Raw genomic sequence first — 111043 nt, forward strand, 5'->3', positions numbered from 1 at the left:
ATCGAAGCCACCGGCGACGCGTTCCCGTTCACGACCGAGCTGACCGAGCGCGACTCGGGTGACACCACGACCGACATCGCGACCCAGTCGGCCACCGAGCTCGTCGACGCCGGCGCCGATGTCGTCATCGGTGCGGCTTCGTCGGGCGTGTCCTTCACCTTCGTCGACCAGCTGGTCGACGCGGGCGTCGTGCAGATCTCGCCGGCGAACACCTCGCCGGACTTCACCACCTACGCCGACGACGGGTACTACTGGCGTACCGCTCCGTCCGACGTGCTGCAGGGCCGCGTGCTCGGCAACCTGATGGTCGGTGACGGCGCGGCCAACGTCGGCGTCATCTACATCAACGACCCCTACGGCATCGGCCTCAAGGACAACGCGACCAAGGCCATCGAGGCCGCCGGTGGCGAGGTCTCGGTCGCGGTTCCCTACAACCCGGGTGACACGGTCTTCACGTCGCAGGTCGACCAGGTGCTCGCGTCGCAGCCCGACGCCGTCGCGATCATCGCGTTCGAAGAGACGTCGTCGATCATCCCGCAGCTCGTCAGCACGCAGGGCTTCCCGGCGTCGAAGGTCTACTTCGTCGACGGCAACCTGTCGAACTCGTATGAGTTCGCCGCCGGCACGCTGCAGGGTGCCAAGGGAACGCTTCCCGGAAACCCGGCCGACACGTCGTTCCAGTCGCGTCTGAAAGAGGTCGACCCCGCCCTCACCGACTTCAGCTACGCGCCGGAGTCCTACGACGCCGTCATCGTCGCCGCCCTCGCTGCGGCGCAGGCGAAGGACGACTCGGGTACGGCCATCCGCGACAACATGCAGTCCGTCTCCGAGGGGGGCGAGAAGTGCACGACGTTCGCCGACTGCCTCGCGCTCATCAACGAGGGCACGGACGTCGACTACGACGGCGTCTCCGGCCCGATCACCTTCGACGAGAACGGTGACCCGACCGAGGCGTACATCGGCATCTACCAGTACGGTGCAGACAACAAGTACACCCTGCTGAACACGGAGTTCGGCTCGCTCAACGAGTGACCTGACACCGCACGAGGGCCCGGATCCGCCAGGATCCGGGCCCTTCGGCGTTCGTGCGGGCTGGATCGGTGCCGCGCCGGCATCCGCGTCCCGGCGTGCCACAGGCTCTCGGGGCCTCGGAGGGCCCGGCGCGGCCGGCGGCAGCCCTGCGCGGCCTCGGCCCCGGCGTCAGGGCGTCAGGCCGCAGACGGAGGCGGTGAAGGCGAGCAGGGCATCGGCGACCGCCTGCGGCCGGTCGAGCGGAACGACGACGTCCCGGCCGTCGACCCGCGCGACGAGGTCGAACAGGGTGCCCACCTTGTCTTCGGCGATGGCGTGGGCGTCGCAGCGGATCGGCGTGACCGGCACCGCGATGGTGGTGGGGGCGTCGCCGGCGGCGACGGTGAGGCCGAGAGGCGCCTCCGTGCCCTGCGGGAAGCGCAGCAGCGGGGTCCCGCGCAGGGAGACGAGCTCGACGCTGCCCGCGGTGGCATCCGGGGTCGGCTCGATCGACAGCAGCAGAGCAGCGGTCCCGTCGCCGGACACCGACACCGCGATGGCCGAGACGCGGGCGACGGATGCCAGGGCCTCGCGGTCGCATTGCGTCGCGCTCAGGCGGGGGAGCACCCCGAGGGCGTCGTCGACCGCCACGGTCTGCTCGAGCGTTCCCCGGTCGTCGCTCACGTCGAGCACGGCTCCCGGGGCGGCGTCGGCGGCATCCGGATCGCAGCGCGAATCGGGGAGTGCGACGGGAAGATCGATCGTGCGCCCCGGCTGCAGCGTCTCGGGGCGTTTCGTGTCTCCGCCGCCCGTCGCGGCGAGCAGGGGCGAGCGCAGCACCGCCGAGGTCACGGTGACCGCGGCATCCGAGGTGTTCGTGACGCGGAGCTGCACGCGCCCCGAGACGATGTCGCCCCGCTGCTGCACGAGCGCGACAGACAGCGGGGGAGGCGCGGGAGGTGCGCCCGCGCATGCCGCGAGCGCGACGCCCACCAGGGTGAGCGCCGCGCTCGCGGTGTATCGACGTGGGATCAGGCCGGGGGCTCCTGGTGGTCGCGCTTGGCGTCCTCGTCGGCGGCCAGCGTTCCGAGGTACAGCTCGATGACGCGGGGATCGGTGAGCAGCTCGCGGCCGGTGCCGGTGTACGCGTCCTTGCCCTGGTCGAGCACGTAGGCCCGGTGGCAGATCTGCAGGCAGCGGCGGGCGTTCTGCTCGACCATGATGATGGTCACGCCGGCGCGGTTGATCTCGGCGACGCGCAGGAACGTCTCGTCCTGACGCACGGGCGACAGGCCTGCCGAGGGCTCGTCGAGCAGCAGCACCGACGGGTCCATCATGAGCGCGCGGCCCATGGCGACCATCTGCCGCTCACCGCCCGACAGCGATCCCGCCCGCTGGCGGCGGCGCTTGCCGAGTTCGGGGAAGAGCCCCGTGACGAACTCGAAGCGCTCCGCGAAGGCCTTGGGACGTTGGAAGAGACCCATCTGCAGGTTCTCTTCGATCGACAGGCTCGGGAACACGTTGTTGTTCTGCGGCACCATCCCGACGCCCTTGCCCACGAGCTTGTCGGCCTTCAGCGTGGTGATGTCTTCGCCGTTGAGCAGCACGGAGCCGCCACGGATCTTCACCTGGCCGAAGATGGCCTTCAGCAGCGTCGACTTGCCGGCGCCGTTCGGGCCGATGATGCCGATCAGGTCGCCCTGGTAGGCGTCGACCGTGCAGCCGTTGAGGATGTTGACCCCGGGCAGGTACCCGGCGACCAGGTCGTCGGTGCGCAGCACCGCGGTGCGCGTGGCGGTTGCGGTGTCGGACATCAGAGCTTCCCGTCCTTCTCGTCGGCGATGAGCTCCGCCTCCGCCTCGGCGGCGGCTTCGGCTTGGATGGTCTCGAGCTGCGACGTGGTCATGTCGCCGAGATCGGTGTCGTGGTGCGCGCCCAGGTAGGCGTCGATGACGGCCTGGTCGGTCATGACGGTCTCGGGCGGCCCCTCGGCCACCACGCGACCCTCCGCCATGACGATGACCCAGTCCGAGATGTGACGCACCATGTGCATGTCGTGCTCGACGAACAGCACGCTCATCCCCTCGCTCTTGAGGTTGAGGATGTGACCCAGCAGGCTCTGCGTGAGCGCCGGGTTGACGCCCGCCATGGGCTCGTCGAGCATGACGAGCTTGGGGTCGCTCATGAGCGCGCGGGCCATCTCGAGGAGCTTGCGCTGGCCGCCCGAGAGCGACGCGGCGAAGTCCTCGCGCTTGGCGTCGAGCTTGAAGCGGCGCAGCAGGTCGTCGGCCCGTTCGGTGTTGGCCTTCTCTTGCGAGCGCCAGATCGAGGGGATCAGGGCGCGGAAGATGTTCTCGCCCTTCTGCCCACGGGCGCCCAGCAGCATGTTCTGCAGCACCGAGAGGCGCCCGAGCGACTTGGTGAGCTGGAACGTGCGCACCATGCCCTGCCGCGAGACCTTGAACGCGGGCACCCCGGCCAGGTTCGACCCCTCGAAGCTCCACCGGCCGGTGTTGGGCTTGTCGAAGCCCGTCAGCAGGTTGAACAGAGTGGTCTTGCCGGCACCGTTGGGGCCGATCAGCGCGGTGATCTGCCCGCGGGGGATCTCGAGGTGCTCGACGTCGACGGCTTTCAGGCCGCCGAACTGGCGGGTGACGCCGTCGGCGACGACGATCGGGTCGACCTTGGCGCAGCCGGGTCCGACCTCGCCCTTGACGAGCGGATGGGTGACGGTGGTGTCAGACATTGAACGACAGCTCCTTCTTGTTGCCGAAGATGCCCTGTGGTCGGAAGATCACGAGGAGCATCAGTCCGATGCCGACGAGGATGAAGCGCACCTGGCCCGCCTGGGTGGTGGACATGAAGCCCAGGATGCCGACATCGCGGAGCCCCACGATGATGCCGTTCGACAGCGACAGCAGCACCCAGAACAGGGCTGCTCCCACGATCGGTCCGAGCAGGGTGGCGGCGCCACCGAGCAGCAGTGCGGTCCAGACGAAGAAGGTGAGCGCGGTGCCGTAGTTTCCGGGCTGCACGGCGCGGGGGAGGATGAAGATCACTCCCGCGAGGCCGCCCATGACACCGCCGAGCACCAGCGCCTGCATCTTGTACGAGTAGACGTTCTTGCCGAGGCTGCGCACGGCGTCTTCGTCTTCACGGATGCCCTTGACCACACGGCCCCAGGGGCTGCGCATGAGCACGTAGACGAGCAGGGTCGCGATGATGACGAGTCCCCAGCCGAAGATGCGGACCCACCAGTCGTTCGCCGAGTAGGTCCACGGCCCGATGCCGTAGGTACCGGCCGGCAGCGGGTTCATCGCCTGGAACTCGCGGTTGTACCCGTTGAGGCCCTGCGAGCCGCCCGTGACGTTGGTCAGACCGACGGTCGAGACGACGTAGCGCACGATTTCGGCGGCCGCGATGGTGACGATCGCCAGATAGTCGGCGCGCAGTCGCAGGGTCGGGATGCCGAGAAGGAACGCGAAGAGCACCGAGGCGACGATCGCGACCAGGATCGCGAGCCACACGGGGGCCGAGAACGACAGCGTCGCGATCGCGAAGGCGTACGCGCCGACGGCCATGAAGCCCGCCTGACCGAAGTTGAGCAGACCCGCGTAGCCGAAGTGGACGCTCAGGCCGATCGCGGCGAGGGCGTAGGCCGCGGTGGTCGGGCTGATGAGCTCGCCCGCGGCGTTGTTGAAGATTGAAAGCCAGTCCATGTCGTCGTTCCTCAACCGATCCGCTCTTTACGACCGAGCACACCTTGCGGCCGGAAGAGCAGCACGCCGATGAGCACGATCAGGGCCACCGCGTACCGGAGGTCGGGTGGGATGACGATGGTGGACAGTTCCGTGATGATGCCGATGATCAGCGAACCGACCAGGGCGCCGAAGGCACTGCCCAGGCCGCCGAGGGTGACGGCGGCGAACAGCAGCAGCAGGATCGCGAAGCCCATGTCCCAGGTGACGCCGCGGTACAGGCCGTAGAGGACGCCCGAGAGGCCCGTCAGGCCACCGGCCAGCATCCAGACGATGCGGATGACGCGGTCGACGTTGATGCCGGACGCCGCGGCGAGCGACGCGTTGTCGCTGACGGCGCGGGTGGCCTTGCCGATGCGGGTGCGGGTCAGGAAGTAGGCCACCGCGCCGAGCATGACGACGCTGACGCCCATGCTGATGATCGAGGTGAGCGTGACCGTCACCGGGCCGATCGTGACGTTGTCGGTGATGCCGGTGTCGATGTTGCGCGTGCCGCCGTCGAAGAAGTAGAGGTACAGGTAGCGCAGCACGATCGACAGACCGATCGTGACGATCAGCACTTGGACCAGCCCCACCCCGCGTTTGCGCAGAGGTTTGAACAGGACGGCATCCTGTGTCCAGCCCAGCGCGACCGAGAGCGCCACGGTGAGCAGCACCGCCAGGATGATGTTCCAGCCCATGGCCGTGAACATGTAGAAGATGATCGCGCCGAAGGTGAGCATCTCGCCGTGCGCGAAGTTGTTGACGCCCGTCGTGCCGAAGATCAGCGAGATGCCGATGGCGGCCAGGGCGAGCAGCAGGCCGAAGTTGAGGCCGTAGAAGAAGCGCGAGAACAACGTGTCCCAGATCGAGCCGCTCGCCGCCGTTCCCTCACCGGTGGGGAAGAGCACGTTGACCGTGTTCGTCGTTCCCACCGTGACGTCACGCGTGACGTTGTCGGGGTCGCGGGGTGCGACACCGTCGGGCAGCGTGTCGACCTGGAGCTCGGCGGTGTAGCTGCCGGGCCCGGGAACCGCGACCGACCAGCGACCGTCGGCACCGGTCGTACCGACCTCCGAGAAGCCGGAGCCCTCGACCGAGATCTCGACGCCCTCGAGCGGTTCATCCTCGGCGCGGATGATGCCGCCGATCGTGTACTGCGATGAGACGTCGCCCGTTCCGGTCGTGGCGGCGGGTGTTGGTGCGGTGGTGACGGCTGCGCTCGCAGGTGACGCGAAGAGCAGGCTCAGGACGGCTATCGCACTCGCGAGGAGCGAGACGACGGCAGCCATGCGGGATAGGGATCGCGATCGTGTCGCGGTGGGGGAGGAATGACCCACGGAGTCTCCAGTTCGGCAGCGCTGACGAAGTCGTCCGTCAGCTTCGACGGTCGACGCTACGAGCGTAATGTGTCGAGGGTGTTTCGCCGACCGCGTCGTTAGCGAACCGTGTCATGAGGATTGCGCGTCGCGGCCACCTGCACGGGAACAATTCCCAGGGTCCCGACGCTTAGAATTACGGGCGGAGCGCCTCGCGCGCCCCGGCCGACGTCGTCCTTTTTTCGAACAGGCGCCGCGCGCGCAGGAGGATCCATGGAGCAGCACGACCCCTTCGGTTTCATCGGACTGACCTATGACGACGTGTTGCTCCTTCCCGGGCACACCGACGTCATCCCGAGCGAGGCCGATACGTCGTCGCGTCTCACCCGTCGCATCACCGTGGCGACGCCTCTGCTCTCCAGTGCGATGGACACCGTCACCGAGGCCCGCATGGCCATCGCGATCGCCCGGCAGGGCGGCATCGGCATCGTGCACCGCAACCTCTCGATCGAGGACCAGTCGTCGATCGTCGACCAGGTCAAGCGCAGCGAGTCGGGCATGGTCTCGAACCCCATCACCACGACCCCGGATGCCACGGTGGCCGAGGTCGACGCGATGTGCGCCCAGTACCGCATCTCGGGTCTGCCCGTGGTCGACCCCGACGGCGTGCTCGTGGGCATCATCACCAACCGCGACATGCGTTTCGTCTCGGGCTTCGAGCGTCAGACGACGCTGGTGAAGGACGTGATGACCAAGGACGGGCTCATCACGGGCCACGTCGGCATCCACGCCAACGACGTCATCGCGACTTTCGCGAAGCACCGGGTCGAGAAGCTCCCCCTCGTCGACGAAGACGGAAAGCTCGCCGGCCTCATCACCATCAAGGACTTCGACAAGAGCGAGAAGTACCCCCTCGCCACCAAGGACGACCAGGGTCGGCTGCGCGTCGGCGCCGCCATCGGTTTCTTCGGCGACGCCTGGCAGCGCGCCGAGGCGCTGCGCGACGCCGGTGTCGACGTCCTCGTCGTCGACACCGCCAACGGGCAGTCGGCCGGCGTCATCGACATCGTCACCCGCCTCAAGGCCGACGCGTCGTTCGCGCACATCGACGTCATCGGCGGAAACGTCGCGACGCGCGAGGGCGCTCAGGCGCTCATCGACGCGGGAGTGGATGCCGTGAAGGTCGGCGTCGGACCGGGGTCGATCTGCACCACCCGCGTCGTGGCCGGCGTGGGCGTGCCGCAGGTCACCGCGATCTACGAGGCCGCACAGGCCGCGATCCCCGCGGGCGTGCCGGTCATCGCCGACGGTGGTCTGCAGTACTCGGGCGACATCGCCAAGGCGCTCGTCGCCGGCGCCGACACCGTCATGCTCGGTTCGCTCCTCGCCGGCACCGACGAGTCGCCGGGCGAGATCGTCTTCCAGGGCGGCAAGCAGTTCAAGCAGTACCGCGGCATGGGCTCGCTCGGTGCGCTGCAGACCCGCGGCAAGAAGACGTCGTACTCGAAGGACCGCTACTTCCAGGCCGACGTGCCCAGCGACGACAAGCTCATCCCCGAGGGCATCGAGGGCCAGGTCCCCTACCGCGGCCCCGTCGCCGCGGTGGCGTACCAGCTCATCGGCGGCCTGCGTCAGTCGATGTTCTACGTCGGCGCCCGCACCGTCGAGGAGCTCAAGAGCAAGGGTCGCTTCGTGCGCATCACGTCGGCGGGTCTGAAGGAATCGCACCCGCACGACGTGCAGATCGTCGTCGAGGCGCCGAACTACAAGAAGTAACGCGGTTTGACGAGGGGCCGGGCAGGCGACTGCCCGGCCCCTCGTCGTTCCGCTCCCGCGACTACGCTGTGCGCATGATCCGACGCAGGAGCCACCCCGAGGCGTCGCTCTCGGCGCGGCGGACCGAGGCGTTCACCGATGGCGTGTTCGCGATCGCCGCGACCCTGCTCGTGCTGGGCCTCACAGATCAGTCGCTGGGGACGATCCGCACGAACGACGACCTCGCGGCCGGTCTCGTGGGTCTCGCGCACCCCGTCTTCTCGTTCGTCATCAGTTTCCTGCTCCTGTGCCTCATGTGGATGACGCACGTGCGGCAGTTCGAGTACATCGCGCGGATCGACGCGCTCGGCATGTGGATCAACAGCTTCCGCCTGCTGCTCGTGGTCCTGGTGCCTTTCACCTCGTCGCTCAACACCACCTACGACGATCTGCTCCTGGGGCGCGTGCTGCTGCCCGTCAACTTCTTCCTCGCGATCCTGCTCGGCTGGATCCAGTGGGTGTGGGCGGCGCGGTCCGGTGCGATCCCCGACCTCTCGCGCGACGACGCCCGTCGCATGGGGCGTGCGGGATTCAGCGCCGTGGTGCTGGGTCTCGTCGCGATGGCGCTGAGCCCGGTGATCGGGTCGATGGCGTTCCTGGTGTTCCTCTTCGACGGACTCCTCACGCGAATCCTCCGCGGTGGCAACGACCTCGCCGCGCCCGCCGACGCCGCCCGCGCTCCCGACCCCGGCGGCGATGTCGAAGGGCGCGGGTAGGCTGGAGGGGTGACCATGGAGATCGACCTCGGCCGCGCCAAGCGCGCCCGCCGCGCCTACACCTTCGACGACATCGCCGTCGTGCCGTCGCGGCGCACGCGCAACCCCGAAGACGTCTCGACGGCGTGGACCATCGACGCGTTCCCGTTCGAGATCCCCGTGCTCGGTGCGCCGATGGACTCCGTGGTGAGCCCGCGCACCGCCATCGAGCTCGGTCGTCTCGGCGGCCTCGGCGTGCTCGACCTCGAAGGCCTCTGGACGCGCTACGACGACCCCGAGCCCCTGCTGGCCGAGATCGCGACGCTGGCCGATGCCGACGCCACCCGGCGCATGCAGCAGCTGTACGCCGAGCCCATCAAGCCCGAGCTGGTGCGCGACCGCCTCGCCGAGGTGCGCGCCGCGGGGGTCACCGTCGCCGGCGCCCTCACCCCGCAGCGCACGCACGACCTGTACGAGACCGTCGTCGCCGCGGGCGTCGACCTGTTCGTCATCCGCGGCACCACGGTCTCGGCCGAGCACGTCTCGAGCGGCGTCGAGCCGCTGAACCTCAAGAAGTTCATCTACGACCTCGACGTCCCCGTCATCGTCGGCGGGGCGGCCACCTACACGGCGGCGCTGCACCTCATGCGCACGGGCGCCGCGGGCGTCCTCGTCGGCTTCGGCGGCGGTGCCGCCTCGACCACCCGCGCCACGCTCGGCCTGCACGCGCCGATGGCCACCGCCGTCGCCGACGTCGCCGGCGCCCGCCGCGACTACCTCGACGAGTCGGGCGGACGTTACGTGCACGTCATCGCCGACGGAGGCGTGGGCACCTCGGGCGACATCGTGAAGGCCCTCGCCATGGGTGCCGATGCGGTCATGCTCGGCGTGGCGCTCGCCCGCGCCACCGACGCCCCGGGCCGCGGATTCCACTGGGGTCCCGAAGCGCACCACCCCAAGCTGCCGCGCGGCCACCGCGTTGCGGTCGACCGCGTCGGACCGCTCGAGCAGGTGCTCTTCGGGCCGGCGCCCGTCGCCGACGGCACCGCGAACCTCATCGGAGCCCTGAAGAAGTCGATGGCGACCACCGGGTACTCCGACCTCAAGGAGTTCCAGCGGGTCGAGGTCGTCGTCGCCCCCTACGGGCACTGATACGGAGACCGAGTGACCGTCACCCCCGCGACCCGACCGGAGCCGCCGCAGATCTTCCCGCCCACCCTGCGGGAAGTCATGCTGCGACCCCGGTGGATCGCGCTGCTGGCGTTCTCGCTCGTCGTCGCCGGTGCCCTCGCGTGGCTGGGGCAGTGGCAGCTGGGCCGCGCGATCGACACCTCGCCGCCCGAGCCCGGCCTGACCGAGAACGTCCAGCCGCTCGCCGACGTCGTGCAGCCCGGCGCGTACCTGCCCGAGCCGCAGGTCGGGCAGCGCGTCGAGGTGAGCGGCCAGTGGGTGGCATCCGACTTCATCGTCGTGTCGTCTCGTTTCAACGACGACGTCGAGGGGTACTGGGTCACGGGCCAGCTGCGCATCACGGGTACCGCTGAGCCCACGTCGGTCGCCGTCGCCACGGGCTGGACCGCCTCGCGCGAGCAGGCCGACGCCGCTGTCGAGGAGCTCCAGGCCGCCGTCGACGCCGACCCCACCGCGACCGTCGAGGTCACGGGTCGTCTCATCTCCGACGAAGGCCCGTCCGTTCCGCCCCGGGGGGCCGACACCCAGACCCTCACCCGCATGTCCCCGGCGATGCTCCTCGGCCGGTGGCACGACGTCGACGACCTGCGGGTGTACCGCCAGTACATCGCCTCGCAGAGCGTCATCGGGCCCCTCGAGCCGATCTCGTCACCGGCGCCCGACGAGGGTTCGAGAGTGAACTGGTTGAACATCTTCTACGCGGCGGAGTGGGCGATCTTCGCCGGCTTCGCGCTGTACCTCTGGTACCGCCTCGCACGTGACGCGTGGGAGAAAGAGGTCGAAGATCTCGAAGACGAGTACGCCGACGCGCTCGCGGCGGGGGCCTCGGCAACCCGCGACTAGACTGGCATCCATGCCCCGTGCCCCGAAGCTCGCCTCGTTCCCGGCGATTCGCGGAGCCCTGAAGTTCTACCAGATCTGCTCGGTCATCACCGGTATCGGCCTGCTGCTGCTGGTCGCCGAGATGATCCTGAAGTACACGCCCCTGCACATGGAGCTGTTCCTCGGCGGATCGGGTGGCTTCCTGTGGTTCGCGGATGCCATCCCCGGCCCCGATTGCCAGTGGTTCTCGCTCTTCGTGCCCTGGACCAACGAGTGCAGCATCCTCTCCACGGGTGACGGCGTCAACGTCTCTCTCGCGATCCTCGTCGCGCACGGGTGGTTCTACGTCGTGTACCTGATCTCGTGCTTCCGCGTGTGGAGCCTCATGCGCTGGCCGTTCCGTCGGTTCGTGTTCCTCGCCCTCGGTGGCGTGGTGCCGTTCCTCTCCTTCATCCTCGAGGTGCGCACCGCCCACGGCGTGCGCGCCTATCTCGCCGAGCGCGAGGCCGCCCTGGCATCCGCTCCCGTCTCTGCCCCGGAAGGCCAGCGGTGACCGAACAGACCGAAACGTCCCAGCGCCCCGTCCTCGTCGTCGACTTCGGCGCCCAGTACGCGCAGCTCATCGCCCGTCGCGTCCGCGAAGCGGGCGTGTACAGCGAGATCGTGCCGCACACCGCGACCGCCGCCGACATCGCCGCGAAGAACCCCGTCGGCATCATCCTGTCGGGTGGCCCGTCGTCGGTGTACGAAGAAGGCGCCCCCCGCCTCGACGAGGACGTCTTCGACCTCGACGTGCCGACGCTGGGTATCTGCTACGGCTTCCAGGTCATGGCGAAAGCCCTCGGCGGCGAGGTCGCCAACACCGGGCTCCGCGAGTACGGCGCGACCGACGCCACCGTCGTGACCGAGGGCACGTTGCTCGAGGGACAGCCCGCCGAGCAGAACGTCTGGATGAGCCACGGCGACCAGGTCTCGCGCGCACCCGAGGGCTTCGAGGTGCTCGCCCGCACCGCGCACACCCCCGTCGCAGCCTTCTCGAACGACGCCCGTCGCATGTACGGCGTGCAGTGGCACCCCGAGGTCAAGCACTCCGACCACGGACAGCGCGTGATCGAGAACTTCCTGCACAAGGCCGCGGGACTCCCCGCGGACTGGAACAGCGGCAACGTCATCGCCGAGCAGGTGGAGCGCATCCGCCAGCAGGTCGGCACCGGCCGCGTCATCTCGGCCCTCTCCGGCGGCGTCGACTCGGCCGTCTCGACCGCCCTCGTGCACGAGGCCGTCGGCGACCAGCTCATCGCCGTGTTCGTCGACCACGGACTCCTCCGCCAGGGTGAGCGCGAGCAGGTCGAGAACGACTACGTCGCATCGACCGGCGTCCGCCTCATCACCGTCGACGCACGCGAGACGTTCCTCGACGCCCTCGCCGGTGTCAGCGACCCCGAGCAGAAGCGCAAGATCATCGGCCGCGAGTTCATCCGCGCGTTCGAGAAGGTGCAGGCCGACCTCGTCGCCGAAGCCGCGGCCGAGGGGGAGCAGGTGCGCTTCCTCGTGCAGGGAACGCTCTACCCCGACGTCGTGGAGTCGGGCGGCGGTGCGGGCACGGCCAACATCAAGAGCCACCACAACGTCGGCGGTCTTCCCGAAGACCTGCAGTTCGAGCTCGTCGAGCCGCTGCGCACCCTGTTCAAAGACGAGGTGCGCGCGATCGGCCGCGAACTCGGGCTTCCCGAGGCCATCGTCGGCCGTCAGCCCTTTCCGGGGCCCGGTCTTGGCATCCGCATCGTGGGCGAGGTCACCGCTGACCGTCTCGAGATCCTGCGTGCGGCCGACGCCATCGCCCGCGCCGAGCTGACCAAGGCCGGACTCGACGACGAGATCTGGCAGTGCCCCGTCGTGCTCCTCGCCGACGTGCGCTCGGTCGGCGTGCAGGGCGACGGCCGCACCTACGGTCACCCGATCGTGCTGCGGCCCGTCTCGAGCGAAGACGCCATGACCGCCGACTGGACGCGGCTGCCGTACGACGTGCTGTCGAAGATCAGCAACCGCATCACCAACGAGGTGCGCGACGTCAACCGTGTCGTGCTCGACGTGACGTCGAAGCCGCCGGGGACGATCGAGTGGGAGTGAGCTTCGGCTGACTCCTGACCCGCAGCGGTGCCGGCCGGGGAATCGGCGGCGCGTGGGGGAGGATGGGGGCGTGACTCTCGGCGACTTCCCCGACGCGTGGTACCTCATCCTGTCGAGTCGGCTCATCCCCGATCTCGACGGGGGGTACACGATCTCCACTCTCGCGCGCGCCGGGCAGATGGCCGAGGCGGGAGCAGCTCCGCTGCTGCTGACGGTCGACCCCGGCACGGCCGACGCGCACGCGGCGCATCGGGCGACCTTCGTCGAGCGCGGGGTGGCGGCGGCATCGGGCATGTTCCGGAACCTCTTCGACGAGGCCGTGGCACCCGACGGAGGAGCGGCCGCGTGGGTGCGGCAGGCGGCACGCCAGGGTGAGGCCGACCCGGCGTTCGAGTACCGGAGCGTCGCCGGGGGAGCCATCGAGCTGCCCCAGGTCGCCGACCCCGATTGGCACCTCACCACCGCACCCATCGTGATCCGGGATGCCGCGGGCGAGCCCGTCGGGGTCATCGACGGATTCGGCGCCCTGTACCGCGCGTGGCTGACCTCGCTCGCGTCGGGCCTGCGCGCCGAGAACGACCGCCCCATCGTCGTCATCTGCGAGTCGCGTCAGCTCGGCGAGCTCATCGTGGGCTGGGGCGACGACCGCGCGCGGATCGTGCACACCGTGCACACCATCCATCTCGAACCGCCGTACCGGGATGACTCCGACCTCAACGCGCTGTGGACGCGATGGTTCCGCGTCGCCCCGCGCTTCGACGCGGTGCTCTGGCCGACGGACTACCAGCGGTGCGACGTGCGCGACCGCTTCGGCCCGTTGTCCCACGACCTCGTCGCCCCGCACGCCGTGATGGGTCCTGAGGTCAGCGTCCCCTCGGCCGATCGCGACGCGGGCCGGGTGGTCGTGCTCGGTCGCCTCGCGCCCGGTAAGCGGCTTGGGCACGCCATCCGTGCCTTCGCGCGCGTCTCGGCCGACGTGCCCGGGGCGCGACTCGAACTGTGGGGAGAAGGGGCGCAGCGCGCCGACCTCGAAGCCCTCGTCGCCGAGCTCGGCCTCGACCAGGTCGTGACGCTCCCCGGACTCACCACCGATCCCGGCGCGGTGCTCGATCGGGCCGCGGTGTACCTCACGACCTCGGCCTTCGAGGGGCAGGGGCTGGCGCTGGCCGAAGCCCTCGCCCACGGCACCCCGGTGGTCGCCTACGACATCCGCTACGGCCCGCGCGACATGCTGGCCGGGGGAGGCGGCATCCTGGTGCCCGACGCCGACGAAGACGCGCTCGTCGACGCGCTGCGGCGCGTGCTGACGGATGCCGCGCTCCGCGAACGCCTCTCGACCGAGGCCCTCGATGCGGCGACGACGCTGAGTCCCGCGCGGGCGATGCAGACGCTGGCCGCGGCGTGCGCAGAGGCGCTGTCGCGCGACCGGAGGCGCTGAGGCCGGCGGGGCGGGGCGCTGCGGCGACCACGGCTCGGACCCTGAGCCTCGACGGGGGCGGAGCGGCCGTCGCGCGTGACCCCCGCGAGCCCCGCTCAGCCGCGCGCGGCAGCCCTCACGGCGTCGGCGGCGGCGGCCGGTGAGCCGTGGAAGGCGGGACCGTGCCCGGGCAGGACCCATTCGGCATCCAGTCCGGCGATGCGGTCGAGGGAGGCCATCGCCTCGGCGGGGTCGTCGGTGAACGGTGCGGGGGCGGCGCCCATGCGACCGGTGAGCACGTGGCGCGTGGTGAGCGCATCGCCGACGAACACCGCGCGCACGGCGGGGGAGTGCACGGCGATGCTGCCCGCGGAGTGTCCGGGCATGCCGACCACGCGGGGGCTGCCCGGGAGCTCGAGCACGTCGCCGTCGGAGACCTCGTTCACCTCGGTCAGCCACTGGGGGCGCACGCCCTTGCGGATCCCGTAGGCGGCGAAGCTGAGCAGCGGGCCGAGGCGCATCGGGCCCATGGCCGCCTTCGGCTTCGAGCCCCCGCGGGCGCGGTCGGCGTCGGCGGAGTGCACGTAGACGGGAACGCCGTGCTCGCGGCGCAGGCGCTCGGCGAAGCCGACGTGGTCGCTGTCGCCGTGGGTGAGCACGACGCCGCGGATGTCGCCGGGGGTGCGGCCGATGGCATCCAGTTCTCGGAGCAGATCGGCGTGCATGCCGGGGAGTCCGGCGTCGACGAGGGTGATGCCCTCGGGGGTGACGATGAGGTACGAGGCGACGATGTCGTTGCCGATGCGGTGGAGCGACGGGGCGAGTCTCATGAGGGGCCTTCCTGGATGGCTACGAACATTAGCCATGATAGCTTATATCCGTAGCCATGGGAGGAATCATGCCGACTCCGGAGAGAACGAGCCTCGATGAGATCGTCGATGCGGCAGCGCGACTGCTCGACGAGGGCGGGCCGGGCGCAGTCACGATGCAGGCCGTCGCCCAGGCGGTGGGGGTGAAAGCGCCCTCGCTCTACAAGAGGGTGCGCGACCGCGAGACTCTGCTCGCGCGCGTCGGGGAACGGGCCGCCGACGAGCTCACCGCTCGGCTGACGGCGGCCTCCGACGACCTCGACGCCCTGCTGATCGCGTTCCGTCGCTTCGGGCACGATCGTCCCGAGGCGTTCCGTCTGCTGTTCACGACGGTGGTGGATGCCGAGCGCCTCGCGGCCACGAGCGCGCCGGTGCTGCGGGCGACCACGTCGGCGGTGGGCGAGACGCACGCGCTCGACGCCGCGCGACTGCTGACGGCCTGGGCCACGGGTTTCGTGACCATGGAGCTCGGCGGGGCCTTCCGCCTCGGCGGCGACCTCGATCAGGCGTACGACTACGGTCGCGCCCACCTCGTCGCCTCGCTCTCGAACGCTCACGACGGGGATCGGCCGGCCCAGGGGTCGTAGTCGGCGATCAGGCCTTCCTGCGCCGGGCGCTCGGCATCCGGAACGTGCTGCAGGTTCACCCGCACGCGGTACCAGAGCGAGCTCGAACCGCGCATGCCGTCGACGAGCACATCGGCCGGGTGCAGGGCGGAGGTGGCGTCGGGATGCCGCTGCTTCCACGTCTCGAGTGCCTCCAGCGCCTCGGGCTTGGTCTTGGTGCGCGCGACCTCGATGAGCGGCATGGTCGACACTCGCCGGCCCGAACCGTCGCTGCCGCGCGGGGGCTTCTCGGCCGGCCCGAGCTCCTTCGCGAGGGCGAGGAGCGCGTCGAGAGACCCCGCCGCGTCGTCGATCCCGGCGTGCGGGTCACCGAGTGTCGCGAAGCGCTCGGGCACGGTGAGGACGGTGAACTCGTCGGGGCGGCGGCTTCGCACCTCGTCCCAGGTCAACGGTGTCGAGACGCGCGCGTCGGGGAGGGCGCGCACGGAGTAGGCCGACGCGACCGTGCGGTCCTTGGCGTTCTGGTTGAAGTCCACGAAGACGCTCTCGCCCCGCTCCTCCTTCCACCAGCGGGCGGTGGCGAGCCCCGGCGCGCGGTTCTCGACCTCGCGGGCCAGGGTCTCGGACGCGAGACGCACGTCGGCGAAGTTCCACTCGGGGCGGAGGCGCACGAGGATGTGCAGCCCGCGCGACCCCGAGGTCTTGGGCCAGCCGACGAGCCCGTGATCGTGCAGAACGTCGCGGGCGATGAAGGCCACGTCGACGATCTGCGACCAGTCGACCCCCGGCATCGGGTCGAGGTCCACGCGCAGCTCGTCGGGATGATCGAGGTCTTCGGCTCGCACGGGATGCGGGTTGAGGTCGAGGCAGCCGAGGTTGACGACCCACGCCAGGCCCGCGGCATCCCGGATCACCGTCTCTTCCGCCGACGTGCCCGAGGCGTAGCGCAGGGTCGCGGTGTCGATGAAGGCGGGGTGGTTCTCGGGCACGCGCTTTTGGAAGAACGGCTCCTGGTCGAGGCCCTTCGAGAAGCGTTTCAGCACCATCGGCCGCCCACCGGCGCCGCGGAGCGCCCCCTCGGCGACGGCGAGGTAGTAGCGCACGAGGTCGAGCTTGGTGAGGCCGGGCTCGGCGAACACGACGCGATCGGGACTGGTGACGCGCACCTCGTGTCCGTCGATGTCGAGGATCTCGGCGGGCGTCTTCGCGGGGCTCATGACGCGACGCTAGCGTCGGGACGCTCGGCCGCGGCACCCCTTGCGGGCGCTCCGCCCCGGCGTTGAGTGTCCAGGACACGCCGTACGTCGACCTGGTCTCGCGGCGTGTCCTGGACACTCAACGGGAAGGAAAGGCGGGGACGACGAAGGGCCGCCCCGAACGGGACGGCCCTCCGCGTGAATCGGTGCGTCAGTTGTTGCCGCGGATGATCGCGATCATGCGCAGGATCTCGACGTACAGCCACACGACGGTGACCATGATGCCGAAGGCGCCGACCCACGCGTAGACGCGCGGGGCGCCGTTGCGGACGCCGCGCTGGATCTGGTCGAAGTCGAGCACCAGCGAGTACGCGGCCATAATGACCACGAGCACACCGAGGATCAGACCGATCGGGATGCCGGCGATGGTGGCGCTGCGCAGGCCGAACGCCATTCCGTCGGGCAGCACGCCGAAGAGCATGAGGCCGACGTTCAGCAGGCTGAAGACGAGGTAGCCGACCATCGCGATCATGAAGATCTTGGTGGCACGCTTCGAGGCGCGGATCTTGCCGCTGGCGAAGAGGGCGAGGGTCACGCCGACGACCGAGAGGGTCGCGAGGGTCGCCTGCACGACGATGCCGGGCAGCATGAACTCGAAGAACGCCGAGATTCCGCCGATGAACAGACCCTCGAACGCCGCGTAGGCGATGAACACGGGGACCGACGGCTTCTTCTTGAAGATCGCGACCATGGCGAGCACGAAGCCGCCCAGGCCGCCGATGATCATCGGAGCAACGCTCGGGTTGGGGTTGGCGACGCTGACGCCGCTCATCGTCCAGATCCAGCCGACGACGGCGGTGACGACGAGGATGCCGAAGAGGGCCAGGGTCTTGAAGACGGTGTCTTCGACGGTCATGCGACCGGTCTGGGCTGCGCTCGCCGCGGGGGCGGCGTACGCCCCTTCGATCGACGCGTCTGCGGCGGGATCGACGGCCGGGGGCGGGCTGTAGCGCGTCTGGGCGCCACCGGCTCGAGGGTCCTGGAACGCCGGGTTGCTGAATGCCGGGTTGTTGAGGGCCACGGGAACTCACACTCCAAAGATGGTGATCACAGCACCGTGCTGTCAGACAACACTAGCCGAGGGGGCCGCGGGATTCCTTGTGCTGACTGGGATTCTGCTTTGAGCGGACCCGTTGTTCACCCGGCGTCGTTAGCGTGACGGAATGCCCCTCGTCATCGGCCACCGCGGTGCCCCCGGGTACCTCCCCGAGCACTCCCGCAGCTCGTACGCGCGGGCGATCGCCGCGGGAGTGGATGCCGTCGAGCCCGACGTCGTCCCCTCGAAAGACGGCGTGCTCGTCGTGCGTCACGAGAACGAGATCAGCGCCACGACCGATGTCGCTACGCGTCGCGAGTTCGCCGACCGGCGCACGTCGAAGACGGTCGACGGCGAGCGGCTCGAGGGGTGGTTCACCGAAGACTTCACCTGGGCGGAGCTGCAGACCCTCCGGTGCCGGGAGCGCATCCCCGCGATCCGTCCCGCCAGCGCGGCCCACGACGACACCGAGCCCGTGCTGCGCCTGCGCGACGTGCTCGACCTCGCCCGCGAGGGGGGAGTCGGGGTGGTGCTCGAGATCAAGCACGCTGCCGCCTTCGCCCGCCTCGGCTTCGACATGGCCGAGCTCGTACGCGACGAGCTGCGCGCGGGCGGATGGGCCGATGCCGTCGACTCCCTCGTCATCGAGTCGTTCGAGCCGCTGGTGCTCACGCGGCTGCGTGACCTCGGCATCCGCGTTCCGCTCGTGCAGCTGATCGAGGCCGACGGCGCCCCGTGGGACCTGCGGGAACGCGACGGCACTGACGCCGCGGGGTACGCCGCCATGCTGACCCCCCGGGGGCTCGACGGGCTCGCCGCCGAGGTCGACGGCATCAGCCCCGACAAGCGCCTCATCCTCGCCCCCGACCGCTGGGGCCGTGCGCGCGGCCCGGCTCCGCTCGTGGCCGAGGCGCAGGAACGCGGTCTGCGCGTCTTCACCTGGACATGCCGTCCCGAGAATATGTTCCTGCTGCGCGCGTATCGGCGGCCCGGCGGCGCCGCGGCGTTCGGCGACCACCGCGCGGAATGGTCGGTGCTGCGCGACGCGGGGCTCGACGGCGTGTTCGTGGATCATCCCGACCTGGGGGTCGAGTTCTTCCGGAGCTGAGCTGCGCCCGTGTGCGGGACGGCGGCCGAGCGCCCTGCGGAGCGGGATCGGCGCGTGCGCCCGCGTACGCGCGGGCGAAACTCCTGAGGTCTCGGTCGGCGGGCATCGTCGTCGGCGGTGCTCGTCGGCCGTGCCGAGGTTTCTCAGGAGTTCGGGCCGGCCCCTCGGCGGTCGCGAGTCCGGGGGCGTCCCAACGCAACCCCGCCCCTCGGCCCCGCGTGGCGCGGGAGGATGACCGCATGACAGTGGATGTGACGGTCGTCGGCGGCGGGATCTCCGGGCTCGCGTGCGCGCGAGCGGTGCAGGATGCCGGGAGGTCGGTGCGCGTGCTCGATCGGGGGCGCCGCGTGGGTGGGCGCTTGGCGAGCCGCACGATCGACGGGCGCGCGGTCGACCTCGGCGCGTCGTACTTCGTCGTGGGCGAGGCGGAGCGCTTCGGCCATCTCGTCGCCGACTGGGAGGAACGGGGACTCGCCCGTCCCTGGACCGACACCTTCGCCGTCATCGACGCCGACGGCGGGCAGACGCCCAAGCCCGGTCCGATGAGATGGGCGGCTCCGCTGGGCTCGCGTTCGCTGACGCTCGACCTGGCCGAGGGGCTCGACGTGGTGTCGGAGCACGTCGTCGAGCGCGTCGAGCCGTACCGCGTCGACGGTCGCGACGCCGGCGAGGTGGTGCTCGCGATGCCTGCGCCTCAGGCTGCGCGGTTGACGGGCGAGGCTCCGGGTGGCGCTCAGGATTGGGAGCCGGTCATCGCCGTGGTGCTCCGGTGGGATGACAGGCAGTGGGATGCCGACCTGCACGGTGCCTTCGCCGACGGCGACGCCGACGTGTCGTTCCTCGCCGACGACGGCGATCGTCGCGGCGACGGTGCTCCCGTGCTCGTCGTACACACCACCGCCGACCGCGCCCGACGGCACCTCGACGACCCCGACGCGGCGATCGCGCCCGTCGTCGCGGCAACCCGCCGACTTCTGCGGATCGATGCCGACCCTGTCGCCGCGCGCGCCCACCGCTGGACCTTCGCCCGACCCGTCGAGGCGACCGGGGAGCCGTTCTTCCGCTCGCCCGGGCTCTCGGCCTGCGGTGATGCATGGGGAGAGAGTGCGGCGGTACGCACCGCGTGGTCGTCGGGCGACGCTCTCGGCCGGGCGCTGGCGGCATCCTGAGTCCTGGCTTCCGCGAATCGCGAGACGAGCCACGTCGGAGCCCCCCTCTAGGGTGGGGCCATGGACGCCGGTATCGAAGTCGCGGGAGTGAGACGGTCGTTCGGTTCGGTGCAGGCCGTGCGGCAGGTGACGTTCACCGCCGCCGCGGGCCGCGTCACGGGACTGGTCGGACCGAACGGCTCGGGCAAGACCACGCTCATGCTCATGCTGGCGTCTCTGCTGCGGCCCGACGACGGTGAGCTGCGCATCGGCGGCATCGACCCGGTCGCCGACCCGGCCGGTGTGCGACGCGTGCTCGGATGGATGCCGGACTCCCTGGGCGCGTGGCCGAGCCTGACGGCGCGAGAGGTGCTGGTGGCGACCGCGCAGCTCTACGACCTGTCGCGTGACGCCGCGCGTTCCCGCGCCGACGAACTTCTCGAGCTCGTCGACCTGACCGCGCTCGCCGCGGCACCTGCCCGCGTCTTGTCGCGTGGCCAGAAGCAGCGTCTCGCTCTGGCCCGCGCGCTCGTGCACGACCCGCGCGTGCTGTTGCTCGACGAGCCGGCCTCGGGTCTCGATCCGCAGGCGCGCATCGCGCTGCGCGTGCTGTTGCGACGCCTGGCCGCCGAGGGACGCACGATCCTGATGTCGAGTCACGTGCTGTCCGAGCTCGAAGAGGTCGTCGACGACGCCGTGTTCCTGGTCGACGGACGCACCGTCGCGGGCGACCGCATCGCGGCGGCGGCGACGCGCGTGCGGGTGTGGCGCGTGCGACTGGCGACCGACTCCTCGAGGTCGGTCGAGGCGGCGCGCGGAGATATCGCGGCGGCCCTCGGCCGCTCCGGCGACGAGATCGGTCTCGACCGGCGCGATGCTCTCGTGCCGTTCGCCGACGACGCGGGTGCCGTCGCAGGGCTGCGCGCTCTCGTCGGCGCGGGCCTGCCGGTGGTGGAGTTCGCTCCCGCCGTGGGTGATCTCGAGCACGCCTTCCTCGACCTGCGGTCCGAGTCGGCGCCGCCTCCGCCTCCGCCGGGTGCCCCCGCACAGGGGCCGACGGCGCCCGCCGTGCCCGATGACCGCGACGACGAGGGGAGCCGCGCATGAACCTGCACCGCCTGCGCACGATCATCGGGATCGAGCTGCGTCAGCGCGTCCGCTCGGTGGGCTGGTACGTGCTGCTCGGGATCTTCGCCGCGATCCTGCTCGGCATCATGGTTCTCTCGCTCGCCGCGTTCTCGCTCTGGAGCGGCGGCAACGAGTGGTTCTTCTCGCTCGTCATCATGCTCGTGCTCCTGCTCGTGCTGCTGGTGTCGCCCACGCTCAGCGGCAGCGCGGTCAACGGCGACCGCGACGGCGCGACCCTTGCTCCGGTGCAGGTGACGCTCGCCACGACGACCGAGATCGTGATCGGCAAGTTCCTGGCCGCCTGGATCTCCGGTCTCGCCTTCCTCGTCGTGGCCGTGCCCTTTCTGATCGTGTCGACGTTCGCCGGGGCGCTGAATCCGGGCGTGATCGTGAGCTCGCTCGGCATCCTGATCCTCGAGGTGGGCATCGTCGCGGCGATCGGGGTGGGTTTCAGCGCGGTGGTCGCGCGGCCCATCTTCTCGGTGGCCAGCACGTACCTGGTGGTCGCCGCGCTCACCATCGGCACGCTGCTCGCCTTCGGATTGGGCGGCGCCGCGCTGCGCACGCCGCAGGTGACGGTGAGTCGCGACGTCGACTGGAACGCGGTGCCCACCGGCTGCGACCCGGGCGCGCCGAGTCCCGGGGCGGGGTGCCCCACCTACGACGAGCTCGAGTGCGTCGAGTCGAGGTCGTACGGCGAGACCCCGCGCTTCGACCGCGTGTGGTGGCTGCTCGCGGCCAACCCCTTCGTGATCCTCGCGGATGCCACGCCGCCGACGTATCGCGACGGCTACCCGTCCGACCTGTTCTCGCAGATCGCCGCGGGTGTGCGCCTCGCGCAGATCGAGCCCGACCCGGCGCCGCGGTACGACGCCTGCGCCGACCCCGCGGGCAGCGCATACGACTACCCGACCACCGAGGAGCAGCTCGCGGGCACCGCGCCGAGCTGGTTCGTGGGGCTGCTGCTGCAGGCGGTGGTCGCCGGTGGGCTGCTGTGGTGGGGAATCTCGCGCACCCGGACGCCGGCGAAGCGCCTGCCGCCGGGGACGCGGATCGCGTAGCGGCCGAGGGGAACCCGCTCCGAGGTCGCTGCCGTCGACGGGACTCGCGTCACCGTTCAGTGCAGGAGGAGCGCCCGGGCAGGTGCTCGCCGGGCGCTCCGATCACCGCGGGTTCAGGCGTGACCCTCGGCGGCGGGGAACCCGGGGTCGTCCGCCGGGGCGTCGCCGTCGAGCGCGTCGCCCGTGTGGTTGTCGAGCTCGACGTGTTCCTCGGATTCGGCGGCGTCTTCGCGCACCTCGTCGGTCACGGCGTCGGTGGGGGCGGCGGAGTCGGCGTGGGCGTCGTCGGAGTGGCGGGAGGGGATCTCAGGAGTGCTCATGCCGACACGTTGCCCCACGCGGCCGCCACGGTGAACCGGCTTGACAGGTCGTCGTCAGTCGGTGGCATCGGGGATCGACGACTCCACCGCGGGCCAAGCCGGCAGCGGGTCGTCGAACAGCGCCCAGGCCGCGGGGCCGCTGGCGAGCTCGCCGTCGGTGAGAGCGGCCCGGTCGAGCACGTGCGCGAGCTTCGGCGCCGAGAGGTCGAGGCCGGTGAAGGCGATCTCTTGGCCCATGCCCATGAGTCCGTCGTCGGCACCGATCGGCTCGAGCCACATCGCCGAGCCGACGTGCTCCCACCGCGCCAGGATGCCGGGGCGTGAGGCCAGGCGACAGAATCCGGCGGAACGCACGAGGCGTCCGGCGGCGCCGTCGTCGAGCCGGTCGAGAGCGGCCGACAGGCGGGCCGGATGGAACGGCCGCAGCTGCTCGTAGCGCACCGTCATGACGCGGTTGTCGCGCATGTAGGGGTCGTGCTCAGCGTTGAGGGCGTGTACCCAGCCCGCTCGCTCGAGGATCTCGCCGTCGCGGGGAGCTTTTGAGTGCAGGTCGCTGAGCGGATCGCGCGACAGGCGCACCACGGCGGTGGGGTTCAGGTGCGAGGCGAGTGCCATCTGCACGGAGAGGGCCGCGGTGGGCACCTGCTCCCAGTTGATCCAGACGATGCGTGTCGCCAGCTCCAGGGCCAGGGCCGCCTGCCGCGCGCGTGCACCGACGTCGGCGCGGGTGTCGCCGGGACGAGCGGATGCCACGAGGGGCGCCTCGTCGAGCAGGTCGCCCACCATGTGTCGGGCGTCGACGACGCAGACCGCTTCGACCTCGGCGCCGCCGCGCGAGGCGATCGCGTGGATGAGGTCGACGTCGGTGCCCAGGTCGACGACGGCGTGCGCGGTGCTCGGGCGTGACCGCGGGTGGGGAAGGGCGTGGGAGGACCGGAGGTCGGCGAAACGCAGCAGGTGCAGCGGGCGATCGAGCGCGACAGCGGTGCGTTCGGCGTAGGCCCGGCGTTCCGGTGCGCAGACGCCGAGGATGGCGATCGTGCGGGGCATGGCATCCACCTCTCGTTTGTCAGGGGGCTCCCGACACCCTACCGTGTTAGTGATAACGGTTATCAACAAGGAGGATCCCCATGAAAGTTCGCGCTTCGCTCGCGTCGCTCAAGAAGCAGCCCGGTGCGCAGGTCGTTCGCCGCCGCGGTCGGGTGTTCGTGATCAACAAGCAGAACCCGCGCTTCAAGGGGCGTCAGGGGTGACGCCTTCGTAGAATCGCCCCATGGAACTCGGGGCGCTCGCTGTGGGGATCGCCATCGGTGTCGCGGTGGCGGGCGCGGGGCTCGGCATCGGGCGCCGCGCCCAACGGCGACGCGACGACGATGACATCCGCGCGGCGGCCGAGACGGCGTGGATGCGGGCCGCGTTCGGCGAGGGTCGGTCGAGCGGAGACCGCGACGACCTGCCGTGACGTGCCGTCGGTACGCGAACGAGAATCGCTCCCAATAACCTGAACACATTGCAATTCGTGCATGTGTATGGTCGAGTGGATGCCGTGGACAAGATCGCGGGACTCGACGAAGCCGCGGAGCTGTTCAAGGTTCTGGGCAACGAGTCGCGTCTCGCGCTCGTGTGGCTCCTGAGCCGCGAACAGCTCACGGTCAGCGTGCTCGCCGAGCAGGCGGGCCTGTCGCAGCCGTTGGTGTCTCAACACCTGCGGACACTGCGCCACGCGGGCTTGGTGAGCTCGGAGCGCGAGGGGAAAGAGATTCGATACGCCCTCGCCGACCAGCATGTCGCGCACGTCGTGCTCGATGCGATCGCCCACGTCCAGGAACCGAACGACCAGGGGAACGAACAATGAGCACCACCGAAACCCACGCCGAGCACTCCGTCGACGAGCACGCCCACGGCGACGACTGCGGCCACCAGAAGATCGAGCACGGCGACCACATCGACTACGTGCACGGCACGCACCACCACGCCCTGCACGGCGACCACTACGACGAGCACGAGTCGAAGGCCGAGCACACCGTCGACGAGCACCGTCACGGCGACGACTGCGGCCACGAGAAGCTCGAGCACGACGGCCACGCCGACTACGTGCACGACGGTCACCGCCACTCGCTGCACACCGACCACTACGACGAGCACTGATCCGCCGCTGAGCCGAGCGGCATCCCGTGTCACGAGCGCGGGATCTCGCCTGCCGGGCCCGCTTCTCCTTCGGGGGGAGCGGGCCTTCCTCGTGTCAGAGGGGGCGTGGTGATGTCACGGCTGGACGCGGAGCGACTGCCCCTCGAACGTCACGACGTCGCCGACCTGCAGCTGTCGCCCGCGCTGGCGTTCGACCTCGCCGTTCACCTTGACGTACCCGTCGATGATCGCCTCTTTGGCGTCTCCACCGGAATCGACGATGCCGGCGAACTTGAGGAACGCGCTCAGACGAATGCTCTCGCTGCCGATGAGGACGTCCTGGGGTGCGGGGCTGGTCATCGCTCCAGTCTGGCACCGGTCGCGGCGTGGGCGCGGGTTCCGAACGCCGGGCCTTCCGAGGCGGCGGCGCTCAGCTTGACGCCGACGCCTGGGCTGCGAGCCTCCATCGGTTCACATGGGGAGGCAGCTCGGTGGTCAGAGTGACCCAGAAGAACTCGTCGTTCATCGCGCGGTAGCCGGAACGCGAGGCGATGTTGCGCATCGTCCTCAGGGCGGTGAACACCTCGTTCGGGGTGGTCGCCAGGAAGTCGGCGAACTCGTCGGTCTCGAAGAGTGCAGCCGCCCGGATGATCGCCATCGAGCCGGACGCGTGAGCGGGAGAGTTGCGCTGGAATGCGTCCCTTCCACCGCTCGTCGCGTGGGTGAGGAACGCGTCGATCGCGTCGACGCTGTCCAGGAAGTTCTCCTGCGAAACGTCTTTCCGTGGACGATCGGTGCGGGGTGCACGAGTGAAGGGCTTGGCCGGCGCGGGCTCGGAACCCGTCACAACGCGGCCATCGGTGTCGAGTCGAGGAATGCGGGGCGCTGCTCGTCGTCGACGATCACGTCGACGGAGAATCCGGTGAGCTTTTCGACGGCATTCACGAACGCCGCGATGTCGAAATAGCCGCGCCCGCTCTCGACGCGGGCGAGCAGGTCGATGTCCGACGAGAAGTGATCCGCTCCCGTGGCCACCGAGCCGAAGACGCGGATGTCACGGAGCCCGTGACGGAGTCCCGCCTCGACGATCGCCCCGGCATGCTCTTCCACGGCCAGACTCGGCCGGTAGTCGGCGGCGCGGAGGAGGCGCTCGAAGGCGTCTGCACTGGGGTTCCTCGTCCCGGATTCCACGGCTGCCACATTGGGCTGACTCATACCCGCGGCTCGCGCCAGATCGGCCTGAGACATCCCCCGGTCGAGGCGAGCGGCTCGCACCAGCTGCGACGCTCGGCTGTGGTCGAAAGTCGCTGTCACGGTATACCTCCGTGATATAGCCTACGCGTGGCGACGTTCTCGTGCCCGTGGTGCGGAAGTGGACGCGACGGCGGGAGTCGAACCCGATCCGTTGTCGCGGTGTTGTCTAGCCGGCGCTTCGCACTGGCGGGATTATGGGCATGTAGGCCGGTTTATGGTTTTGGTCTGCAGCCCACGTTGACGGCAGGTTGTGGCCAGAATGTGTCCGCCTGGGAAAATGTCTGAACCCGGTTGAAGGGACAGCCACCTCCCCGGCGGTCCGATCGAGGTCGGCTCCTCGGGGGTACCCCCCACCCCCTTGGGGCGCCATCGCGCGCAGAGCGATGAGGAGCTGGCGGTGGGGTGTTTTCAATCGGTGTAGAGCCCCACAGGGCGTCCGCTACTTTGGGCTGATGGATGCCAGCGCATGCGTCGAGTCGGAAACGGTGTCATGCCAGCTGGAGGACGTTGTGAGAGCCTTGAGCGAGCGGGATGTCTACGACTGGATCTCGCTCGCCGTCACTGCCATAGCTGCGCTGGCCACCTTGGCCGCCGTCGTCGTTGCGGTTGTCACGTCTGTTCACGCTACGAGGGTGGCAAGCGAGTCCAACAAGATCGCGGCCCAGGCGCTGTACGCCGAGCAGACGCGCCACCAGGAGGCTCAAGCTCGTGAGGTAGAGAACGCTCGGCGCAGAGCTGGTTACCGCATCACCGATTGGCACAGAGACTCCCTTCGAGCTGTCGTAAACCACTGGACGGCGATCCGGCACGACGAAGATCCGAACACCTTCAGCGACCAGGAAATGGCGAGGTTAAGCGGCAACCAACTAGGGCGTGAGCTCGAGGCGGAGGGGCATCCGCTGATGGTGTCGCTGATGCACGCTCTTCGCACCACCATCCTCGACTCAGCTAGATCAATAGCCGCGTCGGATGGTGAGCCCGTCGTGACGGTGATGCATCGGGCTCTGTTCCAATTGAACGAAGCGCTCCGAGCGTGGTGGCAGGAACCGGAACGTCACGAATCTTTGCTTGCCGCGTTCTGGGCGATGCGGGACCGTTCAGGGGAGGAGTTTCCCGACATCTCATATGCAGAGACGTGGGAACGCGACATCCTTCGCGCGCTTGATGCACCAACCGACTAGCTGGTGACCTTTGATGACCGCTGTTGTAGGCGGACCGGTTGATATCGGCTCGAAGAGGCCCCCCGCTCCTCGTGAGCGCGTCGGGGTGTGGCTCTTCTCGTCAGGCCCCGCCTGCAACGCTGGGATATGGGTCGGCGGGATCAGGCAGGTGGAGCGTGATGCGCTCGGGGTTCCAGAACACGATGGGGACCGTAGGCTCGTTTGACCACAGGCTCAGGTGGATGGTGTCGGCAGGGTGGCCCACCCGTACGAACAGTCCGAAGTCGCGCGCGATGCCGTGTGCCGTGTCGTTGAGTGCTGAGACGCTGCCGTAAGTGCGCTGGGCTGCTCCGAGGTAGGGGGCCGTGATGAGGACGCTGACGTGCTGCTTGCCGGGCGAGCGGTAGAACGATTTGTTGTCGAATGGTGCGCGGTCGAGGTTCTTCGCGGAGTTCGCGAGGTTGGTTCGGCGGGCGTCGACGAGCGCCATGATCGGGTGGGCTAGGTCGACGGGGTGGGGGACGTTGTCGACGCCGTTGAGCGCGGCCCAGCGGCTGTGCATCCACGGTCCGTTGTACCGGCCAGGCTCGCGCTTTTCCATGGCCACACGGTACATGTGCGTCCCCGCTCTGTGGCGTGTGACGTTGCGGCTAAGCGCGCGGGTATGGTCGAGCAACGCTTGTCGAATGGGGGAGCCATGGCCGTAGAGTGGGACGAAGTAGTTGAGCCGGCGGGAACGCAGTATGACGATTTCCGAGGTACCGCCGCCGCGGACGGGCACGGACCGGCTTTGACGGAGCTCGCAGAAGCGGTTGGCTTAGACCTCGATCGCTACATGCTTGTCGGCGTGCAGTTCGGTCATTCACAGCTGCGCGGCCGTGACGGGCTTACCCTGTTCGCCGTTGACCGGGAGCAGCTCGGCGGGCTGACGCTCGCTGAGTACTCGACCCGTCACGGAGAGATCCCCGTGACGGATTTTCTTGTGCACGAGCTGCGAGCGCTCGACGTTCTGTCCCGGGGGCTTAAGCGGTTCAAAGTACAGCTCATCTCCCGAGCGGTGCCGGAGGACGTGCCCCTCAGGCGAATCTCCCGCGATGATCTGAACCACGACGAGGGTTGACGTGCACGGGCTGAAAGACGCGGACTGGGAAGAAGATGGGGCCGGGAGGTCACGGTTTGTGTGGCGGTGCGAGTGTGGCCGGCGGGGTTCCGGTGCCACGAGGCACGCAGCGTTGCAAGTTTTCAAACGCCATCTCGTACTCTCGGGTCGCGCGGACGCCTGAGTAGACGCGGCGCGCGTCGAAGGTAGGGGCAGATGAATTCTCGGTCAGAACGGGGGCCGGTGGTCAATCCTCTTTTGCAGAGCGGCGAGCTCGGCGCGGCTCGTGGAGTCGACGGGTTCGCCTCGGCGGCTGCTTTGGACTATTTCGAGCGCCAGGAGCAGTTGACTCTCGATGGACTGGTAGGTGGAGGAGAACTCGTGAAGTTTCAGGTCGCCGAGCGAGTTGACGATCAGGCGGAGCGCTGCGCGGGCGTCCGCGTCCTGGAGGCGGCCCAGACGGTGAAGTAGTGCGGGCTCGTAGTTCTCGTACCAGTGCTCGGGCAGGTACACCTCTTGCGCCAGAGACTCGAAGTGCATTGCAGGTAGCCGGCGCAGCTGTCTGAGCGCGGAAACCAGCTCTTCGGCTACCGCGTCGGCTGCCTCAGCTCGTGCAGCCAGTGCCGCTCGCTTGTCTTGCGATCGGGCTGCGCCGCGGCTTGAGACTATGCCGATGCACACGCCGATGAGCGACGCCGAGGAGGCCACGAGGGTTGACCAGAAAGTGTCCACGGATCGAAACGATACGCTGGCCGACCGCGGCCTATCTGGTTGGCCGGGACGGCTACGAACGTTCGTCAACGATGACGCGAGTCAGCATCGCAGAATGCGATAGCAGCATCTCGATCATCACCTTCGCGTGGTTCACCCACTCCATGAGTTCAACCTGATCTGGGCCGTCTCGGAGAAGTAGGACGGAATCAGCTTGGTACCGCTCGACTAGTGCGGTGAGACTCTCCAGGAGCTCTTCGTTGGACACGCTCATATGGCAGAGAGTACAGCGGCGCTGCGGGCGGCCTCAGGACCCGTCGGCGCGTTCGAGGCGCCCCGTGGTGGACAACCGTAGTGTCCCTCGGGAAGGCCGGTGCCGGTGTACGTGGGAACACTTGCGAGGGGGATGCGCACGTTTCCCTGTAGGAGGATCTCTTGACCGACGCATCCCGCACAACGCCGCGCGCGGGGTCGACCTGCCGCGCAAGGGCAAGAAGGCGCATCAGTACCCACGCGCCTCCGGCGGCTCCCGGTCCTGGTTCGTTACCGCTCTCGACGCCGCGGGTCTCGAGCGAATGACCGTCCATGATCTGCGGCACACTGCGGCGTCTCTTGCGATCAGCTCCGGTGCGAACGTGAAGGCGGTTCAGCGCATGCTCGGCCACGCGTCCGCTGCCATGACCCTCGACGTCTACGCAGACCTCTTCGACGACGACGTCGACACTGTCTCGGCCGCTCTCGACGCGGCTCGATCACGGGTGGTTGTGGCCAAATAGTGGCCACGCGCCGACCGCAGTCGAGAAGAAAGGCCTCGCGATCCCTCACAGCGCAAGGGATCGCGGGGCCTCCGTCGTCGACGCGACGGCGGGAGTCGAACCCGCCACGCCTTCGGTTATGAGCCGAGGCCCGGGACCGCCCGGATCGCCGCGATGTGCCCTCACGCTAACCCGGACCGTGGACGCGCGGTGCGGGCGTTGCGAGAAGTGACGAGAGATGTCGCCGTGTGGCGCCCGAGTCACCCTCAGCGCCCGCGCCGCCCGTCGATGATCGCCCGCGTCGAGTGATCGAGGTGCGCGCGCACGGCCCGCTCGGGCTCGTCCAGCGCCGCCCGCACGTAGGCGCGATGCTCCGCCGTCAGCGTCCCCGCCGCATACGCCGGGCGCACGTGGGTGAGCAGCAGGTGCATCTCGGAGTCGAGGCGCCGGTACTCCTCCGCGATCCGCGGGCTGCCCGCGGCATCGACCAGGGCGAAGTGCACGCGGGCGTGCGCGTCGAGGGTGGCGGGCCAGTCGCCCGAGGCCTCGGCGTCGGCGAGGGAATCGAGCGCCGCGTCGACGTCGGGCGGATGGATGCCGCGATCCCGCACGATCCGCAACGCCTCGGTCTCGAGGGCGCAGCGCAGCTGCTGCAGCGCGATGAGTGCGTCGTCGTCGAGCAGCGAGACCCGCACGCCTCGATAGGGCTCGGCGGTGACGAGGCGTTCGCCGGCCAAGCGGGTGAGTGCGGTGCGAGCGGTGTGGCGCGAGACGCCGTGCGTCGCGCTCAGCTCCTCTTCGCGCAGCGGGGTTCCGGGGGCGAGATCTCCCGACAGGATGCCGGAGCGCACCGCGTCGGCGACGAGGTCGGCGGCGCGGGGGCCGGGGGAATCCGCGGTGGCGCGGCCGGGTGCCGCCGAGACGCGGGTGTCCCGCCCGGCACCACCGTGTCCAGCCGCGGCGCGGGCGGAGGCGTCACGCGCGGGCCGTGGCATCCGGAACCTCCTCGCGACGACGTGACGGAACGGACACCACGGCGAGGCCCACGGCGATGAGCGCGAGGCCGACGGCTCCCATCGGGGTGAGCTGCTCGTGCAGCACGAACAGCCCGAGCAGCGTCGCCGCGAGGGGCTCGGCGAGCGTGAGGGTCGAGACCGTGACGGCGGTCAGCCGTGCGAGCCCCCAGCCGAACAGCAGGTAGGCGATCGTCGTCGTGACCACTCCGAGCCAGAGCGCGAGCGCGAGGCCGTTAGGAGTGAGCAGCCAAGAGGACCCGGCTAGCAGCAGCACCGGCAGGCTCGCCACCGCGGCGACACCGAAGACCGTGCCCATAACGCGGGTGGAGTCCCACCCCCTCTCGATCAGCGCCTTTCCGCACACCGTATAGAGGGCATACGACATTCCGGCGCCCGCCGAGGCGAGGAGACCGCTCGGAGCGAGCGCGATCGAGCCGCCGGTGACTCCCGACACCAGCACGACACCGGCGAGGGCGATGGCGGTGGCGAGCATCCAGCGCGGCGAGGGGGCGCGACGCAGGCGCACGGCATCCACGATTCCGGTTGCGATCGGCGCGGAACCCAGCGCGACGACCGTGCCGATGGCCACGCCGTTCTCTCGCGTGCCGAGGAAGAAGAGGGGTTGGTAGGCGAGCACGCCGATCGCTCCGAGTGCGACGAGTCCGCTGACGGATCCGCGCATCACCCGCAGCGGGGGAGTCGGCGCGCGCCGCAGAAGGGCGACGAGACCCAGGATGCCGCCGCCCACGACGATCCGCGCGGCACCGACCGCGACGGGGGAGGCGTCGACGCCTGCCAGCGCCTGTGCCGTACCCGTGGTCGAAAAACACAGGGCCGCCGCGAGAACGGCGAGGGCGGGCAACATGAATTGATTGTTACACAATCTGCAATCCAGGGTGCTGGCGGACGCGGAGCACAACGGCGGACGACGAAGAGGACGCGCCGAGTCCGAACGGACCGTGTCGGCGTGTCGGCGAACTGCCCCGCCGTTGTGCGAGGCGGCGCCCGAGTCGGACTGGGATCAACCGCGCAGTGACGCCGCCATCGAACGCAACGCGTGCAGGGCGGCGGCCTGCTCGGCGTCGGACATTCCGCTGAGCATGCGACGTTCCACCGAGCGCACGGCGGCGCTCGCCGCCTCGAGGGAACGGAGGCCGCGCGCGGTGAGACGCGTGGGCAGTGCCTTGCCGACGGGAGCGGCGTCCGGGCGCTCGACGATGCCGTCGCGCTCCAGCGTCTGGAGCAGCACGTTCATCGACTGCCGCGTGACGAATGCCCCGCGGGCGAGGTCGGAGTTCGATAACCCCGGACGCTGGGCGAGGAGCTCGAGGCAGGAGTAGTGCGTGATCGTCATGCCGAGGGGGCGCAGGACGTCCTCCATCGCGGAGCGCAGCGCGCTCGCCGCCTCTTTGAGCAGGTACCCCAGCGAGGTGTCCAGATCGATGCGCTCTTGCGTCATGTCAGTATTCTGACATACAGTGGATGTCAGATAACTGACACACCAGGAGATTCCATGCCCGTCACCGGCCCCGACTTCCTTTCCCTCCAGGTGCGCGATCTCGACGCCTCGCACGCCTTCTACGCGCGCCACCTCGGACTCGAACGCTCACCCGCGGGCCCCCCGCACGCCGTGGTCTTCACCACGACGCCGATCGCCTTCGCCCTGCGCGACCTCGCGCCGGGGACAGACCTGAGCGGTGTGGCGCAGCCCGGGATCGGCGCGGCCGTCTGGCTGCACGCCACCGATGTGCAGCGAATCCACGACGCACTCGTCGCCGACGGTCACCGCATCGTCATGGACCCCATCGACGGACCCTTCGGCCGCACGTTCACTTTCGCCGATCCCGACGGATACCACGTCACTTTGCACGACCGGGCCTGACCGTCGGTCCGCGCGGCCGCGCTCGCGTGCCGCGGTCGCGAGGGGCGGCCCGGGTGGCCCGGCCTTTGCGGTCGGAGCGCGCGGGTGTGCCCGCTAACGTAGGTGCATGGCGACGACGACGGGGCGAGGCGTTCTGGCGCTGAGCACCGCCGGCGTACTCCTCGTGCTCGGCCTCATCCTGTCGTTCGTGGTCGATCCCTTCACCCGCGCTCCCGTCGTCGTGAACGCGACGACCGAATGGTTCGGCCGCGGTCTGCTGCTGCTCGGGGTCGTCTGGGTCGTCATCGGCATGGTCGCCGCCCGCACCAGCCTGGTGCGCCGCCCCGGCGCGGCGGCCGCGCGTGCGACCTGGATCGCGTCGACGCGACCCTGGCGGGCCCGCGAGTCCAGCCTCGGACTGCTGCCGCTCGACCGGTGGTTGATGATCCTCATTCCGGGCGGCTTGCTCGTGGCGACCCGCATCGTGCAGACGCCCCGCGACGGCCTGTGGGGAGCGGCGGTGGCCATCGCCAGCTGGCTCGTCTTCGCGATCGTCGTGCGGCTGCTGCTCGGCAAGCGCTCGCCGTGGCCGATCATCGCGGCCGTCGGCGGCGCGCTCGTGCTGCGCTGCGTCGTCGCCCTGACGGCGGTGGCGCTGTCGGGCTCCGAGGGCATCTGGTCGGCGCTGTGGACCATCCCCGCGGTGCGGGTGCTCTACCTGACGGGGGCGTTCGCCCTACTCGCCTGGGTGTTCGTCGCCGCCGGGTGGTCGCTCCGCCCCCAGCTCGGACGCCGTCGCGCGACCGGTATCGCCCTGGCCGGCATGGGCGTGGGGTGCGCCGTCCCCGCGGTCACGGTGGCGTTCATGGGAGCGGGCGCTGCGCTGCGGTCGTGGAACGAGCAGGTCGGAGTGCTTCCCTGGGACCTCGCGCGCTTCGCCGGCGCGCGGGACGGAGCCTTCCCGGTCGAGCTCGTCATCACCACCGCGGTGATCGGGGCGATCATCACGCTCGTCGGCATCCTGCTCGCTCTTCCCCGACGGGTGTATGAGCGCACCGCACGCTGACGCGCCGGGGTGAGCGCCGTGCGCGCCGCCCTAGGACCGGATCACCGGTCGAACGGACCCCCGCGACGGAGCTCGCGCACCTCTTTACCGAGGGGCATGAGCGAGACCGGCACGAGCTTGAAGTTCGCGATCCCGAGCGGGATGCCGATGATCGTGACGCAGAGCAGCAGGCCGGTGACGACGTGCTCCAGCGCCAGCCACCACCCGGCGAGGATGACCCATACGACGTTGCCCAGGAACGAGCCCACACCGGCGGTGGGCTTGGACACGATCTCGCGGCCGAACGGCCACAGCGCGTACAGGCCGATCCGGAACGCCGCGATGCCCCACGGGATCGTGATGATGAAGATGCACAGCACGATCCCCGCGGCGAAGTAGCCCAGGAAGAGCCAGAAGCCCGAGAGCACGAGCCAGAGGACGTTGAGGATGAGGCGCATGTCCCCATCATGACCGGCCGGGCTGTGTGGCATCCGGGGTTTGACAGCCCCGGGCCTATCCAGGGGCAGGACGACGCGCAAGCGCCCCGCCCGTCGAGACGCGGAGGGCTAGCGTGAGGCCCATCCGAGGGAGAGGAACCCCCATGACCGACGTCACCCGCGCCACCCCCGAGCGCCGCACACTCTCGAGCTTCAGCGACTACACCGGAGCGCAGGCGGCCGTCGACCGCCTCTCCGACGCCGGCTTCCCCGTCGAGCACACCGCGATCGTCGGGCACGGCGTGCGCATCGTCGAGCAGGTGACCGGCCGCCTGACCCGCGGACGCGCGGCGGGTCTCGGCGCGGCCTCCGGTGCCTGGTTCGGCCTGATGATCGGCGTGCTGCTGGGGCTGCTGACCCCCGGAGGATTCCTCGGCCTGCTGGTCTGGGGCCTCGTCCTGGGTGCCGTCTGGGGTGCGGTGTTCGGCTTCGCCGGTCACGCGTTCACCGGCGGCCGCCGCGACTTCTCGTCGGTGCAGGGGTTCGAGGCCGAGCGGTGGGACGTGACGGTGGATGCCGAGCACTTCTCACGCGCGCAGTCGCTGCTGTCGTCGGGAGCGGCGGGCGAGGCGCGGGCGTAACGTTTCGCCGGGGCGGGGGTCTCGCGACGTCGCGGGAGCCCCGCGGCCGGCACGGAGGGCCGATGTCGGAGGCCCCGCCTAGACTTGACCCGCCATGACCGACGCCTCCACCACGCCCCTCATCGTCGGCGGGTCCGCGCCGTCGGACGCCCGCCCCGACGCCGACCTGCTCGAGGGACTCAACGGTCCCCAGCGCGATGCCGTCACCTACCGGGGTCAGGCGCTGCTCATCGTCGCCGGCGCCGGATCGGGCAAGACCAGCGTGCTCACCCGGCGCATCGCCTCGTTGCTGCGCACGCGCGAGGCGTATCCGAGCCAGATCCTCGCCATCACGTTCACGAACAAGGCCGCGGGTGAGATGCGCGAGCGCGTGCACCAGCTCATCGGGCAGAAGTCCGACGGCATGTGGATCTCGACGTTCCACTCGGCCTGCGTGCGCATCCTGCGGCGCGAGGCCGAGCAGTTCGGCTTCACCAAGGCGTTCACCATCTACGACTCGGGCGACTCGCGCGCTCTCATCAAGCGACTGGTCAAAGAGCACGAGGGCGACTCGTTCGGTCTGACTCCCGCCGGGACGCAGAGCCGTATCTCGAAGCTCAAGAACGAGCTCGCCGACGCCGAGTCGTACGCCCGCTCGGCCAACATGAGCGACCCGGCCGAGCGCGTCTTCGTCGAGATCTTCGGCTCGTACCAGCGCGAACTGCAGCGGTCCAACGCCTTCGACTTCGACGACCTCATCGCGCAGACGGTCTACCTCTTCCGCGCCTTCCCGCAGGTCGCCGACGTGTACCGCAAGCGGTTCCGGCACATCCTGGTCGACGAGTACCAAGACACCAACCACGCGCAGTACGCCCTCATCCACGAACTGACGCGCCCCCCGGGATCCGACGCCGAGCCGATGTCGGCCGGCGGCGGAATGATGATCTTCGAGGCCGAACCCGTCGGCGAAGATGCGGCGTCCCTCACCGTCGTCGGTGACTCCGATCAGTCGATCTACGCCTTCCGCGGCGCCGACATCCGCAACATCAGCGAGTTCGAGCGCGACTACCCGGGCGCCAAGGTGGTGTTGCTCGAGCAGAACTACCGCTCGACGCAGAACATCCTGTCGGCGGCCAACGCGGTCATCTCGAACAACTTCGACCGCAAAGAGAAGAAACTCTGGACCGACGTCGGCGCGGGCGACCCCATCATCGGCTTCACCGGGTACTCGCAGCACGACGAGGCGCAGTTCGTCGCCGACGAGATCGAATCCCTGCACAAGAAGGGCGTCGACTACTCCGGTGTCGCGGTGTTCTACCGCACCAACTCGCAGTCGCGTGCGCTGGAAGAGATCTTCATCCGCTCGGCCGTGCCGTACAAGATCATGGGCGGCACCAAGTTCTACGAGCGCGCCGAGATCAAGGACGCCCTCGCGTACCTCGTCGCCGTCGCCAACCCCGCCGACGGCATGGCCGTGCGCCGAATCCTCAACCGTCCGCGCCGCGGCATCGGCGATGTCACCGAGACCGCGATCGCCCGCTATGCCGCCGAGCACGGCATCACCTTCCGCGATGCGCTGGCCAACTCGGCGCAGATCGGCGTCGGACCCAAGCTGCAGAAGGCCATCGACCAGCTCGATGCGGTGCTCACCGAGGCCACGGCGATCATGCTGCCGGCATCGGGAGAGCTCGCCCCCTCTACGTCGGTCACCGAGGGACTCACGCTGCTCCTCAACAAGAGCGGCTATTTCGACGCCCTGCGCGCCAGCCGCGACCCGCAAGACGAAGCGCGCCTCGAGAACCTCGACGAGCTCGTCGCGGTGACGCGCGAGTTCGCCCGCAACAACCCCGAGGGCACGATCATCGACTTCCTCACCGAGGTCACTCTGGTGGCGGATGCCGATGACCTCGACGACGCGTCGGGCTCGGTCTCGCTCATGACCCTGCACACCGCGAAGGGCCTCGAGTACGACGCGGTGTTCCTCACCGGCGTCGAAGAAGACCTGTTGCCGCACCGCATCTCGGCCAACGAGCCGGGCGGTCCGCAAGAGGAACGCCGCCTCTTCTACGTCGGCATCACCCGCGCCCGCAAGCGCCTGCACGTCTCGCTCGCGATGACCCGCGCCCAGTTCGGCGAGGTCACCGTGGCCATGCCGAGCCGGTTCCTGCAAGAGATCCCGGCCGACCTCATCGACTGGCGTCAGTCGCCGGGCGACGTCAACGGTCGAGGTGGCTCGCAGTCGCGCGCGCTCAACGCCCGCGGCGGCCGATGGGCCGGTCAGGGCGGCTCGGGCGGCAACCGCTACGGGGACGACCTCGTACCGCTGCCCAAGCGTGCGCCGGCCGACCCGAGCAAGTTCCCCAACCGCATTCCGGCGAAGGTGCGCGACAACGGCGACCTGGTGCTGGCCGCGGGAGATCGCATCCGTCACGACGACTTCGGCGAGGGGCGTGTCGACGCCGTCACCGGCGAGGGTGCGAAGCGCGTGGCGCACGTGCGCTTCGACACGGTGGGACCGAAGAAGCTGCTGGTGAAGATCGCGCCGATCGCGAAGGTGTGAACCGGCGCGGCGTCGGACCACGCCGCGCCATCTCAGACCACCACGGGGCGAGGTCGCGGTCGGGCCGGCCGGGCCCGCGACAGGGACCGCCCGGATAGGCTGGAACAATGGCCCTCTTCTCGCGCCGCAACAAGTCCGATTCCGACGACGCATCGGCCGACCGGCCCGACAGCACCATCGAACCGGGCGAGCAGCCCGTCGATCCCGCCGGTCCGAGCGACGCCGCCCCCGCCGCCGAGCAGGCCCCCGCCGCCCCCACGGTCGGCATTTCGATGTCGTCGTTCCGGGGTGTGGGTGCCGGTCCCGAAAACCCCTCGGCGCCTCCTCTCTCGGCGCGGCCGTCCGCCCGCCAGCCCGGACCGATGGAAGCCCCCGAGGCTCCCGAGACGGTGCAGGGTCTGCGCGACAACGCTCTGCTGGGGATCGCCCTCGCCGAGATCAAGGACCAGCCCGAGCCCGCGCAGCTGCTCAACGTCGCCCGTCAGCTCCTGCAGGGGCACGTCTTCCTGCGCGTGAAGGGTGACGCGCGCGCCCTGCTCGCCGAGGGCAAAGACCTTCCGTTGGCCGTCGCCAATCGCGGCGACGAGCAGCTCGTGCTCGCCTACAGCGGTGGTATGGCCCTGCGCGCGAGCGTCGAGGCCGACGGCGACCACGACACCTCGGCGATGGGTCAGCCCGTGATGGCGCTGCTGCAGCACGTGCTCGGCGGCTCGTACGCCGGCATCGTGCTCGACCCGGCCTCGGGCGACAACCGTGCCGTGCTGCCCAAGGCGCTGCTCGAGCGCATGGTCGCCGAGGTCGACCCTGAACTGCGGATCAAGACGGCCCTGTGCGAGACGCGCGATGAGACCACGGCATCCACGATCGTCGACGCCATGGTGGCCGAGGCGCCGATGTGGATCGCCGTCGCCCAGACCGAAGAGGGCGGACCCGTCGGTGTCGCCGAGTCGCGTTCAGCCGGTGGCGAGCGCTATCTCGAGGTGTTCACGCACCCGCTCGAGCTGCTCGCTCTCGGCCGCGGCGACCAGCCCCTGCCGGTCAAGCCGCTGCAGTTGGCGAAGGCCCTCGCCGGCGACGCGGAGCTCACCGGCGTGCTGATCGACCCGGCCGGCCCCTGGATCCGCCTCACGCGCGACGAGCTCGCTCCCGTGATCGCCCTGGCGGCGGAAGACACCGCGCCGACCTCCTGATCTCTCAACGACGACGGGCCGCTTCCTTTTCGGAGGCGGCCCGTCGTCGTTGCTGTCTGGGTTCCCTGGTGCAGTGGACCGCCTATTGCTTCAGCGGCGCCGGGCTCTGGCATCCGTCCCGCGATGGCCGAGGGACCCTGCGCGGCCACCGGGGATCGCGCCGGCCCGGCTCAGACCCCGTACAGCTCGCCCACCGGCACGGCGACCGGGAGCACGTTGCCCGCTGGGGCCAGAGGACAGGCCCACATCGGGTCGTAGGCGCACGAGGGGTTGTACGCGAAGTTGAAGTCGATGACGAGGCTGTCGGGCGCGGAGCCTTGGCCGAGGTCGGCGCCCTTGACGGTGTCGAGCAGGTAGCGACCGCCGCCGTATGTGCCGCCCGGGCGCCCGGCGGAGCCGTCGCGGACGGGGATGAACAGCCCTCCGGCGTACGAAGTCAGCCGCCACACGTCGAGAGAGCCGGTGTCGGGCAGCTCGACGCGGCCGATGCGCTCGAACTCGACCTCGCCGTCGGTGCCGGTCGTGGCGACGAACGACGCCTCATCGGCGTCGAGCAGCGGAAACTCGAACCGCCAGGCGGCGTCGTACGGGGCGATCGGCAGGCCGACGAAGCCCTCGCGCTGCTCCGGCAGCAGGGGAGTGGCGGGGTGATCGGCCAACAGCGCGTCGCGCTCGATGCGCCAGAGCTCGTGCGCCTCTTCAGGATCTTCGGCTTGCCGCACGGCGTCGTACAGAGCGAACACGCGGCGGCGCCAGTCGGCGATGTCGAGGGCCTTACGGGCGGCGGCGGATGTCATGGTCCGAGCGTAAACGCAGGCCGGATGCCGGGACCCCGGGCTGGACACGGGCCCCTCACGCTCAGCGCAACCGGGGAGACGCCGACGGCTCCGGCGCACTAACGTCGGGGCATGGCATCCCCCCGCATCACGCTGACCGTGCCGGGTCCCGAGGGCGACCGCGAGATCGGCATCTCGAACCCCGATCGCGTGCTCTGGCCCGAGGTGGGCATCACCAAGCGGGAACTCGCCGAGTACCTCATCGCCGTCGCCGACCCCTTCATCGCGGCGAACGGGCATCGGCCGGTGTCGCTCGAACGCTTTCCCGAGGGCGTCGGGGGCGAGGCGTTCTTCTCGAAGAACCCGCCCAAGGGGGCGCCGGCGTTCGTCGAGGCCGTGACGGTGACCTATAACAGCGGGCGGCGGCATCCGCAGCTCTTCCTCGGTGAGATCGGCTCGGCCGTCTGGGCGGCGCAGATGAACACGATCGTGTTCCATCCGTGGGCCTCGCTCGCGAGCGACGCCGACCATCCCGTCGAACTGCGCATCGACCTCGACCCGCAGCCGGGCACGGGGATCGCCGAAGCGGTCGTCGCCGCGCACGAGCTGCGCACGGTGCTGCGCGAGGCGGGGCTCGAGGCGTGGATCAAGACGAGCGGCAACCGGGGTCTGCACGTGTTCTGCCCGATCGAGCCCACGCACGAGTTCCTCGACGTGCGACACGCGGTCATCGCCGCGGCCCGGGAACTCGAGCGACGGATGCCGGATGCCGTGACCACGAGCTGGTGGAAAGAGGAGCGCGGCCAGCGCATCTTCGTCGACTTCAACCAGGCGAACCGCGATCGCACGATGGCCGGCGCCTACTCGCCCCGCGCTCTGCCGACGGCCACCGTGTCCACACCGGTCGAGTGGGACGAGCTCGACGGCCTCGACCCGCTCGCGTTCACCGTGCGCAGCATCCCCGAGCGGTTGGCATCCGTCGGCGATCCGTGGGCCGGGTTCGCCGAGAAGCCCGGGCGCATCGACACGCTGCTGGAGTGGTGGCAGCGCGACCTCGACAACGGCCTCGGCGAACTGCCCTTCCCGCCGGAGTTCCCCAAGATGCCGGGTGAGCCGCCGCGCGTGCAGCCCTCGCGGGCGAAGAACCCCGCGTCGGACGGTTGAGCGACCCGACCGACGCGAGGGGCGTCACAGACGGGGACGGCCCGTGCGGCCGCGACGCAGGAGAACCACCCCGAGTCCGCCGACGAGGAGCAGGGCCCCGAGAACGCCGCCGGTGAGGGCGCCGTCTGCCGACGTGCCGGTGCGTCCGAGTTCGCGTGTGCCCCCGGCGTCGTTCGGCACGGGAACGGCCGTCGACGTGGGCTGGGGGAGGGGCGTGTCGGTGGGTGTCGGTACAGGTGTCGGTGTCGGTACCGGTGTCGGGGGGACGGGCGTCGGGGGAACCGGGGTGGGAGTGGGAGTCGGCGCGGGGAGCACGGAAAGGAACCCCGCGGCATCCACGAGACCGGATCCCGTCACGTCTTCGCGCTCGACACCCGGAAAGATGAACGGAACTTCTCGAGAGGTCGAGGTGAGGGCCGCGGTCACCTGAGCGGGGGTGAGGTCGGGGTTCTTCTGCAGCCCCAGGGCCGCGACTGCCGCGGCGGACGGAGCCGCCGCTGAGGTACCGGTGAAGGAGTAGGTTCCCGGCTCGTCCGGCACCGGAGTGCCGAAGAAGTTGGTCCAGACACCATCGAGGCCCGTCAGGGTGGGCGCCCCGGCGATCGGCTGCGGCAGGGCCTTCGTGCTGGGGAAGGGCTCGAAGTACAGGGTCAGCGGCCCGGTGCCGCTGAAAGGCTCGATGACGGAGGGGTCGGCGGCGTTGGCCGCCACCACGCTGACGCCCGACGGCGTGCCCGCGTGCCCGTAGATGGAGGGGCCGACGATGTCTCCCCCCGTGTTCTCGAAGTACTCGGCGCCGCGAAGGTAGCTTCCGGTGAAGATGGCCTTCACACGCGGAAGAGATGCAGGGATGCCGTCGGTGGTGTTGCGAACGACGACGAAGTCGTATTCGCCCCCGGTGCGGAGGTCGCCCTGATCGGGTTCGAAAGCCAGCGTCTGCAGGGGCAGTCCGAGAGGCTGCGACGGAGTGATGCGAAGGATCTTCCCGTCGGAATCGAGCACGGCTGCCATCAACTGGGTGTCGGACGCCCTGATGGCCTGCGCCCACTGCAGCATGATGGTCGCCGACGGGTTCGCCTGGTTATGCAGGTTCGGGTACGTCAGGGTGTCGGTCGGGTCTGCCTGTTCGGAGGGGCTGAAGTCGAGGCAGTCCCCGGTCATCTCATTGTCGCGAAGGTAGGCCGCCACGGACGGGGGGCAGTCTGTGGGACGGTACTCAGGTGTCTCCCACGACGAGATGACGTGACCGGTACTCGGTCCCACACTGGCGAACGACGTGTCATTGCCGGCGGCGGTGAAGAAGGGGATGCCGTCGGCAACGGCGTCTGAGAGGGCGTTCGAGGCCGGGCCGTCTTGGAACATCAGTTCGCCCGAGTACCCGAGGTCATCGACGATGACGTCGGCGCCTGCGTGTGTCAACGCGTCCACGGCGTCGACGAACCCCGCCTGCCCACCGGATCCGCTGGCGAACAGAAGGGTCGACCCCGGCGCGATGCTGTGCACGAGCTGGGCCATGGCACGCCCCTCGTCGGATCCGGCCTGACGGCTCTCTTTGACGACCTGCACCGGCTGTGCGTAACCGCATGGGTTGCTGTCACCGGGAAGGAGCCCGGCGGCGATGTCCTGTTCCGGCGTGCTCAGGGGGTCTGTCCGTGTCGCGTAGGAGTCCGAGATGATCCCGATCTTCACCCCCGTGCCGTCGACGCCGTAAAGCTCGCGCGCGAAGGGAACGTTCAGGGGCTCGGCCAGGTTGGCTTCGATGGTGCGGCAGGAGTCGGTCGGACGCGCGGCCGAGGTCGTTTCTGCTCGGGCGCCCACGATGTCGCGGCTCACCCCCGATGTCGTCGGGGCGATGTTCTCGAGGACATAGGCGATGTTCGGAAGGGCGGCGACCGTCGCCAGCGCTGCGGCCGGGATCGTCGCGTCGACGACGAGGTACTTCGCCGCCACGTCGTCGACGGTGCCGAGCTCGCGGATGGCAGCGAGATCGCCGTCGGTGGGCGGTGTCGTGTAGTAGATCGTCACGGCGATACCGCCGGGGGAGACCTGCAGACTCGCCGGCCCGCCGTCGACGATGCCGAGGGTCACCGACTGCTCGTCGATCTGCCGCGATGCTTCTGCGGGGTCGTCCGACAGGTCGAGCTGAGTGACCTGCAGCAGGCGTCCCGAGAGCGTGTCGGACCCATCGTCGTCCGGTCCCGGTGCCGCCGATGCCGCGGTACCTGCGAGAAGGGTGGTGACCAGCGAGCCAGTGATCACGGCGCCGACAACGGTCATTCTGCCCAGACGGTGCACGCTTATCCCCCAAGAGCCAGCGGCCCCGAGCAGAGCCGGGCTCACAATAGCAGCCCCCGATTTCGCGGCCAGAAGCTACGCTCCTGTCGTGATCATCGCCGTCGAACCTCGCGTCTCGAGGGTGATCGCGTTAGCCCCCACGCTTGGCTGGTTTCGCGCGCCGGGTGCGCTCGATCGACTCCGTGTTCCGGTCGTCGTCATGACGGGAGCGGCAGACAGGGTGACGCCTCCGTCAACCTTGGATGTCCTGCGCGCTGCCCCCGCCACCATCAGCGTGCGAACCTACCCCGGTGCCGGCCATCTCGATTTCCTCACTTCGCTGCCTCCGAACGTGTCACCGACACCCGGCCTCGACCACCATGCGTTCCTGGCGACGCTTACTCAGGATTTCGTACGAGAACTCGCATAGCTGCGGCCCCGACCGGTCGGTCCCTCCTCGCGCGGGCGGAACGAGTGGACGACCGAGGTGGACAGCCCGGGGGCGACGCTCCGTCGTGCTCGACATCGAGGGCAGGAAGACCACCCCTCACTCCAGCACGTCGCCCAGGTCGTACGACGTCACCGTCTCGAGCTGCGCGAAGGTGCACGAGCGGGCGTCGCGGTCGGGGCGCCACCGGTCGAACTGCACGGTGTGGCGGAAGCGCATGCCCTCGAGCTGGTCATAGCGCACCTCGAGCACGCGCTCGGGGCGCAGGCGCACGAACGACACGTCTTTGGATGCCGAGAAGCGCGAACGGTCGGTCTCTCCGACGACCGCTTCGCCCTCGGCGTCGCGCTCGACGAGCGGCGCGAGCTCGTCGATGAGTTCGCGGCGGCGGGCGTCGGTCCACGCCGATACCCCGCCGACGCCGTGCAGGGTGCCCTCGTCGTCGTAGAGACCGACGAGCAGTGACCCGACGCCCTCGCCAGACTTGTGGATGCGGTACCCGAGCGCCACGACGTCGGCGGTGCGGGCGTGCTTGATCTTGAACATCGTGCGCTTGTTCGGCGCGTACGGCTGGGCGAGGGGTTTGGCGATCACGCCGTCGAGGCCGGCGCCCTCGAACTCGGCGAGCCACCGGCGCGCGAGGTCGGGGTCGTCGGTGGTGCGGGTGACGTGAACGGGGTGCGGCACGGCGCCGAGCAGGTTCTCGAGCTGGGCGCGGCGTTCCGAGAAGGGCTCGGCTTGCAGATCGCGGTCGCCGCGTGCGAGCAGGTCGAACGCGATGAACATCGCCGGCGTCTCGTTCGACAGCATCGTCACGCGCGACGCGGCGGGGTGGATGCGCTGCGACAGGGCCTCCCAGTCGAGTCGCTGCTCACCGCGCTGCCCGCGGGCCACCACGACCTCACCGTCGATCAGGCACGGCTCGGGCAGGATCTCGGCGAAGGCCGCGACCAACTCGGGGAAGTAGCGGGTGAGGGGCTTCGCCCCGCGGCTGCCGATCTCGACATCGGTACCGTCCCACGACACGAGCGCGCGAAAGCCGTCCCACTTGGGTTCGTAACTGAACCCTCCCTCGACCTTCGCGTGCTCGGGCACCGCGGGAACGGACTTCGCCAGCATCGGTGCCGGGATGTCGTAGGCCATGGGTCAGCCTTCGCTCTCGCCCCCGGCGAGCGGCACGGGGTTCTTGCGCTTCTTGCGACGCGCCCACTCGGCGGGCCGGTCGGTGCCGTTCCAGACGCTGACGATGCCCCAGACCACGGCGGTGAGAGGAACGGCCAGCAGGGTGCCGAGGATGCCGCCGATCGCGGTGCCGCCGGCCAGCACCACCAGCACGACGAAGGAGTGCAGCTTCATGGTGCGGCCCATGAGCACCGGCTGCAGGAAGTTGCCCTCGAGCTGGTTGACGAGCACGACGACGCCGACGACGATCAGCGCCACGATGGGGCCGTTCGTGACGAGGGCGACGAGGGCCGCCAGGATGCCGGCGGTGACCGCACCGACGATCGGGATGAAGGCGAGCAGGAAGACGAGCACGGCGAGGGGCAGCGCGAGCGGCACCTGCAGGATGAGCAGACCGATGTAGATGCCGATCGCGTCGACGGCGGCGACCGAGGCGGTGCCGCGCATGTACGACCCGAGCACCGTCACCGTCTTGTCGCCGATGCGGCGGGCGCGGTCGTAGTGGTCGCCGCGGAACGGGCGCAGGACGAACTCCCACATGCGCGGGCCGTCTTTGAGGAAGAAGAACAGGATGACGACCATGAGCACGAAGCCGGTGACGAACGACGCCACGGCGCTGACCCCCGCCAGGGCGCCGCTGCCGAACTGCGAGCTGGTGACGAAGTCCTGAACGCCCTGGATGAGGCCGTTGACCTGGTCCTGCGAGATCGCGAAGGGCAGCGTGTGGTACCAGTCCTGTGCCTGCTGGAAGCCCTGCACGGCTTGCGAACTGAGCTTCGGCCACTGGTCGACGACGGCGTTGACGACCAGCCAGCCGAGGGCGCCCAACACGACGACGACGGCGAGCAGCGTGAGAAGGGTCGCCAGGACCGCCGGCACTCCCTTGCGCCTCATCCACATCGTCACCGGGCCGAATGCCGAGGCGAAGATGAGCGCGAGGATCAGCGGGATGATGACGAGCGTCACCTGCTGGATGCCCCAGATGAGACCGGCGACGAGGATGACCACGACGATGATCTGCAGCGCACGGACCGCGAGGCGCCCGAACCCGTCGGCCCAGAGGCTCTTCGGAGGCGTCTGAACCGCCTGAGCGACGGAGGTGATCGCGTCGCGCGGCGCGGGATGACGAGAGAACAGGCCCATGCTCACAAGGTAGCGGGGGCGTCGGACATGGCAGGCGCGGGTTGCGCGGTGTCGTGGCGCGGGATAGGGCCTGGGGATGCCGGAAACCGGGGCGTTCCACAGGCCCCCGGGCGGTCGCCGAGGGCCGGTGACCGCGGCCCCGACGCCGAGGAGGGCGCCGGGGCCGTGGCATCCGGGATCAGACGAACGCGCTCATCCCGGTGATGTCGCGACCGAGCAGGAGGGCTTGGACGCTCTCGGTGCCCTCGTACGTGTGGATCGCCTCGATGTCGGCCAGGTGCTGCATGACGCCGTTCTCGAGCAGGATGCCGTTGCCGCCGAGCAGGTCGCGGGCGACCGAGGCCACCCGACGGGCGGCGCGGGTGTTGTGGTACTTCGCCAGCGACGCCTGCGTGGGGCGCAGGCCGCCGGTGGTCTCGAGGTCGGCCAGACGGCGGCAATAGAGCTGCATGGCGGTGACCTCGTCGAGCATCTGCGCCAGGCGTTCCTGCACCATCTGGAACTTCGCGAGGGGCTTGCCGAACTGCATGCGCTCCGTGGCATACGTCCGGGCGATCTCGTAACAGGCGGTGGCGTGACCCAGCGCCGACCAGGCGACGCCCGAGCGGGTCGCGAAGAGCACGATCGATGCGTCCTTGAACGTGTGCGTGCCCGGGAGCACGGCATCCGCGGGCAGACGGACGTCGTCGAGGGCGATGTGGGCCTGATGGATGCCGCGCAGCGACACCTTTCCGGTGATGACCGTTCCGGTGTACCCCGGGGTGTCCTGCTCGACGAGGAAGCAGCGCACGGCCCCGTGATCGTCGCCGCCCTCGTTCTCGACCCGCGCCCACACGAACGTGATGCCGCCCGATGCGCCGTTGCCGATCCACTTCTTCGTGCCGCGGAGCGACCATCCCTCGGCCGAGCGGGTGGCGGTGGTCTCGAGCGAGACGGAGTCGGACCCGTGGTCGGGCTCGGTCAGCGCGAACGCGCCCAGCACCGACCCGTCGGCGAGAGGCTGCAGCCAGCGCTGCTGCTGTTCGGGGGAGCCGAAGAGCGCCAGGGTGCGCAGCGCGAGTCCGCCCTGCACGGCGAGGGCGGTGGCCAGCGACCCGTCGTGCCGCGAGATCTCCATGTTGACCAGGCCCGCGGCCAGGGGAGAGGTCGCGGGAAGGTCGGGGTGCTCGATGCCGTCGGTGAAGAGTTCGAGTTCGCCCATGCGTCGAACGAGCTCGACGGGGTAGGTCGCGGCATCCCATTCGCCCTGCATGCGCGTGCCGACCTCGTCGGCGAACTGCTTCGCGCGCTCCCAGGCGGCGCGGTCGGCCTCGGGGATGTCGGCGAAGACGGCGTAGTAATCGGTGTCGCGGCGCCCGAGCAGGTCATAGTGGGCGATCCGCTCACCGGGGAGCGTGGGGGTCTCGGCATCGGCATCGATGGTCATGGTTCCCAGTATCGCTCATCTTGGGACTGGGTGTCATGGTCTGCGGGCAGAGCGTTGAGTGTCCCCGACACGCCGCACACCCCGTGCGGGAGCGGCGTGTTCGGGACACTCGACGAGGTGGTTGCGACGCCCGCGCTCAGTCCTCGAGCGACGCGCGCAGGCGGCGCGACATCTCGGCGGTGGGCATGCGCCGGGGGAAGGCGGCGACGATCACGTCGTCGCCGGCCGGGTCCTCCCCGTCGGGATGCACACCGTACCGACGCATTACGTCGTCGAGCGCGCGGCGCAGAGTGGATGCCGGAACCCGGGCGCCGCGCATGAGTCGACGCAGCACGTGGTTGTGCACGGCGGTGACGAGGGCGGCGAAGCCGACGGCATCCAGCGGATCGAGGCCGGGGAGGGCGTCGCGCAGGTACTCGTCGAAGAGGCGCTCGTACCGGAAGACGGTGACGATCTCGCGGTCGCGCAGCCCCGGGATCTCGCGCACGATCGCGTAGCGACGGCGGGCCAGCTCGGGGTCGGCGGCGAAGTGGCGGAACACGCGCATCGAGGCGTCGCACACGGCCGCCCACGGGTCGGCGTGCGGCTGCGCGAGGTACGCGCGGGTCTCGCCGATGAGCACCTCGTGGTCGGCGAAGACGACGTCTTCTTTGCCGCCGAACTGGCGGAAGAACGTCGAGCGCGAGACCCCGGCGGCCTGGGCGATCTGCTCCACCGACGTCTGGTCGTACCCGTGCGCGGCGAACAGGTCGATCGCGGCCGCCACGACCGCCGTGCGGCTCGAGGGGGCAGGGGTGTCGCTCACACGGGAAGCCTAACCGGGGCGCCGCTCACCGCCGCCGCGCGCGTGCCCGTACCACCAGCAGGATCACGCCGCCGATCACGACCACCCCCGCAGCGATCGCCAGGGGTGCGAGGGCGGTGGCATCCATTCCCGTCGACGCGAGGCGACCCCCGTCGGGGGCGGCGGCCGGAGCCGGAGACGCGCTGGGTGAGGCGCTCGGGCCCGCCGTCGCCGTCGGCGAAGGCGTCGGCGTGGGTTCCGGCGTCGGCGTCGGCGTCGGCTCGGGCGTCGGTGTCGGTTCGGGGGTGGGGCCGGGGCGCGGAGGCAGGGCGGCCAGCGCCGCTTCGGCGTCGATCAGGCCGGCGCCCACGATGTTCTCGGCGGGGACCGAACCCCAGGGCGAGGGAGCGCGGGTCGCCGTCGAGGTGAGCAGGGCGCGGATCTGCTCCTGGTCGGTGTCGGGGGCCAGAGAGCGGATCAGGGCGGCGACGGCGGCGGCGTTGGGGGCGGCCGCCGACGTGCCCGAGAAGATCTTGACGCCGGGGTCGTCGGTGTCGGCGCCGAGCACCGAGGTGCGAACGCCGTCGACCGAGAGCAGATCGGGCTTCGACACCACCGGACGAGGGTCGAGCACCGCCGACGGATCGGCCGCGACGCGCGAGCCGAACGCCCAGGTGACCGGTCCGATGCTGCTGAAGTCCTCGACCTGCAGCGGGGTGGCGGCGGGGGCGGCGGCGACCGAGATGGCCGCCGGATCGCCGTTGTGGCCCATGATCGTGCGGCCCACGGTGTCGTCGCCGCTTGAGCGCCAGTACTCGGCGGACCCGACCTGCACGCCCTGGTCGAACGAGACGAAGACCGGCGGCAGGGGCAGTGAGGTCGCGGCATCCGGGATCGCGAGGCGCGCGACGGTGATGTCGATCTCGAACGGCTTGTCGCGGGCGGGCAGGGCGACGGTGAAGCCGGGGGTGGCGTCCTGCAGCGGTGTGGGGGCGGTCGACAGAGGCTCCCCGTCGATCGTGACGACGGGCACGAAGAGGCCGCTCACGCGGTCGGCCGGCTCACCCCACTGGAAGATCACCTCGCCCTCGTCCTTCACCCCGATCACGTAGTTCAGGGTCGTGTCGGTGCCCTCTGCGGGGTCGACGTCGAGGCAGTCGAGGGGAGCGGTGCGTCCCTGCGCGAGAACCGCCGCGGTCACCCCGTCGGGGCAGGCGGTCGGCCGGTACGCGGTCGTCTCCCAGCCGTTGACCGGCCCCTTCGTCTGACCCGGCCGGGGGGCGACGGAGATCTTGTTGCCGTTGCCCGCGGCCGTGAAGTACGCGACGCCGGCCGCGGTCGCGCGCACGATCGCCTCGCCCGAGAGGGAGCGCTGGAAGATCGAGTCGTCTTCCATGCCGATGTCGTCGACGATGACGTCGGCGCCCGCGGCGACCAACAGGTCGATGGATTCGCGCAAGGAGGCCGCGCGATCGGCATCCACTCCCGCGAACATCAGCGTCGCGCCCGGGGCGATGCCGTGCACGAGCTGCAGCATCGCGCGTCCCTCGTCCTTGCCCCCGGTCGTCTCGTGGACGACGTCGACGGGGGTGGTGCGCCCGCAGGGGTTGCCGGGGCCCGGCAGCAGGCCGTGGGCGATGTCGTCGGCCACGGTGGCGCCCTCGGCGGAGGTCAGGCCGTACGAATCCGAGAGCACGCCGACGGTGACCCCCGTGCCGTCGACGCCGAAGCGCTCCCGCGCGAGGTCGGCCTTGAGCGGGGCGTCGGCGTCGACCGGGATCGACCGGCAGGAATCCGTCGCATCGGTCGGGGCCGCCCACGCGGCCGGGGCGATACCGGCGGTGACAAGGATGAAAGCGAGGGCGAAGCCCACTGAGGTCCGCACGCGAACGACTCCCAGGGTCGGTGACGCCGTCGACTGGTCAGCTCGGCGGTGGCTCAGGGAGCCGACGAGCTTCATCCTAGGGGCCGTACTCAGCGCAATCACCGCATTCGTGGACCCTCCACGTAGACGACGGGACCGGCGTCGGCAACCCGCTGCGCGGAGGCCGTCACCGAGAGTTCGATGGGACCATGACCTCCCCGCTGTGGACCCGAGACCGCACGCCCGCCGACACGACCTCGATCGAGCCCGGGACGCACCACGACGTGATCGTCGTCGGCGCCGGGATCACGGGCCTCTCCACCGCCTTGATGCTCGCGGAAGCCGGCGTCGACGTCGCCGTGGTGGACTCCGGCGACGTGGGCGGGGGCGCGACCGGGGCGTCGGTCGGCATGGCGTCGCTGCTGCAGGGCACGACGCTCGCGGCCCTGCGCCAGCACCACCCCGCGAGTCTCGTGCGCGCCTACGTCGAGTCCAACCGCGCGGGCCAGGAGTGGCTCGCCGAGCGGGCGGGTGCCGCAGCCGACCGGCGGACGGCGTTCACCTTCGGCCGCGGTCTCGCCACCGATACCGCGCTCGACGCCGTCCGCGACGCCGCGCGCGAGGCGGGCCTCGACGTGCGCGAGGACGCCCCCGACGAGCTCGGTGGGCGCACTCCCGTGCGCGCCCTCGCCCTCGACGACCAGCTCGCCCTCGACCCCGTGCAGCTGGTCGATTCATTGGCCCGCGCGGCCGTCGACGCCGGGGCGACTCTGCACACCGGGGCGCGCGTCACCGACGTGCACGCGCTCCCCACCGGACGCGTCGACACCGCCCACGGCCCGCTCCTCGGCGACACCGTCGTGCTCGCCACCGGCACGCCCATCACCCGCCGCGGGTTGTACGACCTCAAGACGCGGGCGCTGCGCTCGTGGGCGATCGCCTTCGAGATGGAGGGGGATGCCGCGGCCCCCGGCGGCATGTGGAGCGAGGTCGGCGTCGACGGGCGCAGCGTCGTGGCGGCACCGTCGTCGCTCGGGCGTTCCGCGCTCATCGTCACCGGGGCACGGCATCCGGTCGGCTCAGCGCGGTCGGAGGTCGCGCTCGTCGAGGAACTCGCCGCCTGGGCCCGGCGCACCCTGCCGGTGGGGGCCGAGATCGCCCGCTGGTCGGGCCAGGACTACCAGTCGCACAACCTCGTGCCGTTCGTCGGGGGGATGCCGCGCGGCCTCGGACGCCTGCGCTTCGCCACCGGATACGCGGGATGGGGTCTCACGAACGCCCCCGCCGCGGCGATGCGGTTGAGCGACGAGATCCGCGGTGTCTCGCGCGGCGATCGGCCGCACTGGATGCGCACGATCGGCACGCGCATGACGGTGCCCGCCGACCTCGGCCGCGGCATCGGCGAGGCGACCCGGCGCGTCGGCGTGGTGGCGGGGGCACTGACCTCGGCCGTCCCCGCCCCGGCGAAGCGCCCCGCCGAAGGGGCCGGCGTCGTGGCGCGCCGGGGCCTTCGCACGGCGGCGGTGTCGACCGTCGAGGGGCGCACCCGCGCGGTCGTCGCCCCGGTTCCGCTCACCTGGAACGACGCCGAACGGTCGTGGGACAGCCCCGTCGACGGTTCGCGCTTCGCGCCCGAGGGAACGCGGCTCGAGGGTGCGGCCTCGGCGGATCTCGACGTGCGAGGTGCGGTGAGCTGAGGTCGCGGGCGCCGCGCACACCGGCGCTGCACGCGAGACGCCGCGGCTTCGCCGGCGCTTCCGCAGGAGTTGTGCCGCGCCTCAGCTCTTCGCGCCGGTGAACGCGAGGGCGCCGCCCAGGCCGATCATCATGACGCCACCCGTCGCCGAGAGCGTCGAGATGCGCTGCGGCGACCGGGCGAACCATGCGCGTGCGGTGCCGGCGGCCAGGGCCCAGGCGCTGTCGCACGTGAGCGCGAGGACCTGGAAGACCAGGCCGAGCAGCAGCAGCTGCAGCCACACGGCACCGGCCTGCGGGGCGACGAACTGCGGCAGCACGGCGACGAAGAAGGCGATGGTCTTGGGGTTCGTGATCCCCACGACGAAGCCCTGGCGCAGCAGCATCCACGACGAGGCGGGGGCGCGGGACGCACCGGCGACGTGGTCGCGGCGGTGACGGATGGCCTGGATGCCGAGCCACACGAGGTAGATCGCCCCGACGACCTTGAGCACGGTGAAAGCGACCACCGACGACGCCACGATCGCTCCGACCCCGAACGACACCGCGAGCACCGCGGGCACGGTGCCGAGGGCGTTGCCGACGACGCTGAGCACGCCCGCCCGACGGCCCAGGGCGATCGAGCGGCCGATGACGAACAGCACGCTCGGACCCGGGATGACGATGATCACGACCGACGCGGCGACGAAGGCCACGAGGTTCTCGAGCGGAGGCATGAGTGAAGGGTAGTGCGGCTGCGTTACGCGCAGACGTCACGGGCGCCCCGGGCGATTTCTTCGTGCGCGGGAGGGAGGGGAGTGGCGGGATGCCGGGGCGGCGGGCTCACTACGCCGGCACCGTCTCGCGTGCGATCAGCTCGGTGATCCGACCGACGCAGCCGCCGCAGCCGGTGCCGGCGCGGGTCGAGGCCTTCACGCACGCCACCGTCGGCTCCCCGGCCGAAACGGCGTCGCGGATGGCTCCCGCGCTCACTCCGTTGCACCAGCAGACGGTCGCGTCGGCCGCGAAGGGGTCGGCGACGACGGCCATCCCGACGTCGGGCGCATCGAGCCGCAGCAGGGAGGAGCGGTCGGCGGGCAGCTCCGAGCCCCGCTCGAACAGCAACGTGAGCTCGGCGCCGGTGCGCGGCATCCCGACCGCGACGAACCCGGTGAGCACGCCCTCGACGGTGACGAGCTTCACGTAGGCCCCGCGCGCGGGGTCGGCCCAGAGGGTGACCTGGGGGCCATGGCATCCGGACGCGTGCACGGGCGCGAAGGGGTCGGCATCGACCTCGCCGCCGGCGACGACGTCGATGCCCTCGGCCTTGAGCATGACGACTCCCGGGCGCTCGGCGACCGCGGGCGACGAGACGCCCGACGACAGCAGCGCTGCGAGGCGGTCGGCCTGGCGCCAGCCCGGGCCGACGAGTCCGGTCGGCCCGCCCGGCACCCGCCCGTCGGTGTCGGCGGCGGCCGGATCGGCGACGTGCGCGCAGTCGCCGATCGCGTACACGGCCGGGTCGGTCCACGAGCGCGACGAGCCGTCGACGAGCACGCCCGCCGAGGTGGCGAGGCCGCTGCGCGATGCCAACTCGGTCCGCGCCCCGACCCCGCACGACAGCACGAGCAGATCGCCGGCGAGCACCTTGCCGTCGGCGCAGGCCAGGCCGTCGAACCAGGCGTGGCCGTGGTCGTCGTAGCGCTGCACGATGCTCTCGGCACGGGCGTGGTGCACCATCTCGACGCCCGCCGCGTGCGCGGCGGCGGCCAGCACGCGCCCGCCGTTCTCGTCGAGCGTGCGGTTCATGGGGGCGGCCGAGTGGTACGCGACGATCACCTCGGCGCCCGCTTCGGCGGCGGCCAGGGCGAGTTCCATCCCCAGCACACCGGCGCCCAGCACGACGATCCGCTGCCCGGCCGAGACGGCTGCGCGTACGAGTTCGGCGTCGGCGAGATCGCGCAGCGCGACGACGCCGCGGGGGAGCGGCGCCGCGCCCCGGTCGAGGTCGTCGGGCGCCCCGGGTCGGGCCGACCGGTCGCGCCGAGCCCGCTTCAGGCCGGCCAGCGTCGGGACGTTGGCGCGGGCACCGGTGGCGAGCACGAGTCGGTCGTAGTCGATCCGGATGCCATCGTGCAGGCGCACCACCCGCCGATCACGGTCGATGCCGACCACCGTCGCGCCGAGCGCGAAGCGCACGCCCGCGTCTTCGGCGACGCGGCGGTCGTCCATGTCGAGGCCCGCGCGGTCGGCGCGGCCCACGGCGTACTCGGCGAGCAGCACGCGGTTGTACACGTCGTGGGTCTCGGCCCCGACGACGGTGAGGTCGATGCGCCCCGCACGCACGGCGGGGAGCAGCCCGTCGACCAGTCGCGCCCCGACGGGACCGTAGCCCACCAGCACCACGCGCTCAGACATGCATTTCCTCCTGGGGGCGGTGATCGGAGCGGCCCGCCACCAGAACGCCGGGGCGCTCGACGACATGGGGAGCTGCCGCTCGCGCGTCGGCCGTCACGGCACCGGTCGTGGTGGGGGCGCCGGGGGCGGCGGCATCCGGAGCCACCCGCACTCGCGTGCGTTTGAACTCGGGCATGGCCGAGGTCGGGTCGACGATGGCCTCGGTGAGGCGGTTGGCGCACTCGTCTCCCGCGTAGTGGAACGGCAGGAAAACCGTGTCGTGGCGGATGTCGGTGGTGACCGTCGCCCGCGCCCGCACGGTGCCGCGCTCGTTCGACACGGCGACGAGCGCATTCTCGCGGATGCCGAGGCGGGAAGCCGTCGCCGGATGGATTTCGAGCCGCGCCTCGGGGCGGGCGCCGTTCAGCTCGGCGACGCGTCGGGTCTGCGTTCCCGACTGGTACTGCTGCAGGTAGCGGCCGGTGACGAGGGTCAGGTCGCCGCCGCGGTCGGTGGGCGCCGGGGGAGTAGCGGACACCGGCACGAGGCGCGCGCGGCCGTCGGCGTGGGCGAAGCGCTCGGTGAAGGGGCGCGGGGTGCTCTCGGAGCGGTACGGCCAGTACGCCTCGACGCCGGTGTCGAGCAGCGCGTGCGACAGGCCCGAATAGTCGGCGACACCGCCCTCCGAGGCGCGGGCGAGTTCGTCGAACACCTCGGCCGGATTGGTCGACCAAGTGGATGCCGCGCCCAGGCGCTGCGCGATCTCGGACATGATCCACAGCTCGCTGCGGGCGCCGTCGGGTCCGGGCAGCGCCTGGCGGCGGCGGATGACCCGGCCCTCGAGAGAGGTCATCGTGCCCTCCTCTTCGGCCCACTGCAGCACGGGCAGCACGATGTCGGCAAGCTCCGCGGTCTCGGAGAGGAAGAAGTCGCACACGATGAGGGTGTCGAGGGCGGTGAGGTTCGCGCGCACGGCCTCGACGTCGGGCGCGGAGACGACGACGTTGGAGCCCGCGACCAGCAGCGTCTTCACCGGACCGCCGAGCTCTGCGAGCAGCGCGGTCGCCGGGATGCCGGCATCCGGAAGCGTGTCGGGATCGACGCCCCAGACCCCGGCGACGTGCCGGCGGGCTTCGGGGTCGCGGATGGAGCGGTAGCCGGGCAGTTGGTCGGCCTTCTGGCCGTGCTCGCGGCCGCCCTGGCCGTTGCCCTGGCCGGTGAGGGTGCCGTAGCCCGAGCCCTCACGGCCGACGAGACCGAGCACGAGGGCGAGGTTGATCGCGGCGGTCGCGGTGGCGGTGCCGTCGACGTGCTGTTCGACGCCGCGTCCGGTGAGGATGTACGCGCGTCCCGCGGCGAGGCGTCGGGCGGTCGCTCGGAGTTCTGCGACAGGAACGCCGGTGGTGGATGCCGTCCGCTCGGGCCACCACTGCGCCACGCTGCGCCGCAGGGCGTCGAAGCCGTTCGTGCGCTCCTCTACATAGGCCCGGTCGGCGAGGCCCTCGGCGAGGGCGAGGTGGGTCAGGCCGAGCAGCAACGGGAGGTCGGTCCCGGGCGCCGCCTGCAGGTGGGTGCCGGCGCCGTCTTCGGTGAGGCGTGCGGTCGCCGAGCGGCGCGGGTCGACGACGATGAGGCCGCCGGCGGCGCGGGCTCCGGAGAGGTGCGCGAGGAACGGCGGCATGGTCGCGGCGACATTGGAGCCGAGCAGCAGGATCGTCTCGGCGTCGTCGAGGTCGGTCACCGGGAAGGGAAGGCCGCGGTCCATGCCGAACGCCCGATTGGCGGCGGCGGCCGCTGACGACATGCAGAAGCGACCGTTGTAATCGATGCGCGAGGTGCCGAGGGCGACGCGGGCGAACTTGCCCAGCTGGTACGCCTTCTCATTGGTGAGCCCGCCGCCGCCGAAGATGGCGTTGGCGTCGGCGCCGTGGTTCGCTTTCGTCTCGCGGAACGCCGCCGCGACGGCATCCAGAGCCTCATCCCATGTGGTCTCGGCGAGGGTGCCGTCGGAGCGCCGGGTCAGTGGCATCCGGAGTCTGTGCGGGGATGCCAGGAGCTCCGCCGACGTCCAGCCCTTGGCGCAGAGTCCTCCCCGGTTGGTGGGGAAGTCGCGGCCGGTGACCGTGGTGGTGCCGTCATGGCTCACGGTCATCGCGCATTGCAGCGCGCAGTAGGGGCAGTGGGTGTCGGCGGAGCTCATGGGCGGTCAGATCCGCACGCCGGAGCGCTTCGACATGCGCAGGTAGACACCGGCGGTGAGGGCGAGGAAGACGACGTAGGCACCGACGAACCAGCCGAGGGCCGGGGTGTACGAGCCGAACGTCGTCTTCGAGAAGCCGAGCAGCTGCGGGATGAAGAAGCCGCCGTACGCGCCGATCGCCGAGATGAGGCCAAGGGCCGCCGCCGCCTTGCGCTGCGCGCCGATGCCGTTGTTCGAGCGCAGGGCGAAGATCGTCGGGATCATGCGGTACGTCGAGCCGTTGCCCATGCCGGCGGCGGCGAACAGCACCAGGAAGCAGAGCAGGAACACGGCGAAGTTCTGCATCGGCAGGGTGAGGATCACGCTCAGGATGCCGAGACCCATCACCGTGAACGCGCCGATCGTGATGACGGTTCCGCCGAAGCGGTCGGCGAGCTTGCCGCCGTAGGGGCGGGCGAGGGAGCCGACCAGGGCACCGAGGAAGGCGAGGGTGACGGTGGCCGTGCCGATCGCGATCCCCTTGAAGTCGGGGAAGGTGTCGGCGAGGAGCTTCGGGAAGACACCCGTGAAGCCGATGAACGAGCCGAAGGTGCCGATGTAGAGGGTCGCGAGGATCCACAGGTGCGGCTCTTTCAGGGCGGCGAGCGATGCCGCGACGTCGGCCTTGGCGGCGCTGAGGTTGTCCATGCGGAAGTACGCGCCGACCATCGCCACGACGATGAGCGGCACCCAGATGAGGCCCGCGAGGGGGAGGTTGAGGGTGGCCGCGGCGCCGATGGTGATGACGATCGGCACGACGAACTGGGCGACCGAGGCGCCGAGGTTGCCGCCCGCGGCGTTGAGTCCGAGAGCGTACCCCTTCTGCGCGGCCGGGTAGAAGAACGTGATGTTCGACATCGAGCTGGCGAAGTTGCCGCCGCCGAAACCGGCGAGGGCGGCGATGAGCAGGAGCACCCCGAACGGGGTCGCGGGGTTCGATACCGCGATGGCGAGGCCGATGCTGGGGATGAGCAGCAGGGCGGCCGAGACGATCGTCCAGTTGCGACCGCCGAAGCGCGGAACCATGAACGTGTAGGGGATGCGCAGCGTCGCACCCACCAGGCTCGGCATCGAGATGAGCCAGAAGATCTCACCCGTCGACAGCTGGAAGCCCGCCGCCGGGAGAGAGACGACCACGACCGACCACAGCTGCCAGACCACGAAGCCCAGGAACTCGGCGAAGATCGACCACCGCAGGTTGCGGGAGGCGATGGCCTTACCGACGCTGTTCCACTGCTCGGGGTTCTCGGGGTTCCAGTTGTCGATCCAGCGGCCGGGGCGGTGGACGAGCTCTGCGCTCTGTGTGCCTGCAGTCGTGGCGGCGGGCGGCGCCGTTGCGGCTTCGGGGCGCGGGTCGGTGACGGTCACGGGTTCCTCCGGAAGGCGATGTGGGGAGGTGCAGCGCCCCGCATGGGTGGGGCGTGGTCGCCAGCGTAGGGAGGAGGGGTTTCCCGGGAGGACGTGGGGTGGGGCGGGGAGGTAACGGTTGTTTCACCCACGGCGGGGTGGGGGGAGAGGGGGAGTTTACGTGGGCGAAACACCTCGGTCGCAGCTTTGACCCAATCTTTCGGGCGGGCCTGGATGAGCTGAATCCCAATACTCGGCAGGATAGCGAGGCATAGTATGTCCTTCAAACAAGTGCCGTGGGGGATCACATTGACTACATTGTCGTTGGTTGAAATTTTCAGCGAAGCCGAGATTCTGGCTGTCCGCAATGCTGCGAGAAGCGGAAAATATCAACTCCTGCTCGGGGCTGGCGCCAGCCTAGGAGCTAGAAACCGCCTCGGTAAGCCCATTCCTGACGCGAAGAACCTGGTGAAGCTCCTAGGGGATCGGTTCGCAGGCGCTCCTATTGACGCCACCACGTCGCTGAATCGGGCATACCAGCGCGCCGTTAGCTCGTCGAGCGAGCGAGAAGTGTGGGAATTTTTGAGCTCACGATTTAGCGGCTGTACACATCAGCCCTGGTTCACCGAGCTGGCGGGGTTGCCGTGGCGACGGGTATGGACGCTCAATGTCGACGATGCCTATGAACGCAGCTACCGGGGCTCCGCGAGATCTGCCTCGAGCAAACTTCGATCACTCAACTGGACGGACCCGTTTGTTGAGCCGAACGGTGCAGAGATCGTGCACCTGCACGGGAGCGTATCCACCTCGGGTCCTTCGCCGCTGATATTTAGTATGAAGGAATACACTTCTTCCGCTTCAGCGAATGCCGCATGGCACATTGTGTGGCGGGCGGTCATTGCGACAGAGCCATTCGTCATCGTCGGCGCGCGCGTGCTGGATGACCCGGATGTTGAGCACGCCGTTATCGGTACGAAAAACGCGAGTTCTGCTCCCTCGGTGATTGTCGATCCATACATCTCTGATGGAAATGCCTGGGAGCTTGAACGTGCGGGCTTCAAAATTGCGCGAATGACGGGAGAGGAATGGGTCGCGCAGTGGCAAGAATTGTGCGATTTGGATTACTCTAGCTTGCGGGCCTTGTATAACGCGTCAGCCATCAATCTTCCTCAATTCGAGGAGTACACGACCGACCATGTTCGCCCTGCCCTAGCGACGCACGACTTCCTGGCTGGGAGCGAGCCGTCTTGGTCCGACGTTGCGGCGGGGAAAATTGCAGAATTCGAATGGATAGCTGACGGGAGGAGTAAGGTATCGTCCTGGATCGCTCATAGCGGAGTATCAAAAGCGTTGGTAGTTCTTGGTGAGCGGCTCGTCGGGATTTCGTCAGGACTATACGCAATCGCTCACGCCGCCGCCTCGGAGGGGGCCCGCGTCTTGTGGTTCGATAGATCAGCTCGCTTCGATGCAAGTGCGCTCCTCGATTTCTGCGACGGCGCTGGCCCCATTGTCATCGTGGTCGAAAGCGCTCACACGTTCTCGTCCGACGTCGATCGACTTCTCGGCCTCGCGGTCAAACGACCCAGCGTGCAAGTGCTGACAATCATGGCGGATCGGTCCAGTCGTTCCGGTGTTATTGAGGAGAACCTCAACGACGGAGCGTATTCGATTGAGACTATCTCTGTTCGCACGCGGCGTCCCAGGAGAGACGCACGGAAGGTCGTTGCACTCTTAGCGCGCGAGGGGCGACTGGATTTCCTCGAGCGCAAGACAACATCCGAAAGGATCGATCACTTTGCGGAGCGAGACATATTTTCCTCGATGAATGAGGTCGAGCGGGGAATCGGCTTCGCGGCCCGCCTGGACTCTGAGGTGCGGGGCCTGACGGATCCGTGGGAACGGTCTCTTGTTCTGCTTCTCGCGCTGGCGTCCGACAGGGGCGTTCCGGTCAGTATGGCTGAAGCGTCAACGGCGACGGCCACCGCCGCTAGCGCAATAGGTCGACGAGTCTCCGGTAACGATCATCTGTCAGCTCTCGTCGAGATCAACGGCGACGTGATTGTCCCGCGTCAGCGGACCCGGGGCCTCGAAGCGCTTATCAGGCTCGGCGGCGGAGACGCTTTCGTCGATGAGCTTCGTCAGATGATGGCCAGACTCGCTGTGTTGATTCCGAAAGACGGGTATCGGTCGCGTATGCGGGCGTCTAATCTTGTCGGCGAGCTGATGAGCGCGAAGCTGCTTCTGGAAATGTTCCCCAACGCCGACTTGAAGTACTTCTACCAGCAACTGTTGCCCGCATATGGCGATTGGAACGCGCGGTTCTGGGAGCAACGCTCCATTCTCGCAAGGCTGACTTCGGACTGGGATCCAGCTGTTTCCTTCGCAGAGCGCGCGACGACGATCTGGGACGATGGCCGCACGAGGAATACGCTTGCCGTGAACCTATCTGCTAAATCGCGCGCGTTTGCCGCCCTGGGCAGCCATGAATGGATCGGTCTCTACCATCGATCGAGGGGCGAGTTCGAGAACGCTCTAGCTCATGACAGTAACAGTAGCCTGGTTCGATTTGCCCGTCTTCGGTCTGCGTTGGAGTTGGGGGAGGCTCTCAAATCGGGACGGCTTCTCAATTCTGTCGATGGGCAGGTGCTCGTTAGTAATTGGCACAAGGATTACGCAGAGTACAAGGTTCGAAACTTCCAGCGACTCGACGAACAGCAAGAAGCGAAAGACCGTGCCATGGCGCGGCGGTTCGAGAGCTTAACCGCGAGCGGTGCTTTGAGTCGCGAGATGACTGCAACTCTGAATTCAGGCCTTCCGAGCGTCGAAGATGATATTCGGCGCGCGGTGAGATCTGTGAGTCTGCCGATCAGCTTGGCCAAGCTAGCCGCGACTGTTGCGAGAGGTGCTTCATTTAGGGGCTGGGCGCCGCACCCGTCTTTCAAGGCCGCATTGATGGCGGCGTACCCAGGAGCAGAGGTAGGCGCGGGGCCTACGGCGCAACTTATCGCCGTACCGGCTCGCCAGGCGGCGGATCTGACCGATCCGCGAACCCCGCATCGCGAGTCCGCCGCGGGTGCAGATCTGCTGAGCGTGATACGTAAGCAGTGGCTTCAGCTGACACGCCCCGTGCCTATGAAGACGTTTGCTGACTCAGTTGCCGTTATCGCAAAGAAGCGGGGCCCTTCTTGGGGCGCACATAGGAAGTTTTCCACGGCATTGCGAGTGGCTGTTCCCGAGGTTGAATTGACTTCGGAGTCTCCGCCACGGGTGCTGCCACCATCACGCGGTACGAAGCCCGCGGGCGAGGGCGACGTCTGACCGGTTCACCGCATTGCCCGCGCGGGTTCGACTCGTAGGTCGATAGGGCGGGACTCGAAGCCATGCGCCTCGACGACTTCCTCTTGACGCAGTTCGAGCTGGATGTGGCGACGACGGTGCAGATCGTGAGCGATCAGGCGCGGGCGATGGGCCGGCCGCCGGTGACGGAGGGACAATTGCTGAGGCGGCTTGCGCGGAGCGGCGCACCTCGGTCCGCCGAAGTTGTTGGTGCCGCGATGGCCGCCTCGCAGGCGGCGGATGAGGACGCGCAAGGGTCCGGCGCACAACGACCAAAACCTCGGGTGTTACGCACCACTACGCCCCGGATCGCCCGCCCGCACGGCATCCCGTAGCTTCATTTCACCAACCCCTCCGAAGGCAGGTGAAGCCATGTCCCGCACGATCTCGTCGACAGTCCACCCGATCCAGCGCTGCATGGCAGCCTCGAACCCCTCCGCGTGGTGGGACGGCCTCGTGATCGACGCCGATGGCGCAACGATCACCGTCGCGCTGCTGAACGGCGCGACGGTAGAAGTGCGGATCGTCGGCCCGGCCGTCGACATCTCCGTGGGGGAGCCGGTGGCGTACCACCCGGTCGCGGAACTGCTCAGCGCGTCGGCGATCCTCACGACCGCGCGCGTCGCGTAAACGCCAAGCAGGCTACGCAGACATCGAGGCCATCATCGCCTCGCACTTCGTCACCATGTCGTCGCAGGCCATCGCGCAGTAGCGGCACATCTCGTCCATGTCGGCGTGGGCGCGGCATTCGGCGGCGCACGCTTTGCCCATGGTCATGCAGGCGGTCATCATGGCGCTCATCACGTCCATGTTCATCCCGGCCGGACGCATCATCATGTGCATCGTCGCCTGCGCCATTTCGACCATGTTCGAGCACATTGCGCAGCACGTCGCCATCTCGGGGCCGTGCATCATGTCGCTGCCGGCGCACATCGCCGCGGCCATCGCGCAGGCGTTGAGCGATTGCATGCATTCCTGCATGGCATCCATGTCCATGGTCATCTCGCCCATGTCCATCGACTTCATCATTGCCATCGTGTCCATCTGGATCTCCCGTGTGCTCGTCGTGACGGAGTGACCGGATGCCGCGGAGGGACTCCGGCGTACGGGAGATGCTACGCCCGCGGGGCGCGGCCCGTCACGGATCTCAGCGATCTCTGAAGTCGTGCCGGGCGAGTGAGCCGAACGAAAGCGACGTGATGCTCAGCGGTACCGAACCACAGCTTCGCGAATAGCACTTGCGTGCTCGTAGATCCCGTCCAGTTCATCGAGCGGATGCCGCGTCTCGACCTTCTGCTCGTCCAACAGGCCGAGATACTTCTGGCGCCCGTTGAAATGCAGGCGGGCGATCGGCTTTCGGTTGTTGTCATCGAGCAAGACGGCGAAGTAGCTCTTCGCGTCGCGGTGGGTGATGCGGTGCGGCTTCGTTTCCCCGCAGGCGATCGCTTTCACGATCTGATATCCCTCGAGTTCCTCGAGGGTGGTCTCGATCTCAGTGTCACGATCGAGATCCGCTTGTGAAGCCGGTTCGCTCGAGACTGCCGCGGGTGCCTCTGTCGCGACGGGAACCGAGACACCGACACCTGCACCGAGGGCGGTTTTCAGGCGGTCGTTGACGCTCTCCGTCAGGAACTGACGCGATGCCTTTGTCACGAGTGCAGTGAACTGCTCACGCACCTTGGCCGTGTAAAAGCCGTCATAGACGCGCTGAGTGAAGAACTTGATCCATTCGTCACTCGGTTCCCGGAACTGACCAGCGATCTCGCGCTTGAGCGCGCCCACGTACTTGAGCTCTTCCGCCGCGCTGATGATCGAGTCGAGATCGAAGCTGTCTTTGCTCAGCTTCTGGACCTCGGGAATCAGAGTGTCATCGATGTCGAGCAGATCGAGCACGAGGAACGGCTTGGCATCCATCTTGTTGGGTGCGTCCAGATCCGTGAAGAACTGCCAGATGACGCCGTTGGTGAGGGCAGCAATGCGGGCGTTGGTCGTGGAGAAGTATCTGAAGAGCTGAGAGGCGTGTTCGATCTTGGGCGCTCCGGTGGATGCCTTGCACTCGATCAGGATCTGCACCTCGGCATCGCGCATGATCGCGTAATCGACCTTCTCGCCCTTCTTGATGCCGACGTCGGCAGTGAACTCGGGCACGACCTCGAGCGGGTCGAAGACGTCGTAACCCAGGATGCTCGAGATGAACGGCATCACGAACGCGTTCTTCGTCGCCTCCTCGGTGCCGATGGCCGACGCCTGATTGCTCACTTTGGTTGCGAGCGCTGCAAGACGGTCCTGAAACTCCATTGTTCCCCCCCACTGGCTGATTCCTCGTCGATAGTGCCATGAAGCATTCATCACCTCTGACGAGGCGTCCGTCGGCGTTTTCGCATTCTGGCCTGCCAGGTCCATTCAGGCAAATAAACTTCTCATCTGGGCACGCCGCGAGCGTCTAAGCGAGCCACAAGGATGGCTGCCGCTGTCTCCTCGCCGCCGGGGGAGAGAGGGGGAGATCATCGCGCTCTCGCTTCGCGGCGGGCGCTGAGATCGCGGGATCGAGCCGGGTGAGCTCGGCGTCGAGAAACTGCTCAACTCTCTACGCGGCGAAATCTGGGACCCGAATATCCGTCGCGTTCGACGGTTCCCGTGAACATCTCCACCGGGCGCACCCAACACGAGTAGTCGTCGTAGAGCTTTCTGTACGAGACCAAGACTTCCTCCGTTTCGGAGTGCCTCGCCATTCCGAAAACCTCGTATCGCTGGCCTTTGAAGTGCTCGTAGATGCCGGGTTCGATGTCCACTCGGAGCGTCCCCTCTGCGATATGTGCACGAGTGCGCACGTCGTGGCTTCCGAGTCTGCCAGTGCGCTTCGCGTCGCAGCCGATCCGCGACGTCCGGCAGATGCCCCATCGTTGCAAAATCTATCGATAAACGACAGGATTACATCGTTCCTCGACGATTGGATGCCTCGTGAGCCCTGTCATCATCCGTGCGGCGCAGACGGTGATCGCCCTCGCATTGCTCGGGTCCATCGTCGTGCAGGCGATGATCCTGCCTGCGATCTACCGCGACCTCGCGGAGACACCGCCGCTGCCGCGAGTGACCTTCGTCGTGCTGATGGGGCTCGGCATCCTGGCGCTTCAGGTCTTTGCCGTGTGCGTGTGGCGTCTGCTGTCGAAGGTGCGGGAGGGGACGGTCTTCGCCGAGGGGGCGTTCCGAGACGTCGACGTCATCACGGGGTCGCTGGTCGCCGTCGTCGTGGTGCTGGTGGCGGTCGGCGTGATGCTCGCGCCGGGAGGCGTGGCGCCCGGTGTCGTCGGACTCATCGGCGGTGCCGCGATGGTGTTCGCGGGCGTCGCTCTGCTCGTGCGGGTGATGAAGGGTCTGCTGCGGCAGGCCATCGCCCGGGAGAGGGAAGTCGTGGGGCTGCGCACCGAGCTGGGTGAAGTGATCTGATGCCCATCGTCATCGACATCGACGTCATGATCGCGCGCCGGAAGATGGGCGTCGGCGAACTCGCCGACAGGGTCGGCATCACACCCGCCAATCTCGCCGTCCTCAAGAACGGGCGGGCCAAGGCGGTGCGGTTCTCGACGCTCGGTGCACTCTGCGCGGCGCTCGACTGCCAGCCGGGCGACCTGCTGCGCTGGGAGCCGGGGGAGGCGGAAGGCGAGCCGTCAGCCCTCGCCGACCAGCGCGCCTGAGATTCTGGGGCTGAGCGCTCACGCAGGAGTCGCGCGGCGCCCCGGCCGCATGTCGTACGCCCTCGGTAGTCTGCTGTTCTCGAAGGGGGTGAGCATGTCGCTCGTCGGAGTCGCTGAGTACGCCCGCGGTCCTCGCGCGCTCGCCCACGTCATCCTTCTGACAGTCGCCATCGTCGCCGGACTTCTCGCGATGCACGCGTTCCACGCCACCTCGACCCCGGCCGGCCATGGCGCGGCGACCGGGCACGGCACTGCGGTCATGGCATCGCCGACCGAAGACGAGCGCCCCCACGACGCGATGACCGCGTCCGCGACCGACGCAGCAGCCTCGTCCGTCGACCCCTCGATGGCCTGGATGGCATGCGTGCTGGCCCTTCTCGGTGCGGTCATCGTCTTCATCGCTGGGGTCGGGCTCCGCCTCCCGGGCGCGCGGGCGCGGCTGCTCGCGGCGGCACTCGCCCGATGGTCGGTGGTCGCGCACGCGTTGCCGCCGCCCTCTCTCACCGTTCTCTGCATACGTCGCACGTGATGACGCGTCGGCCCGCTTCGCGCGGGCAACGCACCCCGCTCGACGACCGTCGGGCGTCATCGACGACCCTGGAGAACTCCACCATGAAGAACCGATCCGCGGCGACCGCCGCATTCACCCTCGCCGCCCTGCTGCTCTTGACCGGTTGCACCGGCGGCGCCCAAGAAACCATGCCCGGCATGGATCACGGCGGCGACAGCTCCGCCCCGCCGGCGACGACCAGCGCCACCGACGCCGATGTGATGTTCGCGAGCATGATGATTCCCCACCATGCGCAGGCGATCGAGATGTCCGACGTTCTGCTGGCGAAGGGCGATATCGACGAACGCGTCACCGAGCTGGCCCAGGGGATCAAGGCCGCTCAACAACCCGAGATCGACAGGATGCAGCAGTGGCTCGAGGACTGGGGAGCCGATTCCTCGGACGGGGATGCCATGCAGCACGGCGACGGCATGATGAGCGAAGACGATATGCAGATGCTCGCGAACGCCTCGGGCGCCGAGGCTGAGCAGCTGTTCCTCTCGCAGATGATTCAGCATCACCGCGGCGCCGTGGACATGGCCCAGGCCGAGATAGACAACGGCTCGGACGCCGCCGCCATCGCGCTCGCGAAGACCATCGTCGAGGCGCAGATGGCCGAGATCGCGCAGATGGAGCAGCTGCAGGCCACGCTCTGACGGCAGGGGTGGGGCGCGGATGCCGTGGGCCCGCGCCCCATCCTCCCTCTCTCGTGCCCGGTGGATCGGCATTCGCAGAAGCTATGCCGCTCGCCCCGGCACCCGCGCGAAAGCCGCGACCCGAGGGGAGCAACCCCGGCCCGCGGCCCCCGCACTCTCGACGGTCAGGGGCGCCCGCCCCCCATGCCCCCACCTCCCATCCCGCCGGCCACCGCGACGCCCGCCGTGACCGAGGTCGCGACCCCGTCGACGGTCACCGTGTACGACTGACCGTCGGTGATCGCCGACGACGTGAACACGACCGACCCGAAGGTCTTCTCGGCGGTGTACTGCGCGATGACCGTGCCACTGGCATCCGTGATCTGCACCGTCGAGCCCGCGGAACCCGAGACTGTCGCGGCGAGCCACCCCTGTGCCGACGACTCGTCGGGCGATTCGGCCATTCCGGTGCTGCCGAGAGCGGCGAGCGTGCCGCCCGAGACGTCGATGCCGCCGTTCGAGTCGAGCGCACCGTTGCCCTGCTGGGTGGGACCGTAGACGGTGACGTCTCCGCCGGTCATGGTGATGCTGCCGTTGGAGTCGAGGCCATCGCCTTGAGCGTCGACCACCAGGGTGCCGCCCGAGATGGTGAGGGTCTCACCGGTGTCTTGCATGCCGCCGCCCATCCCACCGCTCGAACTCGTCGTGGTGCCGCCCGAGGCGTTCACACCGTCATCCGACGAGATGACCGAGGTGATTCCGCCGGCGATGCGGATGTCGCCCGACTCGATGCCCTCGTACGACTGGCTGATGGTGACGTCTCCGCCCGAGATCGCCAGAGCGATCTCGGAATGGATGCCATCGTCCTCGGCCGCGATCGACACGGTGCCGCCGGTGATCAGCGTGTCGGTCCACGCGTCGATGCCGTCGTCGGTCGCGGTGGCGTCGATCGTGCCTCCGGCGATCCAGACGTAGCCCTGGGTGGCGTCATCCGTCTGGTCGCTCTTGAGGGCGTCGCCCCCGGCGGTGAGGGTGAGCGTGCCGTCTTTCACGACGAGCGAGTCCTTGCCGCGCAGGGCATCGTCGGCGGCGGTCACCGTGATCGTGCCGCCGATGATCGCGAGGTCGTCGGTGGACGAGATGCCGTCGTTGCCCGTGTCGGTGACGGTGAGGGCCCCCGAGCCCGAGAGGGTGAGGCCGCTGTCGGCGTAGATGGCGGCGCTCGCGTCGGCGTCGGCCGAGCTCGCCGCGGTGACCGTGTTGGTGGAGCCCGCCGCGAGGTTGATCGCCACATCGTCGGCGGTCACGACCTGGATGGCCGAGCCCGAGGTGCTCTCGATGGTCGCGTCGTCGAGCACGAGGACCACCTGCGCGTCGTCGGGGGCGGCGACGACCACATTCCCGTCGAGCGTGCCGGTCAGCGTGTACACACCGGCGGCGGTGATCGTGACGGTCGAGCCGTCGACGGTGACTCCCGCCGAGTCGCTCGAGGCGGTGGAGCCCGCGAGCGTGATGGTCTCGGCATCCGCGAGGCTCCACTCGTCGTCTTTCACGACGGTGCCGTCGGCGTTGGCCGCGAGCAGTTCGGCGGCGGCCGTGGGGATGGTGGAGTCGATGTCGGAGGTGGTCTGCACACTCGACTCGACGCTGGATGCCGTGGTGGCCGGCGCCGATGTCGCGGCGGGCTGAGCGGTGACGGCGCACCCGGCGAGCACGAGGCCCGCGAGAGCGAGGGGAAGGGCGAGGGGGATCAGGCGGCGCATGATGCGTCCTTTCGGGTGTTCTGGGATGAGGCGAAGGGGCCCGCGAGCACGCGGGTCCAGCGGTTGCGGGGGAGATCGGAGCGCAAGGCCGCCATGCCGGTGGCGTACTTGCTGATGCGCTGCGGGCGGTGCCCGGCTCGCCAGAGCACGCGGTCGAAAGCGCCCGCCTGACCCGGAGACTTGGTCTCGACGATCGCGTAGCGGGGGAGGGTGAAGCCCGCGCCGTCGGCGTCGATCCACCGCAGGTCGAGGTCGATCGTGGCGCGGGAGGGCACGTCGCCCGCGAGCAGCAGCGTCGTGCGCCGATACAGCGTCTGCAGTCGCGCGTCGAGGTCGTCGGCGCGACCCGGCTCGACGCCGATCGCGCCCAGGGCCTCGGCGACGTCGTCACGCGCTTCGGCGGTGAGCCGGTCGGCCGCGTCGAGGTCGTAGGCGTCGCGTTCCTTGCGGGTGAGACCTCGCGCTCCGCGGGTCTTCAGCTCGAGGTAGGCGGCCCCGGTGTCGACGTAGGTGCGGGTACGCAGCTTGAACCGGCGGCGGCGCCCGTGAGCGGCGAGGCGGTAGCTGAGCAGATCGGGGGTGTCGAAATACACCGAGCGGTAGGCTAGCTCGCGCTCGCCGGCGATCTCGAGGGCGGCCGGAACCTCGTCGGAGCGCTGCAGGTTCTCGAGCAGGGATGCCGCGGCATCCATCGGCACGACGTACTTGCGGTCGACGCGGGTGAGCAGGGCGGCCTCGGTGGTGAGAGCGTCGAGCCCGATCGCGGGGAGGGCTGCGATGGCGGTGGCCGCGCGGTGGCGGGCGGTCACCGGGTGCCGCCGATCAGGTCGGCGAAGCTCGCGTCGGCGGTTCGGCGTCGGCCGGGGGTGGCGTCGACGGCTTCGCGAACGGCGGCGGGCGCGGTGGGGGCGGCCAGGACCCGGTACCGCACATCGACCAGCGTCGTGTCGTCGACCAGGTCGAGCTGCTGCACGGTGACGCCGGTCACCTCGCCGCCGAGCAGGCGTCCGAGCTCGGCCCGCAGTTCGGTTTCGTCGGCGATCGCGCGATCGAGGTGCACGGTCTGGTGACGGGCCCGCGACAGCACCCGCGGGTGATCGGCGACGGCGAGCACGGCCACGATGAGTCCGACCAGCAGAAGGGGAACGGAGAGGTCGACGGGCGGCAGGCCGCAGATCAGGCCGATCGCCAGAGCCGCGAAGTAGTACGCCACCTCGCGCTGGGTGATCTCGCTCGAGCGCAGCCGGATGATCGACAGCACCCCGAACAGTCCGAGCCCGAGGCCCAGAGCGACTTCGGCGGTGCCGAGGACGGTCGCGACGGCGAGCACGCCCACGTTGACGCCGAGGAAGGCGACGACGAGGTCTCGCCGGCGGTGGCGCTGGAAGTAGATGGCGCTCAGCAGGACGGCGGCGACGAGGTCGGTCGCGGCCAGGATCAGGGCGGTGGTGGTCATGAGGTGCTCCTTGCGGGGGTGAGGGGAGAGGTATTGGGGGATACGGATGCCGTGTCGCGGGCGTCGGGCGCGCGGGCTGTCGCGCCGGGCGGCCCCGGGCGGGAGATGGGCGCGCGCGCCGGGGTCTCGGCATCCGTTCGGGGGAAGACGAGCGAGCGCTGCACGCCGTAGCTGAGGACGAACAGCACGCCCTCGGTCACGACCTTCGCGGGCAGCAGGGCCAGGCCGTTGTCGGTGAGGAACGACATCCACGCGATGTTCGAGGCGAGCAGCGCGAGGGCGAGCACGCCGTAGCGGAGGGCCTGCGGAAGCATCGACCCGCCCCGCGCGCGGAAGACCACGCGGCGGTTGACGACGAAGTTCGCGGTGGCCGACAGCACCCGCGCCGCGATGATCGAGGGCACGAGCCACCCGGTCAGCGCCTGCAGCACGAGCAACGCGACGGTGTCGACGACGAACGCCGCGAGAGACGACGACGCGAACAGCAGCACCGGCAGCAGCACGCGCAGCGAGTCGCGCACCGGGCGGAAGTGACTCGACGAGTTGCGGTCGAGGTACACGGTGTCGATGGGCACCTCGTGCGCGGAGACCTGGTCGGGGCCGAGGCGCAGCAGCATCCGCTGTTCGTACTCGAACCCGTCGCCCGGTATGCCGAGGGTCCAGCCCAGGCGATCGGCGGGGATGCCGCGGAGCCCGGTCTGCGTGTCGGTCACCCGCCGCCCGGTGGCGAGGCGGAACAGCCCGCGCGAGGCCGCGTTGCCCAGGCGGCTGCGCAGCGGCACGGCGCCGTCGAAGCCGCGGACCCCCAGCACGAGGGCGCTGCGGCCCTCGGCCGCGTCAGTGCGCAGAGCGTCGGCCACGCGGCAGACGTCGGCCGGTGTGTGCTGCCCGTCGGCGTCGGCGGTGACCACGTCGGCATCCGGATCGTGGGCGGCGATGTGGGCGAAGCCCGTCTTCAGCGCCGCGCCCTTGCCGCGGTTGGCGGGGTGCGTGAGAACCTGCGCGCCGGCCTCGCGGGCGGTGTCGAACACCGACGCGAACGCGGGACCGCTGCCGTCGTCGACGACGAGCACGTCGAGGTCGGGGTCGGTGCGGAGCAGCGCGGCGACGAGGGCCGGCATCCGCGGACCGGGCTCGAAGGCGGGGATGAGAACGAACACCGCTCAGCCCGCCACGTAGAGGATGTCGCTGGTGCCGCGCTCGCCGCCGTTCGAGGGCGAGTTGATCACCTGTCCGTTGAAGTACATCGTCGACGAGCCGCCGCCGTCGAGGTTGTAGGCGGTCGTCACGCCGAGCGAGAGCAGGATGTCGGCGAGTCCGGGCAGCGTCACGCCCTCGCTGTAGCCCTCTTGACGGCCGTCGACCACGACGAAGACGAGGTGGTTGTCGTCGATCACGCCGACGGCGGTGCGCGGCTGGTCGCCCTGGATCGAGTGGTTGCCGACGTTCGTGTCGACCTCGACGCTGTCGATGCCGTCGACGACCTGGCCGTCCTCGACGATCGCGGGACCGAAGCTGAGGGTGTTCCAGACCCCGGATGCCAGCAGCTCGGCGGCCGTGGTCTGCGTCTCGTCGTACACCTCGACGTGGCCGTCGGTGTAGAAGGCGAGTCCCTGCCGAGCGCCCTCGTCGCGGTAGACGACACCGTTGCGGATCTCGATGCCCGTGGAGCGGAAGCCGTAGTAGTCGCCGTTGATGGCGAAGACCGCGTCGTTGGCGGCGGCGATCTCGCTGGTGGTCTGCGTGATGTTCTCGCCGAACTGGTTGTTCGCGAAGGCGGAACGCAGGTCGGTGGCGTCTCCGAGCACGACGTCGGCGACGTAATAGGTGAGCGTGTCGGTGGTCACCGTCGAGACGGTGACCGAGGTGGAGCCGTCGCTGAAGCTGGTGTCGGTCAGGCTCGTCTCGGTCGCTGCGGTGGCCGTGGGCTCGGCGGTGGCAGATGCCGTGGCGGATGCCGTGGCGTGCGCGGCTTCGTACGCGGCGACGTCGGTGATCTCGACGTGGGGGATGAGGAAGCGATTCGCGGCCCACGCTGCGGAGCCGCCGACGGTGAGCGCGACGGCCAGACCGCCGGCGAGGAAGGCGCGACGGGCGACGGGCCGCTTCGGGCGGCGGGGTCCGTCGGACGGCGTCGCCCGGCCGCGGCGAGAGGCCGAGGCCGGTGCACCGTCGGGGGCGGTGTCGGGGGTGGGGTCTGCGGGGTCCATGGCACCAGGAAAGGTGCCGCGCCCTTCTCGCGCCCTAATCCAGGCCTACGCGGAGCCAAGAAGAGCTATGGAAACGCTATGTGGACGTGTGCATGTGCACTCGAGCTGCGGCCCGCGGCCGCCCTGCCGCGTCGAGGGCGCCGGGGGAGTGGCATCCGGAGCCTTCGTCAGGCGACCGCCCGCAGAACGCCCGTGAGGATCAGCGTGATGACCGTGGTCCACAGCACGATCGCCGCGGCCTGCCAGGCGAGCACGCGCAGGGGCGAGACACCGGTCGAGGTGAGGGCGGCGGCGGTGAACTGCGTGGGCAGCAGCAGGGGGCCGAGCAGGCTCACTCCGGGGGTTCCGTAGCGGTGGTAGGCCTTCTCGAACTTCTGGCGGCGCGCAGTCAGGGGCTTCTCGACGGCTCCGCGACGGGTGGTGACGGCCGTACGCACGCGCGAGGTCGCGAACACGACGACGGCGACGCAGATCAGGTTGCCGATCGCGCCGGCGATGGCCGCGACGGCCGGGTGGATGCCACCGACGATGCCGATCGCGGCGGCACCCTCTCCTTCGATGAACGGCACGGCACCGGCGAGGGCGACGATGAGCGGCTGCACGAGGTCGGGCACGTCGGCGACGAGGCCCTGGAAGCCGAGGATGAGATCCGAGACGGGGTTCGACATGAGGACTCCTGGGGGATGAGTCCGCGGCGTGTTCCGCGGTGATTCCATCCCATCGGGAGCGGCGTCTCCGCGGCAGTGTCGCGGTGTCATGGCCGGGCGGGAGGATGCGCCGATCGACCCGTGACGAATGTCATGCGCCCGGCGGCGCGGCGGGAGCGCGGGCGTTGGGGCGACGGCGGAATTCTCGATACGTTCGGACAAACCCCAAGGAGAGTGCACCATGACCGACAACACCGCCGCCCCGTCCGCACCGCGACAGTGGCTCAAGGCTTTCTACAGCGCGCTCGCCGCGGCGCTCGGATACGTGATCGTCGAACTGATCTTCCAGCACGACACGACCTACATCCTGGCCGGCGCTCTCGGCATCCTCGTCGTCCTCACACCGATCTTCTACGCGATCAACCGCCACAGCAGCCGTCGGACACCGAAAGGCTGATCGAAGGGCGGGTGGGGCGCCGGGCGCTCCACCCGTGACGAATGTCATGGACGTACTGTGGCCGGTGTGACGAGCCCCCTCCCCGCGCCCCCGCCCGCGTCGACGTTCGCCCGCGACGTGCGGGTCACGTGGTGGTACACCGCCGCGTCCATCGCCGGGTTCCAGGTGTTCGGGCTGTCCATCTGGACCCTGCTCATGGTGCTGAGGGCGTCGACGCCCGCCATCGTGCTGTTCATCGTCGGCGGCCTCGGGTCGGTCGCGGTCTCGCTGCTGCTGATGGCGCGCTACCGCCGCGAACCGCTCGACATCGGCGACGTCTCGGGCCACCGGCCCGTCTGGCCGCTGGTCATCGCCGGCATCGTTTTCGGCGGTGTCACGGGAGCGGCGGCCGGGTCGCTGCTGCTCGCCGTCGTCCTCGGAGCGCAGACACTGTGTCTGGTGCGCTGGCGTGCCGGCATCCGGATGCGTCTCGTGGTGCTGCTGATCGTCGTCATCGTCGCGGCGTGGGTGATCGAGGTCACCCGGCTCAACCCCGCCGGATACGTCGCCGATGCCTTCGGCGTGGGCCTGTTCCTGGCGATGCTGCCGCCGCTCACGGCGACGTCGCTGTGGTGGTGGGACATCGTGCGCGAACTCGACCGCGCTCGCCGCGCCGAGGGGCGTCTCGCCGCCGCCCAGGAGCGCCTGCGTCTCGCCGGCGACCTGCACGATCTTCAGGGCCACCACCTGCAGGTGATCGCGCTGCAGCTCGAACTCGCCGAGAAGATGCTCGCCCGCGACCCCGCGGCCGCCGTCGAACAGGTGCGCCTCGCACGCACCAGCGTCGACGAAGCCCGCCGCGGCACCCGCGAGCTCGCCACCCGCTTCCGGGGTGTGCCCCTGCCCGACGAACTCGCCAACGCCGCCGACCTGCTGCGCGCCGCGGGGCTGCGCGTCGAGCTGTCAGTCGCCCCCGACGCCGCCGACGCCCCGGCCGACGTGCTCGGCCCGGTGATCCGCGAGTGCACGACGAACGTGCTGAAGCACGGCGGTGGGGTCTCGGCATCCCTCGCTCTGATGCACCACGACGGCGAATGGGTCTTCACCATCGACAACGACGTGCGCGAGGTACGTGGCACGGGCGGCAGCGGTCTGGACGGTATCGCCGACCGCGTCGGCCGCGTGCGGGGAACAGTGGATGCCGGGCACTCCGGCGATCGATTCAGGGTCACCGTTCGGGTGCCCGAGGGGGTGATGGCGTGATCCGCGTGCTCATCGCCGACGACGAGGACATGATCCGCACGGCGCTCGCCGCCCTCTTGCGCCTCGAGCCCGACCTCGACGTGGTCGCCGAGTGCCGCGACGGCGAGAGCGCGATCGTCGAAGCCGACCGACTGCGGCCCGACGTGTGCCTTCTCGACCTCGAGATGCCGGGACTCGACGGCGTCGACACGGCCGCGCGCATCCTACGGCGCGTGCCCTCGCGCTGCGTGATCGTCACGCGGCACGCCCGACCCGGCGTGCTGCGGCGGGCGCTCGGCGCGGGCGTCGACGGGTTCCTGCCCAAGTCCCGCCCCGCGGATGACGTGGCCGCGGTGATCCGCGAGGTCGCGGCGGGGCGACGTTACGTCGACCCCGAGATCGCCGCCGACGCCCTGAGCGACGAACGCAGCCCCCTCACCGACCGCGAGCTCGACGTGCTGCGGGCGGGCGCCCGCGGTGAGACGATCGCCGAGATCGCGGCATCCCTGCACCTGTCGGCCGGCACGGTGCGCAACCACGTCTCGTCTGTGCTGGGCAAGCTCGGGCTCGCCAGCCGGCAGCAGGCGACGATCCACGCGCGCGAGCGGGGCTGGATCTAGACGACGACCGGCGAGAGGACGCCCATCCACAGGACGGCGCGGCGCGTCAAGCACTGCCGCACGGCGGTGACCGTCGGTAGCTTCGGCGCATGAGTGAGCGCGCATCGCGAGACGCGGGTCTGGCCCGCTACGTCATCATCGGAGTCGTCGTCGGCATGATCGCGGGACCGATCGTCGGTCTGCTCGTGCCCTCGGTGGGGGTCGGGTTCGGGATCTCGTTCGGCCTCGTCGTCGGAATCGTCGGGGCCGTGATCGCGTGGCTCGTGGTGCGTCCGCGAAAGTGAGGCGGTGAGCGGTCGGGTCACCTCTGCCCCCTCCCTTCGGAGGTGCAAGGGTCGGGCCCCTTCACCCCCGTCTAGTAGGGTTGTCGACTGGCGAGATCTCTTGATATCGAGAGACTTCGTCTTCTCCCACCACCGATCGCCCAGCGAAGGATTGTCCGTGGATCTCTACGAGTACCAGGCACGTGACCTGTTCGAAAAGTACGAGGTGCCGGTACTCGCCGGCATCATCGCCGACACCCCTGAGGAGGCGAAGGCGGCTGCCGAGAAGCTCGGCGGTGTGGTCGTCGTCAAGGCTCAGGTCAAGACCGGAGGCCGCGGCAAGGCCGGCGGCGTGAAGGTCGCCAAGAACCCCGAAGAGGCATTCGAGGCGGCCCAGGCCATCCTCGGCCTCGACATCAAGGGCCACGTCGTCAAGCGCGTCATGGTCGCAGCGGGCGCCCGCATCGCCAAGGAGTTCTACTTCTCGGTGCTGCTCGACCGCTCCAACCGCTCCTACCTGTCGCTCTCGAGCGTCGAGGGTGGAATGGAGATCGAAGAGCTCGCCGTCGAGCGTCCCGAGGCGCTCGCGCGCATCGAGGTCGACCCGATCGAGGGCATCACGCCCGAGAAGGCGCTCGAGATCGCGAAGGCTGCGAAGTTCGACGACGAGCTGGCCCCCAAGGTGGCCGACGTGTTCGTCAAGCTCTTCAACGTCTACAAGGGCGAGGACGCCACGCTCGTCGAGGTGAACCCCCTCATCCAGAGCGAAGACGGCGACATCATCGCCCTCGACGGCAAGGTCTCGCTCGACGAGAACGCCGGCTTCCGCCACCCCGACCACGAGGCGCTGGAAGACAAGGACGCGGCCGACCCGCTCGAGGCCAAGGCCAAGCAGCACGACCTCAACTACGTCAAGCTCGACGGTCAGGTCGGCATCATCGGCAACGGCGCGGGCCTGGTCATGTCGACCCTCGACGTCGTCGCCTACGCCGGTGAGAACCACGGTGGCGTCAAGCCCGCCAACTTCCTCGACATCGGTGGCGGCGCCTCGGCGACCGTCATGGCCGCCGGCCTCGACGTCATCCTCGGCGACGAGCAGGTCAAGAGCGTCTTCGTCAACGTCTTCGGCGGCATCACGTCGTGCGTCGCCGTGGCCGAGGGCATCGTCAAGGCCCTCGAGATCCTGGGCGACACCGCGACCAAGCCGCTCGTCGTGCGCCTCGACGGCAACCAGGTCGAGGAAGGCCGCGAGATCCTCGCCGCCGCCAACCACCCGCTCGTCACCCTCGCCGCCGGTATGGACGAGGGCGCCGACAAGGCCGCCGAACTGGCCAACGCGTAAGGGATAGGGAAACACCAGACATGTCGATCTACCTCAACAAAGACTCCAAGGTCATCGTCCAGGGCATCACCGGCGGCGAGGGCACCAAGCACACCGCCCTCATGCTCAAGGCCGGCACCCAGGTCGTCGGTGGAGTGAACGCCCGCAAGGCCGGCACCACCGTCTCGCACAAGGATGCCGCAGGCAACGACGTCGAGCTGCCCGTCTTCGCCTCGGTCGAAGAGGCCATCCGCGAGACCGGCGCCGACGTGTCGATCGCGTTCGTGCCCCCGGCCTTCACGAAGGACGCGATGGTCGAGGCCATCGACGCCGAGATCCCGCTGCTCGTCGTGATCACCGAGGGCGTGCCCGTCGGCGACACCGCCGAGGCGTGGGCCTACGCGAAGAGCAAGGGCGAGAAGACCCGCATCATCGGGCCGAACTGCCCCGGCATCATCACGCCCGGCGAGGCGCTCGTGGGCATCACCCCCGCGAACATCACCGGCAAGGGACCCATCGGCCTCGTGTCGAAGTCGGGCACCCTGACGTACCAGATGATGTTCGAGCTGCGCGACCTCGGCTTCTCGACCGCCATCGGCATCGGCGGCGACCCGGTCATCGGCACCACGCACATCGACGCCCTCGCGGCGTTCGAGGCCGACCCCGAGACCAAGGCCATCGTCATGATCGGTGAGATCGGCGGAGACGCCGAAGAGCGCGCCGCCGCCTACATCGCCGAGCACGTCACCAAGCCCGTCGTCGGTTACGTCGCCGGCTTCACCGCCCCCGAGGGCAAGACCATGGGCCACGCCGGCGCCATCGTCTCGGGCTCGGCTGGCACGGCACAGGCGAAGAAGGAGGCCCTCGAGGCCGCCGGCGTCAAGGTCGGCAAGACGCCGTCCGAGACCGCTTCGCTGATGCGCGAGATCATCGAGAGCCTGTAAGCAGCACTCTCCCGAGGGCCCGGATGCCATGGCATCCGGGCCCTTTCGCGTGTCCGGCGGCTGGCGTGGGGCGGGGCGCGGCGAGGCGTCGGAGTATGCACCCCGCGAGACCGCACGAGATTGCCGAGACCGCATCGGATTGGCGCCGAACGGGTGCGTCCTCGGCAAACGCGTGCGGTTTCGATGCCGCGGATACGTCCGACGGCGCAGCGGCGACGAAAAAGGGGCCCGGATGCCGTGGCATCCGGGCCCCTCACGAGCGCGGGGCTCAGCCCAGAAGCGCCTCGACCGGGCCGCGGGCGAAGAAGACGACGAAGCCGGCGGCGACGATCCACAGCAGCGGGCTCACCCGGCGGGCGCGGCCCGACAGGGCCTGGATGAGCACCCAGCTGACGAAGCCCGCGCCGATGCCGTTCGCGATCGAGTACGTCAGGGGCATGACGGTCACGGTGAGGAAGACCGGGATGAGCACCGACATGTCGCTGAGGTCGACGTGGCGGATCTGCCCCATCATGAGTGCGCCGACGATGACCAGGGCCGCGGCCGCGATTTCGGTGGGCACGATGCTCGTCAGCGGCGTGAAGAACATCGCGAGCAGGAACAGTCCGCCGGTGACGACGTTGGCCAGGCCCGTGCGCGCGCCCTCGCCGATGCCCGATCCCGACTCGATGAAGACGGTGTTCGACGACGACGAGGTGGCGCCGCCGGCGACGGCACCGATGCCCTCGATGACCAGCGCCGAACGCAGGCGCGGGAACGTGCCGTCGGGGGCCGCGAGACCCGCCTCGCGCGACAGGCCGGTCATCGTGCCCATGGCGTCGAAGAAGTTCGTGAACACGAGGGTGAAGACCAGCATGAGGGCGGCGAGCACGCCGATGCGGCCGAAGGATCCGACGAGGTCGACCTGACCGACGAGCGCGAGGTCGGGAAGGCTCACCCACTGCGCGGGGAGCGTCGGAACGCTCAGACCCCAGCCGCCGGGGTTGCCGTCGGCGCGCGCGCCGAGACCGAAGACGGCCTCGACGATCACGGCGATGACCGTGCCCGAGAGCAGACCGATCAGCAGCGCGGCTTTGACCTTGCGCACGAGCAGCACGGCGGTGATGACGAGGGTCAGCACGAACAGGGCGGTGGGGACCGTGGTGATCGAGCCGCCGACACCCAGGCCCACCGGGGGCGAGCTCAGGCCGGTCGAGGTGACCAGCCCGCTGTCGACGAAGCCGATGAACGCGATGAAGAGGCCGATGCCGACGGTGATCGCGGTCTTGAGCGCGAGGGGAACCGCCTCGAAGATCATGCGGCGGAGTCCGGTGACGGCCAGCAGCACGATGATCAGGCCGTTGATGACGACGAGGCCCATGGCCTCGGGCCAGGTGACCTGGCCGACGATGCCGACGGCCAGGAACGAGTTGATGCCCAGACCCGCCGCGAACGCGAACGGCAGGCGCGTGACGAGGCCGAACAGCATCGTCATGACACCGGCCGTGAGGGCGGTGACCGCGGCGACCTGCGGGAAGCCCAGGGCGTTGCCGGCGACGTCGGGGGTTCCCGACAGGATGATCGGGTTCAGGATGACGATGTACGCCATCGTGACGAAGGTGACCACGCCTCCGCGGATCTCGGTGCCGACGGTCGAGCCGCGGGCGGTGATCTCGAAGAACCGGTCGAGACGGTTCTTCGGAGCGGTGGCAGCAGTGGTCTCGGGAGCGGAATCGCTCATGAAGGCTCCAGGAAAAAGGGGGAGGGACTGGACCGGAGGGGAAGACGCCGACGTATCGTGTGAGCTATGTCACTCTCAGGAGAGTATCTACCCAGCACCAGCGAATGGGCCCGCCAGCAGGCCGAGACGTTCGAGGCCTCGGGAGGCCAGGAGTCCGCCGACATGCGGGGCGTACCCATCATCGTCCTCACCACCGTCGGCGCCAAAACCGGGGGTCTGCGCAAGACCGCCCTCATGCGCGTCGAGCACGACGGCAAGTACGCGGTCGTGGCATCCAAGGGTGGGGCTCCGGAGCATCCGGCGTGGTTCTACAACCTCGTGAAGAACCCCCGCGTCGCCCTGCAGGACGGCGACGTGAAGAAGGAGTACGACGCGCACCAGGCCGAGGGAGCCGAGCGCGACGAGTGGTGGGGCTACGCGACCGAGGTCTGGCCCGACTACGACGAGTACCAGAAGAAGACCGAGCGGCGCATCGAGCTGTTCGTGCTGACGCCGGTCGACTGACACCCGCCCGGGTGGCCCCCGCCGCGGTCGCGCCTGCGCGGCTGCCCCGGGGGCGTTGAGTGTCCAGAACACGCCGCTGCCTTCGCGGTGGATGCGGCGTGTTCTGGACACTCGAGGGATGCTCGCGGCCGCCTCGGACGCCGAGGGGCGGTCGCGCCCTGCGTCGCCGCTCGAGAGGGCTCGCGCGTGCGCGGCTGCCCGGCCTCGCGCCGCCGCCCCGGAGTGTTGAGTGTCCAAGACACGCCGCCGGGCCCGCGGCGAACGCGGCGTGTCTCGGACACTCAACAGGGGACGACGCGCGACGGATGCCGGGGAGCCAAACCTCACATGAACACCGCCGCCGCGTGAGAGAAACGTTCGCCGCGGGTAACGCCCGCGCGACGGCGGGGGAAACGTCCGCTGCTTAGCGTCGGGGCATGGCCCGCTCACACACCGCAACCGGCGCGAAACACGCCGCTGACCGCCGCGCAAAGTCCGCCGCGTACGGTGACGACATGCTCCACCCCGCGACATCCGGTTCGGTCGTCGTCGTGGGGGCCGGCATGGTGGCGCACCGCTTCGTCGAGAGTCTCACCCGGCGCGACACCGACGGACGCTGGTCGGTCACCGTCCTCGGCGACGAGGCCCGCGGGCCCTACGATCGCGTGGGGTTGACCGGGTACTTCACCGGCAAGAGCCCCGAGCAGCTCTCGCTCGACCCCGCGGTGCTCGACCACGAGCGGGTCCGGGTCCACACCGACGCCCGTGTCACCGCCATCGACCGCGCGAATCGCACCGTCACCACCGCGGGCGGGTCGACCTACGACTACGACCGCCTCGTGCTCGCCACGGGGTCGTACGCCGCCCGCCTCGCGCTCGACGGCTTCGACCACCGTGGCTGCTTCGTCTACCGCACGCTCGACGACGTCGTCGCGATGCGCGACTGGGTCGCGCGGCGTTCGGCGCAGCTCGGCCGTCCCCTGCGCGGCGCCGTCGTCGGCGGCGGCCTTCTCGGCCTCGAGGCCGCCGGTGCCCTGCAGGCCGAGGGAGTGTCGCCGTTCGTGCTGCAGTCGAACGAGCGGCTCATGTCGGCGCAGCTCGACCTGGGTGGCGCGAAGGCGTTGCAGCGACTCATCGAATCCCGCGGCATCGAGGTGCGCACGAGCTCGGTGACGACCCGGGTGGATGCCGATGCCTCCGGCGCCGTGTGCGGCGTGGAGCTGCGCGACGGCACGTGGGAGGCCGTCGACATCGTCGTGTTCACGGTCGGCGTGCGCCCGCGTGACGAACTCGCCCGCGTCGCGGAACTGCGGGTCGATGCCCGGGGCGGCGTCGTGATCGATGCGGGCTGCGACACCTCCGACCCCTCGATCCTGGCGATCGGCGAGGTCGCCAGCTTCGACGGCCAGTGCATCGGCCTCGTCGCCCCGGGTTACGCCATGGCCGAGGTCGCCGCGACCCGCCTGCTCGGCGGCGAGGCCCAGTTCGACGGCTTCGACACCTCGGCCAAGCTCAAGCTCTCGGGTGTCGAGGTCGCCAGCTTCGGCGACGCGTTCGCCGAGACGCCGAACGCCCTCGACGTCACCTACGCCGACCCGGTATCGGGCGTCTACAAGAAGCTCGTGCTGAGCGACGACGCGCAGACGCTGCTCGGCGGCATCCTGGTCGGCGACGCCTCGGCGTACACGTCGCTGCGTCCGCTGGTCGGTCGCGCTCTGGGCGGCGATCCGGCCGCGTACCTCATGCCGTCGGATCTCGCGCCCGCCCCGCAGGGCGACCTGCCCGCCGACGCCATCGTCTGCTCGTGCAACGGCGTCACCGCCGGCACCGTGCGCGACGCCGTCACCGAGCACGACTGCGCGGATGCCGCCGAGGTCAAGGCCTGCACGAGGGCGGGGGCGGCGTGCGGCTCGTGCTTCACGCTCGTGAAGAAGCTCGTGGCGACCGAGCTGGCGGCATCCGGAAAAGAAGTGTCGACCGGCCTGTGCGAGCACTTCTCGTTCACCCGCGCCCAGCTCTTCGACGCCGTGCGGGTGTCGGAGCTGCGCACCTTCACGTCGATCGTCGAGCGCTTCGGCACCGGCCGCGGCTGCGACATCTGCAAGCCGGCGCTTGCGAGCATCCTGGCGAGTCTGTACTCCGGCCACGTGCTCGACGGTGAGCTCGCGACGATGCAGGACACCAACGACCACGTGATGGCGAACATCCAGCGCGACGGCAGCTACAGCGTCGTCCCGCGCATCGCGGGGGGCGAGATCACGCCCGAGGGGCTCGTGGTGATCGGCGAGGTCGCGCGTGACTTCGGGCTCTACACGAAGATCACCGGCGGTCAGCGCATCGACATGTTCGGGGCGCGCCTCGACCAGCTGCCCGACATCTGGCGCCGCCTGGTCGACGCGGGCTTCGAGTCGGGGCAGGCCTACGGCAAGTCCCTCCGCACGGTGAAGTCGTGCGTGGGACAGACGTGGTGCCGCTACGGCGTGCAGGACTCCGTCGGCATGGCCGTGCAGCTCGAGCTGCGCTACCGCGGCCTGCGCTCCCCGCACAAGATCAAGTTCGGCGTCTCGGGCTGCGCGCGCGAGTGCGCCGAGGCCCGCGGCAAGGACGTCGGGATCATCGCCACCGAGGCCGGCTGGAACATGTACGTCGGCGGCAACGGAGGCTTCACCCCGCGGCACGCGGTGCTGTTCGCCGAGGGGCTCGACGACGACGCTCTGCTGCAGGCGATCGACCGGTTCCTGATGTTCTACATCCGCACGGCCGACCGGCTGCAGCGCACCGCGCCGTGGATGGAGGACTACGAGGGGGGCCTCGACGCGCTGAAGGGCGTCGTGTTCGACGACACGCTCGGCATCGGCGAAGACCTCGACCGCGCCATGGCCGCGCACATCGACAACTACGAGGACGAGTGGGCGGCGACCCTCGCCGACCCCGAGAGGCTCAAGCGGTTCCAGAGCTTCGTCAACGCCCCCGAGGTCGCCGACCCCTCGCTCGCGTACGTCGCGGAGCGCGGACAGCCCCGCCCCGCCACCGACGAGGAGCGCTCGTCGGGGGCGGTCTTCATCGGCGGGACGACGCTGGCGGTGCGCGCATGACGATCGTCGAGACCGCGGAAACGGATGCCATGACCCCGGATGCCGAGACCCCCGCCGCTGCGCTGCCCACCACTGCGCTGTCCACTGCTCCGGCGCCCGCGCCCGGCTGGACGCGCATCTGCCGCGTCGACGATCTGCTCGTCGAGCGCGGGGTCGCCGCCCTCGTCGACGGCCACCAGATCGCGCTGTTCCGCACCTTCGACGGCCGCATCTACGCCACCGACCAGATCGACCCGTTCAGCGGTGCCGCCGTGTTGGCGCGGGGCATCGTCGGCGACCGCGCGGGGGTTCCCACCGTGGCCTCGCCGATGTACAAGCAGGTGTTCGACCTGCGCACCGGCACCTGCCTCGACACCCAGGGCAAGGCGCCGTTGATCGTGCGCGTGCACCCCGTCGCCGTCAGCGACGGCGACGTGCTCGTCAGAATCGTCCCCGCCGTCCCCACCGCAGAAGGAGACCCCCGATGATCGCTCTCGCAGGACTCGACCTCACCGACCGTCTCGTGGTGTGCGTGGGGGCGGGGAGCGTCGCGGAGCGACGCATCACCCGGCTTCGCGCGGCCGGAGCGCGGGTGCTGCTCGTCGCCCCGGTCGCCACCGAGCGGCTGAGCGCCCTCGCAGCATCGGGCGCGATCGAGTGGCACGCGCGCCCCTTCGCGGCCTCCGACCTCGACGACGCCTGGTTCTGCCACACGGCCACCGGCGACGCGGCGATCGACGCCGTCGTCGTCGACGCCGCCGAAGAACGGCGCGTGTGGTGCGTCAACGCCGGGCACGGGGGCCGGGGCACCGCGCGCCTGGCGGCCGAGACCACCAGCGGCGACGTGATGGTCGGCGTGGTCTCGACCGCCGGCGCCGACCCGCGTCGCACCGTCGCCGTCCGCGACGCGATCGCCCAGCGCCTCGCCGAAGGCGCCCTCCCGCTCCGCCGTCGACGTCGCCCGCTCGTGGGGAGCGTGGCGCTCGTCGGCGGCGGCCCCGGCCCGATCGACCTGATGACGGTGCGCGCCCGTGCGCTGCTGGCCGAGGCCGACGTCGTCGTGCACGACCGCCTCGGGCCCACCGGCGTGCTCGCCGAGCTCGGCGACGACGTCGAGCTGGTCGACGTGGGCAAGCGCCCGCAGCATCACCCCGTGCCGCAGGACGAGATCAACGCGATCATCGTCGACCGCGCGGCGAAGGGCCTGCGGGTCGTGCGGCTCAAGGGTGGCGACCCGTTCGTCTACGGCCGGGGCGGCGAAGAGGTCATCGCGTGCCGGGCCGCCGGCATCCCGGTCGAGGTCGTTCCGGGCATCTCCAGCGCCATCGCTGTTCCCGCGGCGGCGGGGGTCCCCGTGACGCATCGCGGTGTGGCCGGTACGCTTCACGTCGTGAACGGTCAGGATGCCCCGAGCGAGGCCACCCTCGCCGCGCTCCGTGACGACACCGCGACGGTCGTCGCCCTCATGGGTGTGAGCGCGCTGGCGCGCTTCGTGTCGGCGGCCCGCGCCGCCGGTGCTCCCGAGACCCGCCCCGTCGCCTTCGTCGAGAACGGCCACACGCCCCAGCAGCGCACCATCCGCACGACCCTCGGCACCGCGATCCAGGATGCCGAGACCCACCGCCTCGCCAACCCCGCGGTGCTCGTGTTCGGCGAGGTCGCCCGCGCCGACCTGCTGCTGCCGGCGGCGGCGGTGCCCGTCGCCGCGTCGCACGGCGAGGGCATCGGGTGACGACACCCGCGCGGACGATCAGCACGGTGCTCCAGGGGTGCACGGTGCTGCTTCCCGTCGACCGTCGGTCGGGGGAGCTGTCGGCCGCGCTCGAACGGCACGGGGCACGCGTGCGCGTGGCCCCGGCGCTCACGATCGTGCCGCACGTCGACGACGACGAGCTCATCGCCCAGACGCGACAGCTGGTCGCCGACCCGCCCGACGTGGTCGTCGCCACCACGGGCGTGGGCTTCCGCGCCTGGATGGAGACCGCCGACGAGGCGGGCGTGCACGACGAGCTGGCCACGGTGCTGCACCGCGCCCGCATCGTGGCGCGCGGACCCAAGGCCCGCGGCGCCATCCAGCAGGCCGGATTCGAGGCCGACTGGGTCGCCGAGAGCGAGACGGCGGCCGAACTGCGCGACTTCCTCGTCGCCGAAGGCCTCGACGGGCTGCACATCGCCGTGCAGCACCACGGCTCCGGCGCCGACGGCCTCGACGAAGCGTTCGAGGCGGCCGGTGCCCGCGTCACGAGCCTCACCATCTACCGCTGGGGCCCACCCCCCGACCCCGAGGTCGTCGCGGCATCGACCCGCCAGGTCGCGCGCGGCGAGATCGACGCCGTGCTCTTCACCTCGGCTCCCGCGGCACGCGAGTGGCTGCTCGCCGCCGAGCGTGCCGAGGCGCTCGAGGGAGTGGCATCCCGAGCCCGAAACGGCCACGTGCTGGTGGCGGCCGTCGGACCCATCACCGCCGCCCCGCTGATCGAGGCGGGGATCGACCCCCTCGTGCCCGACCGCGGACGCCTGGGCGCCCTCGTGCGCGCCGTCGTCACGCACTACGGCGGCGTCGACGCGCGGGTCATCCCCACGACGTCGGGGCAGCTCGGCATCCGCTCGTCGGGGATCGTGGTCGACGGGGTCCTGACCCCGCTTCCGCGCACCGGCGTCGAGATCTTCCGGGCCCTGGCCCGCGTGCCGGGCGCCGTGGTGTCGCGGGCCGACCTCGTCGCCGCGCTCTCGAGCGCCGAATCCAGCGGGCACGCGGTCGAAGTCGCCGTCGCTCGCACGCGCGACGCGCTCGGCGACCTCGACCTGATCCGCACCGTCTACAAGCGCGGCTACCGCATCGACGTGATCGACGAGGAGGATCGATGACCGCCGTTCTCATCGCCTGCGCCCACGGCACCCGCTTCGACGAGGGCCGCGTCGTCGTGCGCGCCCTGCTCGACGTGCTGCGCGAGACCGCCCCCGAGGGCGTCGAGGTGCACGAGGCCTACGTCGACGTGCACGCGCCCTACGTCACCGACGTCGTCGCCGCCGCGCGCGAGCGCACCTCCGACATCGTCATCGTGCCGCTGCTGCTGTCGACCGGGTACCACACCGAGGTAGACCTCGTCGACGCCGCCGACGGCCTGCCCATCGCCCCCGCGCTCGGTCCGCACCCGGTGCTGGCCGAGATCCTCGTCGACCGCGTGCGCGCCACCGGAGCGGGCGTCGACGACACCGTCGTGCTGGCCGCGGCCGGCTCCACGCGCCCCGGGGCGGTCGTCGACGTGGAGCGCATGGCCGAGCTGTTGACGGAGGCCGGTATCGCCGGGCCCGTCGTGACCGCGTACGCCGCGGCATCCGAACCCCGCATCCCGGATGCCGTGCACACGGCGCGCGCCGCCGGACGGCCGACGGTGGCGGCGAGCTACGTGCTCGCGCCGGGACACTTCTCGCGCGTGATCGAGAAGGCCGGCGCCGACCTGACGAGCGCACCCATCGGAGCGGATCCGCGGCTGGCGCGGGTCGTGTGGGAGCGGTGGGCGTCGGCGCGTGCGGCGCGCGCGGGGGAGACGCTCGCCCACGGGTGACGGCGCGGGAGGCACGCCGGTCGTGCCGTCGGTGAGCGTGTACGGGACGCCGCCGCGCCGCGGTTCCGGACTGCGTGCGGACGGTCGCCCGCGGAGGCGTCGACGCGCAACGACGCCGCGCGGAGTGCGCCCTCGCCGCCGCGCCTGAAAGGTGCGCCGAGCCGACGCGGGTACGCTCACAGTCGCCCATGCATCGCCTTCTCGTCGCCCTCCTGGCCGCTCTCGACGCCATCCTGGCCGCCGCGGGCGGTATCGCCGTGGTCCTCGCCCCCCTCGCGCTGCTGTGGGTGGTCGGCGTGGGAAGCCCCGACTGGGGAGCCCTGTGGCCCACGACCGCCGCGGTCTGGCACCTCGGCCATCTCGTGCCGATCACGGTGACGCTGCCCGACACCTACCTCGCCGCCACCGGCATCGATCCCTCGTTCGCGAGCTTCACCCTGTCGCTCGCGCCCCTGGCGTTCGCCACGTTCACGGCCCTGTTCGCCGCCCGCTCGGGCGCCCGCGCGGGCGAGGCCGGCGCCGCGCTCAGCGGCTGGCTGTCGGGCTCCGTCGTCTTCGCCGGCATCGCGACCCTCGTCGCCCTGACCGGAAACGCCGCGCTCGTGGCATCCGAGACCTGGCCGGCCATCCTGCTGCCGTCGCTGCTGTTCCTGGTGCCGTCGTTCGTCGGCGCGATCGTCGGAGCGTGGCGGGTCGGCGACGGCGGACCCATCGACGCCCTGCGGGAACGGGTCGAGCGCCTCCCCGGCGCCTGGGCGACGGTGCCCGCGCTTGCGCTGCGCGGTCTCGCGCTCACGACGCTGGGGCTCGTGGGAGTCGGCGGGATCGTCGTGGTGGTGGGACTCATCGCCCGCTCGACGCAGGTGATCGGTATCTACCAGGCCAGCAACGCGGATGCCATCGGCGCCACCGTCATCGCCCTCGGCCAGCTCATGTACCTGCCGACCCTGGTGCTGTGGGCGGTGTCGTTCGTCGCCGGCCCCGGGTTCGCGCTGGGCACCGACACCGCCATCACCCCGGCCGCCACGCAGGTCGGTGCCCTCCCCGGCATCCCCGTGCTCGGCGCGGTGCCGGACTCGACCTCGTCGTGGCTGCTGCTGCTCGTGCTGCTGCCGATCGGCGTCGGAGCCCTCGCCGGCTGGATCCTGCGTTCCCGGATGCCGGTGACCACCGACCCCGAACCGATCGGCCCCCGGCTGACGCTCACGGTCGTCGTCGCCGCGCTCACCGGTGGTGCGGGCGCGCTCGCCGCGCTCGTCTCGGCTGGTTCGCTCGGACCCGGTCGCCTCGCCGACACGGGCCCGCAGCCCGGCCCCCTCGCCCTCGCCCTCGGTCTCGAGGTGCTGCTGGGGCTGGCGATCCTGCTGCTGAGCCCCCGCTTCGGCGCCGCCGCCGACGACCTTCCCCCGCGCGTCCGAGACGAGCGCGACGAGACCCCGGAATTGTCGTTCTCGCCCCGCGCCCACGTTCCCTTCGACCGTGACGAGCACGCGACCGGACCCGCGCCCCTCGTGTCGGCGCCCGGAACCGGCATCGCCTCCGACGTCTGGCCCAGCGCGTACCGCGGCCCCGAGGACGCCGATCACGCACCGTCGACCGCGCTCGACGACGACGAGGTGCGCGCGCGCATCCGCGCCGCCTGGGCGAATCCCGACGACGGCGACAAGGGTCCCGCGGGTCGACGCTGACGGAGCGGCCGACGCGGGTCGCCCCACGTCGCCCATCCCGCGGCTCCACGGGCTCCGACGCACCTGCGTAGACTGAGCGCGTGCTCACGGTCGCCGTCCTCATCTCCGGCACCGGCTCCAACCTCCGCGCCCTGCTCGAGGCGGCTGCCGCCCCCGACTTCCCGGCGCGCGTGGTCGCGGTCGGCGCTGATCGCGAGGCCGACGGCTTCGCGCACGCCGAGCACTTCGGCATCCCCACCTTCCTGGTGCCATACAGCGCCTTCGCCTCCCGCGAGCAGTGGGGCGCCGAGCTCGGAGCCCAGCTCGCTGTCTGGCAGCCCGACCTCGTCGTGCTGAGCGGCATGATGCGGCTCCTGCCGGCCGACCTCGTCGCCGAGTGGGAACCCCGCATCATCAACACGCACCCCGCGTACCTGCCCGAGTTCCCCGGCGCGCACGGTGTGCGCGACGCGCTGGCCGCCGGCGTGACGCAGACCGGAGCCAGTGTCATCGTCGTCGACTCCGGCGTCGACACGGGGCCGATCCTCGCCCAGGAGCGCATCCCCGTGCTGGCCGGCGACGACGAAGACGCCCTGCACGAACGCATCAAGCCCGTCGAACGACGTCTGCTCATCGACGTCGTCCGTCGCATCGCCGAGGGCGACCTCGACCTCGCCGCCCCGGCATCCCGAACCGCCTGACCCGCCCGCCGGGCCCCGGCCCGTCGTGCACCCGAATCCGACTCGAGACACAGGAGCCGAAAGCCATGGCCGGACCCCGCCACGACCCCGCCGACTACCGTCCCCGCGACGTCGTCCCCATCCGCCGGGCGCTGGTCTCGGTGAGCGACAAGACCCACCTGCTGGTGCTGGCCGAAGCCCTCGCCGCCGCCGGCGTCGAGATCGTCTCGACCGGGTCGACCGCCTCGACCATCCGCGACGCCGGCTACGACGTCGTCGACGTCGCCGCCGTCACCGGCTTCCCCGAGTCGCTCGACGGTCGCGTGAAAACGCTGCACCCCAAGGTGCACGCCGGACTGCTCGCCGACCTGCGTCTGGCCTCGCACGAGGCGCAGTTGGAGGAGCTCGACATCCGCCCGTTCGAGCTGGTCGTGGTCAACCTGTACCCGTTCGTCGAGACCGTGGCATCCGGTGCCGAGGGTGACGACGTCGTGGAGCAGATCGACATCGGCGGTCCCGCCATGGTGCGCGCCGCGGCCAAGAACCACGCCAACGTCGCCATCGTCGTCTCGCCCGAGTCGTACCCCGCGATCATCGACGCCCTGCAGTCCCAGGGCGGCACCAACCTCGTGCAGCGCCGCGAGCTCGCCGCCCGCGCGTTCTCGCACACCGCCGCGTACGACACCGCCGTGTCGACCTGGTTCGCCGAGGGCACCCTCGCCGACGACATCGACCTGCCCGCGCACCTGACCATCCAGGCCGAGCGCCTGTCGACGCTGCGCTACGGCGAGAACTCGCACCAGCGCGCCGCGATCTACTCGCGCGTCGGTGGCCACGGCATCGCCCAGGCCACGCAGCTGCAGGGCAAGGAGATGTCGTACAACAACTACGTCGACGCCGACGCCGCGCTCCGCGCCGCCTTCGACATGGTGAAGCCGGCCGTCGCGATCATCAAGCACGCCAACCCGTGCGGGATCGCCGTCGCCGCGCCCAACGCCCTCGACCCCATCGCCTCGGCACACCTGCGCGCCCACGAGTGCGACCCGGTCTCGGCCTTCGGCGGCGTCATCGCCGCGAACCGCACGGTCACGCTGAAGATGGCCGAGAACCTGCGCGACATCTTCACCGAGGTCATCATCGCCCCCGACTTCGAACCCGAAGCGCTCGAGGTGTTCAAGCTCAAGAAGAACCTGCGCGTGCTGAGCCTGCCCGCAGACTGGCAGCAGGAGCGCATGGACGTGCGGCTCGTGTCGGGCGGCCTGCTGCTGCAGGACGCCGACCGCTTCCCCGACGACATCGAATCGGTCGCGAAGAACTGGGAGCTCGTCTCGGGCGAGCGTCCCGCCGAGGCCGACATGGAGAGCCTGATCTTCGCGTGGAAGTCGTGCCGCGCCGTCAAGTCGAACGCGATCGTGCTCGCCCAGGGATCGGCCACCGTCGGGATCGGCATGGGCCAGGTCAACCGCGTCGACTCGTGCCGTCTCGCCGTCGAGCGCGCCGGCGACCGCGCAGCCGGTTCCATCGCGGCATCCGACGCCTTCTTCCCCTTCGCCGACGGCCCCCAGGTGCTGATCGACGCCGGCATCTCGGCGATCATCCAGCCCGGCGGCTCGGTGCGCGATGCCGAGGTCGTCGACGCCGCCCGCGCGGCCGGCGTGACGATGTTCTTCACGGGGGAGCGTCACTTCTTCCACTGAGCCCTCGCCTCACGGTCGACGCCGTCGCAGCTTCGGTTGCGGCGGCGTTGTGGTGTGTGTGTGTGTGTGTGTGTGTGTGGGTGGCTGGGCGTGGGCGTGGGCGGGGTGGCGTTGGCGGCGTGGCGTCGGCGCGGCGTGGGTGTGGGGCGGGTGTGGGGCGGCGGGTAGGCGCCCCCGATGCATAAACGCTATTCGTGCGCATAAACGCGCTGTCGCCGCGTTTATCCGCAGGAACAGCGTTTATGCGCGGGGTCGGCGTGGTCCGGGATGCGTGCCGCGCGGCGGCGCGGGTGGCGGATGCGTGCCGGGCGCGGCGCGGTCGCGCACTCGGGCCGCGGTGTGAGCGCGGGCTGAGGCATAAACGCTGATTCTGCGCATAAACGCGCTGTCGCCGCGTTTATCCGCAGGAACAGCGTTTACCTGCGCGGCCGGGGTGGCGCGGATGCGCGCGGCAGACACGGGGCGGCGGGCGCGCGTCAGGCGCTCATCGCGATGAGCTTCGCGACGGTGTTGGCGTTGCGTGCGGTGCCGGTGACGCCGAGGCGCTTCTCGAACCAGCCCGCTTGCAGCTTCGACCCGCCGATGCCCTCGGGATAGCGCACGAAGACCTCTCGGCCGTCGAGCACCGCCTCTTCGGGCACGCCGTCCGGCAGCTCGAGCCGGGCGGCGGGTCTCGCGTCGAGGAACACCGTCTGCACCCAGCGGCCCTCCGGGGCATGGGCGTAGGGGTTGCGGGCGCGGCTGGCGGCCAGCTCGGCGTGCGTGCGCACGATGACCGGCAGATCGAATCCGAACGCCCCGCGCACCGCCTCACGCACCACCGAGGCGATGTCGCCGGGGGAGCGTCCGGCGTCGTCGACCACGACGTTCCCCGCGACCTGCAGCGTCTCGACCCCACCGAGACCCGCGGATGCCAACACCTCGCGCAGCGCGGCCATCTTCAGCGCCGTGGGACCGCCGACACCGCGGATGAGGGCGACGCTGCGGGACATGCAGCGACCCTAGCGCGACGCGCGTGAGCTCATCAGTGCGCGTGGAGCCCGGTGCACGCGAAGCCCGGCGCACGCGAGGCCCAGTGCACGCGAAGCCCCACCCGCGCGGGTCGGTGTCAGGCCGAGTCGCGCCCGAGCGTCTCGAGCAGCCGCAGCCAGACCTCGCTGACCGTCGGGTACGACGGCACCGCGTGCCAGAGGCGCTTCACGGGCACTTCGCCGACGATCGCGATCGTGGCGGAGTGCAGCAGCTCGGCGATGTCGGGTCCGACGAACGTGGCGCCCACGAGCACTCCCCGGTCGAGGTCGACGATCGCGCGGGCCTGGCCCACGTAGGAGTCGGACTGCTCGCTCGACCCGGCGATGCTCGCGAGGTCGTAGTCGAGCACCTTCACGTTCAGGCCCTTCTGCTCGGCCTTCTTGGCGGTGAGACCGACCGAGGCGACCTCGGGGTCGGTGAAGGTGACCTGGGGGACGGCGTCGTGATCGGCCGTGGCGACGTGGGCACCCCACGGGGCGTCGTCGACCTCGCCGCCCTGCGCACGCGCCGCGATCACGTCGCCCGCCGCCCGCGCCTGGTACTTGCCCTGGTGGGTGAGGAGAGCGCGGTGGTTGACGTCGCCCACGGCGTAGAGCCAATCGAACCCGCGTACGAGCAGGGTGTCGTCGACGTCGAGCCAGGTGTCGGCCTCGAGGCCCACGGCATCCAATCCGAGATCGCCGGTGCGCGGAGTGCGACCGACCGCGACGAGGACCTCGTCGGCCGTGACGGTGGTGCCGTCGGAGAGATCGAGCACCGCGCGTCCTTCGCCGTCGCGGCGGGCTGCCGTGGCATCCGCTCCGTTCTTGACGGTCACGCCGCGGTCGCGGAGCGACGATGCGACCAGCTCTCCGGCGAACGGCTCGTTGCCGCCGAGCAGGCCGGAGCGGGCGATGATCGTGACGTCGGTGCCGAGGCTCTGGAACGCGGTCGCCATCTCGGCGCCGACCACGCCCCCGCCGATGATGGCGAGCGAGCCGGGCACCTGCTGCACGGCGGTGGCTTCGCGGCTGGTCCAGGGCGAGATGTCGGCGAGGCCCGGGATGTCGGGCAGGAGTGCGGCGGTACCGGTGCAGACGGCGACGGCGTGACGCGCGACGAGATCGGTCGTGGAGCCGTCGTCGGCGGTCACGCGAACGGTTTTCTCGCCGGAGAGGCGGCCGTGTCCGCGCACGAGGTCGATCCCCGCGCCCTGCAACCATTCGACCTGGCCGGAGTCGTCGTATCCGCTGGTCATGGTGTCGCGGCGGCGCAGCACGGCGGCGACGTCGAGGTCGCCGGTGACGGCCTGCCGGGCTCCGTCGACGTCGCGGGCCGCGCGCAGGGCAGCGGCGCTGCGCAGCAGGGCCTTCGAGGGCATGCACGCCCAGTACGAGCACTCGCCGCCGACGAGTTCGGACTCGACGATCGCGGCGGTGAGACCGGCCTGCACGGCACGGTCGGCCACGTTCTCGCCGACGGGGCCGGCACCGATGACGATGAGGTCGTATTCGCGTTCGCTCATGATCCTCACGCTATCGACGGCCACCGACATCACGCAGGGGTTGCGCGCGGAGCGGCAGGCCCCCGGTTGCCGTCGACAGGCCGCGCGCAGCGCCTCGCCAGCTCGGGCGTTCGTGCTCGTGCGGGCGCGGGGCCGGGGCGGTCGTCCTGCGCGAGACGGCGTCTCGCGACGGGGGCGCGTGGGGGCGGCGGGCGCGCCTCACGGCCGTGTCCGATTTCCGCCAGCCGATGTCGGAGGTCGGTGGCAGGGTGGATGCCATGACCCCCACCGTGGCCGACGCTCCGGGCTTCGCCGAGCGCTATCGCGTCATCCAGTCGCGTGACCGACGCTTCGACGGGCAGTTCGTCACGGCCGTGCGGTCCACCCGCATCTACTGCCGCCCGAGCTGCCCCGCACGCACGCCGAACGAAGAGAACGTCACCTTCTACGCCACGTCGGCCGCAGCCCACGAGGCGGGCTACCGCGCGTGCAAGAGATGTCTGCCCGAGGCCGCTCCCGGCTCGCCCCAGTGGGACGTGCGCGGAGACGTCGTGGCGCGCGCGATGCGTCTCATCGCCGACGGCGTCGTCGATCGCGAGGGTGTCCCCGGTCTGGCCCGGCGCCTCGGCTATTCGTCGCGCCATCTCACGCGTCTGCTCGCCGCGGAGCTCGGCGCCGGGCCCCTGGCCCTCGCCCGCGCGCACCGCGCACATACGGCTCGCACTCTGCTCGTGGGCACCGACCTGTCGTCGGCCGATGTCGCGTTCTCGGCGGGGTTCACGAGCATCCGGCAGTTCACCGAGACGATCGGCGAGGTGTTCGGCATGCCTCCGCGCGACCTGCGCGCTCGACGCTCGCACGCCTCCGGCATCGAGGCGTCGGCGGGTGAGATCGACCTCGCGTTGCCCGTGCGAGGACCGATCGACACGACCGGTCTCTTCGGGTGGATGAGGGCGCACGCCATCCCCGGTGTCGAGCAGGGCGACGACCGTTCGTTCGCGCGGGTCGTGCGGCTGCCCGGCGGTCCGGCCTGGTTCGAGGTGCGCCTCGCCGAAGACGGGCGGCTGCGTCTGCGAGCGCGGCTGTCGGCCCTGGCCGACCTCGGCACCCTCATCTCGCGCATTCGGCGATTGTTCGACCTCGACGCCGATCCGCTCGCGATCGATGAGGCCCTGGCCCGGCATCCCGAGCTCGCCCCCGCCGTGGCCGCCATCCCCGGTGTCCGGGTGCCCGGGGCCGTCGACGCCGACGAGATGCTGCTGCGCGCCATGATCGGGCAGCAGATCAGCGTCGCCGCCGCCCGCACGATGCAGGGCCGTCTGTCAGCCGAACTCGGCGAGCGGGTCGCCGTCGGCCCCGAGGCGATGACCCTCTTCCCGACGCCGGCGGCGATCGCGGAACGGGGTCTCGAGGTGCTGCGCGGACCCGCTGCCCGCATGCGCGCCATCGTCGAGGCTGCCGCGGCACTCAGCGACGGCACCCTCGAACTCGGTGCCGGCGATGACGCCACGGAGCAGCGCGCCAGGCTCCTCGCCCGGCGCGGGATCGGGCCGTGGACCGCCGACTACGTGCGCATGCGCGTGCTCGGCGACCCCGACGTGCTGCTCCCCGGCGACGTGGCCGCCCGGGCCGGCGCGGCGGCGCTGGGGCTGCCGTCCGACCCCGCGGGCTTCACCGCGTGGTCGGAGCGCCTGGCGCCCTGGCGCAGCTACGCGATGGCGCATTACTGGTACGCCGCCCCGGTGACCCAGGCATGGCGCTCCCCGGCCGAGACGGCCGCGGCGGCCGCCGTGACGCGCCCGCGCCGGCGGACGACGAGCACCCGCGCCGACGTCGGGGTTGTCGATGTGGTCCTTCCTTCTTCCCCTCCCGCGCCTGAAAGCGAGCGATCCGAATGAGCACCGCCACCCTCCAGTTCCTGGACACCCCCGACGGGTCGTTCGCGATCCTCGCCGACGACGCCGATCGGGTGATCGTCTCGGGCTGGACCGCCGACACCGACGCCGTGCTCGCGCGGCTCCGCCCCGAACGTCGGCCGGCCGACATCGTCGCCGGCGAGACCGCGGCGGCCGAGGCGGTGCGCGCGTACTACGACGGAGACATCGCCGCCATCGACTCCGTCGCCGTCGCCCAGTGGGGCACCCCGCTGCAGCGGACCGGGTGGGAGGCCCTTCGGCGCATTCCGGCCGGGACCACGCTCACCTACACCGGCTTCGCCGCCGCCCTGGGGGCGCCGTCGGCGGTGCGCGCCGCGGCATCCATCTGCGCGCGCAACGCCGTCGCGCTCTTCGTGCCCTGTCACCGGGTGCTCCGCGGTGACGGGACGATGGGCGGCTTCGCGTGGGGCACGCCGGTGAAAGAGAGCCTGCTGGCGCGCGAGTCGGCGGCCTGACGATCGAGGCCCGGAAGACACTCTTGCCCCCGAGCTTCGCTCAGGGATACTCTGGAGGGCTGCCGTCCCCCCGCGGTGGCTCACGCCGACCAAGGAGGATGCCATGTACCGAATCGACGCCCCCGTCGCCCCGGTTGCCGCGCCCTTCGTCGTCGCGCGCCCCGGCCGATCCGCCTAGGGCCCCGCGTTCCGCGCTCCGGCGCGTCCGTTCCGCCCCGCGCGACGATCTTCGTCGCGCCGCTTCACGGCTTCCCCCTCCGCGCCCGATCCCGGCGCCCGCTTCGACTCCTCGAGGATCATGACCACCTCCACGCCCCGCCCGCACCTCTCCACGCCGCGCGCCCTCGCGCGCCTTCTCCCCATCGCTCGCCCGGTGCTGCCGCGCCTCATCGCCGGTGCCGGCACCGCGCTCGTCGCGAGCCTGCTGGCCCTGGCGATCCCCCTCGTTCTCGAACAGATCGTCGCCGGTCCCATCGCCTCGCTCGACCCGACCGCGCTCGTGTGGGGATCGCTGGCCGTGCTCGGCCTCGGCCTCGCCGAAGCCGCGATGGTGTGGCTGCGTCGCTGGTTCGTGCTCGGGCCGGCCACCAAGGTCGAGTACGACCTGCGCCAATCGTTCTACTCGCGGCTGCAGCGTCTTCCGGTGGCGTTCCACGACCGGTGGCAGTCGGGTCAGCTGCTCTCGCGCATGATGCAGGACATCAGCATGCTGCGCCGCTGGCTCGCCTTCGGCGTCATCCTGCTCGTGGTCAACATGCTGACCATCGTCATCGGCGCCGTCCTGCTGTTCCGGTGGCACTGGCTGCTCGGCGCGCTGTTCCTCGTCACCTCCGCGCCCGTCATCTACGTCGGTTTCCGGTTCGAGAAGCGGTACGGCGCGCTGACCCGTCAGAGCCAGGATCAGGCCGGCGACCTCGCCACCGCCGTGGAAGAGAGCGTCCACGGCATCCGGGTCCTCAAGGCCTTCGGCCGGGGCCGGCACGCCCTGCAGAAGTTCACCCGCCAGGCCGAGTCGCTGCGCGAGACCGAGATCGACAAGGCACGCGCCGTCGGCTGGATCTGGTTCTTCCTGGTGCTGCTGCCCGACATCGCGTTCGCCGTGTGCCTGGGCGCCGGCATCGTGCTGACGCAGCTCGGGCAGCTGCAGGTCGCCGAGCTCGTCGCGTTCTTCGCGATGGCGACCGTGCTGCGGTGGCCCATGGAGTCCATCGGCTTCCTCTTCTCGTTCCTGCTCGACGCCCGCACGGCGACCGACCGCATCTTCGAGGTGTTCGACGAGCAGAACACCATCGTCGATCCCGAGAACCCGCGCACCCTGACCGCACCCCGCGGTGAACTCACGTTCGAGGACGTGCACTTCCGTTACCAGGATGCGGCGGCCACCGAGCCCGACCTTCTCGACGGCATCGACCTGGTGCTGCGGCCCGGCGAGACCATGGCCCTGGTCGGACTCACCGGTTCGGGCAAGACCACGCTGACCACCCTGCCGGGGCGCCTGTACGACGTCACCGGCGGCCGCGTGCTGATCGACGGCGTCGACGTGCGCGACCTGACGCTCGCCGAGCTGCGCCGTCACGTGGGCATGGCCTTCGAAGACGCGACGCTGTTCTCGCAGACCGTGCGCGACAACATCCTGCTCGGCCGAGAAGACCTCACTCCGGGGTCCGACGAGGCCGAGGAGGTCCTGCGCGAAGCTCTGCAGGTCGCCCAGGCGCACTTCGTCTACGAGCTGCCCGACGGCCTCGACACCGTGATCGGCGAAGAGGGCCTCAGCCTGTCGGGCGGCCAGCGGCAGCGTCTGGCCCTCGCCCGCGCGGTCGCGGCGCGGCCCGCCGTGCTCGTGCTCGACGACCCGCTGTCGGCGCTCGACGTCGACACCGAGGCGCTCGTCGAAGACGCGCTCCGCGAGGTGCTCAGCTCCACGACCGCCCTGGTGGTGGCTCACCGCCCGTCGACCGTGACGCTCGCCGATCGCGTGGCATTGCTCGAAGACGGCCGCGTCACCGCCGTCGGAGTGCACTCCGATCTGCTGCGCGAGAGCGACCACTACCGGTACGTCATCTCGAGCCTCGAAGAGGCCGAACGCGAAGCCCGCACCGGCGCCATTCCCGTCATCACCACCTCCGACGACGATGCCCTCACCGAGAAGGAGGCGACCCGATGAGCACCGCAACCGTCTCCGGCACCAGCGGCGAAGACCGCTCCGACTACACGAGCGCCGAGAGCCGCTCGATCCGGCAGCGCTCGCTCCGCCTGCTGGGCTCTCTCGTGTCGCCCCTGCGCGGTCAGCTGATCCTCGCCGCGGCGGTGCTCGTCGTGTCGACGGCGCTGCGCGTCGCCGGCCCCGCGCTCATCGCCTACGGCATCGACAACGCTCTGCCCGCCGTCATCGAGCAGAGCGATTGGATGCCGACCATCGGCGTCGTCGGGGTGTACCTGCTCGCCGGTATCGGCGGGGCCGTGCTGATCGGGTGGTACGTCGTCGTCGCCGCACGCCTCACCCAGGCGGTGATGCTGGATCTGCGCAAACGCATCTTCCTGCACACGCAGAAGCTGAGCCTCGAGTTCCACGAGTCGTACACGTCGGGCCGCATCATCTCGCGTCAGACGAGCGATCTCGACACGATCCGCGAGCTGCTCGACGGCGGTCTGAACGAGCTGGTGTCGGGGGTGCTGTACGGGTTGTTCACGCTCGCGGCGCTCTTCCTCATCGATTGGCAGTCGGGCTTGATCCTGACCGTCATGGGCATTCCGATGTACCTGCTCATGCGGTGGTTCTACCGGCGGTCGCAGGTGATCTACCGCGAGTCGCGCGTCATCAGCGCCCAGGTCATCGTGAAGTTCGTCGAGACCATGACCGGCATCCGCGCCGTGAAGGCCTTCCGGAAGGAACCCCGCAACGACGAGGACTTCGGCGCCCTGTCCGGCGCGTACCGCGACGTCAACATGCGCTCGATCCGCCTCTTCGGCACCTTCGAGCCCGGCATCATGGCCGTGGCCGCGGTGTCGGTCGCCCTGGTGCTGCTCTGGGGCGGCGGCCGTGTCATCGCGGGTCCGCTCGAGATCGGCGCGCTGACGGCGGCGGTGCTGTACGTGCGCAACTTCTTCTCGCCGCTGCAAGAGGTCGCGTTCTTCTTGAACTCCTACCAGTCGGCCACGGCCGCCCTCGAGAAGGTGTCGGGCGTGCTCGAGGAGGAGCCGACGGTTCCCGACCCCAGCGACCCGGTCGACCTGTGGAACGCCCGGGGGCACGTGCGCTTCGACGAGGTCACCTTCGGCTACGCCGAAGGTCGCGTCATCCTGCCGAACTTCTCGCTCGACATCCCCGCGGGGCAGACGATCGCCCTGGTCGGCACCACGGGCGCCGGCAAGACGACGCTCGCGAAGCTCATCTCGCGTTTCTACGACCCCTCGCAGGGGGCGGTCACCCTCGACGACGTCGACCTGCGTCGGTTGCACCCGAAGGACCTCCGCCGCGCGATCGTCATGGTCACGCAAGAGGCCTACCTGTTCAGCGGGACCGTGGCCGACAACATCGCACTGGGCAAGCCCGACGCCACGATGGACGAGATCCGCGCGGCGGCGCGCGCCGTGGGCGCCGACGGCTTCATCGAGAAGCTGCCCGACGGCTACGAGACCGACGTGAACAAGCGCGGTGGGCGCGTCTCGGCGGGTCAGCGTCAGCTGATCTCGTTCGCGCGCGCGTTCCTCGCCGATCCCGCGGTGCTGATCCTCGACGAGGCGACGGCGTCGCTCGACATTCCGAGCGAACGTCAGATCCAGGACGCGCTGCAGACCCTGCTCGCCGACCGCACCGCGATCATCATCGCCCACCGCCTCTCGACGGTCGCGATCGCCGATCGCGTGCTGGTCATGGAGCACGGCCGCATCATCGAAGACGACGCCCCCGCGGCCCTCATCGCGGGCACGGGCAAGTTCGCGCAGCTGCACGCCGCCTGGCGCCAGTCGCTGGTGTGAGGCAGAGCCTCCGGGGCACGTTGCAATGACGGATGCCACGCCTCCCGCGTCGCGGGGAGCGTGGCATCCGTGGTTCGAGGTGCAGGCGGTGCCGCAGGCGTCAGACGCCGATGCGTGCGATGACCTCGCCGTACTCGGTCTCGCCGACCGCCTCGAAGCCGACGCGCTCGAAGAAGGCCTCGGGGCCGCCGACGCCGGGCTCGTAGATGACGTCGACGTGATCCATCCCGCGGCCGCGTGCCTCTTCGAGGACGGCGGCGATCGCGTAGCTGCCGACGCCGCGGCCCTGCTCATCGGCGTCGACGTTGATGCGCCACAGCACGGAGCGGAAGTGCTCCTCGTGGGCCTCGGGGTCGAAGTTGGCGCTGACGAAGCCGACGACCTCGTCGCCGTCGAGCACCACGCGCTGCCACGACGTCTGGGGATTGCTCACCGTCGCGGCGATGCCGTAGCTGACGGGAGCGAGGAACTGCTCCTGCCCGGGCTTGAGCGACAGGGTGTTCACGGCCACGATCGTGGCGGCGGACAGTTCGACGAGACGCAGGTCAGCCATGCGCCCAGGCTAGCGGCCCGATCCCTCAGCCCCAAGGCCGGGGTGAACCAACGAGCACGCAGGGGGCTTGCGACGTGCGCGCAGCCCCGGATTAGGCTTGTCGAATGCGTGTGGATTACGGACAGTTGGCCCTGTGCTCGCAGACGCTTCGCCGCCAAGGTGAGCAGCACCTCCCCGCGATGTCGCGGTACGTGCAGGACCGCGGCATCCTGACCCCCGCCGATACGGGGATGATCATGATGCCGTTCACGGCGCTCTCGCTCGCGATCGCCGTGGTGGGTGTGCAGATCGCCGATGGACTGGCGCAGGTGATGAACTCCGCGGCTGACAAGGTCGACGGCGCCGCGGCCGCCTATGCGGAGCAGGAGAAGGCTCTGCACGACCGGATGAACCGGATCCTCGCGCCGCTGGGCGGGGGGACGCCGTTCGTCGATCCGCGTTCGAACCCGCCGACCCTCCCGGCCGCGCAGGGCGGGGCGCCGGCGGGGCACGGCGATCCGGAGCCGTGGTTGTTCGAGCAGGCCTACGACGCCGGTCAGTCCCTCGTCAGCGGGGGCCGCGGTATGGTCGACGACATCTCGGGCGCCGTGGACTCCTGGTCGGTCGGGGCCACGGGCGTCGTGGAGCGGCAGGATCCCTCGAGCTTCCTGGTCGCGCCGAACGCGACGAAGAGCGAGGTCGAATCGATGCGCTGGGGCGCGGGTCCGCTCCTCGGAGGCGTCGACTGGGTCTTCGAGAAGATCGCCGGGTTCAGCCTTCTCGAAGACGTCATCATGAAGCCGTTCGCCGGCGACTGGACGGGGATCGAAGAGGTCTCGATCGCCTGGCAGTACCTGGGGGAGGCGAGCCGTGCCGTAGCCGACAACACGGCGGGCCTCGTTCAGCAGGGCGAGTTCTGGGACGGCGAGGCCGGCCTGGCGTTCCGCGGGGGGATGACGGCGATCGGCGGAACGATGTTCGGCGTCGGCGCGGCGTGCGACATCGTCTCGGCGAAGGTCGGCACGTTGGTGCTGGTGTCGAAGTCGGCGGCCGCGGCCATCGGCCTCATCCTCAACCAGATCTCGCAGAAGCTGCTGCGCATGGCGGCCGAGGCGACGGTTCCCGTGGCGGGCTGGATCGTGGCGGCGGCCGAGGGTGCGCACCTGGCGACCAAGATCTTCTCGCTCGTCCGCCTCATCTACACGATCGTCGACACCATCTTCGATGCGATCGAGGGTGCCGTGGAGGCGAAGGCGCAACTGGTCGAGACGGCCCTGTTGGTCGACGACCTGCTGAGATTCCTCGTCGACACCGGAAGGCGGGCGGCAGCATGAACGACGATCTCTTCGACCTCACCCGGCAGCGCATCGCACGCATCGAAGCCCTCGTCGCGGAGGCACGCGCCCTCGACGACGACGAAGAACTCGACGCCGAAGAGGAGTTCGCCCGCCGCGCACGCGCCGGGGAGCTCGGCATCGACTGGCAGGTGCTGCAGGGGCGCATCGACCTGGGCGAGACCAGCCGCACCGCCATCTTCGACGGCACCGACGACAGCGTCGCCGCTCTCAGCGTCCGAGAGGCGGCGAACGAGGGTGTCGGTCTCATCGGCGAGGAGGCGCGGGCGATCGCCGACGCCGAGGGAGAGCCCGACCCCGTCGCCGAGCTCGAGCTCGAGAGGGAGCGCCTCCTCGCCCGCGGGGCGGCGCTCCGTACCCGTCTGTCCGATCTGATCGGCCCGACCGAAGGGATGCCGCGATGAGCGGGATGCGACTCGAGTTCAGTGCCGCGCACGAGGCGGCCGCACGGATCGCGGCGGCGCAGTCGGGCATCGCCGAGCGTCTGAGCGCGCTCGAATCCGCGGCCGCCACGCTGTCGGGCGGGTGGTCGGGTGACGCACAGGCCGCCTACGCGTCGGCTCAGGCCGAGTGGTCCGCCGGAATGGTCCGCATGAACACCCTGCTCGACGGGACGCGACAGGCGCTCGACGACTGGGTGGGCGAGGTGGAGCAGCTCGAGGCCGACCTGGCCACCGGGTGGCCCGGATGAGCGCCGCCGCGCGCGCGGTCCCGCTCTGGCGCGAGTCGCTCGTCGGGGGCCACAAGATCCGCGCCGCGTGCCGTTTCACGGTCCCGCCCTCCGAGGCGACGGCCGGCACCGTCGCGGTGGGCGAGCTTCTCGGCCGGGCGGGTTTCACCCGCGCCGACGCGCCCGACGGCGTCATCGTCTTCCGCCGGGGCAGTGCCGTGGGCGACACGATCCTCAACGGCACGGGACTGTCGCTCCTCACCTCCCGTCTCGGCCCGCTGTCGCTGGAAGCCGTGGTCGTCGTCGAGGCGACGCCGCGCGACGATCTCACCGAGATCGTGGTGTCGATGGTCCTCGGCGACGAGTTGGCTCCGACCGTGGCCGAGGCCGTCGACGCGGTCATCGACGGCCTGGTCGCCCGCGGCGTCGCCGTCGGCGGCGCCGGCTGGGGCAGGGCGGTGGATCTGCCCGCCGAGAGCCTGGGCAATCCCCAGACCGCTCGCGAGCACGGCCTGCGCCGCTGACCGGCGCAGCGCGGGTCGGGGCAGGGCGCGGATGCCGAGAACTATCTCGACATCAAGAGACTTTGCCGCGGTGCGATAGGCTGAAACACAACCCTGGCCGCCTCTACGGAGAGATCTGACGTGCCCGATTCCACCATCATTTACACGTACACCGACGAGGCGCCGGCTCTTGCCACGGCGTCGTTCCTGCCCATCGTGCAGGCCGTCACGAAGCAGGCGGGCGTCGACGTCGAGACCCGCGACATCTCGCTCGCCGGCCGCATCCTCGCCGCCTTCCCGCAGCGCCTGACCCCCGAGCAGCAGGTGGGCGACGCCCTCGCCGAGCTCGGCGGACTCGCCACGCTGCCCGAGGCGAACATCATCAAGCTGCCGAACATCTCGGCATCCATCCCGCAGCTGAAGGCGGCCATCGCCGAGCTGCAGGCGCAGGGATACGACATCCCCGACTACCCCGACGAGGCGTCGAGCGTCGAGGACAAAGACGTGCGCGCCCGCTACGACCGCATCAAGGGTTCCGCCGTGAACCCCGTGCTGCGCGAGGGCAACAGCGACCGCCGTGCCCCGCTCGCCGTGAAGAACTACGCCAAGAAGCACCCGCACCGCAACAAGGCGTTCGGCGCGGGCTCGAAGACGCGCGTCGCCACCCTCGGGCACGACGACTTCCGCTCGAACGAGAAGTCGGTCGTGCTGGCCGACGACGACGTGCTGACGATCCAGCACGTCGCGGCCGACGGCACCACCACGACGCTCAAGGAGGGGCTCAAGGTCCTCCAGGGCGAGATCGTGGACTCCACGTTCCTCTCGGCCGCGGCGCTCGACGCGTTCCTCGCCGACACGTTGGCCGAGGCGAAGGCCGACGACGTGCTCTACTCGGTGCACCTCAAGGCCACGATGATGAAGGTCAGCGACCCGATCATCTTCGGTCACGTCGTGAAGGCCTTCTTCGCCGACGTGTTCGACCGCCACGGCGACGCCCTCGCGGCCGCCGGTCTCACCCCGAACGACGGCCTGGGCTCGATCCTCGCCGGTCTGTCGAACGTCGGCGGCGGCGACGCCATCGCGGCCGAGATCCGCGACGCGCTCGCGAACGGCCCGCGCCTGTCGTACGTCAACAGCGACAAGGGCACCACCAACCTGCACGTGCCCTCCGACGTGATCGTGGATGCCTCGATGCCGGCGCTCGTGCGCAACGGCGGCAAGCTGTGGGGCGTCGACGGGGGAGAAGACGACACCCTCGCCGTCATCCCCGACTCGTCCTACGCCGGTGTGTACCAGGCGACCATCGAGGACGTCATCGCGAACGGCCCGCTGGATCCCGCCACCATCGGCTCGGTGCCCAACGTGGGTCTCATGGCCCAGGCCGCAGAAGAGTACGGCAGCCACGACAAGACGTTCGAGATCGAGGCCCCCGGCCGCGTGCAGGTCGTCGCCTCGAACGGCGACGTGCTGCTCGAGCACGAGGTCGAGACGGGCGACATCTGGCGCGCGACGCAGACCAAAGACGTCGCCGTGCGCGACTGGGTGAAGCTCGCCGTCACCCGTGCCCGCGCCGCGGGCGTTCCGGCCGTGTTCTGGCTCGACGAGAGCCGCGCGCACGACAAGAACCTCATCGCCAAGGTGCACGAGTACCTCGCCGACCACGACACCGAGGGACTCACCATCGAGATCCTCGAGCCGGCCGAGGCCACGCGCTACTCGCTCGAGCGCATCCGCCGCGGCGAGGACACCATCTCGGTGACCGGCAACGTGCTGCGCGACTACCTCACCGACCTGTTCCCGATCCTCGAGGTCGGAACCAGTGCCAAGATGCTCTCGATCGTGCCGCTGCTCGCCGGCGGCGGACTGTTCGAGACGGGCGCCGGCGGTTCGGCCCCGAAGCACGTGCAGCAGCTGCTCGAAGAGGACTACCTGCGCTGGGACTCGCTGGGCGAGTTCTTCGCGCTGGCCGCCTCGCTCGAGCACCTCGCCGACACGACGGGCAACGAGAAGGCCCGCGTGCTCGCGCAGACGCTCGACGCCGCGACCGGCACGTTCCTCGAGAACGACAAGTCGCCCGGCCGCGCGCTCGGCACCATCGACAACCGCGGCAGCCACTTCTACCTCGCCCTGTACTGGGCGCAGGAGCTGGCCCGGCAGTCGACCGACGCCGAACTGGCCGGGGTCTTCGCCCCGGTGGCCGAGAAGCTGGCCGCCGAAGAAGAGACCATCGTCGCGGAGCTCAACGCGGTGCAGGGCCACACGGCCGAGATCGGCGGCTACTACCGCCCCGACACCGCCCTCGTCGAGAAGATCATGCGTCCCTCGGCCACGCTGAACGCGGTGGTCGACGGTCTGCGCTGAGTCGCTGACACGCTGAAGCGAGAGGGGTGGATGCCGCGGGCATCCGCCCCTCTTCCGTTTCCCGGTGCGGGGCCGAGGTCTGACCGGCTGCGTCGCGTGCGCCTCGTGCACGACTCCGGCACATCGGCGTGACCCGCGGGCTGTGTCGCGGTTCGGTGCCGTTCTGCAGGAGTCGTGCGCGGACACGTGCGCTCGCGCCGCGGCGGTGACGCGGGCCTGGGAACGACGAAGGGGCGGATACCATCGGCATCCGCCCCTTCGTCGTTGCGGGCTCAGTAGTGGACCGAGACCTCGGTGCCCTTGTACGCCCAGTCGTAGAGCTCCTTGGCGTTGTTCACCGTGAGGTTGACGCAGCCGTGGCTCATCGGGGTGCCGAAGTTGTTGTGCCAGTACGTGCCGTGGAAGGCCTCGTCGCCGTTGAAGTACGCGACCCAGGGGACGTCCTTCGTGCACCAGTCGTAGCCGGGAGCGCAGCCCATGTCCTGCATGGAGGTCTTCCAGCCGATGCGGTAGGTGCCGGTGTGGGTCTCCCACCCGCTCTTGCCCGACGACATCGACCAGTTGCGGTAGACCTGACCGTTCTCGTACAGGGTGACCGTCTGCGCGCTGAGGTTGACGTCGATGCGACGCTCGGTCTTCGCGGTCTCGAACGGCGTCTCGGAGACGGCGAGGGAGTACTTGGCGTTGCCGTCGGCGAGCTGAGCGGCGAAAGCGGCGGCCACGCCGGCGGTGTCGCCCAGGGCACGACCGGTCTGACCCTCGGTGAGCGTCTTGATGACCTCTCCACCGCTGTCGACGATCACGTCGGCGTTCACGGCTCCGCGGTCGACGGCGCCCGGAAGACCGGCGACGGCCTGCTCGATGGCGGAGGTGTCGGCCGAGATGGCGAAGTCGCCCTTGCCGTCGGGGGTGACGGTGAGCCACGAGGCGGCGGTGGCGCGATCGACGGTGACGGTGCGCTCGTCGCCGACGTAGAAGCCGGCGGTGTCGAGCACGCCGTTGAGCGTGGCGACGGCCGCGTCGGCCTCTTCGGTACTGACGGGGGCTTCGACCGGTACGAGCGCCGCGTCGACCGTGGTCGCGGGGGTGCCGGAGTCGAAGGCCGACTGCAGGGCGGCGGTGACGGCGGCGACGTCGATGCCCTCGCCCGCCTCGGCGGGGGAGGTGACGTACGTCTGCGAGCCGGCGTCGTAGGCGACGGTGGCGTCGACGGGCGCGCGGTAGGTGCCGGGGGCACGGTCGCGCAGGGCCACGGCGGCGGCCGACGGGTCGACGGCGACGGTGACTCCGGTGCCCTGCGGGAACCACGACGAGGGCTTCCACATCGGGTTCTCGGAGAACGCCTTGTCGGCCAGGGCGGCCGCGTCGACCGAGGCGCCCAGATCGGCGCCGGTGACGGTGACTTCTCCGGCGGGGCTCTCGACCGTGATGGCCGTCTGCGCCAGTCGCGTCGAGATGGCCTGCGCGGCGGCGCCGGCGGTCAGACCGCCGATCTGCACGCCGGCGACCGAGGCCCCGGGAGCGATGAGCACGAGCGAGGCCGCGATGAGGGCCACGGCCGTCGCGCCGGCGGGAATGCCGATCCACAGGCCGGAGCGGTTCTTGCGCTTCGTGGGCTCGGGCGGAGCCCAGGCGTAGGTCGCGCCGTCGGTGCCGTTTGCGCCGTCGGTCATGTGTCAAACCCCCCAGTAGTCAGTCTTCCCATGGTAAGTGGGTCTGCTGCGCAATCGCCGGGAGCATTATCACGGTCTGGTCACGCCGCGGAAATGCAGGGGGCGATCACGGCGCGAAGACCTTGCCCGGGTTCAGGATGCCGAGCGGATCGAACACCCGGGCGATGTCGCGCTGCAGCCGCCACTGGTCGTCGCCGAGCTCGTCGGCCAGCCAGCGGCGCTTGAGCACGCCGATGCCGTGCTCGCCGGTGAGCGTTCCGCCCAGGCGCAGGGCAGCGTGGAACAGCTCTTCGGCGGCCTGCCACACGACGGGCGGCACCTCGGGCCCCTCGAAGACGAAGTTGGGGTGGAGGTTGCCGTCGCCCGCGTGCGCGACGGTCGGGATGACCAGGTCGAACCGGCGCTCGATGCGGGCGATCTCGTCGAACATGTCGGGCAGGGCGCTGCGCGGCACCGAGACGTCTTCGATGAGGGCGGTGCCGAGGGTCTCCATCGCGGGGTGCATCGCGCGGCGGACGGCCAGCAGCTCCTCGCCCTCCGCGTCGTCGGCGGCGACGGACACGCGCCCACCCGCGGCCGTCAGCACGTCGGCGATCGCGCGGGCCTCGTCGGCCGCGAGCGGTCCGTCGGTCTGGATCGTCAGCTGTGCCGCGCCCACCGGCGGGGCCGGCAGCGACAGCAGGCGGTGCACGGCGGCGAGGCTCGTGGCATCCATCAGCTCCATGATCGCGGGCTGGAGTGCGGATGCCGTGACCGCGGCGGAGGCGACCGCGGCGGCGCGCACGCCGTCGAAGAGGGCGGTGAGGGTGACGCGCTCGCCCGCGATGAGGCGGCGGAGCTTGAGCGTGGCGCCCACCACGATGCCGAGCGTGCCCTCGGACCCGATCACGAGCGAGGTGAGGTCGAGCCCGGTGACGCCCTTCACGCTGCGGTGCCCCAGGTGCATCAGACGCCCGTCGGCGAGCACGAGGTCGACCCCCAGGACGGCGTCGCGCACGACCCCGTACTTGGCGCACAGCAGGCCGCCCGCGCCCGTGGCGATGTTGCCGCCGACGGTCGAGATCGCCCGACTGGCCGGGTCGGGCGCCCACCACACGCCGTGCGGTTCGAGCAGCGCATTGAGCTCGGCGTTGAGGATGCCGGGTTCGACGACGGCGAGAAGGTCGTCGGGGCGCACCTCGATCAGTCGATCCATGGCACGCAGCGAAAGCGAGATCTCGCCGCCCCCGGTGTTGGCGCCGCCGGCGAGACCCGTGCCGGCGCCCCGCGGGACGACCGGGGTGCCGGTGGCCGAGGCGATGCGCATCACCGCTTGCACGTCGGCGACGGAGGTCGCGCGCACGACGGCGAGGGGGACGCTCTCGGCTGCGTGGCCGGACTTGTCGGCCCGGGCGGCCTCGAGGGCGGCGGGCGAGGTGTCGACGCGCGCGCCGAGCTCGGCACGGAGCTGCGCGACGACGTCGGCGGTCATGCCAGGCGCCGGCGACCGTTCAGCGCGCCCACCACGACGGCGACGATGGCGAAGACGAGGCCGATCGCGGCCTGGCCCATGCTCCACCACGCCACGGTCGCCGCGGCGTAGACGAACAGCTCGACCAGCGCGCGGATGAACGGGTGCACGGCGAGCACGGCGCGCGGCGAGACGAAGAGGGCCCACACGAGCACGGCGAGGGCGGGTGCGCCGATGCCGACGACGATGTTCCACGGGAACGGCCACGCGAGGAAACCCCAGACGGCCAGGGTCACGAAGGCGAACAGCCCGCACAGCACTCCGACGATCTCGAGCGCCGACGGCCGCGGACGCATGCCGGGAGCGAGAGGCGCCTGGGCGCGGACGTTCGATGAGTCGGTCACCCCCTCATTTTACGTGGGCGCCGGGCCGCGGCATCCGGGGTCTCTCGGCATCGAGCGGAGAACGACCCTGTGGAGGACCGGTGGATGCCGGGACACGCGGGGGTGCGGACGCTTTACCCGCTAAAGTGGCACCGTCGCGACTGGCGTTGAGGTGGGCCACCACCGGGGAGCGACCGCTTGGCGGTATTCGACCGTACGCCTGGGTCGATGCGGTATTCACGCGGACTCGACCGAGCCCGCGGCATCCGGAAGCCATCGTCAAGGAGATCGCATGACCGATCAGTACTTCAACGCCCCTCTCTCCGAGGTCGACCCCGAGATCGCCCAGGTGCTCGAGCGTGAGCTCGACCGCCAGCGCAGCTTCCTCGAGATGATCGCCTCCGAGAACTTCGTGCCCGTGTCGGTGCTGCAGTCGCAGGGCTCGGTGCTCACGAACAAGTACGCCGAGGGCTACCCGGGTCGCCGGTACTACGGCGGCTGCGAAGAGGTCGACGTCGCCGAATCGCTCGCCATCGAGCGCGCCAAGGCCCTCTTCGGCTCCGAGTTCGCCAACGTGCAGCCCCACTCCGGCGCCACCGCGAACGCCGCCGTGCTGCACGCGATCGCGCGCCCCGGCGACACGCTGCTCGGCCTCTCGCTCGACCAGGGCGGCCACCTGACCCACGGCATGAAGATCAACTTCTCGGGCCGTCTGTACGACATCGTCGCCTACGGCGTCGACCCCGAGACCTCGCTCATCGACATGGACGAGGTGCGCCGCCTCGCCGTCGAGCACAAGCCCAAGGTCATCATCGCCGGCTGGTCGGCCTACCCCCGTCAGCTCGACTTCGAGGCGTTCCGCGCGATCGCCGACGAGGTGGGCGCGTACCTGTGGGTCGACATGGCGCACTTCGCCGGTCTCGTCGCCGCGGGCGTGCACCCGAACCCCGTGCCGCACGCGCACGTCGTGTCGACCACGGTGCACAAGACGATCGGCGGCCCCCGCTCGGGCCTCATCCTCACCAACGACGCCGATCTCGCCAAGAAGATCAACACCGCGGTCTTCCCCGGCCAGCAGGGTGGTCCGCTCATGCACGTGATCGCCGCCAAGGCGACCGCGTTCAAGCTCGCCATGACGCCCGAGTTCAAGGAGCGCCAGGAGCGCACCCTGCGCGGCGCGTCGATCATCGCCGACCGCCTCACGCAGGACGACGTCGCGAACGCCGGCATCGCCGTGCGCTCGGGCGGCACCGACGTGCACCTCGTGCTCGTCGACCTGCGCGACGCCGAGATCGACGGCAAGCAGGCCGAAGACCTGCTGCACGAGATCCACATCACGGTCAACCGCAACGCGGTTCCGAACGACCCGCGTCCGCCGATGGTGACCTCGGGCCTGCGCATCGGCACCCCCGCGCTCGCAACTCGCGGCTTCGGCGACGCCGAGTTCACCGAGGTGGCCGACATCATCGCCCTGGCCCTGCAGCCCGGCGCCGAGCTCGAGGCCCTGCGCGCGCGTGTGGCCGTGCTGGCCGACGCCTTCCCGCTGTACCCCGACCTGAAGCAGTGAGCCCCGGCCGGGACGGCCGCCGCGTCGCGCGGCGGTTCGTCCCGGCACCCGCCCCGCGACGCACGGCGGCGGGGTCGCGGCATCCGCTGCCGCGTTCCTGCGCCGGGCGTGTCGCGACGTCGCGGGTCCGGCATCCGGATGCCTCGACGACCGAGCCCCACGCATAAACGCCGTCCGTGCGCATAAACGCGCAGAAGGAGTGTTTCTGCGCAGCAATGCCGTTTATGCGTCCTCGAACACCCCCGCACGACGATGACCTACACCAGGAAGAGGGATGCCATGACGGCGACGATTCTCGACGGCAAGGCCGCTTCGGCGGCGATCAAGGACGAACTCGCCGAGCGGGTCGCGGCCCTGCGTGAGCGCGGGGTCGTGCCGGGCATCGCGACGGTGCTCGTCGGCGCCGACCCGGCCTCGCAGCTGTACGTGGGGATGAAGCACCGGCAGTCCGAGGCGATCGGCATGAACTCGATCCAGGTGGAGCTGCCCGCCGAGGCCACGCAGGCCGAGGTCGAGGCCGTCATCGACCAGCTCAACGCCGACCCCGCCTGCCACGGGTACATCGTGCAGCTGCCCCTGCCGAAGCACATCGACACCGACGCGATCCTCGAGCGCATCGACCCGGCCAAGGATGCCGACGGCCTGCACCCCACCAACCTCGGTCGCCTGGTGCTGAACGTCAACGCGCCGATCACCACTCCGCTGCCGTGCACGCCGCGCGGGGTCATCGAGCTGCTGCTGCGAGGCGGCTACGACCTGAAGGGCAAAGAGGTCGTCGTCGTCGGCCGCGGCGTCACCATCGGTCGCTCGATCGGGCTGCTGCTGACCCGCCGCGAGATCAACGCGACCGTCACCCTCACCCACACGGGAACAGCCGACCTGGCGAAGCACCTGCGTCAGGCCGACGTCATCGTCGCCGCCGCCGGCGTGAAGCACATCGTGCGCGCCGAAGACGTCAAGCCGGGCGCCGCGGTGCTCGACGTGGGCGTCACCCGCGAGACCGACCCCGAGACGGGCAAGTCGCGCGTTCACGGTGACGTGCACCCCGACGTGGCCGAGGTCGCCGGGTTCGTCTCGCCGAACCCCGGAGGCGTCGGTCCGATGACCGTGGCGCTGCTCATGACGAACGTCGTCGAGGCCGCGGAGCGTGCCACGGCCCTCTGACGGTGAACCGCTCGGTGCCGCCGGTTGAACACACGGCGCGGCGTGCGCAAGAGGCGGGCGCGAAACCCGGCGACGTGGGATCGTAGAGACATGACTGAGTCTGTGCTGAACGACCTCCTCCGCCGCGTCACCGAGAGCGGTCTGCTCGACGACGCCCAGATCGACGAAGACAGCGTCATCGGCGTGGGGCACCTGGATGCCGCCGGCGTCGAGGTGGAGGTCGACCTCGACCCCGAGCTCGACGACGAGAGCGACTCCGACCTCGACGCGATCATGGTCGCGCTCAAGGACGTGCTGTCGGTGAGCGAGGACCGCTGGCGCGCGATCGTCGAAGAGGTCGCGAGCGACATCGAGGACGCCCTCGACGACGACGAGCTCAGCGCCGACATCGACCTGCGCACCGACCTCGAAGCGATCGGGGTGGGCGTGTTCGCCGACGCCATCATCGTCGTGTTCGCCGGCCAGACGTCGTTCCCCGACGCGCTCGTGCACGTGCAGCTGACCCCCGAGCTCGAGGTCGAAGACATCGAGATCATCGGCGACGACGAAGAAGACGACGAAGAGACCACCGAGGGCTGATCCTCGAGACGAGAAGAGGGACCGAGCCGCGCGGCTCGGTCCCTCTTTCATTCTGCTCGGGCTGCGGTCAGACGATCGCGGCGCGGAGCGCGGCCGCGGCGGCGCCCACGTCGGGGGCGCTGTAGATGGCGCTGCCGGCGACGGCGACCTGCGCGCCCGACTTCTGCACGTCGGCGATGCTCGCGACGGTGACGCCGCCCGCGACCGAGAACGGCACCCCGGCCGCTTCGCCGTCGCGCAGCAGCGTGCCGAAGGTGAAGCCCTCTTCGGCCTGCTCGTCGAGGCCGGCGTGCATCTCGACGAACTCGGCGCCGAGGGCGATGACCTCCCGGGCGCGGGCGGGCTTGTCGGCCACCCCGATCAGGTCGACGACGACGCCCTTGCCGTGCTTCTTGGCCGCGGTGACCGCGCCGACGATCGTGCTGTCGCCGGCCGAGCCGAGCACGGTGACGAGGTCGGCACCGGCGCCGAAGGCGATGTCGGCTTCGAGCTCACCGGCATCCATCGTCTTCAGGTCGGCGAAGACGATCTTGTCGGGGTGCGCCTTCTTGATCGCGGTGATGGCCGAGAGGCCTTCGCTCTTGATGAGCGGCGTGCCCAGCTCGAGGATGTCGACGTGGGGCGCCGCGGCGGCGGCGAGGTCGAGGGCGGCCTCGGTCGTGAGGGTGTCCATGGCGAACTGCAGCTTCATGCGGGTGTCCTTACTTTCTGCGGTGGGGAGGGAGGAATCA

General features: G+C 70.2%; 109 protein-coding genes, 1 tRNA gene, 1 pseudogene and 1 riboswitch (2 of these 112 running past the window's edge). Of the genes and pseudogenes, 62 read left to right on the plus strand and 49 right to left on the minus strand.

The genetic code is table 11. The annotated features are described in order from the left end of the window. Positions 1 to 1032, plus strand: partial view of an ABC transporter substrate-binding protein gene (locus tag ASG45_RS05650; RefSeq protein WP_055833974.1) — the 3' portion only. The gene continues 252 nt to the left of window position 1, outside the view; the window shows 1032 of its 1284 coding nt (coding positions 253-1284); the start codon falls outside the window, past its left edge; its stop codon occupies positions 1030 to 1032. 168 nt (positions 1033 to 1200) lie between these two features. On the opposite strand, the gene ASG45_RS05655 is transcribed toward ASG45_RS05650, so the two are convergent. From ASG45_RS05655 to ASG45_RS05675, 5 genes are all read right to left on the minus strand, one after another. Next, positions 1201 to 1938 carry a hypothetical protein gene (locus tag ASG45_RS05655; protein WP_156459384.1) on the minus strand — a complete coding sequence of 246 codons (738 nt, stop codon included), beginning with the start codon at positions 1936 to 1938 and terminating at the stop codon, positions 1201 to 1203. 104 nt (positions 1939 to 2042) lie between these two features. Further along, complete coding sequence (locus tag ASG45_RS05660; RefSeq protein WP_055833979.1) at positions 2043 to 2825, minus strand: ABC transporter ATP-binding protein; 783 nt, start codon at positions 2823 to 2825, stop codon at positions 2043 to 2045. Continuing rightward, positions 2825 to 3757, minus strand: a complete 933-nt coding sequence (locus ASG45_RS05665; protein ID WP_055833982.1) for an ABC transporter ATP-binding protein — start codon at positions 3755 to 3757, stop codon at positions 2825 to 2827. Before ASG45_RS05665 ends, ASG45_RS05660 begins: the two co-directional genes overlap by 1 nt. Next, positions 3750 to 4730, minus strand: coding sequence for a branched-chain amino acid ABC transporter permease (locus ASG45_RS05670; protein ID WP_055833985.1), 981 nt, complete (start codon positions 4728 to 4730; stop codon positions 3750 to 3752). Before ASG45_RS05670 ends, ASG45_RS05665 begins: the two co-directional genes overlap by 8 nt. A gap of 11 nt (positions 4731 to 4741) precedes the next feature. Continuing rightward, positions 4742 to 6040: a branched-chain amino acid ABC transporter permease gene (locus ASG45_RS05675; protein ID WP_055833987.1), complete on the minus strand. Its 1299-nt coding sequence runs from the start codon at positions 6038 to 6040 to the stop codon at positions 4742 to 4744. Positions 6041 to 6340: 300 nt separating this feature from the next. Here ASG45_RS05675 and guaB point away from each other — a divergent pair, with 300 nt between their 5' ends. The 7 genes from guaB (at position 6341) to ASG45_RS05710 (ending at position 14158) form a co-directional block, all read left to right on the plus strand. Next, on the plus strand, positions 6341 to 7843 hold the full coding sequence (guaB, locus tag ASG45_RS05680) for an IMP dehydrogenase (protein ID WP_055833991.1): 1503 nt from the start codon (positions 6341 to 6343) through the stop codon (positions 7841 to 7843). A gap of 74 nt (positions 7844 to 7917) precedes the next feature. After that, positions 7918 to 8598, plus strand: coding sequence for a TMEM175 family protein (locus tag ASG45_RS05685; protein WP_055835854.1), 681 nt, complete (start codon positions 7918 to 7920; stop codon positions 8596 to 8598). A gap of 15 nt (positions 8599 to 8613) precedes the next feature. After that, on the plus strand, positions 8614 to 9729 hold the full coding sequence (locus ASG45_RS05690) for a GuaB3 family IMP dehydrogenase-related protein (RefSeq protein ID WP_055833994.1): 1116 nt from the start codon (positions 8614 to 8616) through the stop codon (positions 9727 to 9729). Positions 9730 to 9741: 12 nt separating this feature from the next. Next, positions 9742 to 10611, plus strand: coding sequence for an SURF1 family protein (locus ASG45_RS05695; protein WP_055833997.1), 870 nt, complete (start codon positions 9742 to 9744; stop codon positions 10609 to 10611). Between the two features lie 10 nt (positions 10612 to 10621). Continuing rightward, a complete protein-coding gene (locus ASG45_RS05700; protein WP_055834000.1) occupies positions 10622 to 11143 on the plus strand; it encodes a DUF3817 domain-containing protein in 522 nt (173 codons plus the stop codon). Next, complete coding sequence (gene guaA, locus ASG45_RS05705; protein WP_055834003.1) at positions 11140 to 12720, plus strand: glutamine-hydrolyzing GMP synthase; 1581 nt, start codon at positions 11140 to 11142, stop codon at positions 12718 to 12720. The genes ASG45_RS05700 and guaA overlap by 4 nt, the downstream gene beginning before the upstream one ends. A gap of 70 nt (positions 12721 to 12790) precedes the next feature. Then, positions 12791 to 14158: a glycosyltransferase gene (locus ASG45_RS05710; protein WP_055834006.1), complete on the plus strand. Its 1368-nt coding sequence runs from the start codon at positions 12791 to 12793 to the stop codon at positions 14156 to 14158. A gap of 95 nt (positions 14159 to 14253) precedes the next feature. On the opposite strand, the gene ASG45_RS05715 is transcribed toward ASG45_RS05710, so the two are convergent. Continuing rightward, on the minus strand, positions 14254 to 14967 hold the full coding sequence (locus ASG45_RS05715) for an MBL fold metallo-hydrolase (protein WP_055834009.1): 714 nt from the start codon (positions 14965 to 14967) through the stop codon (positions 14254 to 14256). Between the two features lie 68 nt (positions 14968 to 15035). Between ASG45_RS05715 and ASG45_RS05720 the strand changes: the two genes are divergently transcribed. Next, complete coding sequence (locus ASG45_RS05720; protein WP_055834012.1) at positions 15036 to 15593, plus strand: TetR/AcrR family transcriptional regulator; 558 nt, start codon at positions 15036 to 15038, stop codon at positions 15591 to 15593. Here ASG45_RS05720 and ligD (ASG45_RS05725) read toward each other — a convergent pair. Beyond that, positions 15560 to 16789, minus strand: a complete 1230-nt coding sequence (gene ligD / locus ASG45_RS05725; protein ID WP_055834015.1) for a non-homologous end-joining DNA ligase — start codon at positions 16787 to 16789, stop codon at positions 15560 to 15562. The two genes, ASG45_RS05720 and ligD (ASG45_RS05725), sit on opposite strands and share 34 nt — an antisense overlap. Before the next feature lie 190 nt (positions 16790 to 16979). Next, positions 16980 to 17849: a Bax inhibitor-1/YccA family protein gene (locus ASG45_RS05730; protein ID WP_055834018.1), complete on the minus strand. Its 870-nt coding sequence runs from the start codon at positions 17847 to 17849 to the stop codon at positions 16980 to 16982. Positions 17850 to 17991: 142 nt separating this feature from the next. On the opposite strand from ASG45_RS05730, the gene ASG45_RS05735 reads away from it, so the two are divergent. The 4 genes from ASG45_RS05735 (at position 17992) to ASG45_RS05750 (ending at position 22309) form a co-directional block, all read left to right on the plus strand. Next, entirely contained in the window at positions 17992 to 18972 is a 981-nt protein-coding gene (locus ASG45_RS05735; RefSeq protein WP_055834020.1) for a glycerophosphodiester phosphodiesterase family protein, read from the plus strand. A gap of 239 nt (positions 18973 to 19211) precedes the next feature. Next, on the plus strand, positions 19212 to 20141 hold the full coding sequence (locus tag ASG45_RS05740; RefSeq protein ID WP_055834022.1) for an NAD(P)/FAD-dependent oxidoreductase: 930 nt from the start codon (positions 19212 to 19214) through the stop codon (positions 20139 to 20141). A 60-nt stretch (positions 20142 to 20201) separates the two neighbouring features. After that, positions 20202 to 21227 carry an ABC transporter ATP-binding protein gene (locus tag ASG45_RS05745; protein WP_082509276.1) on the plus strand — a complete coding sequence of 342 codons (1026 nt, stop codon included), beginning with the start codon at positions 20202 to 20204 and terminating at the stop codon, positions 21225 to 21227. Further along, the gene (locus tag ASG45_RS05750; RefSeq protein ID WP_055834025.1) at positions 21224 to 22309 is read left to right on the plus strand and encodes an ABC transporter permease; all 1086 of its coding nucleotides are present in this window, start codon (positions 21224 to 21226) and stop codon (positions 22307 to 22309) included. The genes ASG45_RS05745 and ASG45_RS05750 overlap by 4 nt, the downstream gene beginning before the upstream one ends. A 113-nt stretch (positions 22310 to 22422) precedes the next feature. Here ASG45_RS05750 and ASG45_RS05755 read toward each other — a convergent pair whose 3' ends face one another. Continuing rightward, on the minus strand, positions 22423 to 22629 hold the full coding sequence (locus ASG45_RS05755) for a hypothetical protein (RefSeq protein ID WP_055834028.1): 207 nt from the start codon (positions 22627 to 22629) through the stop codon (positions 22423 to 22425). 54 nt (positions 22630 to 22683) lie between these two features. Further along, positions 22684 to 23679 (minus strand): GTP-binding protein, encoded by a 996-nt coding sequence (locus tag ASG45_RS05760; RefSeq protein WP_055835858.1) that lies wholly within the window; start codon positions 23677 to 23679, stop codon positions 22684 to 22686. Between the two features lie 80 nt (positions 23680 to 23759). On the opposite strand from ASG45_RS05760, the gene ykgO reads away from it, so the two are divergent. The 4 genes from ykgO to ASG45_RS05780 all read left to right on the plus strand — a co-directional run bounded on the left by ykgO (position 23760) and on the right by ASG45_RS05780 (position 24777). Beyond that, entirely contained in the window at positions 23760 to 23882 is a 123-nt protein-coding gene (gene ykgO, locus ASG45_RS05765) for a type B 50S ribosomal protein L36 (RefSeq protein WP_055834032.1), read from the plus strand. A gap of 20 nt (positions 23883 to 23902) precedes the next feature. Then, positions 23903 to 24091: a hypothetical protein gene (locus ASG45_RS05770; RefSeq protein ID WP_055834035.1), complete on the plus strand. Its 189-nt coding sequence runs from the start codon at positions 23903 to 23905 to the stop codon at positions 24089 to 24091. Between the two features lie 84 nt (positions 24092 to 24175). Beyond that, positions 24176 to 24484, plus strand: a complete 309-nt coding sequence (locus ASG45_RS05775) for an ArsR/SmtB family transcription factor (protein ID WP_055834038.1) — start codon at positions 24176 to 24178, stop codon at positions 24482 to 24484. Then, entirely contained in the window at positions 24481 to 24777 is a 297-nt protein-coding gene (locus ASG45_RS05780; RefSeq protein ID WP_055834041.1) for a hypothetical protein, read from the plus strand. Before ASG45_RS05775 ends, ASG45_RS05780 begins: the two co-directional genes overlap by 4 nt. 114 nt (positions 24778 to 24891) lie before the next feature. Here the strand turns inward: ASG45_RS05780 and ASG45_RS05785 are convergent, their stop codons facing one another. The 3 genes from ASG45_RS05785 to ASG45_RS05795 all read right to left on the minus strand — a co-directional run bounded on the left by ASG45_RS05785 (position 24892) and on the right by ASG45_RS05795 (position 26070). Next, the gene (locus tag ASG45_RS05785; protein WP_055834045.1) at positions 24892 to 25116 is read right to left on the minus strand and encodes an RNA-binding S4 domain-containing protein; all 225 of its coding nucleotides are present in this window, start codon (positions 25114 to 25116) and stop codon (positions 24892 to 24894) included. 70 nt (positions 25117 to 25186) lie between these two features. Further along, positions 25187 to 25603: a hypothetical protein gene (locus ASG45_RS05790; RefSeq protein WP_055834049.1), complete on the minus strand. Its 417-nt coding sequence runs from the start codon at positions 25601 to 25603 to the stop codon at positions 25187 to 25189. Further along, positions 25600 to 26070, minus strand: a complete 471-nt coding sequence (locus tag ASG45_RS05795; protein ID WP_200943396.1) for a helix-turn-helix domain-containing protein — start codon at positions 26068 to 26070, stop codon at positions 25600 to 25602. The genes ASG45_RS05790 and ASG45_RS05795 overlap by 4 nt, the downstream gene beginning before the upstream one ends. Positions 26071 to 26462: 392 nt before the next feature. On the opposite strand from ASG45_RS05795, the gene ASG45_RS05800 reads away from it, so the two are divergent. Continuing rightward, on the plus strand, positions 26463 to 27191 hold the full coding sequence (locus tag ASG45_RS05800) for a hypothetical protein (RefSeq protein WP_055834053.1): 729 nt from the start codon (positions 26463 to 26465) through the stop codon (positions 27189 to 27191). A 100-nt stretch (positions 27192 to 27291) separates the two neighbouring features. Here ASG45_RS05800 and ASG45_RS05805 read toward each other — a convergent pair whose 3' ends face one another. After that, entirely contained in the window at positions 27292 to 27771 is a 480-nt protein-coding gene (locus tag ASG45_RS05805) for a hypothetical protein (RefSeq protein ID WP_156459385.1), read from the minus strand. Positions 27772 to 27867: 96 nt separating this feature from the next. On the opposite strand from ASG45_RS05805, the gene ASG45_RS05810 reads away from it, so the two are divergent. Next, entirely contained in the window at positions 27868 to 28290 is a 423-nt protein-coding gene (locus ASG45_RS05810; protein WP_055834059.1) for a hypothetical protein, read from the plus strand. Between the two features lie 207 nt (positions 28291 to 28497). Here the strand turns inward: ASG45_RS05810 and ASG45_RS05815 are convergent, their stop codons facing one another. Next, entirely contained in the window at positions 28498 to 28809 is a 312-nt protein-coding gene (locus ASG45_RS05815) for a hypothetical protein (protein WP_055834062.1), read from the minus strand. 743 nt (positions 28810 to 29552) lie between these two features. Between ASG45_RS05815 and ASG45_RS16765 the strand changes: the two are divergent. Beyond that, positions 29553 to 29756, plus strand: a pseudogene (locus tag ASG45_RS16765) (tyrosine-type recombinase/integrase); the annotation flags it as partial. An 80-nt stretch (positions 29757 to 29836) separates the two neighbouring features. Here ASG45_RS16765 and ASG45_RS16140 read toward each other — a convergent pair. From ASG45_RS16140 to ASG45_RS05840, 4 genes are all read right to left on the minus strand, one after another. Beyond that, positions 29837 to 29909, minus strand: a tRNA-Met gene (locus ASG45_RS16140). A 92-nt stretch (positions 29910 to 30001) separates the two neighbouring features. Beyond that, positions 30002 to 30730 (minus strand): GntR family transcriptional regulator, encoded by a 729-nt coding sequence (locus ASG45_RS05830; RefSeq protein WP_082516480.1) that lies wholly within the window; start codon positions 30728 to 30730, stop codon positions 30002 to 30004. Continuing rightward, a complete protein-coding gene (locus tag ASG45_RS05835; RefSeq protein ID WP_055834071.1) occupies positions 30711 to 31616 on the minus strand; it encodes a DMT family transporter in 906 nt (301 codons plus the stop codon). The genes ASG45_RS05830 and ASG45_RS05835 overlap by 20 nt, the downstream gene beginning before the upstream one ends. Before the next feature lie 156 nt (positions 31617 to 31772). Then, on the minus strand, positions 31773 to 32210 hold the full coding sequence (locus ASG45_RS05840; RefSeq protein ID WP_055834074.1) for a MarR family winged helix-turn-helix transcriptional regulator: 438 nt from the start codon (positions 32208 to 32210) through the stop codon (positions 31773 to 31775). Between the two features lie 54 nt (positions 32211 to 32264). Here ASG45_RS05840 and ASG45_RS05845 point away from each other — a divergent pair, with 54 nt between their 5' ends. Beyond that, positions 32265 to 32633 (plus strand): VOC family protein, encoded by a 369-nt coding sequence (locus ASG45_RS05845; protein ID WP_055834077.1) that lies wholly within the window; start codon positions 32265 to 32267, stop codon positions 32631 to 32633. 106 nt (positions 32634 to 32739) lie between these two features. Then, a complete protein-coding gene (locus ASG45_RS05850) occupies positions 32740 to 33678 on the plus strand; it encodes a hypothetical protein (protein ID WP_055834080.1) in 939 nt (312 codons plus the stop codon). 41 nt (positions 33679 to 33719) lie between these two features. Here the strand turns inward: ASG45_RS05850 and ASG45_RS05855 are convergent, their stop codons facing one another. After that, positions 33720 to 34115: a YccF domain-containing protein gene (locus ASG45_RS05855; RefSeq protein ID WP_055834083.1), complete on the minus strand. Its 396-nt coding sequence runs from the start codon at positions 34113 to 34115 to the stop codon at positions 33720 to 33722. A gap of 143 nt (positions 34116 to 34258) precedes the next feature. Between ASG45_RS05855 and ASG45_RS05860 the strand changes: the two genes are divergently transcribed. From ASG45_RS05860 to ASG45_RS05870, 3 genes are all read left to right on the plus strand, one after another. After that, entirely contained in the window at positions 34259 to 34735 is a 477-nt protein-coding gene (locus ASG45_RS05860; RefSeq protein ID WP_055834086.1) for a general stress protein, read from the plus strand. A gap of 94 nt (positions 34736 to 34829) precedes the next feature. Next, entirely contained in the window at positions 34830 to 37274 is a 2445-nt protein-coding gene (locus tag ASG45_RS05865; RefSeq protein WP_055834088.1) for an ATP-dependent helicase, read from the plus strand. Positions 37275 to 37381: 107 nt separating this feature from the next. Further along, entirely contained in the window at positions 37382 to 38464 is a 1083-nt protein-coding gene (locus tag ASG45_RS05870) for an SseB family protein (protein ID WP_055834091.1), read from the plus strand. 170 nt (positions 38465 to 38634) lie between these two features. Here the strand turns inward: ASG45_RS05870 and ASG45_RS05875 are convergent, their stop codons facing one another. Further along, positions 38635 to 39261 (minus strand): DUF1684 domain-containing protein, encoded by a 627-nt coding sequence (locus ASG45_RS05875; protein WP_055834094.1) that lies wholly within the window; start codon positions 39259 to 39261, stop codon positions 38635 to 38637. 111 nt (positions 39262 to 39372) lie between these two features. Between ASG45_RS05875 and ligD (ASG45_RS05880) the strand changes: the two genes are divergently transcribed. Beyond that, positions 39373 to 40404, plus strand: a complete 1032-nt coding sequence (gene ligD, locus ASG45_RS05880; RefSeq protein WP_055834097.1) for a non-homologous end-joining DNA ligase — start codon at positions 39373 to 39375, stop codon at positions 40402 to 40404. A gap of 24 nt (positions 40405 to 40428) precedes the next feature. Here ligD (ASG45_RS05880) and ASG45_RS05885 read toward each other — a convergent pair whose 3' ends face one another. Continuing rightward, positions 40429 to 42681 carry a S8 family serine peptidase gene (locus tag ASG45_RS05885; protein WP_055834100.1) on the minus strand — a complete coding sequence of 751 codons (2253 nt, stop codon included), beginning with the start codon at positions 42679 to 42681 and terminating at the stop codon, positions 40429 to 40431. A gap of 106 nt (positions 42682 to 42787) precedes the next feature. Here ASG45_RS05885 and ASG45_RS16145 point away from each other — a divergent pair, with 106 nt between their 5' ends. Further along, on the plus strand, positions 42788 to 43108 hold the full coding sequence (locus tag ASG45_RS16145) for a hypothetical protein (protein WP_156459386.1): 321 nt from the start codon (positions 42788 to 42790) through the stop codon (positions 43106 to 43108). Positions 43109 to 43225: 117 nt separating this feature from the next. Here ASG45_RS16145 and ASG45_RS05890 read toward each other — a convergent pair whose 3' ends face one another. The 5 genes from ASG45_RS05890 to ASG45_RS05910 all read right to left on the minus strand — a co-directional run bounded on the left by ASG45_RS05890 (position 43226) and on the right by ASG45_RS05910 (position 49546). Further along, positions 43226 to 44269: an ATP-dependent DNA ligase gene (locus ASG45_RS05890; RefSeq protein ID WP_055834103.1), complete on the minus strand. Its 1044-nt coding sequence runs from the start codon at positions 44267 to 44269 to the stop codon at positions 43226 to 43228. 3 nt (positions 44270 to 44272) lie between these two features. Further along, a complete protein-coding gene (locus tag ASG45_RS05895) occupies positions 44273 to 45451 on the minus strand; it encodes an AI-2E family transporter (RefSeq protein ID WP_055834105.1) in 1179 nt (392 codons plus the stop codon). A gap of 178 nt (positions 45452 to 45629) precedes the next feature. Continuing rightward, positions 45630 to 46877 carry an acyl-CoA dehydrogenase family protein gene (locus ASG45_RS05900; protein ID WP_055834108.1) on the minus strand — a complete coding sequence of 416 codons (1248 nt, stop codon included), beginning with the start codon at positions 46875 to 46877 and terminating at the stop codon, positions 45630 to 45632. Positions 46878 to 47013: 136 nt separating this feature from the next. Next, the gene (locus ASG45_RS05905) at positions 47014 to 47682 is read right to left on the minus strand and encodes a TetR/AcrR family transcriptional regulator (RefSeq protein WP_055834112.1); all 669 of its coding nucleotides are present in this window, start codon (positions 47680 to 47682) and stop codon (positions 47014 to 47016) included. Between the two features lie 25 nt (positions 47683 to 47707). Continuing rightward, on the minus strand, positions 47708 to 49546 hold the full coding sequence (locus tag ASG45_RS05910; protein WP_156459387.1) for a S8 family serine peptidase: 1839 nt from the start codon (positions 49544 to 49546) through the stop codon (positions 47708 to 47710). 188 nt (positions 49547 to 49734) lie between these two features. On the opposite strand from ASG45_RS05910, the gene ASG45_RS05915 reads away from it, so the two are divergent. Continuing rightward, positions 49735 to 51222: an FAD-dependent oxidoreductase gene (locus ASG45_RS05915; protein WP_055834118.1), complete on the plus strand. Its 1488-nt coding sequence runs from the start codon at positions 49735 to 49737 to the stop codon at positions 51220 to 51222. Between the two features lie 81 nt (positions 51223 to 51303). On the opposite strand, the gene ASG45_RS05920 is transcribed toward ASG45_RS05915, so the two are convergent. The 4 genes from ASG45_RS05920 to ASG45_RS05935 all read right to left on the minus strand — a co-directional run bounded on the left by ASG45_RS05920 (position 51304) and on the right by ASG45_RS05935 (position 57203). Then, on the minus strand, positions 51304 to 51936 hold the full coding sequence (locus ASG45_RS05920; RefSeq protein ID WP_055834121.1) for a LysE family translocator: 633 nt from the start codon (positions 51934 to 51936) through the stop codon (positions 51304 to 51306). Between the two features lie 109 nt (positions 51937 to 52045). Continuing rightward, complete coding sequence (locus ASG45_RS05925) at positions 52046 to 53617, minus strand: FAD-dependent oxidoreductase (RefSeq protein WP_055834125.1); 1572 nt, start codon at positions 53615 to 53617, stop codon at positions 52046 to 52048. Then, positions 53610 to 55796 carry a molybdopterin oxidoreductase family protein gene (locus ASG45_RS05930; protein ID WP_235561575.1) on the minus strand — a complete coding sequence of 729 codons (2187 nt, stop codon included), beginning with the start codon at positions 55794 to 55796 and terminating at the stop codon, positions 53610 to 53612. The genes ASG45_RS05925 and ASG45_RS05930 overlap by 8 nt, the downstream gene beginning before the upstream one ends. A 6-nt stretch (positions 55797 to 55802) precedes the next feature. Further along, positions 55803 to 57203 carry an MFS transporter gene (locus ASG45_RS05935; RefSeq protein ID WP_055834128.1) on the minus strand — a complete coding sequence of 467 codons (1401 nt, stop codon included), beginning with the start codon at positions 57201 to 57203 and terminating at the stop codon, positions 55803 to 55805. A gap of 255 nt (positions 57204 to 57458) precedes the next feature. Here ASG45_RS05935 and ASG45_RS15850 point away from each other — a divergent pair, with 255 nt between their 5' ends. The 3 genes from ASG45_RS15850 (at position 57459) to ASG45_RS05945 (ending at position 61148) form a co-directional block, all read left to right on the plus strand. Beyond that, positions 57459 to 60500: a P-loop NTPase gene (locus tag ASG45_RS15850; protein WP_082516481.1), complete on the plus strand. Its 3042-nt coding sequence runs from the start codon at positions 57459 to 57461 to the stop codon at positions 60498 to 60500. 62 nt (positions 60501 to 60562) lie between these two features. Further along, complete coding sequence (locus tag ASG45_RS05940) at positions 60563 to 60853, plus strand: hypothetical protein (RefSeq protein WP_055834131.1); 291 nt, start codon at positions 60563 to 60565, stop codon at positions 60851 to 60853. Positions 60854 to 60974: 121 nt separating this feature from the next. Continuing rightward, entirely contained in the window at positions 60975 to 61148 is a 174-nt protein-coding gene (locus ASG45_RS05945; protein ID WP_235561576.1) for a hypothetical protein, read from the plus strand. Positions 61149 to 61160: 12 nt separating this feature from the next. Here the strand turns inward: ASG45_RS05945 and ASG45_RS05950 are convergent, their stop codons facing one another. The 3 genes from ASG45_RS05950 to ASG45_RS05960 form a co-directional block, all read right to left on the minus strand. Further along, positions 61161 to 61562: a hypothetical protein gene (locus ASG45_RS05950; protein ID WP_055834138.1), complete on the minus strand. Its 402-nt coding sequence runs from the start codon at positions 61560 to 61562 to the stop codon at positions 61161 to 61163. A gap of 159 nt (positions 61563 to 61721) precedes the next feature. Beyond that, a complete protein-coding gene (locus tag ASG45_RS05955) occupies positions 61722 to 62816 on the minus strand; it encodes a type I restriction enzyme HsdR N-terminal domain-containing protein (protein WP_055834141.1) in 1095 nt (364 codons plus the stop codon). A 281-nt stretch (positions 62817 to 63097) separates the two neighbouring features. After that, a complete protein-coding gene (locus tag ASG45_RS05960) occupies positions 63098 to 63310 on the minus strand; it encodes a DUF1653 domain-containing protein (protein WP_055834144.1) in 213 nt (70 codons plus the stop codon). Positions 63311 to 63479: 169 nt separating this feature from the next. Here ASG45_RS05960 and ASG45_RS05965 point away from each other — a divergent pair, with 169 nt between their 5' ends. The 4 genes from ASG45_RS05965 to ASG45_RS05980 all read left to right on the plus strand — a co-directional run bounded on the left by ASG45_RS05965 (position 63480) and on the right by ASG45_RS05980 (position 65419). Continuing rightward, complete coding sequence (locus ASG45_RS05965) at positions 63480 to 63965, plus strand: DUF2975 domain-containing protein (protein ID WP_055834147.1); 486 nt, start codon at positions 63480 to 63482, stop codon at positions 63963 to 63965. Further along, the gene (locus ASG45_RS05970) at positions 63965 to 64213 is read left to right on the plus strand and encodes a helix-turn-helix domain-containing protein (RefSeq protein WP_055834150.1); all 249 of its coding nucleotides are present in this window, start codon (positions 63965 to 63967) and stop codon (positions 64211 to 64213) included. The genes ASG45_RS05965 and ASG45_RS05970 overlap by 1 nt, the downstream gene beginning before the upstream one ends. Before the next feature lie 94 nt (positions 64214 to 64307). Then, entirely contained in the window at positions 64308 to 64742 is a 435-nt protein-coding gene (locus ASG45_RS05975) for a DUF6153 family protein (protein ID WP_156459388.1), read from the plus strand. Then, positions 64676 to 65419, plus strand: a complete 744-nt coding sequence (locus ASG45_RS05980; protein ID WP_327037590.1) for a DUF305 domain-containing protein — start codon at positions 64676 to 64678, stop codon at positions 65417 to 65419. Before ASG45_RS05975 ends, ASG45_RS05980 begins: the two co-directional genes overlap by 67 nt. 164 nt (positions 65420 to 65583) lie before the next feature. On the opposite strand, the gene ASG45_RS05985 is transcribed toward ASG45_RS05980, so the two are convergent. From ASG45_RS05985 to ASG45_RS06010, 6 genes are all read right to left on the minus strand, one after another. Beyond that, the gene (locus ASG45_RS05985; RefSeq protein ID WP_055834156.1) at positions 65584 to 67161 is read right to left on the minus strand and encodes a carbohydrate-binding domain-containing protein; all 1578 of its coding nucleotides are present in this window, start codon (positions 67159 to 67161) and stop codon (positions 65584 to 65586) included. Continuing rightward, entirely contained in the window at positions 67149 to 67970 is an 822-nt protein-coding gene (locus ASG45_RS05990) for a polyphosphate polymerase domain-containing protein (protein ID WP_055834159.1), read from the minus strand. The genes ASG45_RS05985 and ASG45_RS05990 overlap by 13 nt, the downstream gene beginning before the upstream one ends. Next, positions 67967 to 68617 carry a DUF4956 domain-containing protein gene (locus tag ASG45_RS05995; protein ID WP_082516483.1) on the minus strand — a complete coding sequence of 217 codons (651 nt, stop codon included), beginning with the start codon at positions 68615 to 68617 and terminating at the stop codon, positions 67967 to 67969. The genes ASG45_RS05990 and ASG45_RS05995 overlap by 4 nt, the downstream gene beginning before the upstream one ends. Continuing rightward, positions 68614 to 69777 (minus strand): bifunctional glycosyltransferase family 2/GtrA family protein, encoded by a 1164-nt coding sequence (locus ASG45_RS06000; protein WP_055834162.1) that lies wholly within the window; start codon positions 69775 to 69777, stop codon positions 68614 to 68616. Before ASG45_RS06000 ends, ASG45_RS05995 begins: the two co-directional genes overlap by 4 nt. Before the next feature lie 3 nt (positions 69778 to 69780). Further along, positions 69781 to 70827, minus strand: a complete 1047-nt coding sequence (locus ASG45_RS06005; RefSeq protein ID WP_082516484.1) for a phosphodiester glycosidase family protein — start codon at positions 70825 to 70827, stop codon at positions 69781 to 69783. 167 nt (positions 70828 to 70994) lie between these two features. Further along, complete coding sequence (locus tag ASG45_RS06010; protein ID WP_055834165.1) at positions 70995 to 71495, minus strand: hypothetical protein; 501 nt, start codon at positions 71493 to 71495, stop codon at positions 70995 to 70997. A gap of 220 nt (positions 71496 to 71715) precedes the next feature. Here ASG45_RS06010 and ASG45_RS06015 point away from each other — a divergent pair, with 220 nt between their 5' ends. The 6 genes from ASG45_RS06015 to sucD all read left to right on the plus strand — a co-directional run bounded on the left by ASG45_RS06015 (position 71716) and on the right by sucD (position 76300). Further along, entirely contained in the window at positions 71716 to 71931 is a 216-nt protein-coding gene (locus tag ASG45_RS06015; RefSeq protein WP_055834168.1) for a hypothetical protein, read from the plus strand. 66 nt (positions 71932 to 71997) lie between these two features. Next, on the plus strand, positions 71998 to 73173 hold the full coding sequence (locus ASG45_RS06020) for a sensor histidine kinase (RefSeq protein ID WP_055835870.1): 1176 nt from the start codon (positions 71998 to 72000) through the stop codon (positions 73171 to 73173). Continuing rightward, a complete protein-coding gene (locus tag ASG45_RS06025; RefSeq protein ID WP_055834171.1) occupies positions 73170 to 73772 on the plus strand; it encodes a response regulator transcription factor in 603 nt (200 codons plus the stop codon). The genes ASG45_RS06020 and ASG45_RS06025 overlap by 4 nt, the downstream gene beginning before the upstream one ends. Positions 73773 to 73861: 89 nt before the next feature. Further along, complete coding sequence (locus tag ASG45_RS06030) at positions 73862 to 74056, plus strand: hypothetical protein (protein ID WP_055834174.1); 195 nt, start codon at positions 73862 to 73864, stop codon at positions 74054 to 74056. A gap of 157 nt (positions 74057 to 74213) precedes the next feature. Beyond that, positions 74214 to 75377 (plus strand): ADP-forming succinate--CoA ligase subunit beta, encoded by a 1164-nt coding sequence (gene sucC, locus ASG45_RS06035; RefSeq protein ID WP_055834177.1) that lies wholly within the window; start codon positions 74214 to 74216, stop codon positions 75375 to 75377. A 20-nt stretch (positions 75378 to 75397) separates the two neighbouring features. Beyond that, positions 75398 to 76300 (plus strand): succinate--CoA ligase subunit alpha, encoded by a 903-nt coding sequence (sucD, locus tag ASG45_RS06040; protein WP_055834180.1) that lies wholly within the window; start codon positions 75398 to 75400, stop codon positions 76298 to 76300. Positions 76301 to 76568: 268 nt separating this feature from the next. Here the strand turns inward: sucD and ASG45_RS06045 are convergent, their stop codons facing one another. After that, positions 76569 to 78020, minus strand: coding sequence for an NCS2 family permease (locus ASG45_RS06045; RefSeq protein ID WP_055834182.1), 1452 nt, complete (start codon positions 78018 to 78020; stop codon positions 76569 to 76571). Positions 78021 to 78086: 66 nt separating this feature from the next. On the opposite strand from ASG45_RS06045, the gene ASG45_RS06050 reads away from it, so the two are divergent. From ASG45_RS06050 to purH, 9 genes are all read left to right on the plus strand, one after another. Further along, the gene (locus ASG45_RS06050; RefSeq protein WP_055834185.1) at positions 78087 to 78524 is read left to right on the plus strand and encodes a nitroreductase family deazaflavin-dependent oxidoreductase; all 438 of its coding nucleotides are present in this window, start codon (positions 78087 to 78089) and stop codon (positions 78522 to 78524) included. 494 nt (positions 78525 to 79018) lie between these two features. Next, on the plus strand, positions 79019 to 81598 hold the full coding sequence (nirB, locus tag ASG45_RS06055; RefSeq protein WP_055834188.1) for a nitrite reductase large subunit NirB: 2580 nt from the start codon (positions 79019 to 79021) through the stop codon (positions 81596 to 81598). Then, positions 81595 to 82065 carry a nitrite reductase small subunit NirD gene (gene nirD, locus ASG45_RS06060; RefSeq protein WP_082516485.1) on the plus strand — a complete coding sequence of 157 codons (471 nt, stop codon included), beginning with the start codon at positions 81595 to 81597 and terminating at the stop codon, positions 82063 to 82065. Before nirB ends, nirD begins: the two co-directional genes overlap by 4 nt. Then, positions 82062 to 83309 (plus strand): uroporphyrinogen-III C-methyltransferase, encoded by a 1248-nt coding sequence (gene cobA, locus ASG45_RS06065; protein ID WP_055834191.1) that lies wholly within the window; start codon positions 82062 to 82064, stop codon positions 83307 to 83309. The genes nirD and cobA overlap by 4 nt, the downstream gene beginning before the upstream one ends. Further along, positions 83306 to 84445, plus strand: coding sequence for a uroporphyrinogen-III synthase (locus tag ASG45_RS06070; protein WP_055834194.1), 1140 nt, complete (start codon positions 83306 to 83308; stop codon positions 84443 to 84445). The genes cobA and ASG45_RS06070 overlap by 4 nt, the downstream gene beginning before the upstream one ends. Next, complete coding sequence (locus tag ASG45_RS06075; RefSeq protein WP_055834197.1) at positions 84442 to 85146, plus strand: sirohydrochlorin chelatase; 705 nt, start codon at positions 84442 to 84444, stop codon at positions 85144 to 85146. The genes ASG45_RS06070 and ASG45_RS06075 overlap by 4 nt, the downstream gene beginning before the upstream one ends. Before the next feature lie 188 nt (positions 85147 to 85334). Then, positions 85335 to 86834 carry a cell division protein PerM gene (locus ASG45_RS06080; RefSeq protein WP_055834200.1) on the plus strand — a complete coding sequence of 500 codons (1500 nt, stop codon included), beginning with the start codon at positions 85335 to 85337 and terminating at the stop codon, positions 86832 to 86834. 80 nt (positions 86835 to 86914) lie between these two features. Beyond that, a complete protein-coding gene (gene purN / locus ASG45_RS06085; RefSeq protein ID WP_055834203.1) occupies positions 86915 to 87514 on the plus strand; it encodes a phosphoribosylglycinamide formyltransferase in 600 nt (199 codons plus the stop codon). 65 nt (positions 87515 to 87579) lie between these two features. Then, positions 87580 to 89190 (plus strand): bifunctional phosphoribosylaminoimidazolecarboxamide formyltransferase/IMP cyclohydrolase, encoded by a 1611-nt coding sequence (gene purH / locus ASG45_RS06090; protein ID WP_055834207.1) that lies wholly within the window; start codon positions 87580 to 87582, stop codon positions 89188 to 89190. A 476-nt stretch (positions 89191 to 89666) separates the two neighbouring features. Here the strand turns inward: purH and ASG45_RS06095 are convergent, their stop codons facing one another. Together ASG45_RS06095 and ASG45_RS06100 are read right to left on the minus strand one after the other, a co-directional pair. After that, positions 89667 to 90182, minus strand: a complete 516-nt coding sequence (locus ASG45_RS06095; RefSeq protein ID WP_055834210.1) for a DUF1697 domain-containing protein — start codon at positions 90180 to 90182, stop codon at positions 89667 to 89669. Between the two features lie 116 nt (positions 90183 to 90298). After that, positions 90299 to 91726, minus strand: a complete 1428-nt coding sequence (locus tag ASG45_RS06100; protein ID WP_055834214.1) for a dihydrolipoyl dehydrogenase family protein — start codon at positions 91724 to 91726, stop codon at positions 90299 to 90301. Between the two features lie 257 nt (positions 91727 to 91983). On the opposite strand from ASG45_RS06100, the gene ASG45_RS06105 reads away from it, so the two are divergent. From ASG45_RS06105 to ASG45_RS06120, 4 genes are all read left to right on the plus strand, one after another. Then, the gene (locus ASG45_RS06105; RefSeq protein ID WP_055834217.1) at positions 91984 to 93603 is read left to right on the plus strand and encodes an AlkA N-terminal domain-containing protein; all 1620 of its coding nucleotides are present in this window, start codon (positions 91984 to 91986) and stop codon (positions 93601 to 93603) included. After that, positions 93600 to 94097 carry a methylated-DNA--[protein]-cysteine S-methyltransferase gene (locus tag ASG45_RS06110; protein WP_055834220.1) on the plus strand — a complete coding sequence of 166 codons (498 nt, stop codon included), beginning with the start codon at positions 93600 to 93602 and terminating at the stop codon, positions 94095 to 94097. The genes ASG45_RS06105 and ASG45_RS06110 overlap by 4 nt, the downstream gene beginning before the upstream one ends. Positions 94098 to 94395: 298 nt before the next feature. After that, on the plus strand, positions 94396 to 96261 hold the full coding sequence (locus tag ASG45_RS06115) for an ABC transporter ATP-binding protein (RefSeq protein ID WP_055834222.1): 1866 nt from the start codon (positions 94396 to 94398) through the stop codon (positions 96259 to 96261). Beyond that, positions 96258 to 98075 carry an ABC transporter ATP-binding protein gene (locus ASG45_RS06120; protein WP_055834224.1) on the plus strand — a complete coding sequence of 606 codons (1818 nt, stop codon included), beginning with the start codon at positions 96258 to 96260 and terminating at the stop codon, positions 98073 to 98075. Before ASG45_RS06115 ends, ASG45_RS06120 begins: the two co-directional genes overlap by 4 nt. A 100-nt stretch (positions 98076 to 98175) precedes the next feature. Here the strand turns inward: ASG45_RS06120 and ASG45_RS06125 are convergent, their stop codons facing one another. Further along, positions 98176 to 98628, minus strand: a complete 453-nt coding sequence (locus ASG45_RS06125; protein WP_055834227.1) for a GNAT family N-acetyltransferase — start codon at positions 98626 to 98628, stop codon at positions 98176 to 98178. A gap of 104 nt (positions 98629 to 98732) precedes the next feature. Between ASG45_RS06125 and ASG45_RS06130 the strand changes: the two genes are divergently transcribed. The 5 genes from ASG45_RS06130 (at position 98733) to ASG45_RS06150 (ending at position 103496) form a co-directional block, all read left to right on the plus strand. After that, the gene (locus tag ASG45_RS06130) at positions 98733 to 99941 is read left to right on the plus strand and encodes a hypothetical protein (protein WP_156459389.1); all 1209 of its coding nucleotides are present in this window, start codon (positions 98733 to 98735) and stop codon (positions 99939 to 99941) included. Continuing rightward, on the plus strand, positions 99938 to 100366 hold the full coding sequence (locus ASG45_RS06135; RefSeq protein WP_055834231.1) for a hypothetical protein: 429 nt from the start codon (positions 99938 to 99940) through the stop codon (positions 100364 to 100366). Before ASG45_RS06130 ends, ASG45_RS06135 begins: the two co-directional genes overlap by 4 nt. Then, positions 100363 to 100653 (plus strand): WXG100 family type VII secretion target, encoded by a 291-nt coding sequence (locus ASG45_RS06140; RefSeq protein WP_055834234.1) that lies wholly within the window; start codon positions 100363 to 100365, stop codon positions 100651 to 100653. Before ASG45_RS06135 ends, ASG45_RS06140 begins: the two co-directional genes overlap by 4 nt. After that, positions 100650 to 101156 carry a hypothetical protein gene (locus ASG45_RS06145; RefSeq protein WP_055834237.1) on the plus strand — a complete coding sequence of 169 codons (507 nt, stop codon included), beginning with the start codon at positions 100650 to 100652 and terminating at the stop codon, positions 101154 to 101156. Before ASG45_RS06140 ends, ASG45_RS06145 begins: the two co-directional genes overlap by 4 nt. Before the next feature lie 120 nt (positions 101157 to 101276). Continuing rightward, a complete protein-coding gene (locus tag ASG45_RS06150; RefSeq protein WP_055834240.1) occupies positions 101277 to 103496 on the plus strand; it encodes an NADP-dependent isocitrate dehydrogenase in 2220 nt (739 codons plus the stop codon). Between the two features lie 272 nt (positions 103497 to 103768). Here the strand turns inward: ASG45_RS06150 and ASG45_RS16710 are convergent, their stop codons facing one another. The 3 genes from ASG45_RS16710 to ASG45_RS06165 form a co-directional block, all read right to left on the minus strand. Beyond that, positions 103769 to 105169, minus strand: coding sequence for a L,D-transpeptidase family protein (locus ASG45_RS16710; protein WP_055834244.1), 1401 nt, complete (start codon positions 105167 to 105169; stop codon positions 103769 to 103771). A gap of 106 nt (positions 105170 to 105275) precedes the next feature. Further along, positions 105276 to 106640, minus strand: coding sequence for an FAD-binding oxidoreductase (locus ASG45_RS06160; RefSeq protein ID WP_055834247.1), 1365 nt, complete (start codon positions 106638 to 106640; stop codon positions 105276 to 105278). Continuing rightward, positions 106637 to 107023 (minus strand): YrdB family protein, encoded by a 387-nt coding sequence (locus tag ASG45_RS06165; protein WP_235560528.1) that lies wholly within the window; start codon positions 107021 to 107023, stop codon positions 106637 to 106639. Before ASG45_RS06165 ends, ASG45_RS06160 begins: the two co-directional genes overlap by 4 nt. A gap of 126 nt (positions 107024 to 107149) precedes the next feature. Next, positions 107150 to 107235: riboswitch (ZMP/ZTP riboswitch) on the plus strand. Positions 107236 to 107294: 59 nt separating this feature from the next. On the opposite strand from ASG45_RS06165, the gene glyA reads away from it, so the two are divergent. From glyA to ASG45_RS06180, 3 genes are all read left to right on the plus strand, one after another. After that, entirely contained in the window at positions 107295 to 108569 is a 1275-nt protein-coding gene (glyA, locus tag ASG45_RS06170) for a serine hydroxymethyltransferase (protein ID WP_055834250.1), read from the plus strand. Between the two features lie 279 nt (positions 108570 to 108848). Then, positions 108849 to 109733, plus strand: a complete 885-nt coding sequence (locus ASG45_RS06175; RefSeq protein ID WP_055834254.1) for a bifunctional methylenetetrahydrofolate dehydrogenase/methenyltetrahydrofolate cyclohydrolase — start codon at positions 108849 to 108851, stop codon at positions 109731 to 109733. A 90-nt stretch (positions 109734 to 109823) separates the two neighbouring features. Beyond that, the gene (locus tag ASG45_RS06180) at positions 109824 to 110312 is read left to right on the plus strand and encodes a cytochrome C5 (protein ID WP_156458725.1); all 489 of its coding nucleotides are present in this window, start codon (positions 109824 to 109826) and stop codon (positions 110310 to 110312) included. Between the two features lie 67 nt (positions 110313 to 110379). On the opposite strand, the gene hxlA is transcribed toward ASG45_RS06180, so the two are convergent. Further along, on the minus strand, positions 110380 to 111003 hold the full coding sequence (gene hxlA, locus ASG45_RS06185) for a 3-hexulose-6-phosphate synthase (protein ID WP_055834260.1): 624 nt from the start codon (positions 111001 to 111003) through the stop codon (positions 110380 to 110382). 37 nt (positions 111004 to 111040) lie between these two features. Continuing rightward, on the minus strand, positions 111041 to 111043 hold the 3' portion of the coding sequence (gene hxlB, locus ASG45_RS06190; protein ID WP_055834264.1) for a 6-phospho-3-hexuloisomerase. 573 nt of this gene lie beyond the right edge of the window; 3 of the gene's 576 nt are visible here — the last part of the coding sequence; its start codon lies off the right edge, out of view; its stop codon occupies positions 111041 to 111043.

It is taken from the genome of Microbacterium sp. Leaf436 (genome assembly GCF_001424715.1).
Lineage (GTDB): Bacteria > Actinomycetota > Actinomycetes > Actinomycetales > Microbacteriaceae > Microbacterium.

What these genes read in the sequence shown, in the direction of transcription:
- ASG45_RS05660 (WP_055833979.1), bottom strand. Translation starts at nt 2,825, where the DNA reads ATGTCCGACACCGCAACCGCCACGCGCACCGCGGTGCTGCGCACCGAC.
- ASG45_RS05665 (WP_055833982.1), bottom strand. Translation starts at nt 3,757, where the DNA reads ATGTCTGACACCACCGTCACCCATCCGCTCGTCAAGGGCGAGGTCGGA.
- ASG45_RS05670 (WP_055833985.1), bottom strand. Translation starts at nt 4,730, where the DNA reads ATGGACTGGCTTTCAATCTTCAACAACGCCGCGGGCGAGCTCATCAGC.
- ASG45_RS05675 (WP_055833987.1), bottom strand. Translation starts at nt 6,040, where the DNA reads ATGGCTGCCGTCGTCTCGCTCCTCGCGAGTGCGATAGCCGTCCTGAGC.
- guaB (WP_055833991.1), top strand. Translation starts at nt 6,341, where the DNA reads ATGGAGCAGCACGACCCCTTCGGTTTCATCGGACTGACCTATGACGAC.
- ASG45_RS05685 (WP_055835854.1), top strand. Translation starts at nt 7,918, where the DNA reads ATGATCCGACGCAGGAGCCACCCCGAGGCGTCGCTCTCGGCGCGGCGG.
- ASG45_RS05690 (WP_055833994.1), top strand. Translation starts at nt 8,614, where the DNA reads ATGGAGATCGACCTCGGCCGCGCCAAGCGCGCCCGCCGCGCCTACACC.
- ASG45_RS05700 (WP_055834000.1), top strand. Translation starts at nt 10,622, where the DNA reads ATGCCCCGTGCCCCGAAGCTCGCCTCGTTCCCGGCGATTCGCGGAGCC.
- ASG45_RS05715 (WP_055834009.1), bottom strand. Translation starts at nt 14,967, where the DNA reads ATGAGACTCGCCCCGTCGCTCCACCGCATCGGCAACGACATCGTCGCC.
- ASG45_RS05720 (WP_055834012.1), top strand. Translation starts at nt 15,036, where the DNA reads ATGCCGACTCCGGAGAGAACGAGCCTCGATGAGATCGTCGATGCGGCA.
- ligD (WP_055834015.1), bottom strand. Translation starts at nt 16,789, where the DNA reads ATGAGCCCCGCGAAGACGCCCGCCGAGATCCTCGACATCGACGGACAC.
- ASG45_RS05735 (WP_055834020.1), top strand. Translation starts at nt 17,992, where the DNA reads ATGCCCCTCGTCATCGGCCACCGCGGTGCCCCCGGGTACCTCCCCGAG.
- ASG45_RS05740 (WP_055834022.1), top strand. Translation starts at nt 19,212, where the DNA reads ATGACAGTGGATGTGACGGTCGTCGGCGGCGGGATCTCCGGGCTCGCG.
- ASG45_RS05745 (WP_082509276.1), top strand. Translation starts at nt 20,202, where the DNA reads ATGGACGCCGGTATCGAAGTCGCGGGAGTGAGACGGTCGTTCGGTTCG.
- ASG45_RS05750 (WP_055834025.1), top strand. Translation starts at nt 21,224, where the DNA reads ATGAACCTGCACCGCCTGCGCACGATCATCGGGATCGAGCTGCGTCAG.
- ASG45_RS05755 (WP_055834028.1), bottom strand. Translation starts at nt 22,629, where the DNA reads ATGAGCACTCCTGAGATCCCCTCCCGCCACTCCGACGACGCCCACGCC.
- ASG45_RS05760 (WP_055835858.1), bottom strand. Translation starts at nt 23,679, where the DNA reads ATGCCCCGCACGATCGCCATCCTCGGCGTCTGCGCACCGGAACGCCGG.
- ykgO (WP_055834032.1), top strand. Translation starts at nt 23,760, where the DNA reads ATGAAAGTTCGCGCTTCGCTCGCGTCGCTCAAGAAGCAGCCCGGTGCG.
- ASG45_RS05770 (WP_055834035.1), top strand. Translation starts at nt 23,903, where the DNA reads ATGGAACTCGGGGCGCTCGCTGTGGGGATCGCCATCGGTGTCGCGGTG.
- ASG45_RS05780 (WP_055834041.1), top strand. Translation starts at nt 24,481, where the DNA reads ATGAGCACCACCGAAACCCACGCCGAGCACTCCGTCGACGAGCACGCC.
- ASG45_RS05785 (WP_055834045.1), bottom strand. Translation starts at nt 25,116, where the DNA reads ATGACCAGCCCCGCACCCCAGGACGTCCTCATCGGCAGCGAGAGCATT.
- ASG45_RS05800 (WP_055834053.1), top strand. Translation starts at nt 26,463, where the DNA reads ATGGATGCCAGCGCATGCGTCGAGTCGGAAACGGTGTCATGCCAGCTG.
- ASG45_RS05805 (WP_156459385.1), bottom strand. Translation starts at nt 27,771, where the DNA reads ATGGAAAAGCGCGAGCCTGGCCGGTACAACGGACCGTGGATGCACAGC.
- ASG45_RS05810 (WP_055834059.1), top strand. Translation starts at nt 27,868, where the DNA reads ATGGCCGTAGAGTGGGACGAAGTAGTTGAGCCGGCGGGAACGCAGTAT.
- ASG45_RS05815 (WP_055834062.1), bottom strand. Translation starts at nt 28,809, where the DNA reads ATGCACTTCGAGTCTCTGGCGCAAGAGGTGTACCTGCCCGAGCACTGG.
- ASG45_RS05830 (WP_082516480.1), bottom strand. Translation starts at nt 30,730, where the DNA reads ATGCCACGGCCCGCGCGTGACGCCTCCGCCCGCGCCGCGGCTGGACAC.
- ASG45_RS05835 (WP_055834071.1), bottom strand. Translation starts at nt 31,616, where the DNA reads ATGTTGCCCGCCCTCGCCGTTCTCGCGGCGGCCCTGTGTTTTTCGACC.
- ASG45_RS05840 (WP_055834074.1), bottom strand. Translation starts at nt 32,210, where the DNA reads ATGACGCAAGAGCGCATCGATCTGGACACCTCGCTGGGGTACCTGCTC.
- ASG45_RS05845 (WP_055834077.1), top strand. Translation starts at nt 32,265, where the DNA reads ATGCCCGTCACCGGCCCCGACTTCCTTTCCCTCCAGGTGCGCGATCTC.
- ASG45_RS05850 (WP_055834080.1), top strand. Translation starts at nt 32,740, where the DNA reads ATGGCGACGACGACGGGGCGAGGCGTTCTGGCGCTGAGCACCGCCGGC.
- ASG45_RS05855 (WP_055834083.1), bottom strand. Translation starts at nt 34,115, where the DNA reads ATGCGCCTCATCCTCAACGTCCTCTGGCTCGTGCTCTCGGGCTTCTGG.
- ASG45_RS05860 (WP_055834086.1), top strand. Translation starts at nt 34,259, where the DNA reads ATGACCGACGTCACCCGCGCCACCCCCGAGCGCCGCACACTCTCGAGC.
- ASG45_RS05865 (WP_055834088.1), top strand. Translation starts at nt 34,830, where the DNA reads ATGACCGACGCCTCCACCACGCCCCTCATCGTCGGCGGGTCCGCGCCG.
- ASG45_RS05870 (WP_055834091.1), top strand. Translation starts at nt 37,382, where the DNA reads ATGGCCCTCTTCTCGCGCCGCAACAAGTCCGATTCCGACGACGCATCG.
- ASG45_RS05875 (WP_055834094.1), bottom strand. Translation starts at nt 39,261, where the DNA reads ATGACATCCGCCGCCGCCCGTAAGGCCCTCGACATCGCCGACTGGCGC.
- ligD (WP_055834097.1), top strand. Translation starts at nt 39,373, where the DNA reads ATGGCATCCCCCCGCATCACGCTGACCGTGCCGGGTCCCGAGGGCGAC.
- ASG45_RS05885 (WP_055834100.1), bottom strand. Translation starts at nt 42,681, where the DNA reads ATGACCGTTGTCGGCGCCGTGATCACTGGCTCGCTGGTCACCACCCTT.
- ASG45_RS05890 (WP_055834103.1), bottom strand. Translation starts at nt 44,269, where the DNA reads ATGGCCTACGACATCCCGGCACCGATGCTGGCGAAGTCCGTTCCCGCG.
- ASG45_RS05895 (WP_055834105.1), bottom strand. Translation starts at nt 45,451, where the DNA reads ATGGGCCTGTTCTCTCGTCATCCCGCGCCGCGCGACGCGATCACCTCC.
- ASG45_RS05900 (WP_055834108.1), bottom strand. Translation starts at nt 46,877, where the DNA reads ATGACCATCGATGCCGATGCCGAGACCCCCACGCTCCCCGGTGAGCGG.
- ASG45_RS05915 (WP_055834118.1), top strand. Translation starts at nt 49,735, where the DNA reads ATGACCTCCCCGCTGTGGACCCGAGACCGCACGCCCGCCGACACGACC.
- ASG45_RS05920 (WP_055834121.1), bottom strand. Translation starts at nt 51,936, where the DNA reads ATGCCTCCGCTCGAGAACCTCGTGGCCTTCGTCGCCGCGTCGGTCGTG.
- ASG45_RS05925 (WP_055834125.1), bottom strand. Translation starts at nt 53,617, where the DNA reads ATGTCTGAGCGCGTGGTGCTGGTGGGCTACGGTCCCGTCGGGGCGCGA.
- ASG45_RS05930 (WP_235561575.1), bottom strand. Translation starts at nt 55,796, where the DNA reads ATGAGCTCCGCCGACACCCACTGCCCCTACTGCGCGCTGCAATGCGCG.
- ASG45_RS15850 (WP_082516481.1), top strand. Translation starts at nt 57,459, where the DNA reads ATGTCCTTCAAACAAGTGCCGTGGGGGATCACATTGACTACATTGTCG.
- ASG45_RS05940 (WP_055834131.1), top strand. Translation starts at nt 60,563, where the DNA reads ATGCGCCTCGACGACTTCCTCTTGACGCAGTTCGAGCTGGATGTGGCG.
- ASG45_RS05950 (WP_055834138.1), bottom strand. Translation starts at nt 61,562, where the DNA reads ATGGACACGATGGCAATGATGAAGTCGATGGACATGGGCGAGATGACC.
- ASG45_RS05955 (WP_055834141.1), bottom strand. Translation starts at nt 62,816, where the DNA reads ATGGAGTTTCAGGACCGTCTTGCAGCGCTCGCAACCAAAGTGAGCAAT.
- ASG45_RS05970 (WP_055834150.1), top strand. Translation starts at nt 63,965, where the DNA reads ATGCCCATCGTCATCGACATCGACGTCATGATCGCGCGCCGGAAGATG.
- ASG45_RS05975 (WP_156459388.1), top strand. Translation starts at nt 64,308, where the DNA reads ATGTCGCTCGTCGGAGTCGCTGAGTACGCCCGCGGTCCTCGCGCGCTC.
- ASG45_RS05980 (WP_327037590.1), top strand. Translation starts at nt 64,676, where the DNA reads ATGGTCGGTGGTCGCGCACGCGTTGCCGCCGCCCTCTCTCACCGTTCT.
- ASG45_RS05985 (WP_055834156.1), bottom strand. Translation starts at nt 67,161, where the DNA reads ATGCGCCGCCTGATCCCCCTCGCCCTTCCCCTCGCTCTCGCGGGCCTC.
- ASG45_RS05995 (WP_082516483.1), bottom strand. Translation starts at nt 68,617, where the DNA reads ATGACCACCACCGCCCTGATCCTGGCCGCGACCGACCTCGTCGCCGCC.
- ASG45_RS06005 (WP_082516484.1), bottom strand. Translation starts at nt 70,827, where the DNA reads ATGGACCCCGCAGACCCCACCCCCGACACCGCCCCCGACGGTGCACCG.
- ASG45_RS06010 (WP_055834165.1), bottom strand. Translation starts at nt 71,495, where the DNA reads ATGTCGAACCCCGTCTCGGATCTCATCCTCGGCTTCCAGGGCCTCGTC.
- ASG45_RS06015 (WP_055834168.1), top strand. Translation starts at nt 71,716, where the DNA reads ATGACCGACAACACCGCCGCCCCGTCCGCACCGCGACAGTGGCTCAAG.
- ASG45_RS06030 (WP_055834174.1), top strand. Translation starts at nt 73,862, where the DNA reads ATGAGTGAGCGCGCATCGCGAGACGCGGGTCTGGCCCGCTACGTCATC.
- sucD (WP_055834180.1), top strand. Translation starts at nt 75,398, where the DNA reads ATGTCGATCTACCTCAACAAAGACTCCAAGGTCATCGTCCAGGGCATC.
- ASG45_RS06045 (WP_055834182.1), bottom strand. Translation starts at nt 78,020, where the DNA reads ATGAGCGATTCCGCTCCCGAGACCACTGCTGCCACCGCTCCGAAGAAC.
- ASG45_RS06050 (WP_055834185.1), top strand. Translation starts at nt 78,087, where the DNA reads ATGTCACTCTCAGGAGAGTATCTACCCAGCACCAGCGAATGGGCCCGC.
- nirB (WP_055834188.1), top strand. Translation starts at nt 79,019, where the DNA reads ATGCTCCACCCCGCGACATCCGGTTCGGTCGTCGTCGTGGGGGCCGGC.
- nirD (WP_082516485.1), top strand. Translation starts at nt 81,595, where the DNA reads ATGACGATCGTCGAGACCGCGGAAACGGATGCCATGACCCCGGATGCC.
- cobA (WP_055834191.1), top strand. Translation starts at nt 82,062, where the DNA reads ATGATCGCTCTCGCAGGACTCGACCTCACCGACCGTCTCGTGGTGTGC.
- ASG45_RS06075 (WP_055834197.1), top strand. Translation starts at nt 84,442, where the DNA reads ATGACCGCCGTTCTCATCGCCTGCGCCCACGGCACCCGCTTCGACGAG.
- ASG45_RS06080 (WP_055834200.1), top strand. Translation starts at nt 85,335, where the DNA reads ATGCATCGCCTTCTCGTCGCCCTCCTGGCCGCTCTCGACGCCATCCTG.
- purH (WP_055834207.1), top strand. Translation starts at nt 87,580, where the DNA reads ATGGCCGGACCCCGCCACGACCCCGCCGACTACCGTCCCCGCGACGTC.
- ASG45_RS06095 (WP_055834210.1), bottom strand. Translation starts at nt 90,182, where the DNA reads ATGTCCCGCAGCGTCGCCCTCATCCGCGGTGTCGGCGGTCCCACGGCG.
- ASG45_RS06100 (WP_055834214.1), bottom strand. Translation starts at nt 91,726, where the DNA reads ATGAGCGAACGCGAATACGACCTCATCGTCATCGGTGCCGGCCCCGTC.
- ASG45_RS06105 (WP_055834217.1), top strand. Translation starts at nt 91,984, where the DNA reads ATGACCCCCACCGTGGCCGACGCTCCGGGCTTCGCCGAGCGCTATCGC.
- ASG45_RS06110 (WP_055834220.1), top strand. Translation starts at nt 93,600, where the DNA reads ATGAGCACCGCCACCCTCCAGTTCCTGGACACCCCCGACGGGTCGTTC.
- ASG45_RS06115 (WP_055834222.1), top strand. Translation starts at nt 94,396, where the DNA reads ATGACCACCTCCACGCCCCGCCCGCACCTCTCCACGCCGCGCGCCCTC.
- ASG45_RS06120 (WP_055834224.1), top strand. Translation starts at nt 96,258, where the DNA reads ATGAGCACCGCAACCGTCTCCGGCACCAGCGGCGAAGACCGCTCCGAC.
- ASG45_RS06125 (WP_055834227.1), bottom strand. Translation starts at nt 98,628, where the DNA reads ATGGCTGACCTGCGTCTCGTCGAACTGTCCGCCGCCACGATCGTGGCC.
- ASG45_RS06130 (WP_156459389.1), top strand. Translation starts at nt 98,733, where the DNA reads ATGCGTGTGGATTACGGACAGTTGGCCCTGTGCTCGCAGACGCTTCGC.
- ASG45_RS06135 (WP_055834231.1), top strand. Translation starts at nt 99,938, where the DNA reads ATGAACGACGATCTCTTCGACCTCACCCGGCAGCGCATCGCACGCATC.
- ASG45_RS06140 (WP_055834234.1), top strand. Translation starts at nt 100,363, where the DNA reads ATGAGCGGGATGCGACTCGAGTTCAGTGCCGCGCACGAGGCGGCCGCA.
- ASG45_RS06145 (WP_055834237.1), top strand. Translation starts at nt 100,650, where the DNA reads ATGAGCGCCGCCGCGCGCGCGGTCCCGCTCTGGCGCGAGTCGCTCGTC.
- ASG45_RS16710 (WP_055834244.1), bottom strand. Translation starts at nt 105,169, where the DNA reads ATGACCGACGGCGCAAACGGCACCGACGGCGCGACCTACGCCTGGGCT.
- ASG45_RS06160 (WP_055834247.1), bottom strand. Translation starts at nt 106,640, where the DNA reads ATGACCGCCGACGTCGTCGCGCAGCTCCGTGCCGAGCTCGGCGCGCGC.
- glyA (WP_055834250.1), top strand. Translation starts at nt 107,295, where the DNA reads ATGACCGATCAGTACTTCAACGCCCCTCTCTCCGAGGTCGACCCCGAG.
- ASG45_RS06175 (WP_055834254.1), top strand. Translation starts at nt 108,849, where the DNA reads ATGACGGCGACGATTCTCGACGGCAAGGCCGCTTCGGCGGCGATCAAG.
- ASG45_RS06180 (WP_156458725.1), top strand. Translation starts at nt 109,824, where the DNA reads ATGACTGAGTCTGTGCTGAACGACCTCCTCCGCCGCGTCACCGAGAGC.
- hxlA (WP_055834260.1), bottom strand. Translation starts at nt 111,003, where the DNA reads ATGAAGCTGCAGTTCGCCATGGACACCCTCACGACCGAGGCCGCCCTC.